This is a genomic window from Rhodobacteraceae bacterium S2214 (genome assembly GCA_025141675.1).
Taxonomy (GTDB): domain Bacteria; phylum Pseudomonadota; class Alphaproteobacteria; order Rhodobacterales; family Rhodobacteraceae; genus Yoonia.
Map to the genome: position 1 here is coordinate 3,191,023 of CP081161.1, position 115,343 is coordinate 3,306,365.

109 protein-coding genes and 1 pseudogene (1 of these 110 running past the window's edge) are annotated in these 115,343 nt (G+C 55.3%); 51 read left to right on the top strand and 59 right to left on the bottom strand.

Annotation, left to right across the window (positions count from 1 at the left end):
* The 3 genes in view from K3729_15785 to K3729_15795 are tightly spaced (each overlapping or abutting the next) and all read right to left on the bottom strand, a layout consistent with a single transcriptional unit that may run on beyond the window.
* Positions 1-111, bottom strand: the 5' portion of a protein-coding gene (locus tag K3729_15785) for an MATE family efflux transporter (GenBank protein UWQ98857.1). The gene continues 1,203 nt to the left of window position 1, outside the view; only the first 111 of its 1,314 coding nucleotides appear in the window; it begins with the start codon at positions 109-111; its stop codon lies beyond the left edge, outside the window.
* Positions 111-602, bottom strand: coding sequence for a PaaI family thioesterase (locus K3729_15790; GenBank protein ID UWQ98858.1), 492 nt, complete (start codon positions 600-602; stop codon positions 111-113). Before K3729_15790 ends, K3729_15785 begins: the two co-directional genes overlap by 1 nt.
* The gene (locus K3729_15795) at positions 599-1,015 is read right to left on the bottom strand and encodes a PaaI family thioesterase (GenBank protein UWR01093.1); all 417 of its coding nucleotides are present in this window, start codon (positions 1,013-1,015) and stop codon (positions 599-601) included. Before K3729_15795 ends, K3729_15790 begins: the two co-directional genes overlap by 4 nt.
* A 168-nt stretch (positions 1,016-1,183) precedes the next feature.
* Between K3729_15795 and K3729_15800 the strand changes: the two genes are divergently transcribed.
* The 7 genes from K3729_15800 (at position 1,184) to K3729_15830 (ending at position 8,663) form a co-directional block, all read left to right on the top strand.
* Positions 1,184-1,552 carry a MerR family DNA-binding transcriptional regulator gene (locus tag K3729_15800; protein UWR01094.1) on the top strand — a complete coding sequence of 123 codons (369 nt, stop codon included), beginning with the start codon at positions 1,184-1,186 and terminating at the stop codon, positions 1,550-1,552.
* 379 nt (positions 1,553-1,931) lie between these two features.
* Positions 1,932-2,333: a MerR family DNA-binding transcriptional regulator gene (locus tag K3729_15805; GenBank protein UWQ98859.1), complete on the top strand. Its 402-nt coding sequence runs from the start codon at positions 1,932-1,934 to the stop codon at positions 2,331-2,333.
* Between the two features lie 26 nt (positions 2,334-2,359).
* The gene (locus tag K3729_15810) at positions 2,360-4,138 is read left to right on the top strand and encodes an acyl-CoA dehydrogenase C-terminal domain-containing protein (protein ID UWQ98860.1); all 1,779 of its coding nucleotides are present in this window, start codon (positions 2,360-2,362) and stop codon (positions 4,136-4,138) included.
* A gap of 53 nt (positions 4,139-4,191) precedes the next feature.
* Positions 4,192-4,404 (top strand): hypothetical protein, encoded by a 213-nt coding sequence (locus tag K3729_15815; protein ID UWQ98861.1) that lies wholly within the window; start codon positions 4,192-4,194, stop codon positions 4,402-4,404.
* Between the two features lie 190 nt (positions 4,405-4,594).
* Positions 4,595-5,230 carry a glutathione S-transferase family protein gene (locus K3729_15820; protein ID UWQ98862.1) on the top strand — a complete coding sequence of 212 codons (636 nt, stop codon included), beginning with the start codon at positions 4,595-4,597 and terminating at the stop codon, positions 5,228-5,230.
* Positions 5,231-5,246: 16 nt separating this feature from the next.
* Positions 5,247-6,458 carry an acetyl-CoA C-acetyltransferase gene (locus K3729_15825; GenBank protein ID UWQ98863.1) on the top strand — a complete coding sequence of 404 codons (1,212 nt, stop codon included), beginning with the start codon at positions 5,247-5,249 and terminating at the stop codon, positions 6,456-6,458.
* Between the two features lie 12 nt (positions 6,459-6,470).
* Complete coding sequence (locus tag K3729_15830; protein UWQ98864.1) at positions 6,471-8,663, top strand: enoyl-CoA hydratase/isomerase family protein; 2,193 nt, start codon at positions 6,471-6,473, stop codon at positions 8,661-8,663.
* Positions 8,664-8,712: 49 nt separating this feature from the next.
* On the opposite strand, the gene K3729_15835 is transcribed toward K3729_15830, so the two are convergent.
* The 8 genes from K3729_15835 to K3729_15870 all read right to left on the bottom strand — a co-directional run bounded on the left by K3729_15835 (position 8,713) and on the right by K3729_15870 (position 17,194).
* On the bottom strand, positions 8,713-9,531 hold the full coding sequence (locus K3729_15835) for a DMT family transporter (GenBank protein UWR01095.1): 819 nt from the start codon (positions 9,529-9,531) through the stop codon (positions 8,713-8,715).
* 45 nt (positions 9,532-9,576) lie between these two features.
* The gene (locus tag K3729_15840; GenBank protein ID UWQ98865.1) at positions 9,577-10,467 is read right to left on the bottom strand and encodes an NAD(P)-dependent oxidoreductase; all 891 of its coding nucleotides are present in this window, start codon (positions 10,465-10,467) and stop codon (positions 9,577-9,579) included.
* Entirely contained in the window at positions 10,464-11,480 is a 1,017-nt protein-coding gene (locus K3729_15845) for a Gfo/Idh/MocA family oxidoreductase (protein UWQ98866.1), read from the bottom strand. Before K3729_15845 ends, K3729_15840 begins: the two co-directional genes overlap by 4 nt.
* Positions 11,473-12,423, bottom strand: coding sequence for a phytanoyl-CoA dioxygenase family protein (locus K3729_15850; protein UWQ98867.1), 951 nt, complete (start codon positions 12,421-12,423; stop codon positions 11,473-11,475). The genes K3729_15845 and K3729_15850 overlap by 8 nt, the downstream gene beginning before the upstream one ends.
* Positions 12,420-14,048: a TRAP transporter large permease subunit gene (locus K3729_15855; protein UWQ98868.1), complete on the bottom strand. Its 1,629-nt coding sequence runs from the start codon at positions 14,046-14,048 to the stop codon at positions 12,420-12,422. Before K3729_15855 ends, K3729_15850 begins: the two co-directional genes overlap by 4 nt.
* Positions 14,048-14,896: a TRAP transporter small permease subunit gene (locus K3729_15860; protein ID UWQ98869.1), complete on the bottom strand. Its 849-nt coding sequence runs from the start codon at positions 14,894-14,896 to the stop codon at positions 14,048-14,050. Before K3729_15860 ends, K3729_15855 begins: the two co-directional genes overlap by 1 nt.
* A 22-nt stretch (positions 14,897-14,918) precedes the next feature.
* Positions 14,919-16,088, bottom strand: a complete 1,170-nt coding sequence (locus K3729_15865) for a mandelate racemase/muconate lactonizing enzyme family protein (protein ID UWQ98870.1) — start codon at positions 16,086-16,088, stop codon at positions 14,919-14,921.
* Positions 16,089-16,171: 83 nt separating this feature from the next.
* Complete coding sequence (locus K3729_15870) at positions 16,172-17,194, bottom strand: TRAP transporter substrate-binding protein (protein UWQ98871.1); 1,023 nt, start codon at positions 17,192-17,194, stop codon at positions 16,172-16,174.
* Between the two features lie 177 nt (positions 17,195-17,371).
* On the opposite strand from K3729_15870, the gene K3729_15875 reads away from it, so the two are divergent.
* Complete coding sequence (locus tag K3729_15875) at positions 17,372-18,013, top strand: GntR family transcriptional regulator (GenBank protein ID UWQ98872.1); 642 nt, start codon at positions 17,372-17,374, stop codon at positions 18,011-18,013.
* Here the strand turns inward: K3729_15875 and K3729_15880 are convergent.
* The gene (locus tag K3729_15880; GenBank protein ID UWQ98873.1) at positions 18,010-18,888 is read right to left on the bottom strand and encodes an NAD(P)-dependent oxidoreductase; all 879 of its coding nucleotides are present in this window, start codon (positions 18,886-18,888) and stop codon (positions 18,010-18,012) included. The genes K3729_15875 and K3729_15880 overlap by 4 nt on opposite strands.
* A gap of 67 nt (positions 18,889-18,955) precedes the next feature.
* On the opposite strand from K3729_15880, the gene K3729_15885 reads away from it, so the two are divergent.
* Positions 18,956-20,818 (top strand): dihydroxy-acid dehydratase family protein, encoded by a 1,863-nt coding sequence (locus K3729_15885; protein ID UWQ98874.1) that lies wholly within the window; start codon positions 18,956-18,958, stop codon positions 20,816-20,818.
* 7 nt (positions 20,819-20,825) lie between these two features.
* A complete protein-coding gene (locus K3729_15890) occupies positions 20,826-21,779 on the top strand; it encodes a 2-hydroxyacid dehydrogenase (GenBank protein UWQ98875.1) in 954 nt (317 codons plus the stop codon).
* Positions 21,780-21,807: 28 nt separating this feature from the next.
* Here the strand turns inward: K3729_15890 and K3729_15895 are convergent, their stop codons facing one another.
* Positions 21,808-22,719, bottom strand: coding sequence for a sugar kinase (locus K3729_15895; protein ID UWQ98876.1), 912 nt, complete (start codon positions 22,717-22,719; stop codon positions 21,808-21,810).
* A 157-nt stretch (positions 22,720-22,876) separates the two neighbouring features.
* Between K3729_15895 and K3729_15900 the strand changes: the two genes are divergently transcribed.
* From K3729_15900 to K3729_15925, 6 genes are read left to right on the top strand one after another with little or no spacing between them, the layout of a single operon-like run.
* A complete protein-coding gene (locus K3729_15900; protein ID UWQ98877.1) occupies positions 22,877-23,854 on the top strand; it encodes a ketoacyl-ACP synthase III in 978 nt (325 codons plus the stop codon).
* Positions 23,851-24,798, top strand: coding sequence for an NAD(P)-dependent oxidoreductase (locus K3729_15905; GenBank protein ID UWQ98878.1), 948 nt, complete (start codon positions 23,851-23,853; stop codon positions 24,796-24,798). Before K3729_15900 ends, K3729_15905 begins: the two co-directional genes overlap by 4 nt.
* Positions 24,795-25,601: an MBL fold metallo-hydrolase gene (locus K3729_15910; protein UWQ98879.1), complete on the top strand. Its 807-nt coding sequence runs from the start codon at positions 24,795-24,797 to the stop codon at positions 25,599-25,601. Before K3729_15905 ends, K3729_15910 begins: the two co-directional genes overlap by 4 nt.
* Entirely contained in the window at positions 25,598-26,839 is a 1,242-nt protein-coding gene (locus K3729_15915) for a CoF synthetase (GenBank protein ID UWQ98880.1), read from the top strand. Before K3729_15910 ends, K3729_15915 begins: the two co-directional genes overlap by 4 nt.
* Positions 26,840-26,841: 2 nt before the next feature.
* A complete protein-coding gene (locus tag K3729_15920; GenBank protein ID UWQ98881.1) occupies positions 26,842-27,930 on the top strand; it encodes a GNAT family N-acetyltransferase in 1,089 nt (362 codons plus the stop codon).
* The gene (locus K3729_15925; protein UWQ98882.1) at positions 27,927-28,910 is read left to right on the top strand and encodes an aromatic ring-hydroxylating dioxygenase subunit alpha; all 984 of its coding nucleotides are present in this window, start codon (positions 27,927-27,929) and stop codon (positions 28,908-28,910) included. Before K3729_15920 ends, K3729_15925 begins: the two co-directional genes overlap by 4 nt.
* Here the strand turns inward: K3729_15925 and K3729_15930 are convergent.
* From K3729_15930 to K3729_15945, 4 genes are all read right to left on the bottom strand, one after another.
* The gene (locus K3729_15930; protein ID UWQ98883.1) at positions 28,901-30,043 is read right to left on the bottom strand and encodes an ATP-grasp domain-containing protein; all 1,143 of its coding nucleotides are present in this window, start codon (positions 30,041-30,043) and stop codon (positions 28,901-28,903) included. The two genes, K3729_15925 and K3729_15930, sit on opposite strands and share 10 nt — an antisense overlap.
* A 43-nt stretch (positions 30,044-30,086) precedes the next feature.
* Complete coding sequence (locus K3729_15935) at positions 30,087-30,740, bottom strand: Hint domain-containing protein (protein UWQ98884.1); 654 nt, start codon at positions 30,738-30,740, stop codon at positions 30,087-30,089.
* A gap of 213 nt (positions 30,741-30,953) precedes the next feature.
* Positions 30,954-31,595, bottom strand: a complete 642-nt coding sequence (locus tag K3729_15940; GenBank protein ID UWQ98885.1) for a sulfotransferase family protein — start codon at positions 31,593-31,595, stop codon at positions 30,954-30,956.
* Positions 31,592-32,515: a DMT family transporter gene (locus tag K3729_15945; GenBank protein ID UWQ98886.1), complete on the bottom strand. Its 924-nt coding sequence runs from the start codon at positions 32,513-32,515 to the stop codon at positions 31,592-31,594. The genes K3729_15940 and K3729_15945 overlap by 4 nt, the downstream gene beginning before the upstream one ends.
* Positions 32,516-32,603: 88 nt before the next feature.
* On the opposite strand from K3729_15945, the gene K3729_15950 reads away from it, so the two are divergent.
* The gene (locus K3729_15950; GenBank protein ID UWQ98887.1) at positions 32,604-34,223 is read left to right on the top strand and encodes an AMP-binding protein; all 1,620 of its coding nucleotides are present in this window, start codon (positions 32,604-32,606) and stop codon (positions 34,221-34,223) included.
* 100 nt (positions 34,224-34,323) lie between these two features.
* Positions 34,324-35,325 carry a hypothetical protein gene (locus K3729_15955; GenBank protein ID UWQ98888.1) on the top strand — a complete coding sequence of 334 codons (1,002 nt, stop codon included), beginning with the start codon at positions 34,324-34,326 and terminating at the stop codon, positions 35,323-35,325.
* 72 nt (positions 35,326-35,397) lie between these two features.
* Here K3729_15955 and K3729_15960 read toward each other — a convergent pair whose 3' ends face one another.
* The 7 genes from K3729_15960 to K3729_15990 form a co-directional block, all read right to left on the bottom strand.
* Positions 35,398-37,035: an SPOR domain-containing protein gene (locus K3729_15960; GenBank protein UWQ98889.1), complete on the bottom strand. Its 1,638-nt coding sequence runs from the start codon at positions 37,033-37,035 to the stop codon at positions 35,398-35,400.
* Between the two features lie 85 nt (positions 37,036-37,120).
* Positions 37,121-37,756 (bottom strand): uracil phosphoribosyltransferase, encoded by a 636-nt coding sequence (gene upp / locus K3729_15965; GenBank protein ID UWQ98890.1) that lies wholly within the window; start codon positions 37,754-37,756, stop codon positions 37,121-37,123.
* On the bottom strand, positions 37,749-38,744 hold the full coding sequence (locus K3729_15970; protein UWQ98891.1) for an adenosine deaminase: 996 nt from the start codon (positions 38,742-38,744) through the stop codon (positions 37,749-37,751). Before K3729_15970 ends, upp begins: the two co-directional genes overlap by 8 nt.
* Complete coding sequence (locus tag K3729_15975) at positions 38,741-39,928, bottom strand: phosphopentomutase (GenBank protein ID UWQ98892.1); 1,188 nt, start codon at positions 39,926-39,928, stop codon at positions 38,741-38,743. Before K3729_15975 ends, K3729_15970 begins: the two co-directional genes overlap by 4 nt.
* Positions 39,925-41,229: a thymidine phosphorylase gene (locus tag K3729_15980; GenBank protein ID UWQ98893.1), complete on the bottom strand. Its 1,305-nt coding sequence runs from the start codon at positions 41,227-41,229 to the stop codon at positions 39,925-39,927. Before K3729_15980 ends, K3729_15975 begins: the two co-directional genes overlap by 4 nt.
* 3 nt (positions 41,230-41,232) lie before the next feature.
* Positions 41,233-41,625 (bottom strand): cytidine deaminase, encoded by a 393-nt coding sequence (locus tag K3729_15985; GenBank protein UWQ98894.1) that lies wholly within the window; start codon positions 41,623-41,625, stop codon positions 41,233-41,235.
* 57 nt (positions 41,626-41,682) lie between these two features.
* Complete coding sequence (locus K3729_15990; protein ID UWQ98895.1) at positions 41,683-42,771, bottom strand: cupin domain-containing protein; 1,089 nt, start codon at positions 42,769-42,771, stop codon at positions 41,683-41,685.
* Between the two features lie 132 nt (positions 42,772-42,903).
* Here K3729_15990 and K3729_15995 point away from each other — a divergent pair, with 132 nt between their 5' ends.
* The 3 genes from K3729_15995 to K3729_16005 all read left to right on the top strand — a co-directional run bounded on the left by K3729_15995 (position 42,904) and on the right by K3729_16005 (position 48,002).
* Positions 42,904-45,183, top strand: coding sequence for an NADP-dependent malic enzyme (locus K3729_15995; GenBank protein UWQ98896.1), 2,280 nt, complete (start codon positions 42,904-42,906; stop codon positions 45,181-45,183).
* Positions 45,176-45,979, top strand: a complete 804-nt coding sequence (locus K3729_16000) for a hypothetical protein (protein UWQ98897.1) — start codon at positions 45,176-45,178, stop codon at positions 45,977-45,979. Before K3729_15995 ends, K3729_16000 begins: the two co-directional genes overlap by 8 nt.
* A 130-nt stretch (positions 45,980-46,109) precedes the next feature.
* Complete coding sequence (locus tag K3729_16005; protein ID UWQ98898.1) at positions 46,110-48,002, top strand: propionyl-CoA synthetase; 1,893 nt, start codon at positions 46,110-46,112, stop codon at positions 48,000-48,002.
* 33 nt (positions 48,003-48,035) lie between these two features.
* On the opposite strand, the gene K3729_16010 is transcribed toward K3729_16005, so the two are convergent.
* Positions 48,036-48,386, bottom strand: a complete 351-nt coding sequence (locus K3729_16010) for a hypothetical protein (protein UWQ98899.1) — start codon at positions 48,384-48,386, stop codon at positions 48,036-48,038.
* 54 nt (positions 48,387-48,440) lie between these two features.
* Positions 48,441-49,205: an NAD kinase gene (locus K3729_16015; GenBank protein UWQ98900.1), complete on the bottom strand. Its 765-nt coding sequence runs from the start codon at positions 49,203-49,205 to the stop codon at positions 48,441-48,443.
* 176 nt (positions 49,206-49,381) lie between these two features.
* Between K3729_16015 and K3729_16020 the strand changes: the two genes are divergently transcribed.
* Positions 49,382-50,677, top strand: coding sequence for a serine hydroxymethyltransferase (locus K3729_16020; protein UWQ98901.1), 1,296 nt, complete (start codon positions 49,382-49,384; stop codon positions 50,675-50,677).
* Between the two features lie 85 nt (positions 50,678-50,762).
* Positions 50,763-51,581, top strand: a complete 819-nt coding sequence (locus tag K3729_16025; protein UWR01096.1) for a DUF817 domain-containing protein — start codon at positions 50,763-50,765, stop codon at positions 51,579-51,581.
* On the opposite strand, the gene K3729_16030 is transcribed toward K3729_16025, so the two are convergent.
* Positions 51,578-51,937, bottom strand: a complete 360-nt coding sequence (locus K3729_16030; GenBank protein UWQ98902.1) for a hypothetical protein — start codon at positions 51,935-51,937, stop codon at positions 51,578-51,580. The genes K3729_16025 and K3729_16030 overlap by 4 nt on opposite strands.
* Before the next feature lie 61 nt (positions 51,938-51,998).
* Here K3729_16030 and K3729_16035 point away from each other — a divergent pair, with 61 nt between their 5' ends.
* Together K3729_16035 and K3729_16040 are read left to right on the top strand one after the other, a co-directional pair.
* Positions 51,999-52,742 carry an alpha/beta fold hydrolase gene (locus K3729_16035; GenBank protein ID UWQ98903.1) on the top strand — a complete coding sequence of 248 codons (744 nt, stop codon included), beginning with the start codon at positions 51,999-52,001 and terminating at the stop codon, positions 52,740-52,742.
* A gap of 105 nt (positions 52,743-52,847) precedes the next feature.
* Positions 52,848-53,258: a BrnA antitoxin family protein gene (locus K3729_16040; protein ID UWQ98904.1), complete on the top strand. Its 411-nt coding sequence runs from the start codon at positions 52,848-52,850 to the stop codon at positions 53,256-53,258.
* A gap of 46 nt (positions 53,259-53,304) precedes the next feature.
* On the opposite strand, the gene K3729_16045 is transcribed toward K3729_16040, so the two are convergent.
* The 13 genes from K3729_16045 to ugpC form a co-directional block, all read right to left on the bottom strand.
* The gene (locus K3729_16045) at positions 53,305-54,594 is read right to left on the bottom strand and encodes a hypothetical protein (protein ID UWQ98905.1); all 1,290 of its coding nucleotides are present in this window, start codon (positions 54,592-54,594) and stop codon (positions 53,305-53,307) included.
* The gene (gene lepA / locus K3729_16050; protein ID UWQ98906.1) at positions 54,587-56,386 is read right to left on the bottom strand and encodes a translation elongation factor 4; all 1,800 of its coding nucleotides are present in this window, start codon (positions 56,384-56,386) and stop codon (positions 54,587-54,589) included. The genes K3729_16045 and lepA overlap by 8 nt, the downstream gene beginning before the upstream one ends.
* Positions 56,387-56,471: 85 nt before the next feature.
* The gene (locus K3729_16055) at positions 56,472-58,091 is read right to left on the bottom strand and encodes a hypothetical protein (GenBank protein UWQ98907.1); all 1,620 of its coding nucleotides are present in this window, start codon (positions 58,089-58,091) and stop codon (positions 56,472-56,474) included.
* 84 nt (positions 58,092-58,175) lie between these two features.
* Positions 58,176-59,603 (bottom strand): FAD-binding oxidoreductase, encoded by a 1,428-nt coding sequence (locus K3729_16060; GenBank protein UWQ98908.1) that lies wholly within the window; start codon positions 59,601-59,603, stop codon positions 58,176-58,178.
* Between the two features lies 1 nt (position 59,604).
* Positions 59,605-60,300, bottom strand: a complete 696-nt coding sequence (locus tag K3729_16065) for an RraA family protein (protein ID UWQ98909.1) — start codon at positions 60,298-60,300, stop codon at positions 59,605-59,607.
* Positions 60,297-60,989, bottom strand: a complete 693-nt coding sequence (locus K3729_16070; GenBank protein UWQ98910.1) for an alpha/beta hydrolase — start codon at positions 60,987-60,989, stop codon at positions 60,297-60,299. Before K3729_16070 ends, K3729_16065 begins: the two co-directional genes overlap by 4 nt.
* Positions 60,986-62,110, bottom strand: a complete 1,125-nt coding sequence (locus K3729_16075; GenBank protein UWQ98911.1) for a cobalamin-independent methionine synthase II family protein — start codon at positions 62,108-62,110, stop codon at positions 60,986-60,988. Before K3729_16075 ends, K3729_16070 begins: the two co-directional genes overlap by 4 nt.
* Positions 62,111-62,159: 49 nt before the next feature.
* The gene (locus K3729_16080) at positions 62,160-63,125 is read right to left on the bottom strand and encodes an AraC family ligand binding domain-containing protein (GenBank protein ID UWQ98912.1); all 966 of its coding nucleotides are present in this window, start codon (positions 63,123-63,125) and stop codon (positions 62,160-62,162) included.
* Positions 63,126-63,175: 50 nt separating this feature from the next.
* Positions 63,176-64,159, bottom strand: coding sequence for an ester cyclase (locus K3729_16085; GenBank protein UWR01097.1), 984 nt, complete (start codon positions 64,157-64,159; stop codon positions 63,176-63,178).
* On the bottom strand, positions 64,159-65,178 hold the full coding sequence (locus K3729_16090; protein ID UWQ98913.1) for a LacI family DNA-binding transcriptional regulator: 1,020 nt from the start codon (positions 65,176-65,178) through the stop codon (positions 64,159-64,161). The genes K3729_16085 and K3729_16090 overlap by 1 nt, the downstream gene beginning before the upstream one ends.
* Positions 65,178-65,942 carry an SDR family oxidoreductase gene (locus K3729_16095; protein UWQ98914.1) on the bottom strand — a complete coding sequence of 255 codons (765 nt, stop codon included), beginning with the start codon at positions 65,940-65,942 and terminating at the stop codon, positions 65,178-65,180. The genes K3729_16090 and K3729_16095 overlap by 1 nt, the downstream gene beginning before the upstream one ends.
* Before the next feature lie 56 nt (positions 65,943-65,998).
* The gene (hisD, locus tag K3729_16100; GenBank protein ID UWQ98915.1) at positions 65,999-67,312 is read right to left on the bottom strand and encodes a histidinol dehydrogenase; all 1,314 of its coding nucleotides are present in this window, start codon (positions 67,310-67,312) and stop codon (positions 65,999-66,001) included.
* On the bottom strand, positions 67,309-68,358 hold the full coding sequence (gene ugpC, locus K3729_16105) for a sn-glycerol-3-phosphate ABC transporter ATP-binding protein UgpC (protein ID UWQ98916.1): 1,050 nt from the start codon (positions 68,356-68,358) through the stop codon (positions 67,309-67,311). The genes hisD and ugpC overlap by 4 nt, the downstream gene beginning before the upstream one ends.
* 268 nt (positions 68,359-68,626) lie before the next feature.
* Here ugpC and K3729_16110 point away from each other — a divergent pair, with 268 nt between their 5' ends.
* The 4 genes from K3729_16110 to K3729_16125 all read left to right on the top strand — a co-directional run bounded on the left by K3729_16110 (position 68,627) and on the right by K3729_16125 (position 72,890).
* Positions 68,627-69,877 (top strand): extracellular solute-binding protein, encoded by a 1,251-nt coding sequence (locus K3729_16110; GenBank protein ID UWQ98917.1) that lies wholly within the window; start codon positions 68,627-68,629, stop codon positions 69,875-69,877.
* A 78-nt stretch (positions 69,878-69,955) separates the two neighbouring features.
* The gene (locus tag K3729_16115; GenBank protein UWQ98918.1) at positions 69,956-70,978 is read left to right on the top strand and encodes a sugar ABC transporter permease; all 1,023 of its coding nucleotides are present in this window, start codon (positions 69,956-69,958) and stop codon (positions 70,976-70,978) included.
* A 10-nt stretch (positions 70,979-70,988) separates the two neighbouring features.
* Positions 70,989-71,867 (top strand): carbohydrate ABC transporter permease, encoded by an 879-nt coding sequence (locus K3729_16120; GenBank protein UWQ98919.1) that lies wholly within the window; start codon positions 70,989-70,991, stop codon positions 71,865-71,867.
* A gap of 3 nt (positions 71,868-71,870) precedes the next feature.
* Positions 71,871-72,890, top strand: a complete 1,020-nt coding sequence (locus K3729_16125) for an ester cyclase (protein UWQ98920.1) — start codon at positions 71,871-71,873, stop codon at positions 72,888-72,890.
* A 75-nt stretch (positions 72,891-72,965) separates the two neighbouring features.
* On the opposite strand, the gene K3729_16130 is transcribed toward K3729_16125, so the two are convergent.
* The 10 genes and pseudogenes from K3729_16130 to coxB all read right to left on the bottom strand — a co-directional run bounded on the left by K3729_16130 (position 72,966) and on the right by coxB (position 81,393).
* Positions 72,966-73,811 carry an alpha/beta hydrolase gene (locus tag K3729_16130; GenBank protein UWQ98921.1) on the bottom strand — a complete coding sequence of 282 codons (846 nt, stop codon included), beginning with the start codon at positions 73,809-73,811 and terminating at the stop codon, positions 72,966-72,968.
* Positions 73,812-73,901: 90 nt separating this feature from the next.
* Positions 73,902-74,488 (bottom strand): annotated as a pseudogene (locus K3729_16135) (GNAT family N-acetyltransferase).
* On the bottom strand, positions 74,488-75,756 hold the full coding sequence (locus K3729_16140; GenBank protein ID UWQ98922.1) for an insulinase family protein: 1,269 nt from the start codon (positions 75,754-75,756) through the stop codon (positions 74,488-74,490). The pseudogene K3729_16135 and the gene K3729_16140 overlap by 1 nt, the downstream one beginning before the upstream one ends.
* Positions 75,753-77,138, bottom strand: a complete 1,386-nt coding sequence (gene thrC / locus K3729_16145) for a threonine synthase (GenBank protein ID UWQ98923.1) — start codon at positions 77,136-77,138, stop codon at positions 75,753-75,755. Before thrC ends, K3729_16140 begins: the two co-directional genes overlap by 4 nt.
* A 1-nt stretch (position 77,139) precedes the next feature.
* Positions 77,140-77,835 carry an SURF1 family protein gene (locus tag K3729_16150; protein UWQ98924.1) on the bottom strand — a complete coding sequence of 232 codons (696 nt, stop codon included), beginning with the start codon at positions 77,833-77,835 and terminating at the stop codon, positions 77,140-77,142.
* A 91-nt stretch (positions 77,836-77,926) separates the two neighbouring features.
* Positions 77,927-78,730, bottom strand: a complete 804-nt coding sequence (locus K3729_16155; GenBank protein ID UWQ98925.1) for a cytochrome c oxidase subunit 3 — start codon at positions 78,728-78,730, stop codon at positions 77,927-77,929.
* A 24-nt stretch (positions 78,731-78,754) separates the two neighbouring features.
* Positions 78,755-79,351 (bottom strand): cytochrome c oxidase assembly protein, encoded by a 597-nt coding sequence (locus K3729_16160; protein UWQ98926.1) that lies wholly within the window; start codon positions 79,349-79,351, stop codon positions 78,755-78,757.
* Positions 79,351-79,551, bottom strand: a complete 201-nt coding sequence (locus tag K3729_16165; protein UWQ98927.1) for a hypothetical protein — start codon at positions 79,549-79,551, stop codon at positions 79,351-79,353. The genes K3729_16160 and K3729_16165 overlap by 1 nt, the downstream gene beginning before the upstream one ends.
* Positions 79,551-80,495 (bottom strand): heme o synthase, encoded by a 945-nt coding sequence (gene cyoE, locus K3729_16170; protein ID UWQ98928.1) that lies wholly within the window; start codon positions 80,493-80,495, stop codon positions 79,551-79,553. Before cyoE ends, K3729_16165 begins: the two co-directional genes overlap by 1 nt.
* A gap of 67 nt (positions 80,496-80,562) precedes the next feature.
* Positions 80,563-81,393: a cytochrome c oxidase subunit II gene (gene coxB, locus K3729_16175; GenBank protein UWQ98929.1), complete on the bottom strand. Its 831-nt coding sequence runs from the start codon at positions 81,391-81,393 to the stop codon at positions 80,563-80,565.
* Between the two features lie 194 nt (positions 81,394-81,587).
* Here coxB and tldD point away from each other — a divergent pair, with 194 nt between their 5' ends.
* The 7 genes from tldD to K3729_16210 all read left to right on the top strand — a co-directional run bounded on the left by tldD (position 81,588) and on the right by K3729_16210 (position 89,591).
* Positions 81,588-83,009, top strand: a complete 1,422-nt coding sequence (gene tldD / locus K3729_16180; protein ID UWQ98930.1) for a metalloprotease TldD — start codon at positions 81,588-81,590, stop codon at positions 83,007-83,009.
* A complete protein-coding gene (locus K3729_16185; protein UWQ98931.1) occupies positions 83,006-83,491 on the top strand; it encodes a hypothetical protein in 486 nt (161 codons plus the stop codon). The genes tldD and K3729_16185 overlap by 4 nt, the downstream gene beginning before the upstream one ends.
* An 82-nt stretch (positions 83,492-83,573) precedes the next feature.
* Complete coding sequence (gene dprA / locus K3729_16190) at positions 83,574-84,707, top strand: DNA-processing protein DprA (protein ID UWR01098.1); 1,134 nt, start codon at positions 83,574-83,576, stop codon at positions 84,705-84,707.
* A gap of 158 nt (positions 84,708-84,865) precedes the next feature.
* Positions 84,866-87,511 (top strand): type I DNA topoisomerase, encoded by a 2,646-nt coding sequence (gene topA, locus K3729_16195; protein ID UWQ98932.1) that lies wholly within the window; start codon positions 84,866-84,868, stop codon positions 87,509-87,511.
* 110 nt (positions 87,512-87,621) lie between these two features.
* Positions 87,622-88,164, top strand: coding sequence for a L,D-transpeptidase (locus K3729_16200; protein UWQ98933.1), 543 nt, complete (start codon positions 87,622-87,624; stop codon positions 88,162-88,164).
* A gap of 104 nt (positions 88,165-88,268) precedes the next feature.
* Complete coding sequence (locus tag K3729_16205) at positions 88,269-88,964, top strand: CoA transferase subunit A (protein ID UWQ98934.1); 696 nt, start codon at positions 88,269-88,271, stop codon at positions 88,962-88,964.
* Positions 88,965-88,967: 3 nt separating this feature from the next.
* Entirely contained in the window at positions 88,968-89,591 is a 624-nt protein-coding gene (locus K3729_16210; protein ID UWQ98935.1) for a 3-oxoacid CoA-transferase subunit B, read from the top strand.
* 97 nt (positions 89,592-89,688) lie between these two features.
* On the opposite strand, the gene K3729_16215 is transcribed toward K3729_16210, so the two are convergent.
* Positions 89,689-90,510 carry a lytic transglycosylase domain-containing protein gene (locus K3729_16215; GenBank protein UWQ98936.1) on the bottom strand — a complete coding sequence of 274 codons (822 nt, stop codon included), beginning with the start codon at positions 90,508-90,510 and terminating at the stop codon, positions 89,689-89,691.
* Positions 90,511-90,865: 355 nt separating this feature from the next.
* Here K3729_16215 and K3729_16220 point away from each other — a divergent pair, with 355 nt between their 5' ends.
* The 15 genes from K3729_16220 to pdeM all read left to right on the top strand — a co-directional run bounded on the left by K3729_16220 (position 90,866) and on the right by pdeM (position 106,341).
* On the top strand, positions 90,866-91,048 hold the full coding sequence (locus K3729_16220) for a hypothetical protein (GenBank protein ID UWQ98937.1): 183 nt from the start codon (positions 90,866-90,868) through the stop codon (positions 91,046-91,048).
* A 230-nt stretch (positions 91,049-91,278) separates the two neighbouring features.
* Positions 91,279-91,443, top strand: coding sequence for a hypothetical protein (locus K3729_16225; protein ID UWQ98938.1), 165 nt, complete (start codon positions 91,279-91,281; stop codon positions 91,441-91,443).
* Between the two features lie 96 nt (positions 91,444-91,539).
* A complete protein-coding gene (gene cpaB / locus K3729_16230) occupies positions 91,540-92,409 on the top strand; it encodes a Flp pilus assembly protein CpaB (protein ID UWQ98939.1) in 870 nt (289 codons plus the stop codon).
* Between the two features lie 260 nt (positions 92,410-92,669).
* Complete coding sequence (locus tag K3729_16235; GenBank protein UWQ98940.1) at positions 92,670-94,097, top strand: type II and III secretion system protein family protein; 1,428 nt, start codon at positions 92,670-92,672, stop codon at positions 94,095-94,097.
* 14 nt (positions 94,098-94,111) lie between these two features.
* Positions 94,112-94,768 (top strand): OmpA family protein, encoded by a 657-nt coding sequence (locus K3729_16240; protein UWQ98941.1) that lies wholly within the window; start codon positions 94,112-94,114, stop codon positions 94,766-94,768.
* Positions 94,769-95,044: 276 nt separating this feature from the next.
* Positions 95,045-96,292 carry an AAA family ATPase gene (locus K3729_16245; GenBank protein ID UWQ98942.1) on the top strand — a complete coding sequence of 416 codons (1,248 nt, stop codon included), beginning with the start codon at positions 95,045-95,047 and terminating at the stop codon, positions 96,290-96,292.
* 17 nt (positions 96,293-96,309) lie between these two features.
* Positions 96,310-97,761 (top strand): CpaF family protein, encoded by a 1,452-nt coding sequence (locus tag K3729_16250; protein UWQ98943.1) that lies wholly within the window; start codon positions 96,310-96,312, stop codon positions 97,759-97,761.
* A 5-nt stretch (positions 97,762-97,766) separates the two neighbouring features.
* On the top strand, positions 97,767-98,732 hold the full coding sequence (locus K3729_16255; GenBank protein ID UWQ98944.1) for a type II secretion system F family protein: 966 nt from the start codon (positions 97,767-97,769) through the stop codon (positions 98,730-98,732).
* 9 nt (positions 98,733-98,741) lie between these two features.
* On the top strand, positions 98,742-99,713 hold the full coding sequence (locus K3729_16260) for a type II secretion system F family protein (protein ID UWQ98945.1): 972 nt from the start codon (positions 98,742-98,744) through the stop codon (positions 99,711-99,713).
* Positions 99,714-99,728: 15 nt separating this feature from the next.
* Positions 99,729-100,289, top strand: a complete 561-nt coding sequence (locus tag K3729_16265) for a tetratricopeptide repeat protein (GenBank protein ID UWQ98946.1) — start codon at positions 99,729-99,731, stop codon at positions 100,287-100,289.
* 29 nt (positions 100,290-100,318) lie between these two features.
* On the top strand, positions 100,319-101,176 hold the full coding sequence (locus K3729_16270; GenBank protein UWQ98947.1) for a tetratricopeptide repeat protein: 858 nt from the start codon (positions 100,319-100,321) through the stop codon (positions 101,174-101,176).
* Between the two features lie 12 nt (positions 101,177-101,188).
* Positions 101,189-101,683 (top strand): prepilin peptidase, encoded by a 495-nt coding sequence (locus K3729_16275; GenBank protein UWQ98948.1) that lies wholly within the window; start codon positions 101,189-101,191, stop codon positions 101,681-101,683.
* Positions 101,684-101,808: 125 nt separating this feature from the next.
* Positions 101,809-103,119 (top strand): ATPase, encoded by a 1,311-nt coding sequence (locus K3729_16280; protein UWQ98949.1) that lies wholly within the window; start codon positions 101,809-101,811, stop codon positions 103,117-103,119.
* Positions 103,120-103,200: 81 nt separating this feature from the next.
* Entirely contained in the window at positions 103,201-105,612 is a 2,412-nt protein-coding gene (locus K3729_16285; GenBank protein UWQ98950.1) for a ligase-associated DNA damage response DEXH box helicase, read from the top strand.
* Between the two features lie 39 nt (positions 105,613-105,651).
* Positions 105,652-106,341 (top strand): ligase-associated DNA damage response endonuclease PdeM, encoded by a 690-nt coding sequence (gene pdeM, locus K3729_16290; protein UWQ98951.1) that lies wholly within the window; start codon positions 105,652-105,654, stop codon positions 106,339-106,341.
* Here pdeM and K3729_16295 read toward each other — a convergent pair.
* The 8 genes from K3729_16295 to pal all read right to left on the bottom strand — a co-directional run bounded on the left by K3729_16295 (position 106,256) and on the right by pal (position 115,335).
* Positions 106,256-106,936, bottom strand: coding sequence for a LytTR family transcriptional regulator (locus K3729_16295; protein ID UWQ98952.1), 681 nt, complete (start codon positions 106,934-106,936; stop codon positions 106,256-106,258). The two genes, pdeM and K3729_16295, sit on opposite strands and share 86 nt — an antisense overlap.
* Before the next feature lie 249 nt (positions 106,937-107,185).
* Complete coding sequence (gene folD, locus K3729_16300) at positions 107,186-108,094, bottom strand: bifunctional methylenetetrahydrofolate dehydrogenase/methenyltetrahydrofolate cyclohydrolase FolD (protein ID UWQ98953.1); 909 nt, start codon at positions 108,092-108,094, stop codon at positions 107,186-107,188.
* Positions 108,095-108,211: 117 nt separating this feature from the next.
* Positions 108,212-109,888 carry a formate--tetrahydrofolate ligase gene (locus K3729_16305; GenBank protein UWQ98954.1) on the bottom strand — a complete coding sequence of 559 codons (1,677 nt, stop codon included), beginning with the start codon at positions 109,886-109,888 and terminating at the stop codon, positions 108,212-108,214.
* Positions 109,889-110,027: 139 nt separating this feature from the next.
* Complete coding sequence (locus K3729_16310) at positions 110,028-110,630, bottom strand: MOSC domain-containing protein (protein UWQ98955.1); 603 nt, start codon at positions 110,628-110,630, stop codon at positions 110,028-110,030.
* A 99-nt stretch (positions 110,631-110,729) separates the two neighbouring features.
* A complete protein-coding gene (ftsH, locus tag K3729_16315; protein ID UWQ98956.1) occupies positions 110,730-112,649 on the bottom strand; it encodes an ATP-dependent zinc metalloprotease FtsH in 1,920 nt (639 codons plus the stop codon).
* 86 nt (positions 112,650-112,735) lie between these two features.
* The gene (tilS, locus tag K3729_16320; protein UWQ98957.1) at positions 112,736-113,962 is read right to left on the bottom strand and encodes a tRNA lysidine(34) synthetase TilS; all 1,227 of its coding nucleotides are present in this window, start codon (positions 113,960-113,962) and stop codon (positions 112,736-112,738) included.
* A gap of 4 nt (positions 113,963-113,966) precedes the next feature.
* Positions 113,967-114,785 (bottom strand): outer membrane protein assembly factor BamD, encoded by an 819-nt coding sequence (gene bamD / locus K3729_16325; protein UWQ98958.1) that lies wholly within the window; start codon positions 114,783-114,785, stop codon positions 113,967-113,969.
* Between the two features lie 10 nt (positions 114,786-114,795).
* A complete protein-coding gene (gene pal, locus K3729_16330; GenBank protein ID UWQ98959.1) occupies positions 114,796-115,335 on the bottom strand; it encodes a peptidoglycan-associated lipoprotein Pal in 540 nt (179 codons plus the stop codon).
* Positions 115,336-115,343: the final 8 nt, after the last annotated feature.

Genomic DNA, 115,343 nt, shown 5'->3' on the forward strand with positions numbered 1-115,343 from the left:
CCCGACAACACCCGTATCCACAGCCCCCAAGATCGGCACGGTCGCATTCGACAGCACAATCGGGAGCGAGATTTGCAGGACGCGGCGATGCGTCAGGCTATCGGTCTTCATCAGGGTTTAGACCTGTCCGGCATCAGGAAGTGACCCGTTGCTTGGGCGAACAGCTTGGACCGGTTGTCTTGCCAACCTTCGACGTGCACCGATGCATAACGACGGCCAGACCGGTTAACCCGCGCACGCGCGTAAGCATCGCGCGGCAGGCCAGAGCGTAGGTAATCAACGGTAAAGTCGATGGTCTTTGGCAGCAAAACGCGGGTCGGTACATCGGTTGTCGGGGTTTCGACATCGTCCCAGATCATTTCCCAACTCAGCTGGATGATTGCCGTAATCTCAAGAAACGCAGCTGTCACGCCGCCATGGATCGCAGGGAGCATAGGATTGCCGATATGATCGTCTTTGAACGGCAAAACCGCAGTCAATTCGTCACCGCGGCGATCGAATTGCACACCGAGAAACTGAATGTAAGGCACGTCGGCCAAAAGGTTCTGAAGGGCAGCATCACGCCTTTGTTTGACGACCTGCACGGGTTCTGGCTTCTTCATGTCGCCACCTTTTTCACTTGTGGGACGGTGAATGCACCTGTCGCGGTCGCCACTGGGCGATCTTTGTCGTCATCCGTGGCAACAGCGCGCACAAAAGCCACGTTGCGGGTCACATGATAACACGTGGCTGTCGTGGTGATCGCCTGTCCAGGCGTCGCAGAGCGCATATAATCGATGCGTAGATCCAGCGTGGCAGTGGGTACACCTGCATTCGGGTGACACATAACGGCTGTGCCACAACACGTATCCATCAATGCTGAAACCGCACCACCGTGGATCACGCCAGTTTCAGGATCGCCAATAAGGCGTTCGTCGTAGGGCATGGAAATCACCGCTTCGCCATCGCCGGAATGTTCCACATGCATCGCGAGCGCTTTGGCGTGGGGCATGTTTTGTATGAACGATGCAACCATCGTTGCTTGCTCGTCTGGTGTCATCTGGTGACCCTCGCAATTGGTATTGCCCCACACCTGACATTCTCGGACGCTTACGAAAAGCTGTTTCTTGGCATCCTCAATGAAGGGCGATTGGCACGTTGCCTTGGATTTAGTGCGCGCTATACTAGCGTCATGGAGAACGAAATGTCTGAGCCCCGCCTGTCCTTTAAAGAAATGTGTGCCAAGTTCGATGTGACCCCACGGACGCTGCGCTACTACGAGTACATCGAACTACTCAGCCCCGAAAAAGAGGGCCGTTCTCGTTTCTATGGCAGCAAAGAGCTGGCACGCATGACTTTGATCTTGCGTGGCCGCCGCTTCGGGTTCGCGTTGGAAGACATTCGCCAGTGGCTGCAAATCTACGAAAACGAAGGTACGCAAGCGCAGATGGAAACGTGGGTCAAACTGGCCGACAAACAGTTGGTTGAACTGGACGAACAGCGCAAACAGCTGGATGACACGATGACCGAATTGAAGCGTTTGCGCGATCTGACAGCCAAAAACGTCGGATGACCTCAGGTCAATTTTGATCACGGACCCGCATGGGCCCCGTGATCAGGCCCGTCGTGCGGATATCAGGATGCGATACAAATTCTTCACACGCATTGTCTGAATTTTTGACGCTTCGTGAAACCGCAGGCATCGCAAAGCCCTTATTCTTAGACGAATCCGGTATGGAAATCCTTACCCGCTTTCCCGTCTGAGGGGAAAACCAACTTTCCCTTCCCTCTTATTAAATTACGCGTGACCTAGGGTGACTTTTGCTGACCTTTCGTCAGGCGCAAAATGACGCCACGTTCCGTTTACGTTAACGTCAACAAAGCTTGTAAGGTTCGAGTCGACGGCGCACCTCGGCTGCACAACGAACAACATGCAGCCCAAGGATTGCACAATGACAACTGAAACAATGACCATTCGCGACATGTGCGCGAAATACGACGTAACCCCCCGCACTTTGCGGTTTTATGAACAGAAAGAACTTTTGTTTCCTATGCGTGACGGCCAGCGCCGGATGTTCACTAAGCGTGATCAAGCCCGCCTCAAACTGATCCTTCGCGGTAAGCGGTTCGGGTTCAGCCTAGAGGAAATCAGGCAGCTGCTGGACATGTACCACATGGGCGACAGCCAACAGGCACAGCTCGCGAAAACATACGAACTGGCCAAAACGCACCTCGCCGACATGATCGCCCAGCGCGATGAACTGAATGTCGCCATCGAGGAGCTGAAGACACAAATGGAATGGGGCGCACAGCGCCTTGAAGATTTGGCAAACGGCAAGATCGCCGCTGCCTAAGAGTTGATACCGGAGGAGACCCGCACATGCCGATCTACAATAGCCCTACTAAAGACATGCAGTTTGTGTTGCACAATCTGTTGAACGTCAGCGCCCAAGACGTCCCGGGCTACGACGATCTTGATGCGGAATTCACAAGCGCCGTGCTTGAAGAAGCCGGAAAAGTCGCAACCGACGTATTGCTGCCGCTGAACGCGGTTGGCGACACCGAAGGATGCGTGCTTGAAAATGGCATCGTGCGGACACCAACCGGTTTCGACGAGGCCTTTAAGGTCATGAAAGAAGGTGGCTGGACTGCAATGGATTGCGATCCGGAATATGGCGGCCAGGGCCTGCCCTATGTGATGAACTCTGCCGCACAAGAAGCATTCGTGTCCGCCAACATGGCCTTCAACATGTACCAAGGCCTGACACACGGTGCCTATTCCGCGATCCACGCCCACGGCACGGATGCGCAGAAGCAAAAATGGCTGCCAAAGATGGTCACTTGTGAATGGACTGGCACCATGAACCTGACGGAACCGCATTGCGGGACTGATTTGGGCCTGATGCGGACCAAGGCCGTGCCACAGGACGACGGGTCTTATAAGGTTTCTGGTCAGAAGATCTTTATCTCTGCCGGTGATCATGATCTGGCGGACAACATCGTCCACCTCGTCTTGGCCAAAATTCCGGGTGGCCCTGAAGGCATCAAAGGCGTGTCCTTGTTCATCGTGCCTAAGATCATGGTCGATGATGAAGGCAACCTTGGTGATCGCAACGGCGTGTCCGTTGGCAAGATCGAAGAAAAGATGGGCATCCACGGCAATTCCACCTGCGTGATGAACTACGACGAAGCGACCGGTTACCTTTTGGGCGAAGAGCACAAAGGTATGCGCGCGATGTTCACAATGATGAACGAAGCACGTCTGGGTGTGGGCCTGCAGGGGTATGCACAAGCTGAAATCGCGTACCAGAACGCCGTGTTCTACGCGAACGACCGTCTGCAAGGCCGTGCCGTGACTGGCGTTGAGTACCCTGAAAAAGCTGCTGATCCGCTGATCGTGCATCCTGACATCCGTCGTAACCTGATGGACCAGAAAAGCTTTGTTGAAGGGGCGCGTGCCTTCACGATGTGGGGCGCAAGCCTGATCGACCGTGCGCACAAGAACGACGACAAAGACGCGGACGGCCTGATTTCATTGATGACGCCAGTGCTGAAAGGCTTCTTGACCGATAAGGGTTTTGAATACGCAACAGCTGCACAGCAGGTTTACGGCGGCCACGGCTACATCGAAGAATGGGGCATGTCCCAATTCGCCCGTGATGCACGGATCGCGATGATCTACGAAGGTGCAAACGGCGTGCAGGCACTTGATCTTGTTGGCCGCAAGCTGGCGCAAGACGGCGGCAAGCACGTGATGGCGTTCTTTGACATGGTGAAGAACTTCATCAAAGAAAACGACGGCAACGAAGCGCTGAAAGCTGACTTCCTTGAGCCACTGAAAGCGGCATCCAAGGACATGCAAGCTGCGGGGATGTATTTCATGCAGAATGGCATGAAGAACCCGAACAACGCGCTGTCAGGGTCTTACGACTTCATGCACCTGATGGGTCACGTTTGCCTTGGCCTGATGTGGGCACGCATGGCGAAAGCCGCGCAAGAAGCGCTGGATGCTGGCGACACCGATGTAGACTTCCTGAACACGAAAATCGCGACCGGGAAATACTACATGGCACGTCAATTGCCTGCGACGGCAATGCACCTCGCGCGGATCAACACCGGCGCGGACACTGTGATGGCACTGGACGCCGCACAGTTCTAACGACACGATGGAAGGCGGGCTTTGCGGCCCGCCTTTCCCCAAGGAGGAGTGTCATGCCCAAACGGTTTCGCCTCACACGTCGGTTTCCTGTCGGAATGACAGAAGACGGGTATCGGAGGTTGACCCGCTTTGCGGATGATGCGGGATTGGAAAAAGGGGAGGCTTTGAGTTTTGTGTTCGAAAACTTCGATGCGTTGATGGACGACGACAATCTGCGAAGCAGATTGCGGCAGTTCACGACAACATTGGAGCATCGCAAGCGGTGACGTCGCATTTTCGAGTTGTTTTGGGCAGATGAAACAGCAACGGTGCAGCTTCATCCCATTAGGCTACTCGCACAAAGGCGACTAATCAGCATGGGCCGTTAATTGGACGCAGCGTTCTGCTTTCATCTGTCCAAGAACAACTCAAATCTCTGTCCTATGATCTGGACGCACCCTCGAAAGGGACCACACCATGACAATGACCTTGCACTGCTTCGGCGAAAGCGGAAATGCTTACAAAGCGGCTCTGACACTAGATCTCGCAGGTGCTGACTGGACACCGAAGTTTGTTGATTTCTTCAACGGTGAAGGCCGGTCCGACGCGTTCCTCGACTTAAACGTCATGGGCGAGGTTCCAGTGCTGGAAGACGGTGATATGGTCCTGACCCAGTCCGGTGTGATCCAAGATTATGTCTCATCAAAGACTGGCAAATTAGGCGGCAAATCGGCTGCGGAACGCCGCGAAGTGCTGCGCTGGATGTTCTTTGATAACCACAAGGTATCCGGCGTTGCTGGTAACCTGCGGTTCTTGATGAATTTCATGCCAGAAGACCGCCGCAACGCTGATGTGATCGCCTTTCAGGCCGCCCGCCTTAAGTCCGCATTGAAGGTTGTTGAAACGCAATTGGGCCGTACTGCATGGCTGGCTGCCGACGACATCACAATCGCTGACATCGCCGTCGCCGGATACTTGTTTTACCCAGAACCGTTCACATTTGACCGTAAAGATTACCCCAATATCGACCGCTGGATGGACGCAATCGCCGCCCAACCCGGTTGGAAACACCCATACGACTTGATGCCCGGCTCACCTGCCGATCGCACCTAAATACCCGGAGGAAACTATGACCGAAGCCTATATCTATGATGCTGTCCGCACCCCGCGCGGCAAGGGCCGCAAGGACGGCAGCCTGCACGAAGTGACGTCAGCCCGCCTGTCTGCAGGCGTGATGAACGCACTGAAAGACCGCAACGGTCTGGAAGGTCACGCCGTAGAGGACGTGATCTGGGGCAACGCCACACAGGTTGCCGAACAAGGCGGCTGTTTGGCCCGTACTGCGGTGCTGGCTTCGGATCTGGATCAATCGATCCCCGGTCTGTCGATCAACCGCTTCTGTGCCTCTGGCATGGAAGCTGTGAACCTTGCCGCGAACCAAATTCGCGGCGGGTCCGGTCAGGCTTATATCGCAGGCGGCGTCGAAATGATGAGTCGCGTTGCCATGGGGTCTGACGGTGCAGCCATCGCTGTTGATCCGTCTATCGCAATGGATCAGTACTTTGTTCCACAGGGTATTTCGGCCGATATCATCGCCACCGAATATGGATTTACACGCGAACAGGCCGACCAACTGGCAGTTGAATCCCAGAACCGCGCTGCGGCTGCATGGGCGGACAACCGGTTTGCGAAATCCATCGTTCCTGTGAAAGATCAGAACGGTCTGACCATTCTGGACCACGACGAATACATTCGTCCGGGCACGGATATGGACGCATTGGCCAAGCTGAACCCTGCGTTCCAGATGATGGGCGAACAGATGCCAGGCTTCGATAAAGTCGCGCTGATGAAGTACCCGCACCTTGAGAAGATCAACCACATCCACCACGCTGGTAACTCTTCCGGTATCGTGGACGGCGCTGCTGGCCTGTTGATCGGGTCCAAAGAATACGGTGAGGCGATGGGCATCAAGCCACGCGCGATCATCAAGCACACCGCTAAAATCGGCCTTGATCCGACGATCATGCTGACTGGTCCGGTTCCTGTGACCGAGAAGATCCTCAAAGACAGCGGCATGGCGATTTCCGACCTCGACCTGTTCGAAGTTAACGAAGCTTTCGCGTCTGTTGTCCTGCGTTTCATGCAGCGTTTTGACGTCGATCCGTCGCTTGTGAACGTCAATGGCGGCTCTATCGCCATGGGTCACCCGCTGGGTGCCACAGGTGCGATTATCATCGGCACATTGCTGGACGAACTGGAACGGACTGGCAAAGGCACTGGCCTTGCCACCCTCTGCATCGCATCCGGTATGGGTGTCGCAACAATCATCGAACGCGTGTAAGGAGCCACCGATATGACTGATTTTACTATGAAAATCGATGCCGACGGTGTTGCAACCATCACTTGGGATGTCGCTGGCAAATCCATGAACGTCCTCAGCCTGCAAGGGTGGGAAGATCTGGAATCCTGCATTGACATGGCGTTGGCAGATGATGCTGTGAAAGGCATCGTTATCACGTCCGGCAAGGATACATTCGCCGGGGGCATGGACCTGAATATCATTGCCAAGATGAAGGCCAGCGCGGGCGACAACCCCGCCAAAGGCCTGATGGACGGCTTGATGAAGTCCCATGGCATCCTCCGCAAGATCGAACGTGCTGGCATGGACCCAAAAACCAACAAAGGCGGCAAACCGATTGCTGCTGCCCTGCCCGGCACCGCCTTGGGCATTGGTTTAGAGATTCCGCTGGCGTGTCACCGGATTTTTGCTGCGGACAACCCCAAAGCCAAGATCGGCCTACCAGAAATCATGGTCGGCATTTTCCCCGGAATGGGCGGTACGACCCGTCTGGTGCGCAAACTCGGTGCGATGGCGGCCTCGCCGCTGTTGCTTGAGGGCAAATTGAACAACCCGCAAAAGGCCAAGGCCGCTGGTGTGATCGATGAAGTCGTGGACGCTGACGAAGTTGTGGCCAAGGCCAAAGAATGGGTTTTGTCAGAACCTAAGATCGTAAAACCATGGGATGAAAAGGGCTACAAAATGCCCGGCGGCGCGCCGTACCACCCTGCTGGTTTCATGACATTCGTCGGTGCATCCGCGATGGTGAACGGCAAGACGCAAGGTGTCTACCCTGCTGCGAAAGCGCTGCTTTCCGCCGTTTATGAAGGTGCGATGGTACCTTTTGATACGGCCATTAAGATCGAGGCCCGCTGGTTTACCTCTGTCTTGCTGAATCCATCCTCCGAGGCGATGATCCGGTCACTGTTCATCAACAAAGAAGCGCTAGAAAAGGGTGCGAACCGTCCTGACGTGGCAGACCAGAAGGTGTCCCAAGTTGGCATCATCGGCGCTGGCATGATGGGGGCTGGCATTGCGCTCGTCTCTGCGTTGGCGGGGATCAAGGTCGTGCTGATCGACGCGAAACAGGAAGCTGCGGACAAGGGTAAAGACTACACTGCCGCCTACATGGACAAAGGCATCGCCCGCAAAAAGGCGACACCTGAAAAGAAAGAAGCGATCCTTGGCCTGATCAACGCGACGACTGACTACGACGCGCTGAAAGACTGTGATCTAATCGTTGAAGCCGTGTTCGAAGACGTGGGCGTAAAAGCTGACGTGACAGCCAAGGTACAGGCCGTGACTGGTCCTGACTGCATCTTTGCGACGAACACCTCAACGCTGCCGATCACTGAACTCGCAAAGGCATCAAACGATGCTGAAAAGTTCATCGGCATCCACTTCTTCAGCCCTGTGGACAAGATGATGCTCGTAGAGATCATCAAAGGTGCGCAGACCGGTGATGTGGCCGTGGCCAAGGCGCTCGATTTCGTGCGTCAAATCCGCAAAACACCTATCGTTGTGAATGACGAACGGTTCTTCTATGCGAACCGCTGTATCATCCCATACATCAACGAAGGTATCCGGATGGTGAAGGAAGGTGTTGAACCTGCCCTGATCGAAAACGCCGCTAAACTGGTTGGTATGCCGCTTGGTCCGCTCCAGTTGACCGACGAAACGTCCATCGACCTCGGCGTGAAAATTGCGAAAGCGACAAAAGCCGCGATGGGCGATGCCTACGACGACGCGCAGGACGAAGTGTTGTTCTGGATGTTCGACGAAGGCCGTTTGGGCCGCAAATCTAACAGCGGTTTCTATGCTTACGACGACAAAGGCAAACGCCAAGGTCTGTGGGAAGGGCTTTCCGCCAAATACCCAGCAGCCGACGAACAGCCTGATCTGATCGACGTGCAGCACCGTTTGTTGTTTGCTCAAACGCTGGAAGCGGTCCGCGCACTGGAAGAAAACGTGCTGGAAGACATCCGCGAAGGCGATGTTGGCGCGATCCTTGGTTGGGGCTTTGCACCTTGGTCCGGTGGCCCGTTCAGCTGGCTTGATATCATTGGCACGCCTTACGCAGCAGAACGCTGTGATCAACTGGCGGAAACATACGGTGAGCGGTTCAAAACACCTGCCCTACTGCGTGAAATGGCTGACAAAACCCAGTCGTTCTACGGTCGGTTCGGGACCAAAGCGAACGCTGCTTAAGCCAACCAAATCATCGAAAAGGCCCGCAAATGTGCGGGCCTTTTTGCGTTTAGCGGCCTCTTTTCCAGATGATCAGACCCGCCAGAACGATCACGCTTGCACCAACAATCTCGATTGCGTCAGGATACAGTGCAAAGATCAGAATGTCCGACGCCATCATGTAAATGAGATAGCTGTACGAGATCGGCATCAACGCATTTGCAGGCGCGATGTTATGGGCACGTGTCAGAATTTCATGCCCCGCCCAAGCGCACAGGCCTAGCATACCCCACATCACCAAATCGGGCCACGTCTTCGCCGGTTCCCAGACCGCATAAGCCATTGGTGCAATCACAATCGTACCGGTCAAGCCACCGTAGAACTGTAGCGTTTGGGTTTCGACATCTTGGGTCAAATACCGCGTCAAAAGCGAATAGGCTGCAAGCAAGAATGCGTTCACCACGCACAATAGTGCTGCCCAATGATAATCAACGCCAAAGGGCTGGATCACGATGATGACGCCCACGAACCCCAGCAGGATCGCGCCCCACCGCCACGGTCCAACCCGTTCGCCCAAAACCTGAACGGACAAGAGACACACGATGATGGGGACTGAGAACGCGATGGCCGAAATAATCGTTAGCGGCAGGTAGGTGATCGCGATGAAGTTCAGCATCGTCGCGACCACCAAAAGCAAGGCCCGCAAAACAATTAACGGCAGCTTGGGGTGGCGCAACGGGGTTTGTCCGGTCGCAGCAATCCCTGCGCTAATGGCAAAGTGGCCCGCATAGCGAAGAAAGGCAACCTGCAGCGCCGGAAACCCTAGCCCAATCAACCACTTCGCCGTTGTGTCCACCATGGTGAACAACAAATAGACGACCAGCATCATCAAGATGCCGACGCCTATTCTATCGGGCGTTGTGGCATCTCTCACCTAGTTTTGGCCGAACATTTTGGAATAGAAATCGACCATTTGCGACACCATTTCATCGCCGTGGCCTGCGTCTTTCGCGGATTTCATCGCATTCAGCGGGCCACCGACAAGCGCGGACTCTGTGCCCGCATCTTTTGCCATTTGGTCGTAATACCCAAGGTCTTTGGCCGCATTACCGATACTGAAAGCCAACATATCTGGATTGCCGTCGATTGCGTAGCCTTTGACCAGGTCCATCATCATCGATTTCAACGGACCCGCCGCAATGACATCAAACACCTGCTGACGGTCCACACCTGCGACGTCCGACATCGCGAACACTTCGCCCATCGCGTTTGCAACGGTCATCCCGAAAAAGTTGTTCATCAGCTTGATTGTGTGACCCGATCCAACGGCCCCCAAATGAAAGACGTTTTCGCCCAAGTCATCCAAAACTGGTTTGATCTTGTCAAAAGCGGCTTTGTCGCCGGACGCCATGATATTCAATTTGCCGTCATAGGCCTGCTGGGGTGTCCGTCCCAATGGACCGTCCAGCATCGTGCCGCCCGCCGCTGCGACTTTTTCCGCCAAGGCGCGCGTGCTTCCGGGCAGTGACGTGCCGAAGTCGATGACGACTGCGCCTGATTGAAGTCCTGCAATCACGCCATCTGCGCCGGTCATGCGGGCTTCCACACTGGCGGATGTATCCATGCACAGCATGACGATATCGCTGGCACTGGCCACGTCGCGCGCAGTGTCCACTTCGGTCGCCCCGCGTGCAACAGCCGCATCAATGTTCGGGCGAGACCGGTTCGCGGTCACGGTGACCTGATAACCCAAGTCCTGAAGGCGAGAGACCATAGCCGATCCCATCAGCCCCAGCCCGATAAATCCAATGGTGGGTTTCGTCATGCTATCTTTTCCTTCGTATCTTCGGGCTGCAGTATTTGCTGCGCCAAGAGCGTTTCAATGTCACGCGTTACCTTCAGCGTCCGCGCAGCATCAACGACATCAATTATCGGTTCGGCAGTGCCCGCAATCACTTGGCAAAAATGTGTCAGTTGCGCGATCAATGGTATCGTCTTGTTAGCAGATAAGGTTTGCGCTGTCGCGGGCTGTGACCAATCAGAGGCACCACCCCATAGTGTGAGAGATGGGAACGCGATCCCACCATGCGTGCCCGTAATCCACCACATATCCTGACCAGTGGTACCAATGTTGGGGTTCTCTGCTGTTCCGGCTTCAAAACCCCACGGGCTGGGCGCGGTATCGGCAAAGCTGATTGTCGCACATAGCCCGCTTTCAAACCGCAAAACAGCGCCACCGCTTTCGACTTTGCCGCTGCCGCGTTGTGCATTTGATCCAAGGGCTGCAATGTCGGTGACCTCGCCAAAGATAAACCTGAGCAAGTCGATGTCATGCACAAGGTTAATCATCACCGGACTGCCATCCGCACGCCGCCAATCCGCGTTAAAATAGCTGTCATGCTTACGCATCGCCCATATCAACGTAGAGGTCACGGGCGCGCCAATCTTGCCAGACAAGATGGCGTCCCGCAGGACGTCAATAGATGGATGATAACGTCTGTGGTGGCCAACAAGACACCGCACACCGTGCGTACGGACGGCCTGCCCAAGATCGCGGGCTTCGTCCAATGTCGCCGTAACCGGCTTTTCGATCAACATATGCCAACCGCGCTGCGCACATTGCATTCCATGGGACGCGTGCAATCCGGTAGGTGTCGCGATGATCACACCATCGACGTGCACATTCACATCGGCAATGTCGCGAAAGACCGGGGCAGCGATCCCATCCACCTGCACCGGATCAACAACACCAACCAATGTGCAGTCAGGATGATCCTGCACCGCCGCCACATGCCGCGCGCCGATCAGTCCGGCCCCTATAACAAGGATATCAGGCACAGAATGGACTATCCGCTTGCCACCGATGTTGGTCGATATGCGGTGACGTGGCCGCTGTCGTCCGCGCCTGTTCCCACAGACCCAGCCACGTGCGCCAGTCCCGCAATTCCGTCTGCGGCTGCGCCCGAGATCTGGCAACAAAATCGGGGAACTGCTGACGTCCTGTGTTCTGCCCGCTCACGTTATATCGAATATCAAATGACCACCTGTAACCGTCAGACGTGTTCGGCCCCGAACAATGCGGGGTCAGCGGGTGTATCAACAAGATGCTGCCCGCCGTCATTTCCGCATCAATTGCGCGATCTTGGTCAAGGTGTGCGTCAGGGATCGCAGTTTGAATTTGCGGGCAATGCGGCAACATATCGTCAGGCGGATTAGGTATCAGGCGCAAGCACCCGTCTTTCACTGTCGCATCCGTCACTGCGATCCACACCGTAATGATATCTGTTTCATCAGCCAACGGATGCCCGACGCCGCGATCCTGATGCCATGCAGTGACGCCGATATGGGCACGCGTCTCGCCTTCAGGCACTTCGCGTTGGGGCGGCTTAATGCGGACATGCTGAATCGGATTTGACGTCAATTCACCACCAAGAACGGTTTCGACGACATCAAGGATCGGGTCATGTGTGACCAGATCAAACACGGCGGGTCCAAAATGAAATGGCGTATCTTCCGTGATATCAGCATGAGGAAGCGAAATATCGAGCGGCTGAAACCATTCAACTTCAGCCGCCCGAGCCCGATCAAGTTTCGCCCAGAAATCAAGTCCCTCGGCTGGATCAGTCACCAATCCCTGCGCGAACCAATCGTCGTACAAGTTGTCCATAACCCCATCGTATTCTCCCCGAATTGCACGCAGCAAATCGGGGGACACGACGTCTTTAACGATCAGGTAGCCGTCCTTCTTGAACTGCGCAATTTGATCTGCCGTAAGGGTCACAGCAATATCGTCACGATGGATGGCCACACGAGAAGCACGGTGATGGCGATCAACTGCACACAGATAAACGGCAGGAACCCACGGAAAATATCCGTCAAAGAGATATGCGGCGGTGCCACAGATTTTAGGTAAAATGCAGCAGGTCCAAATGGTGGCGACAAGAAACTGACCTGCATGTTCATACAGAACAACACGCCGAACCAAATCGAGATTTGGGATGGCTCAAGTTGACCGACAAAGCCAATTTCTTCGATGGGTAGGCGTTTCACAATCGGAAGGAATACAGGAATGATCAGCAACACGATCCCGACCCAATCCATAAACGCACCCATGAAGAGCAGGATCAGCATCATCGTCAGCAATACGGCCATCGTCGGCATGTCCGCGCCAACGATCAGATCCGCGATGTATGATGGACCGCCCGCAAGCGTATAGGCCCCCGCCAAGGCAGCCGCCCCGATAGTCACCCAAATGATCGTACCGGTGGACCGCAACGTCCGCATCAATGCGTCCCAAACAAGTGATTTCGAAGCTTCACCACGAATCAACGCGATCACGAAGACCGCCAATGCGCCCATGCCTGCCGCCTCTGTGATGCCGGAAATACCGCCGTAGATGGACCCTAAAACGATGCCGATGACAGTGAAGGGCGGCACAAGGCCCTTGCCATGTTCCCAACCGACTTTGACCCGTTCCATCCCGAACACGAAGAAAGCCAGCACCAGTGCCGCGACCAAATAGCCGATGATATAGGGGATATGATATGTCATCCCCCACGCAATCGGATCAACGTTTTCGCCCATGTTTGTGTTCTGACCTGTTACGGTAAAGAACAAGGCCCGCAGCAGCAACAGCGTCGTGAAACCCGCCATAAGGACCGACAAGAACGCACCGAACAGGCCAAGTTTTTGGCGTCCTGTCGGCTCACCCGGTTGAGGTTCTGGCAATGGGGCCAGCGACGGGTTTAGGTTCGTCCGGATCAGAATGTAGATGATAAAGAAACTGGCTAGCATGAAACCGGGCAGGAACGCGCCAGTAAAAAGCGCCTTGATCGATGTTTCAGTGATCAGGCCGTAAATGATCAACACGATGGACGGTGGGATCATTGTCCCCAGCGACCCTGACGCACAAATCGTCCCGATGGCGAGGTTCTGATCGTAGCCAAGCCGTAACATCTGTGGCAGTGCGATCAGGCCCAACAGGACGACTTCACCGCCGATAATGCCCGACATCGCCGCCATAATCACAGCCATCAAGGACGTGACAATCGCGATGCCACCGCGCACGCGGGACAGCCAGTAGTCAAGGGACGTGTACATTTCCTTGGCAATGCCGGACCGTTCCAACAGCGCCGCCATAAAGATGAACAAGGGTACGGATATCAGGACATATTCGGTCATAAGATCGAATATCTTCTGGGTGAGCAGGTATAGCGGCCCCGTCCCCGGTCGCCCCGTCAGCATGCCATCACCCCATGAAAACGGGTTTGTCAGCAAGGCCGGTTCAAATTTCATCACCAGCACTGCGACCGCCAGAACAGCAGACGCAAAGCCAAGCGGCATACCAATCGCTAGCAGGACCAACAGGCCCAGAACCAGCACAATCGAGATTGTTCCGACGTCCATTATTTCGCCCCTACGCTGCGTTTGATCGCTTCAAGTTCTTCGTCATCCATGTCCGTTGCGCTCGCGATGACGGGTTCGGTATTCCAATCGGCGATCAGGTTGATCACAGACTGGATCGCTACCAGCGTGATGATGATCAGGATCATCGGCTGGATCGTCGCGGGGATCGGCGGATCAAAGGCGGTGCCGAACATTTCCCACCGGTAAAATTTGGTCAGAAACACCTGCTTGTAGCTGCCAAAGACGAGGAAGAAGGCGAAAACGCAGATGAAGAAGACCGAAGCCGTATCGCACGCTTTTTGCGCCCAGCGCGGCATCACTTCGTAAAGGATGAAGATACGGATGTGGCTGCGTTGCTGCATGGCGTAGAAGCCTGAACACAGAAACACAAACCCCGCGATCCACAGTGTCAGCTCATTCGCCCAAAGTGTTGGTTTCTCAATCGCGTAACGCAGGAACACCTCGTACATCATCACCATTGTCATAAGCAAAACCAACATCATAGTGACCCGACCGATGAAAATCGCCACGCGGTCGATGGCGCCCCAGTCTTGGAATTCCATCGTCGCGACTTTGATGGTCCGCATCCCCAAGACGAACAGGATTGGAATAAGGACCAGCGCTGTCAAGTCGATGATATCAATGTGCCCGCCGACCACGGCCCCGAGATTAGGCGTGACGTCTTTGCGCAATTGCAATGCTTCGATTTGGCCATACAGGCTTTCGTTCGCGGGTGGCAGAAAGTCGAGAATGAACGACGGCATGTGCCAAATCACCCATCCCATGCAGATGATAAACGCCAACGGAATAATCCATTCCAATAAGCCTCCTGTTTCTGCTTCGTCCATGACTGTCCCCTCCCAAGGTCGTCTAAGTAATCTCGAACTCTTTGATGAAATCCGTGTTTGGCGTAACACCTATTCCCGGTTTGTCCGGAATTTTGACGGTGCCGTTGGTCGTCTTCACCTGGCCTGCGATGTCCAGCGGGTCTTCCAAAAGATCATCGCGGAAATGATTATGTGTGGTGTCGAATTCCAACATCGGTTCCCACGGGTGCAGCCCGCCGGGCATAGGCGGCATCGCTGCAAGCAGTTGCAGGTTCACAGCAACGGCGATGTCTGAGCCCCAGACGTGGTTAATAACAGGCGTGAAATGCGCGTGGCAAAGGGCCAGCACCCGTAGATATTCGCTGATCCCGCCAAGTGCGCAGACTTCGGGCTGTGCAATATCAAGACCGCGGTTTTCAAGGATTTGGCGCCAGCCCCAGCGGTTGAATTCGGCTTCTCCGCCCGAAATATTGATGTCGAGACCAGCGCGTAATTCGCGATAGCCATCGTGATCTTCAGGCGCGATTGGTTCTTCGAACCAATACGCATCAAGGTTTTGCAATGCACGGCCGACGTAGAACGCGTCCGACGTTGTGTAGCAATGGTTGGCATCCACCATGAAACGGAAATCGTCGCCGACACCGCGTCTGACCGCTTCGGCCAACTTCACATCCGGTTTCGGCCCTAACCCGACTTTCATCTTGGTTGCGGCAAAACCCATTTCTTTAATCTCAGCGGCTTCATCCACGAAACGCGCCGCTAAGCTGTCAGGAGTTTCATCAGGGCGCAGCATCATCCCATAGCCGTAAACGGTGACGTGGTCGCGGTGTGCGCCACCGATCAGCTTGTGAATAGGCAGGCCTGCGACCTTACCCGCGATATCCCACAGCGCGATATCGACACCGGACAGGGCCTGCATCGGCATGCCCTTTTGTCCGTGGTCGCGCAAAAGGTTGTAAACTTTGTGCCAGATCACATCGCGATCCATTGGGTCCATTCCCAAAATCAGCGGTTGGATCACACGTTCAACGATAGCTTTGTTGGCCAGCGCCACATTGCCCGGACCAAAACATTCGCCCCATCCGGTGATGCCTTCGTCCGTCGTCACTTCCACCAAATGGGCAGACCGTTTCGCGTAATACTGCTGCGAATAGCCCAAAGGCTCTGGCAGGTCATACTGCAAAACATGGCTTTGAATCTTAACGATTTTCATAGGTGCCTGGCGGGGAAAGAGGTGAAAACGGCAGGGCCATCAAATAGCCCTGCCGAATGTCTGTCAGTCGTGCGTCTGAAGAATTACTTCAACAGACCCATCTGTGTCAGGAAGGCAATATGGCTTTCCAAAAGTGCTTCTGCCTCTGGTGTCGTGGCAAAGCTTGTCCAACCAGCTTTCACAGCTTCACGGTACTGTGCCAGCTCTGCTTCAGGCCATTCGTACAGGTTCACACCCTTCGCACGCAGATCAACAGCGGTCTGTGCGTTTTGCACTTCGTTTGCTGTTGCGTTCTTCAGCGCCAATGCTTCCATCGCAACGGTCATAATGCGCTTGTGGTGCTCTGGCATCGCGTCCCAAATGTCCTTGCGGCAAGCAAGGTGGTCGGCTGGCATCGAATGGAAACCCGGGAAGTTCGTGTGCTCTGCAATGTCATACAGACCAAGGCCCACGTTGTTCGTCAGGTTGGCCGCATCAGCACCGTCGATGATGCCTGTTTCAAGCGCCGTAAAGATTTCGTTGAAATCCATCACGATCGGGGAAGCACCCATTTCGGCAAACACGAGTGTTGCCAAACCTGGTGGTGAACGGAACTTCCACCCTTCAAAGTCGGCAACGCCTGCAATTGGCTTAGTCGACGCAAGCGATTCAGGACCAGGGATCCACCAGCCGACAAATTCCATGTCGTATTGGTTGTACAGATCGTTGATTTTCGAAGCGCCATCGGCGTGCAGCATCCAAGCAAGCTGCTGATACGGGTTCGTGTAGCCACCCAGCAAATCGCCAGTGAACTGGAACGCTGGGTTCTTACCGGTCTGGTAAGCACCACCTGTCATGTCGCAATCAAGAATACCTGTGGCCGCCGCATCAAACGTTTCTGCCGCTTTCACAACAGAACCGGAATAAAACATTTCGATTTGGATCTCACCGTTGGACATCGTCTGGATGTCTTCGATGTATTCTGCAGCCATTTGGCCAGACAGCGTTTCAGGCGAAAAGTGGGTTTGAATACGCAATACAGTTGAGGCGTGCCCATCCGCGTAGGCCGCAGACGCCATCATTGCCACACCGGCAACAGCCGTCGTCAGTTTCGTCATCAATTTCATTTTAGTCCTCCCTAGGGCCAAATCAGCTTTTTCCCAGCTCCTCCCAGAGACTGGCATTGATTTTGGTAAGTTTAACGCTAACGGCGGGTTTACGCTGCGACAACAAAATTCTTGCTTTTTCCATAATTTTGATAATATCTCAAAATCTCAAAATTTTTTTCGGATGTAGTTGCGGACATGACCATTGAAATACCAATTTTTGATACCGTACGAGATCGGATCGTCAACGGAGAATTTGCGCCAAATCAACGCCTTAAGTCTGCAGACCTTGCACAGGAATACGCGATCTCTGCATCCAGCATGCGTGAAATCCTGTTTCGGCTTTCGACCGTCGGTTTGGTGAATTTTCAAGAACAGCGCGGGTTTCGGGTCCCCGAACAATCCGACCGCTTGCAGCACGATCTGACACAATTTCGCGTTTTACTCGAGTCAGAAGGCGCGGTGCTGTCGATTCGTCACGGCGACATCGACTGGGAATCCCGACTGATGGCCGCCCACCATCGCCTGTCCCATATCGAGAGCCGGATCAACGGTGGGCCATTTGATACCGACCTGCTGACGCTTTGGACCCGCGCAGAACAGGCTTTTCATCAAACTCTGATCGAAGCTTGCGGATCAGACGTTTTGAAAGAAGCGCACGACGTCGTTTACCATCGTTTCCGCCAACAGATGATCGCGAAGGATCGCGATTTTGAATACGTTCCTGAAAACGTCACCCAACATCAAGGCATCCTAGATGCAGTGCTTGCCAAGGACGAAGCCCTCACGCGCAGTCGCATTCACGAGCATTTGTCACGGAATTTCACGAGACCGGTCTAGGGTTTGCCTAACGGCAACCCATTGAGATCAAGCAACTCTTCAAACAATCCCGAATGATCACGATCGCCTGCATCCATCTGGGTCATATAACGATGAAATCTGTCGCGCACATGCTGAACAACGGGCAGTTTGAGCGATCCTGCCTCCGCTAGCACGTTATCGAGATCCTTTAGCTGCAGCTTGGTCAGCCCCCCCGGAACGAAATCGCGGTTCGTCATCCGCGCCCCATGCTGCTGCAAAATTGTGCTATCCGCGAAGCCGCCTTTCAGCGCTGAACGCACCGCAGTGGCGTCTGCCCCATTCTGTTCAAGCAACAACATTGCCTCGGCGACGGCGCCGATGGTCACCGCCACGATGGCTTGATTGGCCAGCTTCGCCAGTTGCCCAGCGCCTGTCGGTCCGACAAGCGTCGGCCGTCCCATGGTTTCAAACACGGCTTTTGCGCTTTCAAAAACAGTAGCGTCGCCCCCCGCCATAATCGCAAGCGTCGCAGCCTCTGCACCCTTCGATCCGCCTGATACTGGCGCATCAAGAAAGGAAACATCCGACGTCGCGAGGGTGTCCGCGAATGCGCGGGCCTCTTCCGGTTTGGTGCTCGACATATCGAGCCAAATTGCACCGGATTCCAACGCTGATTTTGCCTCTGCAATAATGCTTTCGACCGCCGGACCGTCCGACAGCATCGAAATCACAACATCCGCGTGCGTGACTGCATTGGCGACCGTGTCCGCGACCTTCACGCCGTGCGCGGTTAACCCTTCGGCTTTCGCGCGGCTGCGGTTCCAGACGGTCACATCGAACCCGGCCAACGCGATGTTTCGGGCCATCGGATAGCCCATTAAGCCTGTGCCAAGCAGTGTGATTTTGCGCGTCATGCGGGACCCTTTCGGTTCGTCGTAGCGTTGCAAACCTGCCGCGAACCTGCGTAGGCTTTCGGTATTCATGCGGCGAAGATCGCGTGATTGCAAGAAACCCCAGCCTGTCGTTCATCTACCAAAGGACCTTACCGTGCCAAAGATAACCCCCGAAAACCTGCGGTCCCAAAAGTGGTTCAACAACCCTGAAAACCCTGAAATGACAGCGCTTTACCTTGAACGCTACCTCAACTACGGCCTGACCCGGGAAGAACTGCAATCAGGCAAACCAATCATCGCGATTGCACAAACCGGCAGCGACCTTAGCCCATGCAATCGCCACCATATCGAACTGGCGAAACGTACGCGTGACGGGATCATTGCAGCGGGCGGCGTCCCGCTCGAGGTGCCAGTGCACCCCATCCAAGAAACCGGCAAACGCCCGACCGCGAACCTTGATCGCAACCTCGCATATCTTGGTCTGGTCGAGGCGCTGTTCGGGTATCCTGTTGATGGCGTCGTGTTAACGATTGGCTGCGATAAAACCACGCCTGCCCTGCTTATGGCCGCTGCAACGGTCAACATTCCAGCGATTGCATTGTCCGTCGGCCCGATGTTGAACGGCTGGTACGAAGGTGAACGCGCGGGGTCCGGCACCGTCATTTGGAAGGCCCGCGAAAAGCTGGCGGCGGGCAAAATCACCGACGCCGAATTCATCGAAATTGCCGCCGCATCTGCCCCATCGGTGGGTTATTGCAACACGATGGGGACGGCCACGACGATGAATTCTCTGGCTGAAGCATTGGGCATGCAATTGCCCGGCTCGGCCGCCATTCCTGCCCCTTACCGCGAACGCGGGCAGATTAGCTATGAGACCGGAAAACGCATTGTCGACATGGTCTGGGAAGACCTGCGCCCCACTGACATCATGACGCGCCAAGCCTTTGAAAACGCGATCGTTGTGAACTCTGCGCTCGGCGGGTCAACCAACGCGCCCATCCATTTGAATGGCATCGCCAAGCACCTTGGCGTCGATCTGAACAACGACGATTGGCAGGCGCATGGCCACGCCGTTCCGTTGCTCGTGAATCTCCAGCCAGCAGGCAAATATCTTGGCGAAGATTTCCATCGCGCAGGCGGCGTTCCGGCAGTCGTGGGCGAATTGATGCAGGCAGAAATGCTGCCGCATCCGGATGCAGTAACCGCGAATGGCAGGACTATGGGCGACAATTGCGCGCTACGCCGGACGATAAACGATGACGTGATTTTACCCGTCGCAGACCCGTTGATGCAGGAGGCCGGATTCATCAACCTCAAGGGCAATCTGTTTGACAGCGCGATCATGAAAACCAGTGTGATCAGCCCCGCGTTTCGCGAAACTTATCTGTCGAACCCGGATGACCCCGACGCGTTTGAAGGGCGCGCTATCGTGTTCGACGGGCCAGAAGACTACCATCATCGGATCGATGACGAGGCAGAAGGCATCGACCAGAACTGTATCCTCGTGATGCGCGGCGCTGGTCCAAAGGGGTATCCTGGCGGGGCCGAAGTCGTGAACATGCGCGCCCCATCTTACCTTTTGAAACAAGGGGTTGAAGCATTGCCGTGTATCGGTGACGGGCGGCAATCAGGCACGTCAGGTTCCCCGTCTATCCTGAATGCATCGCCAGAGGCTGCGGATAACGGCGGGCTCGCGTTACTGCAAACTGGCGATACGATCCGCATCGATCTGAAAACTTGCACCGCAAACATTCTGGTGTCCGACGACGTCCTACAAGCACGCTTTGAAGGATTGATCGCTGCGGGCGGCTTCCCGATCCCAGTGTCACAATCCCCGTGGCAACAGTACTTCCGCGACATGGTCGAACCGCTCTCCGACGGGATGACCTTGCGCGACGCGTCGAATTACCAAGACATTGCGCGCAAACATATGCCGCGCGACAACCATTGAGGCCACGATGACCGACCTTTTCACAATTGCCCCGCTGAACCCCACAATCCGCGCCGCTTTGGACTCCGCATTTACCGTGCATCACGTGGATGACATGGACGATCCTGTCGCGTGGCTTGCCGAAAACGGCGCGGGGATCGCCTATGCGCTAACAGACGGACATTACGGGATAAAACCGGAATACCTTGCAGGGCTGCCTGACCTCAAATTGGTTAGTTCAAACGGTGTGGGCTATGATGCGATCGACACCGACGCCGCTGTCAAACGCGGCGTCATCGTTACGCATACGCCTAATGTTCTGAACGCCGAAGTCGCAACAACAACGTTGATGCTTCTGATCGCATGCTACCGGAATTTCACGCGAGAGGTTGATCATGCCGTATCGGGCCGTTGGGCGGAAACAGGTAATCTGCCGCTCTCGCGGAGCGTCGACAATCGGACCATCGGGATTTTGGGTTTAGGCCGGATCGGGATGGAAATCGCGCGGAAACTCGCGCCGTTCAACTCAAAAATCCTGTATCACACCCGTACAAAGCGTGATGTGGATTACACATACTACAACGATTTGACGGCGATGGCGCGCGACGCAGACGTGCTGATTTCCATCGCACCAGGCGGCGCCAGCACGCATCATTTGGTGAATGCCGACGTCATGGCAGCCTTGGGTCCCGATGGCGTCCTGATCAATGTAGGGCGCGGTTCCGTTGTCGATGAAGCGGCACTGATCAATGCGTTAGAGACAGGAAAACTGGGCATGGCGGGCCTGGATGTCTTTGAAAACGAACCACATATTCCCGAAGCCTTGCGCCAGATGCGCAACGTCGTTTTGACGCCGCACATCGGATCAGCCACAGTTGAAACGCGTGCCGCGATGGCGCAATTGGCTGTCGATAATCTGTTGCAGCACCGCAAAGATGGTACAGTGATTTCCCCCGTACCGGAATGCGCATCGCTGCTTTAGCCGTGCATTTGCGCATAAATCGCGGGCGCTAGTCCTTTTCGACAGCGCCTGCGACCAAAGCCCCCGCGCCCTGAATGACACGTCCCGCCAGTGCACACCCTGCCGCGATCTGGTCTTTGACGTTCCCTTCAGTGCCAAGAAATCCGGCGTTAAAGCTGTCGCCAGCCGCAGTCGTATCGCGGACTTTGTCAGCCATCTGTGGGGCGAAACTGCCGCTTTCATCGCCGGACAAGTAACTAATTTCACCACCGCCGTTCTTCACGATAATCGTGGTGCAGCCCGCACCTTGATACCGCGCTTGGGTCGCTGCAATATCGGCATCACCAAAGAATAACGCTTCTTCATCGTGTGATGGGAAAACGATGTCACTGACGCTAGCGAAATCCATGACAGCCGCGCACATCGTCGCCACATCAGGCCAAAGCCGCAGACGCAGGTTCGGATCAAACGCTATCGTAGCCCCACTTTCACGGGCGATGATCAAGGTTTCACGGAGTGCCGCACGTCCGGCATCATCCAGAATTGCGATAGAAATCCCAGAGAGATAGACAACATTCGCGCCAGCCACAGCACCCGCAACAAGCCCGTCCTGCCGCATCATTTCGCGGGCCGCGGCTTGCCCGCGCCAATACGCAAAACTACGTTCACCGTCTTCCAAATGGATCATGTAAAGACCCATCGTGTGCGTGGTCAGACGCCCGATATGTTCGGTGCCGATGCCAGCCGCTTGGGTGAAGTCCGCCATCTTGTCGGACATTGTGTCGGTCCCAATACACGTTACAAAATCGACATCCCAGCTGGGTTGTAGCTCTGCAAGATACCAAGCAGTGTTGAACGTATCCCCCGCGAATGACGCACCAAAATGATCAGGCGTCCCAGTGGGTGCCATTTCGACCATGCATTCCCCGATGGACACGATACGTTTTGCCTTGGTGATCATGTGCTTCCCCTTTTCGCGTACTAGTATACCAGATTGACCTTCCCTAGCAACGTTCCGCCCTGACGGCAAGATCAACGCTATGGAGTTCCTTACCTTTATCACGAACAGATCCATGCCTATGTATTAACCACGTCCAAGACGGACTGGAGGCACGCGAATGATTAAGATTGCAGGGACTGGCGCTGCGCTGCCCAAAAATTGTGTCACGTCGTCCAGCCTTGGTCTCATCCACGGATACGACGGATCACTTGCAGAGGTGACAGGTGTCGATCAACGCTATGTCGTTGATCAGGAGACACAAATCGACCTTGCAAAGACTGCCGGCCTTGCGGCGCTGAAAAATGCTGGATTAGCCATTTCCGATATCGACACAGTAATTTCGGGCTGCGCTGTCCCCTATCAAAGTCTACCAGCGACCGCCCCGTTAATCATGCAGCGCTTGGGGATCGTAGACGGCGCAGCCAGTGCGTTTGACGTCAACAGCACCTGTCTCAGTTTCCTCACGGGGATCGACATGGCTGCCGGATTGATTGCATTGGGTAGGGCGAACACAGTCTTGGTTGTCGCCTCAGAAATCGCATCCCGCGCACTGCCTTGGTCGACAGCACCGGAAACAGCCGCGCTCTTTGGTGATGGCGCAGGTGCAGCTGTGATCACCAAAGGGGAAACACCTTACACAGCCGTCATGCGTACATATCCATCTGCCTATAACGCCTGTCAATTAGGGGCGGGCGGGACACGATTTGACTACCACAACGACCCCGTCGGGTTCGACAACAACGCCCGTTTCCAAATGGATGGCAAGGCTCTATTCCGGTTAAGCGCTGCGCACTTCACTGATTTTGTTGATGAATTACTGATGCGCGCTGGCTGGAAAATTGATGAGGTTGATGTCATCGTCCCCCATCAGGCAAGCCCCCATGCGTTGCGCCATATGATCCGCCAACTTGGTGTCCCACGCGAAAAAGTCGTCGACGTATCCGCGACCGTCGGGAACCAAATCGCGGCTTCTTTGCCGATCACATTGGACCATGCGCGGCGGAATAATCGGATCAAAGACGGTACAAAATTGCTCATGCTTGGGACGTCCGCAGGCGTGTCTTTCGGCGGTCTCGCGATGGAGGTTTCGGAATGACGAAAACGCTGGTCACGGGCGCTACAGGTTTTCTGGGTGGTGCGGTCGTCGCAGCCCTGCGCGATGCGGGTAAAGACGTCGTCGGCACCGGTCGCAACCTGCAGAAATGCGCGGATCGCGGCTTCACTGCTGTTAATCTTTCAACGCCTATCGAAAGCTGGCCAGATCTAGGTGAAATTAACCAAATCGTGCATTGTGCCGCGCTGTCTGCGCCATTCGGGCGGTATGCGGATTTTATGAATGCGAACGTCGTGGCCACACAAAACCTTGTCACATTCGCGAAACGGCAAAACGTCAGCCGTTTCGTCCACGTCTCGACATCGTCGGTGTACTTCACGCCCAAAGATCAACTGAACGTCACCGAAGACAGCCCACTACCCCGCCCCGTGAACGCCTATGCCAAGACCAAACACCAATCGGAAGACATTGTGCTGGGCGCAGGCAACCTATCCCCCATCGTTTTGCGACCAAGGGGCATTTACGGCAAAGGCGATACGGCTCTGCTACCCCGCCTTTTGCGTGTCGCGACGCGGCGCCCTTTACCGATTTTCGGCGATGGGACCGCCGAAATCGATCTGACGCATGTCGATGACGTCGTAAGCAGCGTGTTGGCGGCGCTGGACGCCCCAAAAGTGACGGGCATCTTCAATATATCGGGGGGCGAACCCCTTCTGATCCAAGACATCGTCAACGCGGCAGCGGGTAATGCAGGTGTCTCAGTTGCATGGCGCAAACAGCCGCTAAAACTGGTGATGGGCTTTGCCGCTGCGCTTGAAAACCTTGCGCGAATTGACCCGCTCAGACGTGAACCCATCATCACGCGATATGCGCTAGGGCTGTTCGCTTACAAGCAGGGACTGTCCATACAGAAGGCGCGTGATCAGTTGAACTGGTCCCCCAAAGTGAACTTCGCTGAAGGGCTGGAACGGACGTTTTTCCCATGAAAGTCGCATTTGCAAATAGCGCAACCATGCCGACGCTTGAACGCTTGATCTTGCGCAAAGGGAGGTGGCACAAATTACCCCTGCGCGTCCGCTACGGTATTGTTATTTATTCAAAATTGGGCCCCACGCTGATCGACACAGGGTATACACCGGAGACCACCCAAGGTCCGCGATCTTGGCCACTCCGCCTATATGGCATGCTGTTTCGGCCCCGACTTTTGCCAGATGGCCAGATCGATTCGACGCTTCAAAAGTTCGGATTGATGGCAGACGATATCAAACACGTCATCATCACCCATTTTCACGCCGATCACATCTCTGGACTGCGCAGATTTCGCAATGCCCGTTTCTACGTCGATCAAGACGCGGCGCAAAGCGTCTTGGCTGGACCTCGTTTCGCAAACATCAGACATGGTTTTTTCAAAGAACTGTTGCCGGACGATTTCGCGGAACGTTTGATCAACATGAAAGCCCAGCCAAAATTTGAAGCCGGCAACGCCCTACCAGACGGTTTTGACTTGGCGGGTGATCATAGCATGATCGCGATCCCGCTGCCGGGCCATACACACAGCCATTTCGGCATCTATTTCCCAACACTTGAACGACCATTTTTATATGCGACCGATGTCCAATGGTTAAGCGCGGCGATCATCGACGACCGCTTGCCTGGTTTCCCGTCTAGCATCGCCACTGCCGATACAAGGAAAGCCGCTGCATCAGCAGATATCGTCCGACAATACGCCTGCGCGGGCGGCGAAGTCGTCTTATGCCATGATCCCAAACAAACCGCTTGGGACATATGATGCTTACCGAAACCGCACGCGCATTTGCATCGACGCGCTGGCATTCACGCGCCCACCAAAGCCGCGAGAACTTTGAACGGTGGCAGAAACGACGCCTTAAAACTTGGCTGCAAAAATCTGTTCCGAAAGTCGCCGCCTACCCTGATCCTATGAGCCGTCTGGACGAGCTACCGATCATCGAAAAGGCCGATCTGATGGGTGCGTTCGATCAGTACAACGTGCCCCGTATAACCGCACAAAGCGCGTGGCAGGCTTTGTCGTCTGGCGACCAGATTGGCGACATGATCGTCGGTGCCAGCACCGGAACGACCGGTAATCGCGGGCTTTTTGTCATTTCCCAGCAGGAACAATACCGGTGGCTTGGGACTATTCTGGCCAAGACGATGGCGGACATGTTGTGGCAACCGCAAAGGGTCTCAATCATCCTGCCCCGTAACACCAGCCTGTACGATAGCGCCAACCGTACGCGGTATTTAGATTTGCGGTTCTTTGATATCACACAAGGTGTAGAGGCTTGGATCGACGCGCTATCTCAGTTCAACCCAACGGTGATCGTCGCCCCGCCACGTATTTTGCGCCATCTTGCGGAAGCCGATATCCCCCTGTCGCCGAAGCGTGTTTTCAGCGCCGCCGAAACCTTGGATCCAATAGATGAGACAATCATCACGGATCGATTTGGCGGCCCGCTGCGCCAGATTTACATGGCTACTGAAGGATTGTTCGCCGCGTCATGCAAGCACGGCACGCTGCACGTAGCCGAAGAGTCCGTGTTCTTCGAACTCGAAACCGTAAATGGCGGGCTGGTGTCCCCAATCGTCAGCTGTTTTCAACGCGAAACGCAAATCATGGCGCGCTACCGGATGAATGACCTCTTGCGCCTTTCACCCACCCTCTGCCCCTGCGGATCACCGTTAACGGCTGTATCAGAAGTAGTGGGGCGCACAGACGACACGTTCGATTTTGGCGCGACTTTTGTGACGCCCGACGTCATACGTGACGCGGTTGTACAGGCGCACCCCGACATTGCGGATTTCAGGGTCGTACAAAGTGGTAAATCGACGGTGATTTTAACATTACCAACGTCATCTGCGCCCGATGTCGCTGCGCGGGCGTACGACGGCCTGCGTTCCCTGTTCGATGCGCGCGGGCTTTGCGTGAACGTAATTTTGCAGCACGCGGATCTGACCTTAGCAACCGACCAAAAACTGCGTCGGGTTCGCAAAGATTGGACCGGATAGCGATGCCAGCCTCCACAAACAGTGCCCAAAACTTTGCGGCATTATTCAATGCTTTTCCGGTTAACGCGCTCATCGCGAACCTTCAAACGACAGTGCATTCGATCAATGTGGATGGGGCGACGTTGCCATTAACACTGAACGACGGAGGCGCCGATAAAACCTGTTATATCTGCTGCCCTTCGACGGCTTACATTGACTACGCCATTGATGAAACGCGCCATTTCGTCAGGCGGCACATGCTCCGCCGCCTGATTGAAGGTCTAATCAAAGCCTGTGGGCCCATTGTACAAGCCGCGGGTCTGGATCGTCAGGTACAGGTGAACAACTGGCTGCTTTCGACCAACCCGATGCCCGCTATATCAAATGCTGCGGACCTGCGGGACCGACTGCTAGAAATGTATCCCGACCGCGCGATAATCATCAGATCGCTCAATGACATCGCTGATCCGACAACCATCGATCAACTGCGTCAAAGCGGCTTTCGCATGCTGCCCGCACGGATGGTCTACATCGCGGCCAGCCTTGATGACCGCAGTTTGTCGAACAACATGAAACATGACCGCCGCCTTCTACGGAACACCCCGCTGCAAATCGTCAATTACGACGCATTCTCCGACGCGGATTACGTGATCGCCGAACGACTTTATGCCCAGCTTTATCTCGAAAAATACACGCCGCTGAATCCGCAGTACACGGCGACCTACATTCGCGAAATGCACCAGCGTGGGCTATTCACGTTGATGGGGCTGCGGGACGAGAGTGGAACGCTGGTTGGTGTTACGGGATTGTTCGAAAACGCGGGCACCCTGACCCAACCGATTGTGGGATACGATACCAATCGTCCGCAGTCCGAGGGGTTGTATCGGATGGTGATGGGTTTGGCCCAGAAGCACGCCATCGAAAACGGGCTGTTCTTTCACATGAGCGCGGGTGCCGCATCTTTCAAACGCCTGCGTAGGGCAAAGCCGACCGTCGAATACACCGCCGTTTACGTCGATCACCTGCCGCGCAAACAACGTCTCGCCGTGCGGGTGATGGAACAGGTTCTGACCCGCATCGGCGTTCCGCTATTGAAAAGGTTTTCACTATGACAACAGACCCTTGGCAGGCCGTCGCTCTTTCAAAAGACATAACCAGTAAACCCTTGCGCGTGATGCTGGACGGTGCCCCAATTGTCTTGTTCCGCGCGACGGACGGTCTCACCGCGCTGACCGACAGATGTCCGCATCGCTTGGTCGAACTATCGAACGGCCGGGTGGTCGACGGAGAGATCGAATGCCCTTACCATGGTTGGCGTTTTGGCGGTTCGGGGCAATGCACAGCCGTCCCCGGTTACGCTGGTGATCTGCCGAAAGCCCGCGTGAAAACGTGGCAAGTGTGCGAAAAAGAAGGGGCTGTTTTCATCAGTCACAGCCCGCAGTCGGCAACCCCATACACACATTGTGCCGCCGGGCAGGACGTGATCACGCGCATGGTCCGATCAGACACACAATCCACCGTCATCGATGCCGCCGAAAACATCCTCGACGCGACCCACACGCATTTCACCCACAAGGGATTGCTGCGGGGGCTCAGTTCAAAACGAGTGTTGGTCGACGTGACCGTCACCGGCGGCGATGGCTGGGTCGAGGCCTGCTATACAGGTGAAGACAAACAGCAGGGTTTCGTCAGTCGCACATTGGAAGGGACGCGCACAAAAACGATAGGACGGTTTCGGGCACCGGGCATCGCGGAATTGGAATACTGGGGCCCTGATGGTCTGACCCTTGCGACGACCTTTCATCTTCGCCAAGCATCACCGGATCACGTCGAAGGGATCGGGTGGTTGATCGGGCCAAACACAGGCATCGGCGCACAAATAAAGGCATTGGCGTTTAAACCGATGTTCAAACTTGCGCTGCATCAGGATCGTCGGGTGCTGTCGTCCGCCAGTCGCAACGCAGCTTTGTCGCCCGATGCCAAACCCGTCGTAGGGCCATTGGATTTCCTACGCAACGATATCGCCGCCATTATGTCAGGCCGTTTGCCGGACTGCGCTGAAACCCCAAGAACCCATCAAATTCAGCTTTGATCCGGTCCATTCCATTCAATATCTCGGGTTGATGCGGACTGAAGGTTGACGCGATCGCGCAGTGCAATTTTTCCGATTTCCACCAAGGCATTCAATTGCTGCCCCTTTGGACGCGGGTCAGTGGGCCAATCCAAAGGGTCTTGGGCGGTCCGATACGTGCGCCAGAATTCTCGAATCCGTCCTGTCCTGATCGCCTTGGGCAGCCCATAAACCCACATCGCCAGTTTCACGGCTTGGGTTTGCGATACATCAGGCACAATTGCTGGTCCCGCATCGCAAACTGCGGCTCCAAAGGCCGCTGGATCACGGAAAAAATGCACGCCACTTGTGGCCCGCGGATTGCATTCGAGCGGCATGATCGTACCATCCGCCTGCCCGATGAAATCGAATGAAATCTGTCCGGTCCAACCTGTACCAGCAACGAAACGGGTTACAAAGTCCGTGATCTGATCGTCATGAATAGGCGCAAAACAAATGCCCGCACCTTTGCCCGCGCGATACAACGATTGGTACTGCGCCAACCCTAACATTTTACCATCTCTCGCAATGGCATAGGTGCTCATTTCAACACCATCGACAAACGCCTGCGCGACCCATGGCGATGCCGCCGTAGGGGCCAATGTGGCACGTTGCCGGGCGGTCGGTTTGATCATGACTTCCGATGCAAAGCGTGACCACTGCGGTTTAAACACGACGCTTTCAGGCTGCGCATCTCGATCAGCCTTCGACTTCAGCAGCGCTGTTTCGGGCGCGGGCAAGCCCAACTCCTTCACTGTTTCAATAAAGGCGTACTTGTCATGAACTCGCGCGAGACCAGCCAAATCAGGGCACCAAATTGGTACCTTGAGGTCGGCTTTTATCATCGAAAGGTAAAAGACCTCTTCACAAGTCGGGATAATAAGATCGACGTTGTGATCAGTCGCAATCCGTTGAATTGCCGAACGAAACGCAGAATGCGCGCTGCGTGGTGACGGCAAAAGGTGGAACTGCGTGCAAGCAACACTGGAGGCGGCCATCGGCGACGGGATGCTACAAGCAAGATGAACGCGGTGTCCCGCAAAATGAAACAACCGCGCAAGATGCAGCGCAACTGGCGCGCGCGCGCCCGTAATGAGGATAGTTTTCGCAGTCATTCGGCCAGTTTAGCCGAAAACATCTGTCTGTTCTGTAAGTTTCTTACGCCGCGACTTGATACGGCGTTTGCATTGCAATCTCGCCCAAACCGTCAAGCTCCATGACCGCCACCAATGCACGCGCTGCTTCTAGCGACAACGTGCTATAGACGGACAATCCAGCGTCAAAAATGTCGTTGGATTTCGGGCAGAACATCAACGCGCCGGTGTTGGCAAAGATGATTTCGTCTTGTGCGAACGCCAATGTGATCAACTCGATCTGCTCCGCCGGCGGCACGCGTACGATCCCGCGAAATCCTTCCAATGCAAGTGCCGGGATCATCGCGAACGGATCGCCAAACACTTCTTCTGCCGCGTCCGCTTCGATCATGACCGATTGGGTCGGCATCAAGATCATGTCGTCACGGTTGCCCAACGCTTCGGCAGGAACAAACAGCGGCCACGTATCTGCAGGGGCCAATTCACCGCCAGTGACCAGTATCTGACGGTGCACGGCAGCAACTGTTTGCATGCCCCCGTCGAATGTCAAAACCAGATCACCAACAGCAACAGCCGCGACATCGCGCCACCCGAATTGCGTTGCGACCTGTGTGCCGGCGACAAGCCCGGTCGCCAATTCTGCCAACGTCGCGTCAGCCAATAAGCCAGCCTCGGCTACCGTACTGCGGCCCCAAATGTCCTTTTTAAATTCAAACATTGGCACAATCCCCTTTTCCCGTGGCACCGACCGAATTGGTTTCAGTTCTCGCCGCTTGCACAACCAGTAGGCGACGATTCTCAAGACGATCGTGCGTTGGAAAAAGGGCAAGTTTGCGTCTTTGTTGCGTGGTTGATGGGGAATTAACCTTTATGGGTGTCATTCGTCACAAACCCGAAACAAATTTCGATCCCAACGGCAACCCGCACAACCCTAACGCTCAAATTCATATCCGAAATTGGCGATATCATCGGCACACACCGTTGCAATAATCTGTGCATCAGCGTCGTTATAATAGTGTCGCCAGTCACGTTCACGGTCGGACGCATTGACGCGATTCACGTTACAAACAAAGCCCAGGTGATCCCAAAGCGGCCGTAGATCATCTTCCAAGGCTTCAAGCCGTGCAAATAGATTGCAGCGCAAAACGCCATCCGTGTCGGTGACATAGGACCGATATGGCTGAGATTGGAATCCTGCCATAATCGCCTTGTGATTGATGAATTCGCTGAATGTCAGGCTTTGCGCCAATCCCACCGCAGGGTGCTGAAAACGTTGCGATTGCAGCCAATGGTAATAGCTGACCGCCCTGTCCCAAGGGTTACGCACAATCGTGAAGACGAAAAATTCCGACGGATCAACAACACCCGCGACGTCGGCCAGCGTACTGTGTTTCCAAAGCCGCCCCGCAGGCGTCAGGTCTTTCAACCGTCCTTTGCGACGTTTTGCCTTGGGCGTGTCACCAATCAGGATGTCATCCTTCATCGCCCGATCTTCTAACGCTAAAGCCAGTGATGTTCCCCCCGTTTTGGGGATATGCACAAAGATATACTGACGGCCTTTTGAAATGATCATGCGACAGCTTCGGCTTGTCCTGTGCGCAGCGAAATGATGATGCCGGACGCCACGATCAGCAGAAGTCCGATTGCCCCCACACCGTCCGGCACCTCGCCCCACAAGGCGATCGCCCAAAGCGTCGCAAATACGATCATGCTGTTTTCAAAGACGGCCACATAGCTGGCTTCGCCTAACTGATATGACTTGATGATCAGGCCGACCCCGATCAACGATCCGACGCCTTGTATCAGCGTCAGGATCATAAACGTCCCCTCAAAAGGCACCCAGCCACGGAACACAAATCCGTCGGCGCCCGCGGGGACATCTGTCACGAAATGGCCGATCAGGATCATACCAACCCCACCAATCACCAACATAAAGCCAAAGAACATCGCAAGCAGTGAAAGCGTCCCTTCGCCGTCACACCACCGCCGCGTTGTAATGATCCCCATCGCGTGAAACGCACCCGCGATCATGGGGGCGAAAGTCCACAAAGACAGGCTTTGCATATCCGGTCGCAGCACCAGGACGATACCGACAAACCCGATGATCACAGCCGCGCTGCGTCGCAATCCAACCGTGTCGCCGAAGAACAGAACCGAAAAAATGACCACAAATATAGGCGCGGTGAATAACCCTGCCACGGCCTGCGCAATCGGCATGATCCCCAGACAGCCGAAATAGATCAACATGGCGACGGTCGCAAAAAAAGTCCGCCCTAGAACCAAGACTGGACGCTTCGGGCGCAGTCCGATTTTCATGGAGGCCGCAAAAACGCCTAGAATCCCCAATGCGATCAAAGACCGCAAAAAATGGAACTGCCACAAACCGCCGGTTTCAGCGGCTAAGCGCATGAAATTGTCGATCAATCCGAACAACGCCATGGCGCTCAGCGTGCAAAGAACTGCAAGCCTCGGGTTTTGGTCTGATGCGCCCAATTCGGTCTCCTTATTTCGTTCTTTGACCTTGTCGTTTTCGATAATCCCTGACTAGTCTAATTCGGACAACATTTGGGAGGTGTGCGTCATGGCGTGGATGAAAGACGAAACCGGCTTGGACAAATGTGCGGCCAATCATGTGCCGCTCACACCTTTGTCCCATTTGATACGAGCGGCGTCCGTCTTCGCGGATCGGACCGCTTTGATCTACGGCGACACGCGACTGACCTATACGGACTACTACACCCGCGTGACCCGCTTGGCGTCCGCTCTGGTGAAATCCGGCATCAAACCCGGTGACGTGGTGGCGACGATCCTGCCAAATATTCCTGCGCAATCCGAAGCCGCCTTTGCCGTGCCGGCATGTGGTGCTGTTTTGAATACCATCAACACGCGCCTTGATGTGGACACGGTCGCCTACATCTTCGATCACGGCGAAGCGTCCGTTGTGATCTGTGATAGCCAGTTTCTACCCATGTGCATGAATGCCGTGGCACTCATGGACGGCCCAGCCCCTTTGATCATCGAAGTCCCCGATCCCGTTGCAGGTGTGCCCGGCATCGGCAAACAGCAAGATTACGAAGACTTTTTGGCAACCGGTGATGCAGATTTCACGTGGACCATGCCCGAAGACGAATGGGAAAGCCTCGCGCTGAATTATACGTCCGGCACAACAGGCCGTCCCAAAGGCGTCGTGTATCACCATCGCGGCGCATACCTGATGACGATGGGCACGCCGATCTCGTGGCAATTGCCGCTGTTTCCGATCTACCTGCAGATTGTACCGCTATTTCACTGCAACGGCTGGAACCACACGTGGATGATGCCAGCACTTGGCGGGACGGTCGTTTGCTGTCGCGATATTACGGCAGCGGCGATTTATGATGCCATTGCCGATCACGGCGTCACGCACTTCGGGGGCGCTCCGATTGTCCTGAACTTAATCGTGAACGCAGCCACCCGCCGCGACTTTGACCACACCGTAGAGGTTTACACCGCAGGCGCCCCACCCGCCCCTGCAACGCTGGCCGCGATTGGCAAGCTTGGCTTCAATGTCACGCAGGTTTACGGGCTGACCGAAACCTATGGCCACGTCACCGAATGTGTATGGAACGACATGTGGGATGACCTGCCTGCGGATGAACAATCAGCGATCAAGGCCCAGCAAGGCGTGGCTTTCCCGATGATGGACGACATCACTGTGGTTGATGAAAACATGACCCAAGTGACGATGGACGGGGCTACGCAGGGCGAAATCGTCATCCGCGGGAACGCGGTTATGAAAGGGTATTACAAAAATCCAGAAGCGACCGACAAAGCCTTTGCTGGCGGCTATTTCCATTCCGAAGATCTCGCGATCCAACACCCCAACGGCTACATCCAAATCTCGGATCGGGCCAAGGACATCATCATTTCCGGTGGGGAAAACATCTCGTCCGTCGAAGTCGAGGCAGCGCTGATGCACCATCCGGCTGTGAACCTATGTGCCGTCGTGGCCAAACCGGATGATAAATGGGGCGAAGTGCCCTGCGCCTTCATCGAACTTAAAGACGGGGCGACGGCAGACGAAGCAACCATCATCGCGTTCACCCGCGAACGGCTTGCCGGTTTCAAAACGCCCAAAAAGGTCGTCTTCCAAGACCTCCCCAAAACGTCGACCGGCAAAATTCAGAAGTTTGAACTGCGCAAATTGGCAAAAACGTTCTGATTTCATCTGCCCACCACAACTCATTTCAACATCAGCGGCAGGCGCATCTATTCAACGTCGTCCCAGCGCGCTAAACTATTGAAAAGAGTGAAACAGGCATATGACGGCACTGACCCAATTTGAGCGGCTGGAAAGCGGCGGCGTGTGGCGTGAAACCGCAACGTCGGATCCTATTGAGGTGACTGTTTCCTTTGGCAAAGCCACGCTGGTACTGCACGACAGCACCGAACAACCTGTCACACATTGGTCCCTGCCCGCCGTGATGCGGCGCAACCCCGGTGTGCGACCTGCCCTATTTGCGCCAGCGCCCGACGCCGAAGAAACCCTTGAAATTGAAGACGACCTGATGGTCGACGCCATTGAAACGATCCGCAAGGCTTTGCTTAAATCCGCCCCCAGTGCACCACGCCTGCGCGGGTTCGTCACATTGGGCATTCTTGCAGCGATCATAGGCGCCGCTGCCCTTTGGGGGCCTGGGGCATTCATGCGCCAAACGCTTTCAGTGGTCCCCGATTCAAAGCGCAACGAAATCGGCGCCACCATTTTGGGACATTATCAACGCCTCACCGGACCGACCTGCCGCAATCCTTTAGGGGCGGCACCTCTCGCAAAGCTGAAAACACGGCTCATGGGACGTGATGCGAAAGGCCAGATCGTTGTCGTGCAAACACTCCCGCAAGGGGCGACAGTCTTGCCCGGCAACATCGTCTTGATCGACCGCGCCTTGATCGAACAACTTGACGATCCGGCTATTGCGTCCGGCTTTATCGTTGCTGCGATTGCTGGCCGCGATAGTCACGATCCACTCGGTGACGTTTTGACGGATGCGGGACTGAATACAACTGTGCAGCTTTTCACCACAGGCGATATCCCCGGTGACGTCCTGTCAAACTACGCCAAGTCGGTCCAAGCGCTAGACGTCACACCAGCCAAACCCGACGACCTTCGCACGGCTTTTGATGCGGCGGACATACCGTTGGCCCCTTATGCCGCTATTCGTGATCCTGACGGGGCCCAGTTGGGCGAAATCACAGACGGGGACACAGGGCCGATCCTGACAGATAGCGAATGGGTCCGTTTGCAAGGCATCTGCGCCAGCTAAACAGCCCAATCCGACACCCGCGCAAGAAAAGACCCCGCGATAACGTGCGAGGCCCTTTCCCGGGAGAACCGATTAGTTCCGGGTAAACGCGTCTGAAAAGCCTGCGGCGCGCGCGGCTTGTAGACCAGTCTGAAGTTGTGATGCGGCTGCGAAAGGTCCCAAGACCACGATCTTGATCGCTTGGCCACCGCGTGTCGTGTTCGCGAATGTGACAGGCCAGCCACGTGCTTGGAATTGTCCGGCAAGGCGATTTGCATTTGCATGATCACCAAAGCTGCCAACCTGCACAAAACGATGCGCTGACGCCGTAGGTGCGCGGACTGTGGCAGGTGCCACGCTTTTTGATGATACAGTCGCGGTTGGAGCCGCCGCTGGTGCTGCGATCAGCCCCTCTGCAATGGCTTGTTCGCGCGTGATGCGGCGAACGCCGCGGTTCGGGTTGATCCGTCCGTCATTCCAAACACGGGTGTAACCCGCAGGTGGCCGGATCGGTGCAGCAGCACGCACAGCGGCTGGTGTTGGATTAGACGCGGGAACTGCAGGCCCTGAAAATGGCGACGATGGTGCCGTCGCACGGGCGCTATATTCGGTACCGGATGGCGATTCCGTTTGCGGCCCACAACGTACAGGGTTGCCTGGCGTCGCAACAAGATACTGGGCGCTGATGCCCGTCACACCCGGACACGCGCCGGTGCTGATAACACTCGTCGCAGCAGGCGCTTGAGCCGCTGGTGCACGCGGTGCCAGCGCCATCATTGGTGCAGACGGGGAAGCGGGGCCAGCATTCGTGGCAACAGCCGCGACGACAGTTGGCGCGGGCAAAGGAGCAGGCGCTGCTGGGCATGCAACAGGTTGGCCCGTCGCGAAGTCTGTAAACCGACGGCCAGTCGCGGCGATTTCCGCGCAAATTTCTGCCAATGTCACGCGGCGCGGTTCAGGCGCGGCGACTGCGGCAGGAACGGATGCGGCAATCACCTCTGGCGCGGGACCACAATCAATAGGTTCGCCGGTTGATCCACTGATAAATCCGGCCTGTATACCAGAACGCCCATCACAGGCTTGCGCCAATGTGATCCGTGGTACGTCGGTTACGGTCGCGACCGCAGGGACAGAAACAGCCGCTTGCAAAGCGGCCGGAAGCGGTAGTGGGGCTTCGGGAGCTGGTGCCGCTGCTGCAACAACCGGTGCCGGGCCACAATCAATGGGTTCGCCACTGGACGTCGCGAAACCTGCCTGAATACCAAAGTTTCCCTCGCACACCTCAGCTAAAGTCACACGGCGGGGTGCGGGCGCTGCTGGTTCTACAACCGGGGCAGGGACAGCCGCTGCAACAACAGGTGCGGGTTGTGGCGCAACCACGGGTGCTGGCGCCGGCGTAGGTGCGGGGGCCGTAACAACACGGGCTTCAGGCACGTCCGTGAAAGTAATGATAGGGCCAGAAGCAGCCGTCGGACCGGAAGCACCTGAAATCTGAGTCGGTTGAAAACCGCAAAGCTGATTACGCTGACGGTCAACGCGCGGCACCCAATTCACAAGAACGCCTTGGCCTGCGCGCACAAACGCGCAGCCAGCGCTATCGACATACTGGGTTCCACGGTAAGATGTCGGCGGAAACTCGGCCGGTGTGGCAAGCGATTGCGCTTGCACTGCCAACGTCGCCCCAGCCGTCAAAGCCACAACACTTACAAAACCGAATGCCGCCCGTACCATATTGGTTGTATTCCCCACCATATTTTGTGTGAGGATGCCCCAATCGGCCTATTTTGTAAACAATCTGTTTACAAATGTACTGCGATTACTTCGTGCCAAACATCCGGTCGCCCGCATCACCAAGACCCGGCACGATATAGCCCTGCTCATTCAAATGGCTATCGACCGCTGCCGTGACGATTGGCACATCAGGATGGGCTTCTTTCATGCGGGCAATGCCTTCTGGCGACGCCAACAAGCACAGGAAACGAATGTTCTTGGCCCCTGCGTTTTTGAGCAAATCAATCGCTGCCACAGACGAATTACCGGTCGCCAGCATCGGATCAACCGCAATCACCAGACGCTCTGACATCTCTGTCGGAACCTTGAAATAATACTGCACCGGCTCCAGCGTTTCTTCGTCACGGTACAACCCGACAAAGCCAACACGGGCAGATGGGATCAGTTCAAGTACACCATCCAGAAGGCCGTTCCCCGCCCGCAGGATCGACACCAGCGCCAGCTTCTTACCGTCTAGAACAGGGGCATCCATTGGCTCAAGCGGGGTATCAATCCGCTTTGTCGTCATCGGCAGACCGCGTGTGACCTCGTAAGCCAAAAGCTGTGAAATCTCTCGCAGAAGCTGGCGGAATACAGCGGTAGATGTATCCTTCTGGCGCATCAGCGACAGTTTGTGCTGCACAAGCGGATGGGTCACATGGTTGAGATGTTGTTCAGTCATTTTTGGCATCCTCTAGGCGTTTGACAATCGCAGCGCGCGTGGCGTCGTCACAAAAAGCGGCTTCAATTGCAGTCGTATTCAGCGCATCAAAGTCTGGGCGATCCCAGCCAAAAACGCGGTTCAGGTTTTCGAATTCTTCAGTCATTGTCGTGTGGAAGAACGGCGGATCATCGGTGGACACAGTCACCTTCACGCCGCGATCACGCAGTTTGGCAATCGGGTGGCTTTCCCAGCTTTCAACGGCTTTCAGAACAACGTTCGATCCCGGGCACACCTCTAGAACGACACCGTCTTCCGCCAGTTGATCAACCAGCGCATCATCGTGGATCGCGTTAATTCCGTGACCGATCCGTTCGACCTTCAAATCGCGCAGGGTGTCCGCGACCATGTCCGGCCCGCCCCATTCACCCGCGTGGCACGTCAACCGCAGTCCGGCTTCGCGTGCCATATCAAAACTGTAGGCATAATCGCCGGGCCGCCCGACCTGTTCTGCGCCAGCCATGCCAAATCCGGTCAAATAATCGCTTGCGGTTTCAGCGGCGCAATGCGCGGCCTTTTTGGCTTGCTCTGGGCCTTCGTGGCGCAGGCACGTCACAATCGCACGATGCACGATGCCAAAATCCTTTTCAGCGGCATCAGCCCCCTCTTTGATCGCGGCCAGAAATTCACGCCAAGCGACAAGATCGCATTTCCCGCAGAAATCGGGCGAAAGGAAGGTTTCGGCGTAGATCACACCTGACTTTGCGGTCTCTTCCAACGCAACATAGGTCAGACGCCGGAAATCTTCTGGCGTTGTCAGCGCAACAGTTGCCCCGTCATAGACCTGAATGAAATGCGCAAAGTCACGGAAGCTGTAATTGCCGTCGTCATCGAAAGACGCGCTCACGTCGATCTTCTTTTCCTGTGCCAACTGGCGAATAAACGACGGTGGTGCAGCCGCTTCGTGGTGCAAATGCAGTTCCACTTTTGGCATAGTCGCAAAGGTCATAAAAAACTCTTTCCTTGGCCCGCGTAGGGCACGTTCAGATGGTCCGCAACAGAGGCGGCCACATCAACAAAATCAATCTGCCCTAAAGGCTTGGCACCGATCCCGTGAACCAACACAGGCACCCGTTCGCGCGTGTGGTCCGTTCCGGGCCAAGTCGGGTCATTGCCATGATCTGCGGTCACGATCAACATATCATCGGCACGCAGGCGCGGCAGAATTTCGGCAAGTGCTGCATCAAACCATTCCAGATGCGCGGCATAACCCGCAACATCCCGACGATGGCCGTATTCACTGTCAAATTCCACGAAATTCGCAAACGTCATGGACCCCGCCTCGGCCGTATCCACAAGCCTGTTCAGATCACCCATCAAGTCCGCGTCGCGGCCTTTTGTGGTGGTATCAATGCCCCGCATTGAGAAAATATCGCCAATCTTTCCAACACCATGCACCATACGCCCAGCATCATGGACATAATCGCACAGCGTGGGCGATGGTGGCGCAATGGCAAAGTCACGGCGGTAAGCGGTGCGTTCAAATCCCGTTTCAGGATCACCAATGAAAGGCCGCGCAATCACCCGCCCAATCTTCATCGCGTGCAGCGTCGGCGCAATATCTGCGCAAAGCTTCAACAGCCGCTCACGCCCGAACGTTTCTTCATGCGCTGCAATTTGCAGCACGGAATCCACGGACGTATAGCAGATCGGCCATCCTGTCTGCATATGACGCGCGCCTTCCGCATCGATCACTGCCGTACCGCTATCGTGACGGTTGGCAAGAATGCCGCCCGTCCCCGCAGCTTCGCAAATCATCACGGTTAATTCGTCCGGAAAGGTGGGTTCTGTTTTGGGAAACGTATGCCAATCCCACGGCACAGGGACGCCCGCCAACTCCCAATGGCCCGAAGGCGTATCTTTCCCGCGCGAAATCTCTGTCGCAGCGCCCCATGCGCCCGTTGGCGACGTGGTAAATCCATCAAGAACCTCGCCAGATGCAAGCGTCACAGCCGCACCAAGCCCCAGCGCGTCAAGCGTCGGTAAACGCAGCCCACACTTTTGCGCAATATGGGCGACTGTGTTGGCGCCCGTATCAGGTAAATCGCCATTGAAATATTGATCCGCATCAGGTGCGCCGCCAATCCCCACACTGTCGATCACAATGACAAAGGCACGGGCTTGATCGGTCATGGATCAATCCTTTCGATGATCAACGACGTGGGCGCAGGCGTTTCGCCTATCGTGATCGCGGCGCGCACTGCATTGGCAGCGGCATCTGCGGTGTCGTCATCTGCGGCATGAACAGTGCAAAGCGGCTGGCCCGCCGCAATCGCATCACCCACACCGACCATATTGGCAAAACCGACGGACGGATTAATCTGATCTGTCTCGACCTGCCGTCCGCCGCCCAATGCAACAACAGCAAGCCCTAACGCTTCGCCATTGATCGCAGCAATATGCCCGGCATCAGGCGCAACAACATCACGCACAACTTTGGCTTTCGGCAAATGCGTGTGCCAATCATCGGCCATATCAGGTGGGCCGCCAAGCGCTGCAACCATATCCGCAAATCGGGTCATCGCAGCGCCAGAACTGATCGTTTGCTCCAGTCGGGCCTTCGCCTTCGCTTCTTCTTCGCCATGCAACGCCAACACGCGCGCGCCCAGCGCAACACTTAGATCATAAAGGCGCGGTGCTGCGGCACGGTCACCGCCCAAAACTTCCATACAAACCGCGATTTCCAGCGCGTTACCCAGCGCTGGTGCCAGCGGGCTGTTCATATCCGTGACCATCGCCGCCGTCTTGCACCCTGCACCATTCGCGGTGCCAACCAACGCGCGGGCCAGTGCAGCCGCTTCGCCTTGGGTCTTCATAAATGCGCCGGACCCCGCTTTCACGTCCAACACCAGCCCATCCAGTCCCGCCGCCAATTTCTTGGCAAGGATCGACGCTGTGATCAAATCCATGCTTTCGACCGTCGCGGTCACATCGCGGATCGCGTAAAGCCGTTTGTCAGCAGGTGCGATGCTGCCTGTTGCACCAACAATCGCGCAGCCAACATGGCCGACAATCTTGCGCAGCTTGGCCTCATCGACCGAAGTCGACAAACCGGGGATCGCCTCCAACTTATCAAGCGTGCCACCAGTGTGGCCCAACCCGCGCCCTGAAATCATCGGCACGTAGACACCACATGCAGCCAATGCAGGTGCAAGGATCAGCGACACACAATCGCCAACACCACCCGTCGAATGTTTATCCAGAACAGGCCCGTCCAGATCCCACGCCAGCACATCGCCACTGTCGCGCATACCGGTCGTCAATGCCACGCGCCCCGCATCAGACAGGCCGTTCAGGCACACCGCCATCGCAAAGGCACCAGCCTGCGCATCGCTGACCGCACCAGTCGCCAAACCATTGGTGAACCAAGCAAGTTCTTCTGGCGCAGGGGTTTGTTTGCGGCGCACCTTCGCAATGATCGCACGGGCATCCATAACTTACGTCCGCGTCATGTAATCAACGTCGAATGATCCGGGCAGCAGTTGGCCGACGGTTGTCACCTCTTGCGGGCCATCGGTCGTTAACATTGTCACAACCGCATCACCACCAGCAAATTCAGCCAGTTTTTGACGGCAGCCGCCGCACGGCGTGACAGGTTTGGGACTATCGGCAATCACGGCGACTTCGACAATGTCGCGTTCGCCTGCGGCGACCATCGCGGCAATCGCACCAGCCTCTGCACAAGTGCCTTCGGGATAGGCCACGTTTTCGACATTGCAGCCGACATAGATATTGCCAGCAGCCGTTTTCACAGCCGCGCCGACTTTAAAATTCGAATAGGGGGCGTGGGCGTTTTCGCGCACAGCACGGGCGGCATCGGTCAATAACATACAAGGCTCCTGTCGTTTGATCGGATCAATGTGACGAAGCGCGCGGGGCGATGCAAGTCAGAGTTGGGTGCGGAAATCACCGCGCAGCGCAACTTCCAACAACTCCAGATCGTCGCTCGGCGCGCTATACCGTGTGCGCATCCCCGGCGGGATCACAAAGGCATCACCAGCGACCAACGTATGCGGGGCCTGACCATCGCCTTCCAACACGAATTCACCCTGCATAACAAAGGTAAAATGGATGTCAGCATCATGTGCAGCCCAAACCGGATCGCCCTGCCCGCGCCGGATCACTTGCACACCTGCGACGTCCTTGGTGTTTTTCGCAATCGTCGTGTCGCGCGCAATGAACCCCGGCAGCCGCGCGTCCACCCACGTGGCACCTTCCGCGACGTTATGCACAAAACGCTGGCCGTCCCATTCACGATCACGGTTCACAACCGCAGTAGGCAAGGTCATCTCGTGATCGATTTCTGTCACGTGCTCTGCTGGCACTCCGATCTCGATCACTTCGATACCGTCAGACGCCTCTAGCACGCGATGCCGGATTTCGGGCGGTTGGATAAAGCAATCCCCCGCCGTCAGCCGGATCGGCCCACCTTGATCTTCGTAGACGACATCAACCCAGCCACGGTAGCAGAAAATCAGCTGAAACCCGACCTTATGATAATGCACCATGTCAGGGACCGGACCGCCGTCAGGAATGCGAATGTGGCTCGCAATGATGGACCCGCCCAAACGGTCGGGGATCAAATCGCGATAATGCATCCCCGCGCGGCCAATCACCCACGGGGCCTGATCAGCAAGACGACGCACAACGAAGCTATGGTTCGTCTCGGGCAGGATCAGCGGTGGGTTTAGGCGCACCACAGAAATCTGCGTCCCTCCGGGCGATACAAGTTGCGTTTGCCCATCCGCAAACGTCCGATCATCGGTCGAAAACTGCAACCTGCCAGCCGATTGCGCAGCATCCGCATCCAATTGAACCGCCAAGCCATGGCCACGAAACGACGCGACTTTGGGATCATCGGCAGGATAAATGCGATCCATTTGCATGCCCAACACCTTGGTAAAAAAGCCGATGTCAGCAGTCAGGTTTGTGGTCGGCAGGCAGATTTCTGCTCTGATCTCTGTTTTTTGGGTCATAGGTCACAATTTGTCGCGCACATTGATGATTTGCAAGCTAAGTTGATCCATGGTTTGAGCAGGCAAAACACGAAGCTTTCCTTACGTCAGGAAAAGTAGTTTAACGTTAAACAAATTATTTGGGATGGCGATATGACCGATAAGGCGAAAGAAGCACTGCGCGACGCGGCACTGCATTACCACCAGTTCCCCAAGCCAGGAAAACTGGAAATTCGCGCAACAAAACCGCTTGCTAACGGACGCGATCTTGCACGCGCCTATTCCCCCGGTGTGGCCGAAGCCTGCATCGAAATCAAAGGCGACGCCGACACCGCCCGCGATTACACGACGCGTGGCAACTTGGTCGGCGTGGTCACCAACGGCACGGCTGTTCTTGGCCTTGGCAATATTGGTGCGCTGGCGTCAAAGCCCGTGATGGAGGGCAAAGCGGTTCTATTCAAGAAATTCGCCAACATTGATTGTTTCGACATCGAACTGGACGAACCCGACCCTGAAAAGCTGGCTGAAATTGTCTGCGCTTTGGGGCCAACTTTTGGTGCGATCAATCTTGAAGACATCAAAGCCCCCGATTGCTTTATCGTCGAAAAAATCTGCCGTGAACGCATGGATATCCCCGTCTTCCACGACGACCAGCACGGCACGGCCATCGTCGTCGGCGCTGCTGCAACGAACGCGCTGCGGGTCGCCGGCAAGTCTTTTGAGGATATCAAAATCGTTTCGACCGGCGGTGGTGCGGCTGGCATCGCCTGCCTCAATATGTTGCTTAAGCTAGGCGTAAAGCGTGAAAACGTATGGCTTTGTGATATCGAAGGTCTTGTCTACGAAGGCCGCGAAAAAGACATGACACCGCAAAAAGCCGAATACGCGCAAGGCACGACGCCCGCGACATTAATGGATGTGATCGACGGGGCGGACCTGTTTCTGGGCCTGTCCGGTCCCGGCGTTCTGAAACCGGAAATGGTCGCGAAAATGGCATCAAAGCCGATCATTTTCGCACTTGCCAACCCGAACCCGGAAATTTCACCCGACGACGCACGCGCTGTCGCCCCCGACGCCATCATCGCAACGGGCCGCAGCGACTATCCGAACCAAGTGAACAACGTCCTGTGCTTCCCGTTCATCTTCCGCGGCGCATTGGACGTCGGCGCGACAGACATCAACGACGCGATGAAAATTGCCTGCGTTGACGGGATCGCAGCCCTCGCCCGTGAAACAACGTCAGCCGAAGCAGCCGCCGCCTATTCCGGCGAACAGCTTACGTTCGGCGCCGACTACCTGATCCCGAAACCATTCGATCCGCGCCTGATGGGTGTCGTTGCGACCTCTGTAGCGAAGGCCGCGATGGAAAGCGGCGTCGCCAAACGCCCCCTCGCCGACGTCGAAGCCTACAAAGCAAATCTTGACGGATCAGTCTTTAAATCCGCCTTCCTGATGCGCCCCGTATTCGAAGCTGCCCGCAGCGCCAGCCGTCGCATCGTATTTGCCGAAGGCGAAGACGAACGCGTGTTGCGCGCGGCCCAAGCGATCATGGAAGAAACCACCGAACAACCGATCCTGATCGGGCGTCCCGAAGTAATCGAAGCGCGCGCGGAACGTGCAGGCCTCAAAATCAAGCCTGGCGTTGATCTGCAGATCGTGAACCCTGAAAACGACCCACGGTATCGCGATTATTGGAACACATACCACGACATCATGGCACGGCGTGGCGTCACACCGAACCTTGCCCGTGCCATCATGCGTACGAACACGACAGCCATTGGCGCCGTCATGGTGCATCGCAACGAAGCAGATTCACTGATCTGCGGCACGTTTGGTCAATTCCTGTGGCACATGAAATACGTGACCGAAATCTTGGGGTCCGCGTCATTACATCCTGTCGCAGCCCTATCTCTGATGATCCTCGAAGATGGACCGTTGTTCATCGCCGATACCCAAGTCCACGCGGAACCAACGCCCGAACAAATTGCAGAAACCGTGATCAGCTGTGCGCGTCACATCCGTCGTTTTGGGATCGATCCCAAAATTGCGCTTTGTTCACACAGTCAGTTCGGCAACCTCGACAATTCCTCGGGTCGCCGGATGCGCGCGGCAATGGAAATCCTTGACGCGGCCCCTCGTGACTTTGCTTACGAAGGCGAAATGCATGTCGATTCCGCGCTCGATGTTGAACTGCGCAATCGCGTATTCCCCAATGCGCACCTGCCCGGCCCGGCAAACTGTCTCGTTTTCGCGAATACCGACGCCGCGTCTGGCGTACGCAACATCTTGAAGATGAAGGGCGGCGGGCTTGAAGTTGGGCCGATTTTGATGGGTCTCGGCAACAAAGCCCACATTGTGACACCGTCCATCACAGCGCGCGGTCTGCTGAACATGTCAGCCCTCGCGGGGACACCGGTAGCGCATTATGGCTGATACGCAAACGCCTGTTTTTCTTTGCTTTAAATGGGGTCAGGGGTATCCGTGCAAGTACACGAACATCTTGTACCGCGCGTTGTCCGATATCATGACGACCCCGTTTCGCATGGTCTGCATCACGGACGATACGACGGGTTTAGCCGACGGGATTGAAACACAACCGCTGCCCGACTTCGCCATTGATCGCGCGGACTGGGTCAAGGGCATGTGGCCTAAACTATCCGCATTTGCGCCCGGCATCATTGCGCCGGGCACGCCCGTGATCATGGTCGATGTGGACGTGGTCGTCTTGCAGGATTTGACGCCCCTTTTCGATCACATCAAGCGTAAAGGCGGCCTGCATATCATTCAAGAAATCCCCGATACCCTACCCCGCATGTTCCCATCGATGTTCGGCAAACCGTTGATGTCCAATTCATCCGTCGTCGGCTTTGTTGCGGGCACGCAGGACCACCTTTTTGAGATGTTCCATGATAAGACCTACGATCAGTTACGCGAATTCCGGAACGATCAGAACTTTATCCATTTCCATGCCAAAAATAAGCAATCTTGGCCCTTGGGCTGGATGCTCAGCTTTAAGAAAAGCCTCGCCTATCATTTCCCGCTCGGCCTTTTCCGACCGATAGCGCGGCCAAAGGATGCATATATCGTCATCTTCCATGGAAAACCAAATCCGGAAGACATGACCAAAGGGGCCTTCACCCGCTGGGGATCGAACGAGAAATTTGGTTATTTTCCGGTCAAATGGATCAAAGAGTACTGGCAAAAATACGTCCGCCCGACCGACACCTAATTGGCGGCACGCGCTGCAACGAAACAGATTAGTCAATAAGTTTACAATCCTTCGCTTTTCCGCGCGGACCAAGCTTGCTCCACATTACAAAACCAGCAACAAAGTTGCGTAGACTTCGGGGAGGAAGAATATGTCGTACAAGAGCGTTTATGCCGCAGCAAAAGCGGATCCTGATGGGTTTTGGCTGGAACAGGCGAAGGCCATTGATTGGGTCACACCGCCAACAAAGGCGCTGAACGACAGTAAGGCCCCACTTTACGAATGGTTCACCGATGCAGAGGTTAACGCGTGCTACAACGCCGTTGATCGTCACGTCGAAAACGGGCGCGCGGATCAGGCTGCGATTATCTACGACAGCCCGATCACGGGATCAAAGGACACGATCACCTTCGCGCAGTTGAAGGATAAAGTGGCGGGCTTGGCCGGTGCGATGCGCGACAAAGGCATCACAAAAGGCGACCGCGTTATTATCTACATGCCAATGGTGCCCGAAGCGTTGGTCGCGATGCTGGCCTGTGCGCGGATCGGGGCGGTGCATTCTGTTGTGTTCGGCGGGTTCGCCGCCAACGAACTGGCCGTCCGCATTGATGACGCCACCCCCAAAGCCATACTGGCCGCCTCTTGTGGGGTCGAACCCGGGCGCGTCGTTGAATATAAGCCGTTGTTAGATAACGCAATTGAGCTTGCGGAACACAAGATAGACTTCACCATCATTCTCCAACGTGACGAACAGCGGTGCGATATGATCGCAGGGCGCGATTTCGATTGGAACGACGTTCAAGACGGCGTCGCACCGGCGGATTGCGTGACCGTTTCGGGTGATCATCCTGCCTATATCCTTTACACATCCGGCACGACTGGTCAGCCCAAAGGCGTAGTGCGCCCGACGGCGGGTCATCTGGTCGCGCTGAATTGGACGATGAAAAACATCTATGACGTTGATCCCGGCGATGTGTTCTGGGCCGCGTCTGATGTGGGTTGGGTCGTTGGGCACAGCTATATTTGTTACGGCCCGCTGATCCACGGAAACACAACTGTTGTATTTGAGGGCAAGCCTATTGGCACGCCGGACGCAGGCACATTCTGGCGGGTTATCTCCGAACATAACGTGCGGTCCTTCTTCACCGCCCCTACTGCGTTTCGTGCGATCAAGCGCGATGACCCGACAGGTGCATTGATCAAGAACTACGATATCTCCTGTCTTCGTGCCCTGTACCTTGCGGGCGAACGCGCTGATCCAGACACGATCGAATGGGCGCAAAACGTCATGGGCGTGCCTGTTTATGACCATTGGTGGCAGACCGAAATCGGCTATCCTGCGGTTTGTAATCCAGCCGGTATTGAACCGATGCCTGTCAAAATCGGGTCCCCAAGCGTCGCCTTGCCCGGTTTCGACATTCAGATTTTGACTGATGAGGGCGAACCAATGGCCGCAGGCGAACTGGGTGCCATCGCCATCAAGCTGCCTTTGCCACCCGGAACTTTGCCGACGCTTTGGAACGCCGAAGAACGGTTCCTTAAGAGCTATCTCAACACGTTTCCTGGTTATTATGAGACCGGCGATGCAGGGATGATCGACGAAGACGGTTACCTCTACATCATGGCGCGGACCGACGATGTGATTAACGTCGCGGGTCACCGGTTGAGCACGGGCGCTATGGAAGAAGTATTAGCGGGTCACCCCGATGTTGCAGAATGCGCCGTAATCGGCGTGACGGATCAGTTGAAAGGCCAGCTGCCGATGGGCTTTGTCTGCTTGAACAAGGGGTGCGAAACGCCCAACGAACAGATCATAGCCGATTGCATTAAACGTGTGCGTGATACGATTGGTCCGGTTGCGGCATTCAAGCTTGTCGCTGTCGTCGACCGCCTGCCCAAAACACGCTCAGGTAAAATCCTGCGGGCGACGATGGTCAAAATCGCGGATTCCGAACCCTTCAAAATGCCTGCAACGATTGATGATCCCGCCATTCTGGACGAGATCAAAGCAGCGTTGCAGCCTATGGGTTACGCCGCAGACTGACAATACAATAGCCCCCCGCATTACGCGTGGGGGCTAGATCAGCGCCATACGTTCCGCCCTTTCCGGATCCGGAAACGGGCGGTACAGCGCCATATCGGCAACCCCGACCATTTGATGAACCGTTGTATATAGGCGTTCCGTTTGTTCATCATGGGTGCCGGTAAATCGGAATGCCTGATCAAGCTGCGTCATGTTCTCAACTTCAATCTCAAGTTGGAAGTCACGGGCCACCGGCGCGCCAAAGCCCAATTTGCGCCGACACAATCGCCATGTCTGTATTACCCCGCTGTTTTGCAGGTGGGTCATCCATGCCTCGACCGCGGCGGCAAAAGCCACCGCTTTTGCATCATCCTTCAGATCGATCGAGCATTGATAAAGATTCATAGACTTGTCCTGCGCTGGGTTATGCACCCTACGCAGAACTTACCTTAAAAACCGTTAAGCGAACTGTTCGCGGATCAGACGTTCTTCTAACCCGTGGCCCGGATCGAACAAAATGCGGTGCTGCACGCTTGGATCAGACCTGATTTCAACGCTCACCACATCCTTCACCGACTTACCGTCGGCATCGGCCATCACCGGACGCTTTGCACTGTCGATCACGTCAAAACGGACGACAGCACGCTTTGGCAATAACGCACCGCGCCAGCGCCGCGGTCGAAACGCAGCCATCGCCGTTAAGGCCAAAACGTCGGACCCGATTGGTAGAATTGGACCGTGAGCCGAATAGTTATAGGCGGTCGATCCAGCGGGCGTGGCGACCAATGCCCCATCGCACACCAATTCCTTCATCCGCTCTTTACCGTCCACCGAAATCCGTAAACGCGCCGCTTGGGGCCCTGCCCGAAGCAATGAAACCTCGTTGATTGCCAATGCTTCGTGCATTTGCCCATCGACGGTCAGGGCGTTCATCACCAGCGGGTTGATGACCTCTTCTTCAGCCTCTTCAAGTCGGGTCCGCAAATCATCCGCGTGAAATTCATTCATCAAGAACCCGACAGTCCCACGGTTCATCCCGTAGACTGGCGCAGACAGTTTCTGGGTCGCATGCAGGGTCTGCAGCATAAAACCATCACCACCCAAGGCCACGATGACGTCCGCTTCTTCCTGCGGCACATTGCCATGGGCCTGCGACAAGGCAGATAACGCCTGCTGGGCCAAAGGCACCGGACTGGCAACAAAAGCGATCTGACGACGCGGCATAGCACTGAATTCCTTAACAAGTCCTATAGACATCCCCTGATCAAAGACGAAACGCAAGCAACGGATCGGAAACCGATCATGGCGGGCTCATAACGATCATGGTCGTTTTGATGCTTTTGACGAAGCCCATCCTGCGTTAAGACGCTGCCAAACGTCACCAAAGGGGATTTCCCGTCATGAACGACACTGTCCGCGATACCGGCTTTTTCACCGAAACCATCGCCACACGCGACCCAGAATTGCACGCTGCCATGCAGTTGGAACTGAAGCGTCAACGCAAAGAAATCGAACTGATCGCGTCCGAGAACATCGTCTCCGCCGCCGTCATGGAAGCCCAAGGCAGTGTCCTGACCAACAAATACGCCGAAGGCTACCCTGGCCGTCGTTACTACGGTGGTTGCCAGCATGTTGACGTGGCCGAAAACCTTGCCATTGATCGCGCTAAGCAATTGTTTGGATGCGACTTTGTGAACGTCCAGCCGAACTCTGGCTCACAGGCAAACCAAGGTGTGTTTCAGGCCCTGATCAAGCCGGGCGATACCATTTTGGGCATGTCTTTGGACGCTGGTGGTCACCTGACCCACGGTGCAAAACCGAACCAATCCGGTAAAATTTACAACGCGATTCAATACGGCGTCCGCAAGCAGGACAGCCTGCTGGATTACGACGAAGTCCAAGAATTGGCGACTGAACACCAGCCAAAACTGATCATCGCGGGCGGCTCTGCGATCCCACGGATCATCGATTTCAAGCGCATGCGCGAGATTGCCGATTCTGTTGGGGCATATTTGTTGGTCGACATGGCGCACTTTGCAGGTCTCGTCGCGGCAGGCATCTACCCGTCGCCGTTCCCTTACGCGCACGTTGCCACCACAACAACGCACAAAACCCTGCGCGGTCCACGCGGCGGCATGATCTGCACCAACGACGAAGCGCTGGCGAAAAAGTTCAACTCTGCCATCTTCCCCGGCATTCAAGGCGGCCCGCTGATGCACGTCATCGCTGGTAAAGCTGTGGCTTTCGGCGAAGCACTGCGCCCTGAATTCAAGTCCTACCAAGAACAGGTTGTGAAGAACGCGCAAGCGTTGGCAGATCAGTTGATGAAGGGTGGCTTGGACATCGTATCCGGCGGTACAGACAGCCACCTGATGTTGGTCGACCTGCGCCCGAAAGGCGTGAAGGGCAACACAACAGAGGTTGCATTGGGCAACGCCCATATCACCTGCAACAAAAACGGCATCCCGTTTGACCCTGAAAAGCCGATGGTCACATCCGGTATTCGCCTTGGGTCCCCTGCAGGTACGACTCGCGGATTCACTGAAATCGAATTCCGTCAAATCGCAGATTGGATCGTCGAAGTTGTCGATGGCCTTGCCGCCAACGGCCCAGATGGCAACGGCGAAGTCGAAGCCAAGGTACGCGCCGAAGTTGAAGCGCTTTGCGATCAGTTCCCGATCTATCCGGAACTTTAAAAACAGACGCCTTTCCCGATATTTGATCGGGAAAGGCATCGCACGCAGGTCTTAACAAAAGACATACACCGTGCCACAAAACCGCATGACTGATATTGCGCCGCTCACGACGTTTCGTGGCTTTTTCCAACTCCTGATCCACTTTACGCTGAAACAGGCCTCAGCCTGCATATTTGGAATCTGTCTGCTGATCGCAATGATCGGAACGCGTATGATCTGGCAGGATGATTGGGGCTTCGCGCGGTATGACTGCTTGCTACTCATTGCTATTGCGCTGCAAATCATCTTCCTGAAAACCGGTATTGAAAGCATGGAAGAGGCACGGGTCATCCTGCTGTTTCATATCACCGGTACGGCTATGGAGATTTTTAAAGTCTATGCAGGATCATGGGCTTACCCCGATCCCAGCCTCATCCGCATCTACGACGTTCCGCTGTTTTCGGGGTTCATGTATGCCGCCGTAGGCAGCTACATGGCGCGGGTCGTGCGGCTGTTCGATATGGAAATGACGCCCTTCCCGCCCGCATGGATGCACTTCGGTCTTGCCGCTCTGGTCTACGTCAATTTCTTCAGTCACCACTTCATCATCGACATCCGCTACGCGCTATTCGCCGCGACCATCCTGATCTACGGGCGGACGCAAATCTGGTTCCGGGTCAGACGCCGCTGGATGTGGATGCCTTTGCCGCTGGCCGCGTTCCTGTCCAGCTTCTTTCTATGGATCGCAGAGAACATCGGAACAGCGACTGGCACGTGGCTTTACACCGGACAATCGGCATTCGAAATGGTGCGGTTTGCGAAAATGGGGGCGTGGTATTTACTGCTTTACGTGTCTTTCGCAACGGTCACATTAGTGGTGCGGGTAACACCTGAACCGGGGCAGGAAAAGCGTCCATTAGGCTAGATGAGCCCGCGCTGCACCATCACGTAAATCACTGCAATAAAAGTGATAATTAGAACGGCAGAGACTGCGCCAAGCATATTCAGCAACCGCCCTTTGAAACGATCGCGTGGTTCAATTGTCTTGAGATACGTGATGACTTTCGCCGCAGATTTACTGATCTGGTTTTGATCAACCATACGGGCCAATTTGGGGTTTTCGATCAGGGTGAGCGCATCCGCGACGCTGCGCGCGTCACGACGAATGCGGCGGGGCAAACGACGGCCCGCTTTGCGGATTTGCGCGTCGAGCGTACGACCACGGGCACGAAGACGCGAATCGAGCAGCGCACGCATTTCATCCACTTGATTTTGAAGCATTTCTTCGGCCATTGTGGCAATATAAATGCTAGGCCTTTGGGGTCAACGCGAGAGAGGCACAATGCTGAATACCATCATTCATGGCGAACAAACTGACAAACCGACTTTGCTGATCGCGCATGGCCTTTTCGGGTCCGCGCGGAATTGGGGGGTGCTGGCGAAACGGCTGTCGGCGGACCGTCAGGTCGTCGCCGTGGACATGCGCAATCATGGCGCAAGCCCTTGGTTTGAAACGCATTCTTATGCAGATATGGCGGCTGATTTGGTTGATGTTGTGGACGCGCCGGTGGACCTTTTGGGGCATTCGATGGGGGGGAAGGCCGCAATGGTGATGGCGTTGGCGTATCCGTCAAAGATCAACAAATTGATCGTCGCAGACATCGCGCCTGTCACCTACAACCACACGCAAATGGGGCCGTTACAGGCGATGCGGGACGTCGATATGACGACCGTAAACTCAAGGGCGGACGCGAAAGCGCAGTTGAACTATCTTGATCCGGGTGTGGATGATTTTCTACTGCAATCCTTTGATCTGAAAGAGAAACGTTGGAAATTGAACCTTGACGTTTTGGCGGCTGAGATGCCCAAGATCATCGGTTTCCCGCCTGTGGATGGGACGTTTGACGGGCCGACGCTGTTCCTATCCGGTGCCGAATCTGACTACGTCAAACCGGACTACCGCCCCACGATCAAACAGCATTTTCCAGCCGCCAAGTTCGCGAAAATTCCGGGGGCGGGGCATTGGCTGCACGCGGAAAAACCGCGTGAATTCGAAGCGTCAATTTCGGCGTTTTTGGACATGTGATTTGCGTGCACAAGGCGTGCACAACCCGTGCACCGCGCGGTCGGGTCGCGGACGGGTAACATCTGCACCGCATAAACGGGGTTTTCCACGATAAGGACCCCAGCCATGCCGCCCAAGAAAATGACCGCCACCGACCAGAAACGATATGCCGAAATGGTGCAGGTCGCGTCGGAAACGCTGTGGGATTTCCGGCACCCTGATTTCGTGAAATCGATCCTGCCGCGCGAATGGTCGGACATCCCGCTGGACGCAGTGCCGGAAAAGGTGCGGATCACGCTGCGGGTGGATACGGACGTGGCCAAGTTTTTCCGCAAGCTGGGGCGCGGGGTCTATCAGGACCGGATGAACACGGTGCTGCGAACGTTCATGCTGGCGCGGCTGACAGAGGTGCTGGGGACCGACGAAGGGTTCATGCTGGCCGAGACGGATGAGCTGGGGAAGCTGTACCTGTCACAGGAAGCGGATTTGCTGGCAGAGGTGGAGAAGCTGCGGCGGAAACGGATGGGGATTGGGTGAGGCTAGAGATAAAATCCAAGCTGTTTCACCTCAATACCTACCAACTCTACTTTCGTTCCAACAATTTTGACATCAGTCCAGCAACACCAATTTCAGGACCGCCATCATCCTTTATTATTCCATCCTGAGTCGGGCGGAACAGGGAACCAAGAACAACGGCTTCATGCTCCGTAGAAACATCTCCCCCTTTAAGTAGCGAAAGATACGTTTCAGCAAACGCTCGGCGCTCGCGCGCATCCAAAGCTAGATGCCTCTCGCTCAAGAAAACCTTCATTTCCAATCTCAAATACCAAAGCCAAACAGTTGAAAGAAGCAAGATTGCGGAAAGCAGAAGGGGTCCTTTCGCGGAAATTCTGGAGCATGTCTCCTCAAATCCGACAACACAGGTGTCCGGTACAAATGATGCAGCAACATAATCGCCTCCAAGCAGCGCAAGAATACCAGAGAATGCGAGTAGAAAAAAAGCAGCAATTCCAAATCTCCTCCACGCAGATTCAGAATTTCGGCTATGTTCGGACTGTCGTTCTGCCCATAGTTCTACAGGTCTTCGTATCCTCATATCAAAGTTAAATGCGGCAACTAACGCTTGATACTCGTCGTTTCGCTTCTTTGATGCTGCTCGTTCAGTGCGCATCAGTTCGCTATAGCTAGCCAATATGCGCTTGTGTATTGAGCGAAAATCATCAGTTAATTCATCTCGGATTTGTGTAGCTTCGCTTTGAGTTGCATGCACGAACTTCTTCATCTCTTCGACTTTTTGAACGACCTCTTCGGAGAGGATTTCAATTACGTCGAGGTCTTGCTCTGTCTTGTGCAGTTCCACTGCACCGTTCTCAAGCTCCAGTGAACGTGCAACGGTATACGCCGCGTCAGCCGAACCGAGAAATGCGCCTTGGTCAACATTTTGGTTTACAACCACCCCTGACGGGAAGGCACTATTAAGAATATGCCCAATCAGCAGCTTATAAAGCTCTTGATACTGCCCCGTCTGGTAAAAGTGATTTGCAAGAACACCAAATCGAGACTTTGAGTTTGGAGGAATATCAGGATCCCCTTCTACGTCGCTCGAGAATTCATGGAATGAAACCGCGAACGCTCGGCCATCGATGTCTCTTAACCGACTAAGGTATTTCCCCCACCCGCCGATTACAGAGGATATTTTCCCTCTGTATTGTGCCGCGATACTCGATCTCGAAGGCGGGTAAAATCTCACATCCAAGGAGTCTTCGAACGTCGTCCAGAAACGATGTTCAGTCTCAATTCTTGCAAGCAATTCAGAATACGTCGACGCTTCAATGCTCTCAAACGGTATCTGAATCTCAAAGTCTTTACCCATCCATCTTCAACGCCGAGATGAACGCCTCCTGCGGGATGTCGACTTTACCGAATTGCCGCATCTTTTTCTTACCGGCCTTCTGTTTATCCAACAGTTTGCGTTTACGCGATGCGTCGCCGCCGTAGCATTTGGCCGTCACGTCTTTGCGCAGCGCCGATAGGGTTTCGCGGGCGATGACTTTGCCGCCGATGGCCGCTTGGATCGGGATTTTGAACATGTGCCGCGGAATCAGGTCTTTGAGTTTCTCGACCATGGCCCGCCCGCGCTGTTCCGCACGGTCGCGGTGCACCATCATGGACAGCGCATCGACCGGTTCGTCGTTGACCAGAACGGACATTTTCACAAGGTTATCAGTCTCGTACCCGGTGAGCACATAATCGAAGGACGCGTAACCTTTTGTTACCGATTTCAGCCGATCATAGAAGTCGAACACAACTTCATTGAGGGGCAGATCATAGACAACCATCGCACGCGACCCCGCGTAGGTCAGGTCCTGTTGGATGCCGCGCCGGTCTTGGCAGAGTTTCAGCACATCCCCGAGGTAGTCGTCGGGCACGAGGATCGTCGCCTTGATCCGCGGTTCTTCGAGGTGATCGACTGTGGTGACGTCTGGCATATCAGCCGGATTGTGCAGATCGATCTGCGTCCCGTCCTTCATGTAGACGTGGTAGACAACTGACGGCGCGGTTGTGATCAGTTCGATGTCGTATTCACGCTCGATCCGGTCACGGATCACTTCGAGGTGCAGAAGCCCAAGGAAACCACAGCGGAAACCGAAGCCAAGTGCGGCGGACGTTTCCATCTCAAACGAGAATGACGCGTCGTTGAGCGCGAGTTTGTCGATGGCGTCGCGCAGGTCTTCGAACTGGCTGCTGTCCACGGGGAACAGGCCACAGAACACGACAGGCTGCGCTGGTTGGAAGCCGGGCAGCGGCGTTTCGGTGCCTTTGCGTTCGGACGTGATGGTGTCACCCACCCGCGTATCACGCACCTGTTTGATGGACGCCGTGATAAAGCCGATTTCGCCGGGACCAAGCGTGTCAACGTTCTGCATTTCAGGCCGGAACACGCCGATGCGGTCGATCTGGTGCAGGGTGTCGTTGGACATGAAGCGGACTTTGTCGTTTTTCTTCATGCTGCCGTCGATGACGCGGACCAGAACGATCACGCCGAGGTAGCTGTCGTACCATGAATCGACGAGCATCGCCTTGAGCGGCGCATCTGGATCGCCTTTCGGCGCGGGCAGCTTTTGAACGATGGCTTCCAGCGTTTCGCGAATGCCGACGCCGGTCTTGGCGGAAACTTGGATCGCCTCTGATGCGTCCAATCCGATGACGTCTTCGATTTGCGTCGCCACCTTTTCGCATTCGGACGCCGGCAGGTCGATTTTGTTTAGGACGGGGACGATTTCATGATCCGCATCAAGGGCATGGTAGACGTTGGCCAGCGTCTGTGCTTCGACCCCTTGGGTGCTGTCCACGACCAGCAGCGACCCCTCAACCGCGCGCATGGACCGTGATACTTCATAGGCGAAATCGACGTGGCCGGGGGTGTCGATCAGGTTCAGCACATAGTCCTGCCCGTCGTCCGCCGTGTAGTCGATGCGCACTGTGTTCGCCTTGATCGTAATGCCGCGTTCGCGTTCGATATCCATGCTGTCGAGCAGCTGGGCCTTCATATCGCGGGCAGCCACCGTGTTCGTCTCTTGGATGAGACGGTCAGCAAGCGTGGATTTGCCGTGGTCGATGTGGGCAACAATTGAGAAATTGCGGATATTTTTCAGGTCAGTCATGGAGCGTCAGGCCTATCAAAGAGGGGTGGTTTTCCATGGCCTGTGATGGGGGAATTTGCAAGGGGGGATAAATGCGCTTCAGCCCCTATTCGGTCCCGAAAGTACGGTCAGGAATGACAAATTGGGACGTATCCACTGTAACCGGTTGATAAACCGTTTGTTCCAGCGTCGCGTTCGTACTTTGCTCACAAGACAGGCTTGATCTTTTCGCCATCTGCATGAAATCTTCGCCGATTTCGTCCAAATAGCTACCTAAACTATAGCTATCCGAGTATGGGTCGCATTCGTGTTTATAATGCTGCTGATCGTATTCGCAGAGGTGTTCATTCAGTCGCGCGACGCGTTTGGCTTCGCAAATCACTGTTGTAGTCACATCTTGATGTTCCGCCTCAGTGATCTCGTTGCGCTCCAGCTGAATATCCAAATTGCCGAGATACTGTCCCATTTGATTGACGTAGCCTGTCGATATCTCCGCGCGTTGCAAACCGTAGGCGATAGCGTTCGCCATGTAAGGTTGGCTTTCTTGAAATCCCTTGGCAATCAAGACTTGGGTTCCCAGATCAAACCACCGTTGGGCGTTATATGGTTGAGCGGCAACGCGACGTGCTTTCAAATCAAGGGTGTCCCGCTCTAGTTCGTCAGCTGGGCGGGCGCGACCAGACAAATTCGATGCCCTCTCGACCACTTGCAGGAGCGTGTCATTGAACGGATCGTAAGCCAAATACACGCTAGCCGATTCACCTGCCTGTTTTATGATATCCATCTCTAGCCAGCCCATTGGTGTGCCGCGAGTGTCATAGACCCATCGCACGTATCTCTGGGCCAATTCGACATCTTTTGTAAATTTGGGTCCCTCTCTTTCTAGAAAGGCGCCGATTTCGTCCATGCGTTCGATGTGGTCTGCGGCGATGATCGCATTGCAGATTTCATATTCCAACTCGGGCGCTTCGATCTTAGACAAGACCCGCGCGGCCGCCATGCGGGAAGGTTCATCGAAAGAGTTGATCCAAATTAGCAGAGCGATGCATGTGTCAACTGTCAGCCATTCTTCAGCTGGGATTTGCGGAACATAGGTAATACACAGACGTTCGACACCTGATGTCCCTTCACCGCCCCATTGCGGCAAATGCATATATGCGGCACGCCTCACTGTTACGAAATTTGGCTCCAACGCCATTGTATCAGCAATAATTGCATCAATCTCTCCGGACCAGAATACTTGCATTGTACCGTTCAACATGATGACAGCATCAGACGCAGGCACATATCCCGGCGCCGCTGTGAACGCTTCATAGGCAAGGCGAAAGGCTTCCTCTCGGAGGTAATTGAAACGGGTTAGTGCCTCGGGATGAGTATTGATAGCAGTTCTCTCACCACGAATTCCCCATGATAATTGGCTGATTTGGAAAGATACCACCACTTTCGCGTAGATTGATTCCGGCATCGCGTCCAACCAATCGTATGTAACCGCTAAGACCTCAGGATCCGAAACGATGAGCCAGGTGTTTAATGCCCGCAGGTGGTTCGGCCGCAATTCGCCAGATGAAACACGCCGATGGGTCTGCGCAAACAAAGCTTCGAGACCCTCAACGTCGCCTTCGTGAACCAAATCCATCAATGCATCGCGTTCGAGAAATACAGGTTCAGATTCTTGAGCCAGACAAGGCGAAGCCAAAATCAAAAGGATGAACAATAGTCGCTTCATCAATACACCTCTTAGTTAAGGATAACTGTGATCGACTAGTGCGGCTTTTTTTCGACTAGACATCGTTGAATTTCGGGACGTGTTTTAGCCCTTATTGGGACCGTCTTGGGGCAGAACAGCTCCCGGATTCATGATGCCAACCGGATCCAGCGCATTCTTGATGCTGCGCATCATTGCCAGCTTTACCGGATCACCGTATTTTGAGAGGTCACCAACTTTTAATCGTCCTATGCCATGTTCGGCACTGACCGATCCGCCAAACGAATGGCACAGGTCGTGGACGCAAGTTTTGACCGCCTCGCGCACATCGTCGTAGTCGGCACGGGTTTTCCCGGGCACCGGAAAGACGTTGTAATGCAGGTTGCCATCGCCCAAGTGGCCAAAGCAATTGATGCGGAAATCGCCAATCTTCGCGAGAGCGGGCGTGCCCTGTTTGATAAAGTCGGGGATGGCCGAAAGGGGGACCGAAATATCGTGCGAAGACACTGACCCGATCCGACGGTTTCCTTCGGGAATGTTTTCGCGGACGTCCCAGAAGGCCTGCCGTTGTGCCGCCGATTGCGCGATGACACCGTCTGTGACGAGATCCTGCGCGAGCGCCGCTTCAAACAGGTTCATCAATGCATCATCAGGGGCCAGCCCTTTCGGCAGGCCGACGTCGATGAGCACCATCCAATCGGGTTGATCCGCGAACGGCGGCTTTACCTGCGGTCCGGTTTCCGACAAGAAATCAATCCCCTGGCGGTGGATCAGTTCAAACGCCGATAGGCCGTCACCAATCTGATCGCCTGCCAACGCCAGCAGATCAAGCGCGGCGGACGGGGAATTTACGGCCATAAATGCCGCCCCAGTCTGCGCCGGTTGCGGCACCATTTTGAGCGCCGCGGCGGTGATGATACCAAGCGTGCCTTCTGCCCCGATCAAAAGGTCGCGCAGGTCGTAGCCGGTGTTGTCTTTACGCAATCGCGTCAAACCGTGCCAGATTGATCCGTCCGGCCGCACGACTTCCAGCCCAAGACACAGCGCGCGCGCGTTCCCGTACCGCAAGACGTTCACGCCGCCCGCGTTGGTCGCAAGCAGGCCACCGATCCGTGCGGACCCTTCTGAGGCGAGCGACAACGGGAACAAGCGGCCCGCGTCGTCAGCCGCCGCTTGAACATCGGCAAGGATGCAGCCCGCTTCGGCAATCAGAACATTTTCGGTCGGGTAGTTCGCCCGAATTTCCGTCATCCGTTCAAGCGACAGAACAATCGGTGCAGGGCCTTCTTGCATCAATTGCCCGCCGACCAATCCGGTCCCGCCGCTATAGGGAACGACCCCGATGGCCGCGTCATTGCAAGCCTTGACGATATGCGCGACTTCTTCGGTCGTCGCTGGCGCCAGAACGATCCCCTGCCCTTTCCAACGTCCCCGCGGTTCGGTGAGATAGCTGTCAGATCCGTCTTTCACGGTCCCTTTTGAAAGGTTCAGGCTATCAACGAACGATTTGGTCGCGGGGTTTAGATTGGACATTTCAGGTGCGGGCCCTTTCGAAAGCCGCCCATGCGGCTTCAAACTTTTCAAAATCGAACCCGGGCTCTCTTGCGGGCCCAAGGACGAGGTGTTCTGTGTCCTGCATCTTTTGAATGGCATCGGCCAATTGATCAACCACTTCTGGCGGGATCACAACGGCACCGTGACGGTCCGCGTGGATCATATCCCCCTGTTGCACGGTCAGTCCGAAGATGGTGACGGGCGTGCCAAGTTCAGTGACGTGCACAAATCCGTGGCTAGGCCCGATGGACCCTGCGATGACGGGATAATCGTCCGCCATGTCCCCCAGATCCCGCATCACACCGTTAGTCAGCGTGCCTGATAGCCCAAATCCCTTGTGGATCGTCGTGTTCACTTCGCCCCAGAACGCGCCGATTGCATGTGGGAAATCAGTATCTTCAACGACAGCAACACTTGGCTTGCCGCCTTCCGCCATTGCTTTGTAGTACGCCATACGACGGGCCCGAATGACGTCCGGTGCTTCGGTTGGTGGCTTCAGCGCTTGGATTTTTGCGGTGATGGCGTAGCCCACAATCGCAGGATCGTCGGGCGCAGAACTGATCATCGTTCCGCGTGTGAATGCGTTAAAGCCGCGCTGCCCCTGTGCCACTTCGATGGCGTTACAAACGGTGGGCGTGTCAACTGATCGCAGCAAGGTGAGCAGGTCGTCGTTCATGTATCCTCCAACCAGCGGTTTAAGGCCGCCGTCGTTTTTTGGGGTTGTTCCAAAGTCGGCAAATGTCCTGCGTTTTCAATGACTTGCAGGACGCTACTTGAGAGTAAGTCGTGCATAAGTTCATGCCTGTGGACCGGGCATAATGCATCATCCCGTCCACACAGCACCAAAGCAGGGACTGACGCGGACCTTAGCGTTTCGGTTTGATCAGGACGGCTGGCAAGGGCCTTAGATTGGTTAATGAATGTCGCGGGCCCGAGGGAAGCTGCCATGTCCATACAGAGGTCAAGGATTTTTGCGCGATGCGGACCGTTGGCCAGATAGTGCGGTTTCATCTCGTCACGAATCACGTCCAAAAGATGCCCGTCTTGTACTTTTTCGATCTGACGCCTGCGTCGGGCGCGAATTGCGTCCACCTCCGCCAACGGGTTGGTATCAAGCAAGGCGATCCGGTCTACCCGAGACGGCGCCTGCCGCAGAATTTCCATCGCGACGATGCCGCCCATGGATAGGCCAGCTAGCGCGAACACAGGCGGAGCCCCTTGTAAAATATGAGTTGCGCAGGCCGCGATGCCATCTGTTGTAAGAGGGGCCACGTGAACCGCGCGCTGCGCCGAGAACGTCGCGATTTGTGGCGCAAACAGCCGCGCATCGCACATCATTCCCGGCAGCAGCACAAGCGGCGTCATCCGACCAATGCCGCCCCATCCGACATTGCTTTCAGTTTTGCATAGGCGATGTCCGGATCAATTGAACCAAACCCTGCGAATGTTCCAAATCCACAATCTGATCCGGCAATGACGCGATCAGACCCTACGATTTGTTGGAAACGGTCAAGGCGTTGCGCGACTAGTTTGGGGTGTTCCACAAAATTGGTCGTTGTATCAACCACACCCGGAACAAGAATTTTGCTGTCGGGGATGTCTGCCTGACGGTCGCGGAACGTCGTCCATTCGTGACCATGCCGCGGGTTGGACGTTTCGAACAAAACGTAATCCGCCTTCGCCGACATCAACGTGTCAAACATCGTATCCATCGGAATATCGCAAACATGGGGGCCTTCGTAATTGCCCCAACAGATGTGAATGCGGACCTTGTCGGACGGAATATCCTGCAGGGCATGATTCAGCGCTTCGACATGGCCGGCCGCAATTTTCGTAAACTGCGCATCGGAAAGGTCGTTGAAAAGCATGTGCTTAGCAAGCGCGAGGTCAGGGCAATCAAGCTGCAGGTCAAGGCCCGACGCCACGATGGTTTCATATTCCGCCTTCATCGCATCGGCGAGCGCCGCCAAATAAGCTTCGCGAGACTTGTAGTAATCATTTTGCAAGAAAAGAGAGATAACACCGGGGGATGCGGCGTTCATGAAGCCGCGATCGACGTTATGTTTCACCATCGCAGCTTTCAAGTTTGCGATATCTTTTTGGAGTTCGCCTTGCCCTTTTGATTTCACCTCCCCGACGCACATCGGGCGCGCATATTTCGGGGTCCCGCCATCGTCGGCGAGCCGTTTTAGAAATCCCGGAAATAACTTAAGATCGCCTGGCGCATTGCGCGGGCTGTCGCCGTCAAATCCTGCGTAGCGGTCTTTCACGTAGGTCGCATAGCTGATCTTTGACGTCTCACCGTCGCTGACGATGTCGACGCCTGCCGCGACCTGCCGCGCGACCGTCGCGTCAACCGCTTCGGACATCGCCAGATCGAACGCTGTTTGGTCGAAGGGTTCGTTATTTTCGCGCGCGAAAATGAAGTCTACCACGTTCTGGGTACGCGGTAGACTGCCAACGTGTGTCGTAAGAATACGAGGCATTTGTTATCCAAATATTTGTTATTGTTGCATTATAACTGTAAAATAGGTCCTACCCAAGCCATGTCGAACCGGCTGGATCGTCGTTCGAAAACACACGGTACAAGGACGCCTCGCCTGTCATTGCCGGATACAAGGCATGTGGCGTGTTGGGTGGAATGGCGGCGGTGTCGCCTGGATTTAGGCTGGTCGTGCCGCCCGCAAAATCCAAACGCCAATGCCCACGCATCGGCATCAGGACCGTGTGATGATGGTGTGTTTGCAGTTCATCCGAAATCGAATTGCGCGACAAAAGCTCTACCTCGAAACCAGGTTTGTCCGGCAATATGCCATCAACGCCGATGACTTTGGCAGGTTGTTTGTCGGCAAACGCCATCAAATCCCAGTATCGCGCGACATGCCGCGGCACGACATCCAAGGTCGAAGGTTCGGGGAAATTGGCGAGCTCTGCTTCGGTCAAAACGGGCATCGGGTTCACGCCCTCGGGCAAAGACGCGCCTTTCTTGGTATCGTATAGTTGCCCGTTTTCGCCCAAGACAAGCCCATGTTCTGCTGCATCCTCAATCACTTGCGGCGCCCATGTGACACCGCCGCCAGCGTCGTCGCCACCAAGGATCGCCATAATCATCCCATAGTCAGTCCCGATGTTTTCGAAACCTCGGAAAATACCGGTCGGAATGTTGATGATGTCGCCCTCTTCCAGCACGACTTCGCCGGCTGTTCCCCAACGGCCCCAGAAGAACCGCCAACGGCCTTTCAGCGCAAAAAACACCTCGGCCGTTGTATGGCTGTGCAAGGAATTGCGGCACTTCGGCGGCTGGCCAGCCGCACCGATATTGAAACCCGGAGTGTCGGCGATATGCACATGTTGGTCAGCAGATTCGGACACACCGCCGCCGATGATCGTGAAGTTTTCCTTCTGATCAGACCCCGGCGTGTGGGCGTCGATGAAGGCGGTCTTGCACGGGCGCAGATCGCCATAGCGCACGATGCGCGCTTCCATTTCAGCAGGCGTCATGATGTTTCCTCGCGACTATTTAATGAATGAAACCGTTTAAAAGTAGTCACTTACACGGCCCCCATCAAAATTTGCTTCCAAATTGCGACTTCGTCATAAAGCGCAAATTCGCGGCGCAGCCCCACGCCATCTGTTCCAAATGGGCCAAACTCTGCGTGGCACATGCCCATGATATGAACTGGCGCGCCGGTCGGTTCGCCAAACGTCCCCCATCCGTCGTGAATGCCATCAAGCGACCAACGGACGGCTGCCCGCGGTGAAAGCATGTCGGCGTCCATGCCGATCTGATGGTGGATTTTGAACGTCGCATTCGGGAAAGACGACCGCAGGCCAACCCAAAACGCGTCGCACCCTTCGCGGCCGATAGACGTCACAGCCCCGGCATATTCACCGATCACGGCCCTGTCGTAATCCCTTGTAATCGTGTTGAAATCCTTATCCATGAGCCGTGTCAGGATGTCGGCGTAGCGCTGCCCCCATGCGTTGTCATTTCCCGTGCCTTTATAGTCACCGGCGATGTCGTTCGCAGGCGAAAAGACGGGTTTCGCAAGGGCTGCGCCACCTTCTTTGTCGATCAAGCCTGCCGCAAAGGTTTTGGGATCGAACCCCAATTGACGGACCAAACCACCGTAATCGCGCACCAGCCATTCATCATAGATCGTGTCGTCTTTTGCAGCGCAATCCGCGATCACGCGCACAACCCATGATTTATTTGTGGCTTTGCCGAATTGGCCGTCTCTTGTGTGCGTCGCCTTTGTCAAAAGCCTGTGCGAGGACAGAAATCCGGCGTCTTCATCGCCTGACCAGATCACATCTTCACCGAACAATTCGCGGTCAGGGAATTCATTGATCGTCGCCATTGTCGCTGCAATCGTCGCTTGGTTGCCCACTGATACGCCCATGGGCGTCCGTACAGGAATGTCGGGCGCGTAGTACCGATTGAGCGTTTCCACCCCGCGATCTTCCCAAATTTCTTTTGTCACACCAATGATATAGTCAGGAAAATCTTTCCACTTGGCCTGAAAACCCTTCATCATATCGTTCCTTTTGGTGGGCGCGTTGTGCCGCGCTGAATAAGTGGGCCGTCAAAGACGATGCGGCTTGGCGCGATTTCACCTTCGCCGATTTGCCCGATGATCATTTCAACCGTTGCGTTGATCATACGGACCAAAGGTTGGCGGACCGTCGTCAAATTATAGGCTGGCCAAGCGGCGAGAGGGACATCATCGAAACCGATGATCGCCACATCGCTGGGCACGTCGAGGTTGAGTTCAAATCGACACGTATCAAGCACGGCAAAGGCCATATGATCGTTTCCGACAAAAATGGCATCGGGCGGTGTCGGGCTGTTCATCAGGTCGCGCGCTGCTTGCGCCGCAATCTCACGGTCGTATTTTCCGTCGATGATCGCCGTCGGTTCTAGATTGTGGCGCTGCAATCCTTCGATCAAGCCCTGTTGTCTATCGCGACCGGTCGATGACCCCGCCCAACCGGAAATGTGCGCGATGTTTTTATGGCCAGCCTCGACGAGGAAATCTGCAACTTTGCGCCCCGCTGCCACATTGTCCGATGTGACAGAGCCAACGTCGGCGCCATCTTGGCTGCGGTTGAACATGACCACTGGAATGCCCGCCGCTTTGCAACGATCTGTTAAGTCGGACGACATGCCGACAGACGCGGTGATGATCCCATCCACTTGATAATCAAGCAGTTCTTGGATCACTTCATCAATTTCACGCCTGGTGTTCGAAGCTGTGAAGACAAGGACATGATAGCCTTGCTCCTGCAACGCATTCGACAGATGTTCCAACGCCAGCGGGTAAAACTGGTTATCAAGATACGCGACAACCAGACCGATGATGCGGCTTTTGCCGGTAATCATCGCGCGCGCCATCATGTTGGGTCTGTACCCCAATTCGACGGCTGCTTTCTTAACCTTTGCGACTGTTTTCGCGCTCGCCGATGCACCGGGGGTGAACACGCGGCTGACCGCTGATTGTGAAACGCCAGCCCGTTCTGCGACCTGTAGGGATGTGATCCGATCATGTTGCATCAGTCGGCTGTCCACCCGCCATCAATCAACAGATGCGTACCTGTCATCAACGCGGACGCGTCGGACGCCAAGTAAACAACGGGACCCATGATATCTGTCACCTCACCTACGCGCCCTAATTTGATCTTTTCTTCCAGCCACTTAACCCTCTCTGGGTCCTGAAACGTGGCTTCGGTCAAGGCCGTGCGGATAAACGTTGGACAGACGGTGTTCACACGAATTCCCTTGGGGCCCCATTCAATTGCCATTGCTTTGGTGAAGCCTTCGACGCCGTGTTTTGTGCCGCAGTACACTGCCCGATCTATCCCACCGACATGCGCCATCTGCGATGTCACGTTGATCAACGACCCCGGTTTGTCCGCCGCGATAAGGCCTTTTGCGACGGCCTGCGTTAAGAAATACGCGCCCTTGAGGTTAAGCGAACTGACGGCATCAAAATCTTCTTCAGTCGTGTCGAGCGCTGGCCCGTGCCGCGCAAGCCCGGCCGAATTGACCAGAATATCAAAGGGGCCGTGCTCTGCGACTTGCGCCTGGGTCGCGGGAATATCGGAAACGTCCATCTTGAAGGATTGCGCGCTGAGCCCTGCCGCCTGCATCGCCGTAACCACGTTTTCGAGTTTATCGGTTGAACGGGCGGTCAATGTCACATCCGCGCCTGCCTGTCCCAGCGCCACCGCGCAGGCCAATCCAATGCCGGACGACGCGCCAGCGACAAGGGCGCGCTTTCCAGAAAGGTTGAAAGATGGGGTCTGCGGCAGTTGCATGTCGTGATCCTTGTGTCGCTTTTGGCGAAACCAATGAAGGCCTGCCCAAAGCGGAATTATTCGGCTGCGGTTCCGTACGGCACGTTTTTACCGCCGTACCGACGGACGCGAACATTACATTGTTCCGCGTGACCCACAAATCCTTCCAACATGCAGAGCCGCGATCCGTAGGCACCAATTCGTGCTGCGGCTTCATCCGTCGTTATCCGCTGGTAGCTGTGTGTTTTCAAGAACTTACCAACCCAAAGCCCGCCGGTGTACCGCCCCGCTTTTTTAGTGGGGAGCGTGTGGTTTGTCCCGATCACTTTGTCGCCGTTGGATACGTTTGTACGCGGCCCGAGGAACAAAGCACCGTAGCAGGTCATGTTATCGAGGAACCAATCGTCGCGGTCCGTCATCACCTGAACATGCTCAGACGCGATGTCATCCGCGACGGCGAGCATTTCGTCGTAGGTGTCACATACGATCACCTCGCCATAGTCGTCCCACGATGTTTTTGCCGTTTCACGTGTTGGTAAGATTTCGAGGATATGGTCGATTTCAGCCAATGTGTCCTTGGCCAGTTTTTCAGAATTTGTGAGGAGAACAGCAGGTGAATTATACCCATGCTCCGCCTGCCCTAGCAGGTCAGTCGCGCAAAGTTCAGCGTCTGCGGCGGTTTCATCGGCGATGACCATCGTTTCAGTTGGTCCGGCGAAAAGGTCGATCCCGACGCGGCCGAAAAGCTGCCGTTTTGCTTCTGCGACGAAGGCATTTCCAGGCCCGACAATCATATGCACCGGATCAATGGTTTCGGTGCCAATCGCCATGCTGCCCACGGCCTGCATCCCACCAAGGACGTAGATTTCGTGCGCCCCGCCCATGTGCATGGCCGCGACAATCGCCGGATGGGGTGCGCCATTGTGCGGCGGTGCAGACGCCACGATCCGCGGAACCCCCGCGACGGACGCTGTCAGAACCGACATATGGGCAGACGCGACCATTGGGAATTTGCCACCCGGCACGTAGCAACCCACTGATTGCACGGGAATATTTTTGTGCCCCAAGATGACGCCCGGTTGGGTTTCCACTTCGATATCGGTCATGGATGCCCGTTGCGCTTCGGCGAAGGTACGGATCTGGGTCTGTGCGTATTTGATGTCTTCCATATCGCGCGCGCTGACTTTGGACATCGCGGCTTCGATTTCAGATGGGGTCAAACGGAACGAAGGGGGCGTGTAATTGTCAAACTTGGCCGACAGGTCACGAATGGCAGCGTCACCACGCGTCTCGATATCCTTGAGCGTGGTTTCGACAATGCCCCGCACCTTTGCATCATCTTCTTGGCGTTCGGTTTCCGGCTTGCCCGTTTTTAGATAACGAATAGTCATGACAAGCGGTCTCCTGTTGTCGCGTCGAACAAGTGACAGATTTCGGCGGGTATGTTGGCATGCACGGCTTCGCCGATCTTTGTGCGGTAGTCCTTACCCGACTTCACAGACAAGATCGTGCCGCCAGCCCGCATCGTGACCATTGTGGCCTCGCCCAACAACTCGAGCGAATAAACCGTTGAATTTGCTTGTGCTTCGCCGCCAGCGACAGTCGCATCCTCTGCACGGAAACCCAGCGTGACCGGCCCCGAATGCAGCGTCGGCAGGCCCGTAATTACGACCTTATCCGCCGTAAATGTCCCGCCTTCCATAACGCCGTTGATCAGGTTCATCGCGGGTGATCCGATGAAGCCTGCGACGAAGGTGTTTGCGGGCTGATCGTAGATATCGGTCGGCGTTCCGACCTGCTGCACCACGCCTTTGTTCATCACGACAACGCGGTCGGCGAGCGTCATCGCTTCGATCTGGTCGTGCGTCACGTAGATCGTGGTTGTTTTGAGTTCGTGGCTGAGGTTTTTGATCTGCGCCCGCGTCGACACCCGCAATTTGGCATCGAGATTGGACAGAGGTTCGTCCATCAAAAACACGTTTGGTTCGCGCACAACGGCACGGGCAAGGGCCACGCGCTGTCGTTGACCACCGGACAGTTCCGCAGGTTTGCGATGCAGGAATTCATCAAGTTCAACCATGGCCGACGCGCGTTTGACCCGGTCGTCATGTTCGTTTTGTGGAATCCCGCGTACCTTCAACGGAAAGCGGATGTTTTCGTAGACGTTCATATTCGGGTAGAGCGCATAGGATTGGAACACCATCGCCACGTCGCGATCTTTGGGTTCGAGGTCATTGATCCGCTTGCCATCCACAAGGATATCGCCGCCCGACGCATCCTCTAATCCTGCGATCATCCGCATGGTTGTGGTCTTGCCGCAACCCGATGGTCCAAGCAGCACCATAAACTCTTGATCGGCGATCGTCAGGTCAAATTCCTTTACGCCGACAAAGTCGCCCCAGCGCTTGGACACCTTTCGAAGTTGGATTTCTGCCATGATCGCCCCTCGCGATTGCATACGTTTGCAAAATCTTGGCGCGAATCTGGATGCGTGGCAAGACCCTTTTTTCATTGACGCAATTCTGCAGCGCGGCGAAACGAAATGTCTTGCCAAACCGCACATTGAGGGGGTTAACTTGCAAACGTATGCAATGCGGTCGCGATTCGATCACGGCCGATGACATATGACTTTGTGGTCGCACGGCCGCTTTTAAAATGCGCCGGACCAACCCGGCCACCACAGATCCAACCGGGAGTTTCTTGGAATGAAAATGTTAAAGACAGCACTGCTAGGGACCGCGATTGCCGCCGTCGCTGGTACATCTGCACTGGCCGACGGCCATGCCTGCGCCATTGATGCCGGACGCCTGAGCATCATCGGGAATGAATTCCCGGCCATCCAATCAGTATCCGCCGCCGCGCTTGAATGTGCCGCTGGCGCTGATGAAACCGCGTCCAACCTGACCGCAGACCACCAGACGCTGAACGTCGCTGGCATGTCTGGCAATCCGGCAGAATACACGTCTGCGATTGTAGCGAATTCGTCCATCGTGGCGCTGATCAACGAAGATGTCATTCAGCCGCTTGATGGCTTGGTCGCTGAATATGGTGCAGACATCCCTGCCCATCAGTTGATCACAGTGGACGGCAAGATCATGGCCGTCGCATTTATGGCGAACGCCCAGCACCTTGTTTATCGCAAGGACGTGCTTGAGCAAATCGGCATGGACGCGCCCACATCTTACGAAGGCGTGCTGGAAGCTGCCGAGAAAATTCGCGCCGAAGGCATCATGGAAAACCCTGTTGGGGGCGCATATGCGGCAGGTTGGAACCTGGCGCAGGAATTCACCAACATGTATATCGGGACCGGCGGTCAATTCTTTGAACCTGGCACCGCGAACGTATCCATCAACAACGCCCAAGGTGTTGAAGCGTTGGAAATGATGAAGGCGCTGACCGCGTACATGAACCCAGACTACCTGACGCACGATTCCAACGCGACATCCGCGGAATGGGAAGCGGGCAACGTGGCGTTGATGAACATGTGGGGCAGCCGGACAGGCGTTCTGATGGACGACGAAGGCGCGGAAGAAGTTGTGTATAGCAACACCGCTGTTGGCGGTCCATTGACTGTTGGCGACAGCGGCACGCCTGCGACGACACTGTGGTGGGACGGCTGGACTGTTGCAAAGAACATCAGCGACGCGGATGCGGCGGCCACGTTCCAAGCATTGGCACACGCCACATCACCTGCTTTGCTGAACGACGAAACCATGTCCCAAGCCGTATGGTTGATGGACGGATTTGAATCCCAGCCTGTGAACGAAGGCGTTTTGGCGTCCGTTGCAGCTGGTTCAACACCGTACCCGATGGTGCCGTTCCAAGGTCTGCTGCACACAGCGCTTGGCGACAACATCGCTGATTTCTTGCAAGGCGACGAATCTGCAGAACAGACGCTTGCGGACATCGAAGCGGCCTACACAGCCGCTGCGACCGAGCAGGGTTTCTTGCAGTAAGACAATTCTCGCGGGGGGCTTTGCGGCCCCTCGCACACCTCATTTCCAAGATCATTTAGATGGCCGGGGGCCCTTGCCATGAAACATTCGTCTTTCTTCTGGTTTGTTTTGCCATCGGCCATCTTGATGCTCTTGTTTATCGCATCATCCGTCGTGTCCGTTGTGACCCAGTCACTTTACACGGCCCACGAACAGGTGATTATCGAGGTCGAAAACTGCGGCCCATTTGGCTGCACCGTAGCCCAATCCGTTGACCAAGACGCCACCCAAGCGCTGCGCGACGCTGAGCCATTGGGCAAATGGGCAGGGCTGGACGTTTACAAGGACCGCAACCACCTTGCCGTCGAAGACGTAAAGACCGCGTGGATCGAATCCGACGGATTGCCTGATTTCGCGAACGCCTTGATGAACCTGCCGTTCTACGACGCGCTGGCCTTCACCCTGACCTACACCGCCATTGTGACCCCGCTGACGTTGATCTTGGGCTTTGCCATCGCGGTCGCCATCAATTCGGTCGCCACCGCCCTGAAAGGCCCGACCATCTTTTTCTCGTTGTTGCCATTTATCGTGACCCCGCTGGTCGGGTCATTGGCGATTTTTTGGATGGTCGACGCGCGCGGAATTCTGGGTAGCGGGTTACAATGGCTGTCAGGTGATCCGACCCTATCGGTCAAGGCAAACACGACGCTGATGTGGATCATGCTGATGTTTTACGGGGTGTGGCATTCAGCGCCGTTCGCCTTTGTCGTCTATTACGCGGGCCTGCAAACGGTGAACCAAGACACGATCGAAGCCGCGATGATCGACGGGGCCAGCCGTTGGGAACGCATCCGCTACGTCGTGATCCCGCATCTGTTCCCGCTGACAACGTTCATTGCGTTGATCCAGTTGATGGACAATTTCAGGGTGTTCGAGCCGATCATTTCGTTCAGCGCACAGGCCCACGCCCGATCACTTTCCATCGCGATTTTCAGTGACTTGGGGGGCGAAACGCGATTGCTATCGTCCGCCGCGGCCACGTCTGTGCTGACAATTATTGGCGTTGCGATCCTGCTGTCGCCGGTGCTGGTGCGTACTTATCGCGACTTTGGCAAAGACTAAGGAGACGACCATGTCCACTGCAACCCGCCGTCCCCTGCCCGTCCAATTGATCGCGATGGGGTTTCTGATCATCTGGCTGATCATGGCCGCCTTTCCGTTTTTGTGGACCCTGTGGGGATCATTCAAGGTCGAAGGTGATTTCTTTTCCAAAGCGGACTGGGCCCAATCCCTAACCGGCGAACTGACGCGGGTCGAAACTGGCGGGCCATTCACCGGCGACGGCTATCACGGGGCATGGGTGCAAGAAGAATTCTGGCGTGCTGCCTTTAACAGCCTGATCGTCTGCTTCTTTACGGTCACGATTTCGCTGACCTGCGGAACATTGGGCGGGTATGCCTTGTCGCGATCCACCTATCGCTACGCATTCTGGTTCCTGTTGTTCGCGCTGATCTTTCGGGCGATGCCGCCGATCACGCTCGTGTCCGGCTACCTGCTGCCGTTTTTCGAATGGAACTTGTGGGGGCGGCTATCGACAACCATCATCGTATTGGTCGCGATCAACCAGCCATTCACGCTGTGGATGCTGCATGCGTTCTTTAAGAACATCCCAAAGGATTTGGACGAATCCGCCATGGTGGACGGCTGTACACGGTTCCAGGCGTTCCGCCATGTCATCATCCCCGTCATGTGGCCGGGGGTTATCACAACGGGTCTGTTCAGCTTTTTGCTGGCCTATAACGACTTTGCCGTGACCTCTATGTTGCTGTCAAAAGAGAACCAGACGATGGTGCCGAAACTGGCGTCCTTCCTTGGGACCACCCAAACAAAAGGCAATGTCATGTTCGCGGTCGCGGCCGTTGTGTCGATCACCGCACCGCTGTTTGTGATGATCATGTTCTTCCAACGTCAGATCGTGTCCGGTTTGACCGCAGGCGCGGTGAAAGGCTGACCCATGTCGTTCCAAGAGGCAAAGCAAATCGTCCGCGACCATTATGCAGCGCTTGCATCCGCAACGCCCGAAACTGTTGCTGATCGACTGGCCGAAAACACGACGCGCGACTGGCACTGGCGCGGGATGCATCCGTTTTATGAACATCACGGGACCGCAGCGGTCGCCGCGAACTTCTATGAACCGTTCTTGTCCGCGATGACAAAGGTTCAACGGCGCGAAGACATCTTCTTCGCAGGCCTGAACATGATTGATGGGTACACGTCGACTTGGGTCACGTCGATGGGGCACCTGATGGGGCTTTTTGATGCGCCGTTTCTCGGGATTGCACCGACCTGTAAAATCGTCATGCTGCGCTATGCTGAATTCAACCGCGTCGAGAACGGCAAAATCGTCGAAACCGCGCTGTTTATCGACCTGTTGCACCTGATGCAGCAGGCTGGCGTTTACCCACTACCGCCGCAAACGGGCATGCACCTGATCCAACCCGGACCAATGACCCACGATGGTTTACAATATGCTGATGCGCCAGAACAGGCTGGCAAGGACACGCTCGACCTGATCAACCGGATGATCGGCGACATCCAAGCCAATTCGAATAGCACAGAAAATGCGGCACCGCGCGACGCGACCCCGCAGGAAGAGCTAGCCCAATGCTGGCACGACGATATGCTATGGTGGGGCCCCGAAGGAATCGGTGCCACATACACAATCGACCGCTACATCGCACAGCACCAACGGCCTTTCCGGACACAACTTGGGGAACGCGAATTCCACGGGCACATCGCGCGGCTGGCCGAGGGCAATTATGGCGGGTTCTTTGGATGGTCGAACCTGTCCGTAGTGCCGCTTGGCGGATATATGGGCCTGCCCGGTGACGGCAAAACACGGGCGGAGATGCGGGTTGTCGATATCTATCGGCGCGACGGAGACAAATTGGCCGAGAACTGGATCTTCATCGACATTCTGCATTTTCTTCATATGCAGGGGCTGAACGTCCTTGATCGCCTGCAGACGGTGTAACTGCTTCTTTTGGTCATAAATATCTCGGGGGATTGGGGGCTGGCCCCCAAATCGATTCTTCACGAAAAATCGTAGCTATCGCAAGACAGGTCGATCTTCGACAAAGGCACGCATGTCGTCAAAAACATCCGGTCGCGTAAAGAACAATAGATGCCCCTGTTCGGGATAGCCATAAATCGCGACGTCACCGATTTTCTTGGAAAAATCGTAGGTCTGGCGCGTTGAAAAGACTCGGTCGTTCAAGCCAACAAAGAACGCGACGGGGATCCCGTTCAAATCCAAATCGTCGGGCACCTGAAATCCCGGCAAGCCCAAGGTATGCGCCAACGCCACTGCCGGATCGAGCTTGACGATGATCTTTTCACCTGCCGCAATATCGCGGGACAAGCGGTCTTCGAATGACGGATCGTCTAGGGCATCCGGCCCGTATAACAGCCCCGCCCAGAACCGTTTCCACACAGTTTGTCGCCGCAGCGACCCAGTCGCGATCATCGCTTTGACGATGTCTTCCACGCCGCGAAAAACGGTGCCCAACCCGCCGCCATGTTCCACGGCCGTCGACATCGCGGCAACGCGCACATCACGGTCGCCGGTAATCTGGGGCGCGGTTAACAAGGCGATTGGTCCGCCTGTCGAATACCCGATCAGCGCGACGTCCTTGTCCGGATAGCTATTGGCAAATGCAGCGATCCGTTCTGCGACGGTCGCGGGATGGATCAAGTGATCGTTCGGCATCCCGTCCAACCCCGGAAAACGGTACATGGCACGCGCATAACCTGCGTCATCCCAGCTTTCGGTCGCTTCGAAAATGTCGATCGACGCAAGCGCCCCCGGAATAAAGATCGCGATTTTGTCTGAACGGGCGATATCGTGGGCGTCGTACAAAAGCGGATCAATCGCGCTTTTGCGCGCTAAAGGCACCCCGCATGCGGTCCGCAGACCAACACCATCATGATCAGGATCTTTTTCATGTCGCCACGCTACTCTTGTTCAGCAATTGGTCAACCACCCCTAACCGGCGTCGGTCTTCCCGCGCCGATCAAATCGCAGGTTCGCGTACAAAACATGGTTACCGCCAGCGGCCGTTAATTGAAGATAAGATTGCGCCACGCCTTCGTATTTGTATCCGCATTGCTCCAATAATGCGCGCGACGGCGTATTTTTCGGGCAGGCACCCTGCTTCGATCCGGCTTAGATCGAGTGACACGAAGGGCATAGTGCACCATCGCTTCAATCGCTTCGCGCATATAGCCTTGCCGCGCAAAGCGTTCTCCGATCCAGTATCCTGTGGTCCCTGCTTGCGCGGGCCCACGCCGGATATGATCCAGCGTAATCGCCCCCAATAGCATCTGATCTTCACGCCGTGTGATAAACATCGGGACCGCTGTCCCAGACGAGATTGATCTTTGCGCCCAATAGACGCGGTTTGTGAAGGATTTGCGTGTCAGATGTTCAGGCGCCCACGTGGGTTCCCACGGCGTCAGGAAATCGCGGCTTTCCGCGCGCAATGTCGCCCATGGCCGAAAGTCGGCATGGGTCGGTGGGCGAAGTGTCAAACGTTCGGTTTCAAGCCGGACTTTCCGTTTGACGCCCAGCATTACGCGGCAAGCCGTGCTTTGAGTGCCTCGAGCGTTGGAGCTGCTTCGGCGGGTCCATATAGCGCCATGGCCGCACCCGGGTTCGTGGCCAGATCACCTGCGAATGCTTTCACATCACCAGTTGTCACGCCGTCGATAAAGCCGATGGTTTCTTCCAAGGTCGGGATACGGTCCCAGATCGACATGAGCCGCGCGAGACGTTCGGCGCGGTTTGACGGACTTTCGAGCCCCATCAACAGCCCTGCTTTCATCTGTGCGCGTGCGCGCGCGACCTCTTCCGCGGTCATATCGTCCGCTGCGCGTTTCATTTCGTCCATCGTGATATTGGCAAGCTGTTCGATTTGTTCGGCACTTGTACCCGCATAAATCGTCGTCAGGCCCGTATCTTCGTAGGCGCCTGCCTGCGCGAAGACCGTGTAGCACAGGCCCTGCTTTTCGCGCACTTCTTGGAACAGGCGCGATGACATACCGCCACCCATCACGGACGAATAGATTTGTGCCGTGTAGATCGCGGGATCGCGGTAGTTTGGTCCTTCAAGCGCCAAGGCGAAGTGGACCTGTTCCAGATCTTTGATTTCACGCCGTTCACCGCCACCGAAGGCGGCCGGTTGAATCAGATTCGTGGGACGCTGGATCGGTGATAAGTGACCGAACAGTTGCTCGGCCTGTTTCACAATCGCGTCGTGATCAACGGCACCGGCCGCCGCGAGGATCATCTGGTTCGGCCCGTAATGTTCCCCGACAAAAGTATTCAAATCCTCGCGCGAGAAGCTAGAGACCCGTTCAGACGGCCCAAGGATCGTGCGCCCTAATGCCTGATCGGGATATGCCACCTCTTGCAGCCAATCGAAAACGATGTCGTCGGGCGTGTCGTAGGCTTGGCCGATTTCTTGCAGGATCACACCGCGTTCGACTTCAATTTCAGATGGGTCGAAAACTGGGTTCAGCAGAATATCCGCAATCACATCCAGCCCAAGCGCCACGTCGTCTTCGAGAACACGCGCGTAATAAGCAGTCATTTCGCGCGACGTGTAGGCGTTGATGTAGCCGCCAACGTCTTCAATGGCTTCGGCAATTTGCAAGGCACTGCGGGTTTTGGTTCCCTTGAACGCCATATGTTCCAGAAAATGCGCGATGCCGTTCTGTTCGATCCGTTCATGCCGCCCACCGGCTTGCACCCAAATCCCGATAGAGCTGGATTTCAGGCCCGGCATGCTTTCCGTGACGATCCGAAAACCATTGGAAAGTGTGTGCAGTTCAATGCTCAAGATGTGATCCGTTCTTTGATGACCGCTTGCAGTGCGGAAAGGTCGTTTGCGCAACGTGTCACGCGTTCTGGGCGGTCATATAGGTCTGCCATGCGCGGCGGAAGGGGGGCCATCACGCCAGAGGCAGCTTTCACCGCATCGGGGAATTTCGCGGGATGTGCGGTGGCCAGCGTGATCATTGGTGTGGTGCCAAGATGGTCTTCGGCCACGTGGGTACCGACAGCCGTGTGCGGGCACAACAATTCGCCGTGCTGCGCAAGGTATGTTTTGATCGTAGCAGAGGTTTCTTCTTCGGATGCGCGGCCCGATTTGAAGGTGTCTTTCAACATCTGATAGGCACCTTGACTGATCTGGAAACCACCGGATTTCAGGTCTTCCATCTGTCCCGCAACGGCTGCGCCGTCTTGGTCGTATGCGTAGAACAATGCGCGTTCAAAGTTCGACGACACTTGGATATCCATCGACGGGCTGATCGTCGGCTCAACGCCTTCTTTGGTGTAGCTACCGGTTTCCAGCGTGCGGTGCAGGATATCGTTCCGGTTTGTCGCCACGACCAAGTCTTTGATCGGAAGGCCCATTTGTTGTGCGATGTAACCGGCAAAGATGTCGCCGAAATTGCCTGTCGGCACGGTAAAGCTGATGTCACGGTGCGGTGCGCCAAGGGATACGGCGGAGGAGAAATAGTAGACGACCTGCGCCAGAACACGGCCCCAGTTGATGGAATTGACGCCAGCCAGCTTCACGTCTTCGCGGAAGGCGAAATCGTTGAACATGTCTTTCACGGCGGCTTGGCAATCGTCGAAATCGCCATCGACGGCAATCGCGTGAACGTTGGATTCCGACGGTGTTGTCATCTGCCGACGCTGCACTTCGGACACGCGCCCATGCGGGAACAGGATGAAGACGTCGACATTGTCGAGACCGCGGAACGCTTCGATTGCCGCTGATCCTGTGTCGCCGGACGTCGCCCCTACGATTGTGACGCGGTCGCCGGAACGGGAAAGTGCGGCTTGGAACATCTGACCGATCAACTGCATCGCGAAGTCTTTGAACGCGAGCGTTGGACCGTGGAACAGTTCCAGCAGGAAGTGGTTCGGGGCGAGTTGGACCAATGGTGCGCGCGCGTCATGGCCAAAGCCCGCGTAGGCGTTTTTGATCAGTTCGCGGAATTGGTCGTCGCTGAAGGTGTCGCCGATGAACGGGCGCATGACGGTATAGGCGATGTCTTCGTAAGATTGCCCCGCCATGTCTGCAATTTGGTCTGCCGTCAGCGTCGGGATGGTTTCGGGCAGATACAGCCCCCCATCGCGGGCGAGGCCGGTCAACATGGCTTGTTCAAATGTCAGCACGGGCGCTGTGCCCCGTGTGGAAATATAACGCATTCTAGCGGTCCTCTTGGCGGATGCGGAAGATCAGATAGCCTGTCATGATGACCCAGACGAGGGCCAGCATGAACCATGTGATCGCGTAGTTCAGGTGGTCGTTCTTGATCACCCCAGAGTCAAGCGGAAGGGGCTGGAACGGATAGCTTTGCAGCGGCGTGACGAGATCGAGCAACTGCACGTCGCGGGCGACGACAAGGGTTTGTTCAGTATTCAGGCCTGCGGCAATGGATGGCACGTCGCGGGTGAACCAAATGCCTTTAGGATCAGGGTCCGGCGTCCAGTCATCTTTGTCGTCGGGCCAATGCAGATTGCCAGTGACGTCGATCATATGGAATTTGGTGAACGGGTTACCAAGTTGCGCAAGCGGCACCCATCCAAGGTCGACCATCACAGTGCGCCCGTCTTCGGTTTCCAGCGCGTCAACGTAGCGATAGCCAGGTCCAAGTCCTTCGATGGTGACAAGAACATAAAGCGGCGTGCCTTTCAGGCGGCCTTGTGTCGAGACAGGTCGAAACTGATCTGTTGCGGGATCGGGTGACGCGGGAATTGCAATCGGATCGGATGCAATCGTGGCGTCAATCTCTGTCAGGATTCCCGTCTTCCACTGTAGGCGCTGCACCTGCCAGACACCAAGGCTTAGCAAGATCGCGCACCCCGCGATACCCAGTAGGATTGGAAAGAAAATCTTACGCAATTGTCAGCCTTTCAAAGCAAAACGCGCGAGGTGTGACCCCGCGCGTTTGTCTTATCTTTGATCGTGGTCGGGGTGAACCCCGATGTGGCGGTTAGCCGCCCCAGACGTAAACGGCTGCGAAGAGGAACAACCACACAACATCAACAAAGTGCCAGTACCAAGCCGCTGCTTCGAACCCGAGGTGCCGTTCAGGGGTAAAGTGACCCTTTTGCAGGCGGACCAAACAAACCAGCAGGAAAATCGTACCGATCAGAACGTGGAAGCCGTGGAAACCTGTCGCCATGAAGAAGTTCGCGCCGTAGATGTTGCCAGAGAAACCGAATGCCGCGTGGGAATATTCGTAGATCTGGAACACGGTGAAGATCGCACCAAGTACAACGGCGAGGATCAAGCCCCACTTCATGTCTTCACGGTTGTTTTCATGGACCAAAGCGTGGTGTGCCCACGTCGCGGCCATACCGGAACATAGCAGGATCATCGTGTTGATCAACGGCAGATGCCAAGGGTCGAATGTTTCGATGCCAACTGGCGGCCAAACACCGTCAACGGCTGGCGACATCGGACCCATCGGGTACATCGCGTGTTTGAAGAAAGACCAGAACCACGCTGCAAAGAACATGACTTCGGACATGATGAACATGATCACGCCGTAGCGCAGGCCAATGGCCACAACAGGCGTATGGTCAACACCATTTTCGCCTTCGGAGACCATTTCAGACCACCAACCGAACATCACGTAAAGCACCATCGCCAGACCGATCAGGAAGGCGTAAGGGCCAGAGCCGTGCATCCAAAGCACGCTGCCGAACAGCATGATAAACGCACCCGCAGAGGCCATCAGTGGCCAGATAGAGGGGTTTAGAATGTGGTAATCGTGATTCTTTTCATGCGCCATGGCTGTCGTCCCTTGGGGTTCTTGCTAGTTCAATTCTATGGCGTCTTGCGCCGGTGTTGTCAAAGCTGCCTGTTCAAAAGTCTCAGGCAGATCAATCTGGTAGAAAGTGTAAGAAAGCGTGATCGTGTGCACATATTTGCCTTCACGGTCATCAACGATGGCCGGATCGACAAAGAAGCTGACCGGCATCATCACGGTTTCGCCCGGTTGCAGGACCTGTTCGGTGAAGCAGAAACATTCGATCTTATCGAAAAATCCGCCCGCTTCGTAAGGCGTCACGTTGTAGGCCGCCTGCCCCGCGATTGGCACGTCAAACGGGTTATGCGCTTCGTAGAAGGCCAGACCTGTTTCACCGATCCGAATTTCCATTTCACGTTGCGCAGGTTTGAATTCCCACGGCATGTCTTTTTCCAGTGACGCATCGAAACGGACTGTAATCGTTTGATCCAGAACGTCGCTTTGGTTGGCTTCGACAACATTCGTTGCGCCGCCAAAACCGGTCACACGGCAGAACCAATCGTAGAAAGGTACAGACGCCCAAGCGAGTGATCCCATCAGGATCACAACACCGCCTGCTTGAGCCGCCGTGCGTTGAGGACCTTTCAGCTTAGAAAATAACACTAATTACTCTCCTCTGCTGGGATGATCTGTGGCCGTGCCACGTGATCAAATTTCTCGAATTGTTTTGCGTCGCCCAACTGCAGTACTTTCACCACGGTCAGGCCAAAAACGATCGCAATCATGCCGACGAGCAACAGGCCAACGCCCATGTTCCGGCCTTTGCGGCGTTCGTGGATTTCATGTTCAACTTTGATCGCCATTACACGCCACCAACGTTCAAACGCAGTGCCGCTTCGATCAGCAAGGCGACGAAGTGGGCGAAAAGGTAGTACAGCGACACCTTGAAGACCGACTTTTCAACTGCGTAGTTGTCAGCGTCAGCCGCCGCATCATCGCGTTTCCAGATGTCGTAGGCGCCTTTGAAAAACCACGCGTTCATGATCACGGCAACGGTCAAGTAGACCGGACCACCTATGGATGTGAAACCAAGGCCAATCGCCACGGGCACCAGCAAAGCGGTGTAGGCAATCACATGTTTGCGGGTGCTGTCGCGACCGTGCGTTTCGGTCAGCATCGGCACACCGGCGTCGCCGTAATCTGTCTTTACAAACAAGGCCAAAGCCCAGAAATGCGGTGGCGTCCACATGAAGATCAGCATGAACATCAGCACGGATTCGATGGTCACGGAACCAGTCGCAACCGCCCAGCCGATCATTGGAGGAAATGCACCTGCAGCCCCGCCAATCACGATGTTCTGGGGCGTCGACCGTTTCAACCACATTGAATAAACGACAGCGTAAAAGAGGATTGTGAAGGCCAAGAGGCCTGCCGCGAGCGCGTTGGTCGCAAGCAGCAACAAGATGACGGAGAAGAAGGAAAGCGCGACGCCGATGCCCAGCGCTTCGCCCGGTGCGACTTTACCTGCGGGAATCGGGCGTTTCGCTGTCCGCTTCATCACCGCGTCGATATCTGCGTCCCACCACATGTTCAGCGCACCAGAGGCACCCGCCCCCACCGCGATGCACAACACACCGACAAATCCGATGAACGGATGCACCGGCACGGGCGACACCAGCAAACCGACCAATGCCGTGAAAACAACCAGCGACATGACACGCGGTTTCATCAAGGCATAGTAATCACCCATCGACGGCTCTTGGCTGGATGTGGTGTAGGTCGCTTCGTTCAGGCTCATGTCGCTCATGCGGATGTCCATTCAAAATTGCGATGTGGCGGGAAAGGTGCGCGACGGGCGCGCACCCGTTTTTGATTTAGGCTGGGTTCTGTTCTTTCGCAGCAACCAACCATTCGTCGTAAGTTTCTTGGCTCACAACTTTGACAGTGATCGGCATGTACGCGTGGTCTTTGCCGCACAGTTCGGAACACTGACCGAAGTAGATGCCTTCTTGTTCAGCAGCGAACCACAGTTGGGCCAAACGACCTGGAACCGCGTCTTGTTTCACGCCGAATGCTGGGATGGTCCAAGAATGGATCACGTCAGCACCAGTCACCTGCATCACAACAGTCGCGCCCACTGGTACAACAACGGCTGTGTCTGTCGCGAGAAGGTTTTGATCAGCGGTGTAACCATATTCTTCAAGCTCGTCCTCGGCCAGCATGTAGCTATCGAAGTAAACGGCTTCGTCAGTGTATTCGTAGCCCCAGTACCACTGGTAGCCTGTCACCTTGATGTTGATGTCCGCTGCAGGAATTTCCTGCTGCTTGAACAGAACAGGCAAAGAGAACGCACCGATGAAGACCAGAATGACAACTGGAATGATTGTCCACGCAACTTCCAAAGGAGAGTTGTGTGTGAATGTGGACGGTGTCGGGTTCGATTTGCGGTTAAACCGGATGACGACCCACGCCAGCAGGCCGGTCACAAACAATGTGATGATCGTGATGATCACCAACAGCATGCCGTCCAACCACTGCAGATCGCGGGCCAATTCGGTTGCTGCTGGCTGGAAACCAGTCGCACCCGGTGTTGGCTGGCCGATGATGTCCAGTTCTTGAGTGACCTCTTGTGCAGAAGCCGCAGCACCCGCAAGAATCAGTCCTGCTGAGGCCCAAAGTGAAGTCGCGATAGTCTTCAGTCGCATGTCATGTCCTGTCTGTCTTGGCGCGCGTGGGCGCAATCGTCTAGCTCCGTCATGGGCGAACACCCTTAAGAAAGACGGAATCCCGTTGTAACCTGCCGCCCATGTCCCATATTTAAATGAACAACTCAAGAACCGCTGTTGCGGCAAACGGACGCTTTTGTCCTTTGATCCATCCACCGATAAGGAAAACCTGCATGTCCGCTGATCCGTTCCGCCCGTTTGATACAAATCTAGACCGCGACACTGCGCTTTCACTGCTACAAGACGCCACAGCCGGAGCTGACGACGGGGAACTGTTTCTGGAACGCCGCCGGTCAGAGGTTCTGGCGTTTGACGATGGTCGCGTGAAAACCGCCAGTTTCGATGCATCCGAAGGATTCGGTCTGCGCGCTGTGAAAGGTGAAACCGCAGGCTATGCGCATTCAACCACGATTGACGAACACGCGTTGAAGCGCGCGGTCAGCACTGCGCGGCTGGCTGTAGGCGATGGTGGCGGCACGATGGCCGATGGCCCTGTCGGCACCAATAAGAAGCTGTATTCTGACGAAGACCCGATGTTGCAGGCCACCTTCCCTGCGAAAATCGATGTCCTGCGCGAGATCGACGACTTTGCCCGTGCTTTGGACAAGCGCGTCGTGCAAGTGTCCGCCGTTCTGGCCGCGTCGCATCAGGAAGTTCTGATTCTGCGCCCTGATGGCGTGCTGGTCACTGACACGCGCCCGATGTCGCGCCTGAATGTCAGTGTCATTGTCGAAGAAAACGGCCAACGCGAAAGCGGCATGTCTGGTGGCGGTGGGCGTGCGGGTCTGATCGGTCTGATTTCCCGCGACAACTGGGAACCTGCTGTGCGTGAAGCGCTGCGGATCGCGCTTGTGAACCTTGACGCAGAGCCCGCCCCCGCAGGTGTTATGGACGTCGTGCTTGGGCCAGGCTGGCCGGGAATTTTGCTGCACGAAGCAATTGGTCACGGGTTAGAGGGCGATTTTAACCGTAAAGGGTCAAGCGCCTTTGCAGGTCTTATGGGTCAGCAGATTGCATCCAAAGGCGTCACAGTGTTGGACGACGGGACAATTCCGGACCGACGCGGGTCGATCACGGTCGATGACGAAGGCACGCCGAGCGCCAAGAACACGTTGATCGAAGACGGTGTTCTGGTTGGCTACATGCAGGACCGTCAAAATGCGCGCCTGATGGGGGTCGCCCCCACGGGGAATGGCCGTCGTGAAAGCTATGCCCACGCGCCAATGCCGCGAATGACCAACACATATATGTTGTCCGGTCCCGACACGCCGGAATCGCTTGTCGCTGATTTGAAGGACGGGATTTATGCGGTCGGCTTTGGCGGTGGTCAGGTCGATATCACCAACGGCAAGTTCGTCTTTAGCTGCACCGAAGCCTATCGCGTTAAGAACGGCGTTGTCGGCGCACCAGTTAAGGGTGCCACGCTGATCGGTGACGGGGCGACAGCGTTGAAGCATATCCGCGGGATCGGCAATGATATGGCGCTTGATCCGGGCATCGGGAATTGCGGCAAAGCGGGCCAATGGGTGCCTGTTGGCGTTGGTCAGCCAAGCCTGATGATTGGCGGGCTGACTGTTGGTGGCGCTGCGACTTGACCCAAATACTGGCTGCAAGCGCGCGTGAACCTGTGACGTGGGGCACGGTGCTGCTTGCAGCGCTGTTCACTTGGGTTGGGACGTCCGGCTGCGGGTGGGCGTTGTTGACGATTGGATCGGCGTTGGTCGAAGTTTTGGCGTTTGAGCCTGCGCAGGTCTCAGCGATCCTTCAAACCATTGATTTTGTGGCGGTCGTTGTCTTTGCTTTGATGCTATCTGGTGTTGTCAGCTGGATTCCGTTGATCGTCCTGACGCCAATTGTAAAAGCGCTGGCCAACGCCGATCATGATAAACCGCTTGTCGGTGCAGGGATCGGGATTGTGGCGGGTGCTGCGACAGCGCTTATCCTATTTGGGAATGATTTCCCGGGAGATGAAATGGTCCTGCTCGGCATAGCTGTCGGGGCCATCGTGGGGGCGACCAATATGGCGGTTTTGCGGTGGTTACGAAAGCGAGCGGCGAAGGAGGCCCCCCAGAAATAGTGGGGCAAATTGCCTTAAATTGTTCATATCCCGTTAAGAAGTTGGCCGTAACACTAGAGGTGTAGCAAACGGAGAACGAGACATTGGAGACGTGACACCTTCCACTCACCCCCCACTCCCACCCACCACGGAAGACGATTCTTTTCACCGTCTCCGTTTGCTGCGATCCCGACGCGTTGGCATCGCAACCTACCGCCGCCTGATCCGCGAACATGGCACGGCGGTGGACGCGTTACGGGCATTACCAGATGTCGCACGTGCGGCAGGTGTGACGGATTACCAAATCTGCCCTGAAGCCGTGATCAACGCAGAACTGCGCGCAGGCAAAGCCGCAAGCGCCACGCTGTTAACGGAAGACCACCCTGATTACCCAGCCACGCTGCTGGAAATCTCTGACGCGCCGCCATTGTTATGGACAATGGGGCAAACCGCATTGTTACGGCGGCCTATGGTCGCACTTGTGGGTGCGCGCAACGCGTCATCCTTGGGCACACGCATGGCCAAAGCGCTGGCAGCGGGGCTATCTGAGGCGGGTATCGTTGTCGTTTCAGGGTTGGCGCGCGGCATCGACACCGCGGCACACCTAAGCAGCTTACAGAACGGAACAATTGCGGTGCAGGCTGGCGGGGTCGATACAGTGTACCCCGTTGAGAACGCGAAACTCGCCAGCGACATCGCCAAACAGGGACTGCGGATTTCGGAAATGCCGATTGGCATGCAACCGCACGCCCGCCATTTCCCAACGCGAAACCGGATCATTTCCGGTTTGTCGTCTGCTGTCGTTGTGGTCGAAGCCGCCGCAAAATCGGGCAGCTTGATCACAGCCCGCAATGCTTTGGATCAAGCGCGTGACGTTCTTGCGGTGCCCGGCCACCCTTTTGATGCGCGGGCGGCAGGGTGCAATATGTTGATCAGAGACGGCGCGCTTTTGGTACGATCCGCGCAAGATATCATTGACGCAATAGCAACGCTCGCCCCGCAGCAAGCAGATCTTCCGTTGGAAACGCCAATCGAAAAACCATCGCGCAGCTTGCGGGAAACGGCCGCGCTGCACAGTCAAATCCTATCGCGTTTGGGACCATCGCCGGTCGCGGAAGATCAGCTTATCCGTGATCTTCAAACTGCGCCGACGACCATCGCACCCGTGATTATGGACCTCGAACTGGACGGCAAAATCACCCGTCATGCAGGCGGCCTTTTGGCACGTGTTGATTGACCTTCAGAATTCCCCCTAGATAAATTCAGCACTTTTCAACTACTTGATGGTCAAGAAAAAGGGATTGCGCTTGTCTCGAAACCTGCGCATTGACATTCAGTCATGCGCCCCCACATCTTGCGCAGACCTTGCGTAACTCGTTATTTGACAGGAATTTCATGCCAGTCGTCGTCGTCGAATCCCCTGCTAAGGCAAAGACAATCAACAAATATTTAGGCAACGACTATACCGTTCTTGCCTCTTTTGGGCATGTCCGTGACTTGCCGCCCAAAGACGGATCAGTCGATCCGGACGATGATTTTGCGATGAAATGGGAAATCGCAAGCGACAGCAAAAAGCATATTAAGGCGATTGTTGACGCATTGAAGACCGACAACGAACTGATCCTCGCGACCGACCCCGACCGCGAAGGTGAAGCGATTTCCTGGCATTTGACCGAGGCGTTGACCGCAAAGAAAGCGATCAAAAAAGACACGCCAGTGTCCCGCGTTGTGTTTAACGCCATCACCAAAGCCGCCGTGACCGATGCGATGAAGAACCCGCGTCAGGTTGATGTGCCGTTGGTCGACGCCTATCTCGCGCGCCGTGCTTTGGATTATTTGGTGGGCTTTAAGTTGTCGCCAGTATTGTGGCGCAAATTGCCAGGCGCTAAATCAGCGGGCCGTGTGCAATCCGTGACACTGCGGATCATCGTCGAACGCGAAATGGAAATCGAAGTTTTCCGCGCGCAAGAATACTGGTCCGTCAAAGCGGTGTTGCAAACGCCACGCGGTCAGACATTCGAAGCACGACTGACGACGCTTGCGGGCGACAAGCTCGATAAATTTTCGATTGAAAATGAAACGCAGGCGGAAATGGCCGTTCAGGCGATCAATTCGCGCGATTTGGTCGTCAAATCTGTCGAGGCGAAACCCGGTTCGCGTAACCCGTCGCCCCCGTTTATGACGTCGACCTTGCAGCAAGAAGCGTCGCGCAAATTTGGCATGGGCGCCAAGCAAACGATGTCTGTTGCGCAACGTTTGTACGAGGCCGGTTTGATCACATACATGCGGACCGATGGCATCGACATGGCGCCTGAAGCGGTCGCTGGCGCACGCGACGCGATCAAGGCAAAATTCGGCGATAAATATCTACCCGAAAAGCCGCGCGTCTATAAAAACAAAGCGAAGAACGCCCAAGAAGCGCACGAATGTGTGCGCCCGACTGATTTGATGGTCGACACGGCTGCTGCGAAAATCGTCGATTCGGATCAACGAAAGCTTTACGATCTGATCTATAAACGGACGATTGCGTCCCAGATGGAAGCCGCGAAATTCGAACGCACGGCCGTCGATATTGGTAGCGACGACGGTCAGGTTGTGCTGCGTGCCAACGGCCAAGTCATGGTGTTTGACGGGTTTATCGCCGTTTACGAAGAAGGTCGCGACGACGCGGTTGTCGATGATGATGACAAGCGCCTGCCGCAAATTCACGAAGGCGAAAAAGCTGTCAAAGAGACGGTCACGCCCGAGCAACATTTCACCCAACCGCCGCCCCGCTATACCGAGGCGACGCTGGTGAAGCGGATGGAAGAACTGGGCATCGGCCGCCCGTCGACCTACGCGTCCATTGTGACCACGATTCAGGATCGCGGGTATGTTGAAAAAGACAAAATCCGCCTGATTCCGCAGGATAAAGGACGATTGGTGACGGCGTTCCTATCGAACTATTTCCGCAAATATATCGGCTATGATTTCACCGCCGATCTGGAAAACCAGTTGGACGAAGTCAGCGCAGGCAACGGCGACTACAAGAAGGTTCTTGCGAACTTCTGGCGCGATTTCTCTGCCGCGATTGGCGAAACCTCAGAGCTGCGGATAACCGAAGTTCTTGAAAAAATTAACGAAGTTCTGGAACCGCATTTGTTCCCGCCTGAAGAAGACGGGTCCGATCCGCGTGCGTGTAAGAATTGCGGCGTTGGTCGGCTGTCGATGCGCACTGCGCGGTCGGGCGGCGCTTTCATCGGGTGTTCTAATTATCCGGAATGCCGATACACCCGCCCATTTGGCCCACCGAATCCGGAAGCAGAAGCATCCGCAATTCCGCCTGACGGAAAACTGTTGGGCGAAGATGCAGGTGATGAGATCCGTGTGTTCAAAGGCCGGTTTGGCCCGTATGTACAGCGTGGTCCCGTGACTGAAGAGAACAAGAAACCGCCGCGGACAGGTGTGCCCGAGGGATGGAACCCCGAAGAGATCGACCTGGCCGACGCGGTGAAATTGCTGGAACTGCCCCGTTTGATCGGCGAACACCCTGAAGATGGCGTAAATGTTTGGGCGAATTTAGGCCGGTACGGACCGTATCTGAAACATGCTGAAAACACGTCGTTTAGAGGCGGGACCAACGCAAATCTGCCCACGATTGATGACGTCTGGACTGTCGGCATGAACCACGCCGTGCAATTGTTGGCCGAAAAGAAAGCGTCACGTGGCAACCGCGGGAAAGCCGCGACACCGATCCGCGAGCTTGGCGATCACCCAGAGGCAGGCGGTCCGGTTAATATTTATGACGGCAAATACGGTCCTTACGTGAAATGGGAAAAGATCAACGCGACGATCCCCGACACGATTGATCCGGCTGATCTGACGTTGGCGCATGCGGTTGATTTGCTTGATGAACGGGCTGCGAAGTCTGGCAAAACCATCAAAAAGAAAGCAGCGCCAAAGAAGAAGGCCGCTGCGAAGAAACCAGCCGCGAAGAAAAAGCCTGCAGCAAAGAAACCGGCGGCGAAGAAGCCCGCTGCGAAGAAAAAAGCAGCTGACTGAACATAAGGGGCCAGTGCGCTGGCCCCGCGCCTCTCGGGGATGTGACTGACCGTGCGTTGATCCTTTCCCGCGTTGTTCGTATCGCTTTGGAAAACAAAGCAGGATACAGCATGACCTCGACATTTTTGAACCGTCGCACGTTGATTGCCGGCGTTGCCGCTACGCTGGCGACGCCCGCGTTGTCACAATCCGCGCCCCCAACGTCGCGCAATACCGCAAAATTCGTCGCGCAAAATTGGCAGGACCATTTTGATACGCTGGGTGTTGCGGCCATCGTTGCGGACACCCAAAGCCGCGCACTGCATTTCTGGAAGGGCGATGTATATCGTGTCTATCCAACGTCTGTTCCCGCCACAGATGAATTGACCAAACGCGGGTACACCGAAATCGTTCGCAAACGGGTTGGTCCGGATTGGACCCCGACAGCGTCACAAAAGGAACGGTTCGGCTGGACATATATGCCGCCAGGTCCAGAAAACCCGCTGGGGACACATGCGATGTATCTGTCTTGGCCCGCCTATTTGATTCACGGGACACACGACACGCGCAAGATCGGACGCCCGTCTTCTGACGGATGTATCGGACTATATAATGAACAAATTGCTGATCTTTTTGCAATTACGCCAGTCGGAACGCAGGTCCGTGTGATCTAGCCGGATTGCAACCGGTTGCAATAATTTACGCTGCACCGCCGCATTTCATTGACTCCATGTTCACGTAACGGCATCAACGCTGTGAACAACGGGAGAGGCTTGGCATGAAGAAGATTTACCCCAACGCGGCGGCAGCCCTTGATGGGTTATTGCACGACGGGATGTTTATTGCGGCGGGCGGCTTTGGCCTTTGCGGTATTCCAGAACTGTTGCTTGACGCGATCAAAGACGCAGGCACCAAGGATTTGACGTTTGCTTCGAACAACGCGGGCGTTGATGATTTTGGCATCGGCATTCTGCTGCAGACCCGTCAGGTCAAGAAGATGATCTCGTCATACGTCGGTGAAAACGCCGAATTCATGCGTCAATATTTGTCTGGCGAGCTGGAACTGGAATTCAATCCGCAAGGCACATTGGCCGAACGGATGCGTGCTGGTGGCTGTGGAATTCCCGGATTTTACACCAAGACTGGTGTGGGCACCGTGATTGCCGAGGGCAAAGAGCACAAAGACTTCAATGGTGAGACATACATCATGGAAGAAGGCATCTTTGCTGATCTCGCGATCGTCAAAGCATGGAAAGCGGACGAAACGGGGAACCTGATCTTCCGTAAGACTGCCCGCAACTTTAACCCGCCTGCTGCGATGTGCGGGAAGGTCTGTGTCGTTGAGGTTGAGGAAATCGTGCCAACAGGTTCGCTTGACCCCGATCACATCCATTTGCCGGGCATCTATGTGCACCGGATTATTCAGGGCGATCACGAAAAACGGATCGAACAACGTACAGTGCGGGAGGCTTGACCCATGTGGGATCGTAACCAAATGGCCGCGCGCGCGGCTCAAGAACTTGAAGACGGCACATATGTGAACCTTGGCATCGGCATTCCGACGTTGGTGTCCAATTACATCCCCGAGGGGGTCGAAGTGACGTTGCAGTCTGAAAACGGCATGCTGGGCATGGGCCCGTTTCCGTTGGAAGCTGATATCGACGCCGACCTGATTAACGCGGGTAAGCAGACGATTACAGAACTGCCGCAAACAGCGTATTTCGATTCCTCGCAATCCTTTGGCATGATCCGCGGTGGCAAGATTGCGATGGCGATCTTGGGTGCGATGGAAGTTGCCGAGAATGGTGACCTCGCGAACTGGATGATTCCCGGCAAGCTGGTCAAAGGCATGGGCGGCGCGATGGATCTTGTCGCTGGCGTCGGTCGTGTTGTTGTTGTGATGGATCACACGAACAAACATGGTGACAGCAAGCTGCTGAAAGCCTGCACCTTGCCGTTGACTGGCCAAGGCGTTGTTGATCGGATCATCACGAACCTTGGTGTACTAGATGTTGTCGAAGGCGGATTGCGGATCGTTGAATGCGCTGAAGGCGTATCAGAGGACGAACTGCGCGCCGCGACGGAAGCCGCTATCGTTTGAGATCTGTTATATAGTGACAAAGAAAAGGCCGGGTCGCGTTATGCGATCCGGCCTTTTTGCTTTCGGCGCGGTGTCCAACAGGTAAAATCCTGCCTATCTATCTGTTCGCGACCGCAAAGACGCATCCATCCGTCACAAGCTGCGGCGGCGTCTGACACAGTCCTTTTGCAACATTAAATGCGGCCAGTACCTTCGGCACGTAAGCCCGTGTTTCGGGATACGGCGGCACGCCGTTGTTGTCGCGCACAGCGCCTTCGCCAGCGTTATATCCGGCAAGCACCAAAATCGGGTCTTTATCAAAGTGCTCCATGAGCCACGCAAGATACGCGACACCTGCTTTGATATTTTCGGCTGGGTTCACGCGGTCTGTGACACCGAATCTTTCAGCCGTTGCTGGCATCAGCTGCATAAGACCAACGGCCCCAGCGTGGCTTTCTGCCTGCACCTTGCCCGCGCTTTCGATCGAAATGAGCGCAAGGACCAATGCAGGGGACACATCCGTTCCCACGGTTTCGCGCAAAATGGTTAAGCCGTGGGCCTGCGCGATGTTTTGTAATGTCTGCAAACGCGGGGCGGGCACGGAATTGCCGCCCGGAGGGTTGTTGATCAATTGCAGCGCAGGCTGCAAACGCCCCGGTCCGCTGTCAGAACGGGCAGGAGATATTGTCGACCAGAACCATTCCATCCCAGAACTGCGGGGCTGGGCCTGCGGTTGGGCGGATACGGCTGTACCTGCTGCGGCAGGCGTCGTCGGTGCACGTGGTGTCACCTGAACCCGAATCCGGTTCGATGCACCTGCGGTTGGCACCGTGACACGGCGAAACGTAAAGTCCGGTTGTAGGCGCTTTATCTCAGCCACCACGGGCCCTGTCGCACAAACAAGTGCAAGCGCCGCTGCGAAAGCGGTTCGAATATACATTATGAATGTCCTGCCGACGTTTTTTATTCCTTCCAATCAAGCAACATTTGTTTTGTATTGCCAGCAAAACGCAAACAATTGCCTAATTCGATTTGGATTGGACGCAAATGCGCAACGAACGCGCAAGCGCAATACATAAAAATTGCCCTATAATTCGTATCAAAACATATACTTACGTATAAATCTCAATTTTTTTGGGGGCTGCGCAAAATTGCACCAACCAAGACAAACTCTCGCCGCATTCCAACGTCAAAACTTACTCATCCAAAGCGGGGATCGAGCCAACAAGAGGCCGGCAAGATAAGATCCGCAGACGATAACTGAAAAACTAGCGACACCCTGAGGAGGGAATTTAATGCTTAACTTTATCAAAAACTTCCGCAACGACGAAGACGGCGCAGTAACAGTAGACTGGGTTGTTTTGACAGCTGCTATCGTTGCTCTCGGCCTGGTTGTCGGCAACGCAGTTTCAACTGGCGCGTCTACAAAAGCGACTACAATCGTTTCTGAAATGACTTCTTCCGGTACAACTCCTTAATCTGGAGTTGACGTAGTCAGGGTCTACCTGACTTCGCCACAAGAATTGAGGCCACACTGCAATCGTAGTGTGGCCTTTCTTCGTTTTCAGGGGCTCCGTTTTTCCCAAAAATGTCGAAAATGCGAATGATTGCGAAACACCAAATCCCTGAAAATTCATAGGTTGGCCACGTTTGCGCCACATAAAGGGTTCAAGAAAGAAGCGGAAATTTAAGTGCGCGGAGCATCAAAATGTTAAAATCGATCAAATCCTTCTGGAGCAACGAAGACGGCGCAATTACTGTCGACTGGGTTGTTTTGACCGCAGCGGCTGTTGCGCTATGCTTGCTGGTATTGTCGACAATTCAAACCGGCGCACTGACGACTATCGCCGCTATGTGGGCAAGCGCTGGCTAACTTTACTGTCGGCTGCGCAGGTGACAAAACGCGCAAAGCGGGACTTCGGGCAAGAGTCCACTTTGTGATACACAATAAAACCTTGAGGTAAATGAAATGCGTGCAGTATTTGGTTTAGTCATGATCGTCGGGATGGGTCTCGCCGGTTTTGCTGTTTATATGGTGAACGGCTACGTCAGCGAAACGCAAAGCGAACGCGATCTGCTGTTGCAGCGTGCCGCTGAAGTTGTTCCGACCGTTGGCGTTTACGCCGTTACACGCCAAATGAAATATGGTGAGACGTTGACCGCTGATGACGTCGCCGTCATTCAATATGCAGAACCGTTCTTGCCTGAAGGCGTCTTTACGACCGAAGAAGAATTGTTCCCCGAAGGCGACGAAGAACTGCGTGTTGTGACCCGTCCGATGGAAATTAACGAACCCGTTCTGGCTGTGAAGGTCACCGAACCGGGCGATATCGCAGGTATTACGTCCCTGCTGAGCCCCGGCATGCGCGCCTTTACGATCAGCGTTGATGTGCAGTCCGGTGTGTCCGGCTTCCTGCGTCCAGGCGACCGTGTTGACGTTTATTGGTCCGGCAGCCTGCGCACGGCTGGCGGTGAAAACGAAAACATCACGCAGTTGATCCTGTCATCTGTTGAACTGATCGCGATTGACCAGACATCCGATTCAAACCGCAGCGACGCTGCAATTGCCCGGACTGTGACTGTACAGGTCAGCCCTGCCAACGTGGCGGCCCTGACCCAAGCGAGCGCGACGGGTAAGCTGTCTTTGGCGCTGGTTGGTGCCGGTGATACGGCGACGATCAGTTCCATTGCGATTGACCAAAGAACGCTACTTGGTGTCGAAGAAGCACCCGAAGTTGTCGAAGAAGCACCTGTCGTGGTTGAAGCCCCTAAGCAGTGCTTTATCAAGCAACGCAGCGGCGCACAGGTTGTCGAAGTCGAAATTCCTTGCACGAACTAAGCGCTGACAAGGACTAAAATTGACGGCGTCGCTGACATCAGCGGCGCCGTTTTCACATAAATCTCTGTGGCGCAGCGGCCACGATGCTTCGTTTTGGTGTAACAGACTAAAGGGTTTAACCCCATCTGTTGCCAGTTATCCACATAAGGACCAGCCTCCAACGCATTGATTATTGCAATAAATGCTCATCCAATGCATCGTCACACCACATCGGGCGCTAAGACCCATTTAACGAGGCGTGATCGGAGAGGCAGGTCACCATGACATATACGAACCTTATCAAGGCCGCGCTTGCGGGATTGGCATTGTCGTTCGCGACAGTACCAACCTCAAGTGCAGCGGAAACACTACGCGTGTTGCGAGGAGCAACATCAAGTGCACTACAAGTGCCAATGAACCGCGCTGTGGTTGTAGAGAGCGATTCTGCATTCACCGAACTTTCCATCGCCAACCCCGGCATCGCGGACATCTCGTCCCTGTCGGACCGCACGATCTATGTGCTGGGCAAGGAACCGGGCCGCACGACATTGACACTATTGGGGGCCGATGGGCGCCTGATCACAAACGTCGAGGTCCACGTGACCCCCGACATCGCAGAATTCAAAGAACGTCTGGAGCAGATCCTGCCCGGCGAACATATTGAAGTCCGCACAGCCAACGACGGCATTGTTCTTTCCGGCACCGTATCTTCGATTGCCCGTTTGGATCGCGCCCTTGAACTGGCGAACCGTTACGCACCAGAGCGGGTTTCGAACCTGATGGTCGTCGGTGGTACACAACAGGTGATGTTGAAAGTCCGCTTTGCAGAAATGCAGCGGTCTGTATCCAAATCGCTTTCTTCGTCCCTCGCGGTTCAAGGCACAGGCCTTGGCGGTGATCTGGGCGTGTCAGCTGGTACAGGTAGCCTGAACAATTCTGGCGCAGTGGCCAGCACGTTCGGCGCGGCAATCCCTGCTGTGAACGAAAACAATGGGGCATTCCTGTTCGGGTTTAACGCAGGCGGCCTTGAAGTTGGCATTCTGCTGGAAGCCTTGGAAAGCCGTGGTGTTGTGCGCACATTGGCAGAACCAAACCTGACCGCACTGAGCGGCCAAGAGGCAAAGTTCCTTGCCGGTGGTGAGTATCCGGTTCCAACAACGCAGAGTGAAGGTGGCATCGCCGTTGAATATAAGCCGTTTGGTGTTGAACTGAACTTTATTCCACGGGTTATCGACCAAGACATCATCAACCTTGAATTGGTTGCTGCGGTATCTGCAATCGATCCATCAAACGGCGTTTCAGCTGGCGGGTTCTCGATCGACGCATTCACGCGCCGCGAGACATCAACAACTGTTGAAATGCGTGACGGCGAAAGCTTTGCCATCGCGGGTCTGTTGTCTGATGACTTTACCGATCTGAATGGTCAGGTGCCATGGCTGGGCGATGTGCCTGTGCTTGGGTCCCTGTTCCGGTCCGCTGAATATGCGCGCCGCCAGACAGAGCTGGTTATTATTGTAACGCCACATCTTGTGACACCAACACGCGGCGAAGCTCTTGCCTTGCCAACTGACCGTGTTCGCCCACCAACCGAGCGTGAATTGTTCCTGTTTGGCCGCGTTGCCGCAGGTGAAGCACCAACAGCCGGTGGCGCTGGTGAAGTTGCACGCCAAGACTTTAGCGGGTCTTACGGCTACGTGCTGGACGATTGAGAGGGAATGATCCAATGAAAATCTATCTGTCAGCCGTTGCAGCTCTTGCTTTGCTGGGTGCATGTGACCAAACATCAGGCGGGGCGTTTGATCGCCCGCTTGGATCCGAACTGGATAACGGCAACTTCGGTAATGCCACGATGAACAACCACCTGGTCCAAACAGGCCAGAACGGTTTGACCATCAACCTGCAACGCCGCTTTGCGTCCGAAGTTGAATCTACTGTGAACTTTGCGTTCAATTCTGCCCAATTGGACGGTGCCGCACGTGCGACCCTGACCACGCAAGCAAACTGGATCAAACAGTTCCCAGAAGTCCGGTTCAAGGTCTTCGGCCACACCGATCTGGTTGGGTCTAACAGCTATAACCGTCGTCTTGGTTTGCGCCGCGCACAAGCGGTTGTTTCTTTCCTTGCGTCACAAGGCATCAGCCGGTCCCGTTTGGAAGCTGTTGTATCCTTCGGTGAAGAACAGCCAGTTGTCGCGACACAAAGCATGGAACGTCGTAACCGCCGGACCATCACGGAAGTATCCGGTTTTGTTGACGGCGATGGCACAGAGCTGAACGGCAAATACGCGCAAGTTATCTTCCGCGAATACGTCACCAGTGCTGTCCCACCAACAGGCGTGACCGCAGCGCAATCCATCAGTGAAGGCGCCGACGGCGGCTAAGCTGCGATCGCGACATACCAAATAGCCTCTCTATTTGATGATTTTTTGTTGACGCGGCCCGTATGGGTCGCGTCAACAACGTTTAAAAATATCCATGATCGTTGCCAATTATCGCACAAAGGCGATCTTTTGGCCCAAATGTCGACACGTTTCGGGGCCAAAACCACATCATAGGGATTTCTCCGCATGCGATTTGTGCGGGCCGAAAGATCAAGGGGGCCGGTACGAATCCTCCAAAGTCATCGGAAACATCCCGTAATGATGAGGATTTGAGTGATGAGCAGCGCAGTTTTGCAGCATGAACCACAGCCGATTGTTGCGTGTACAGTCAGCCGTGACGTCCAGATTTTCGATCTGCTGATCGAAGACATGGAAGCCGCACTGGGTGAACAATGGGGCGATCTGTCCTTTGACGACGCTATTCCTTTTCTGGCGCAGCCAGATGCCGCCTCCCTGAAATTTTTGACGATCGCGATGGACCACGAAGACGAGGACCGGCTCGCTTTGATCAGTCAGATTATTGCTGGCGCAAAGGCCCAAGGCATCAAGGTGATCCTCATCACCGAAGATGTGAGCCCTGCCGCATTGCACAATCTGCTGCGCGAAGGCGGCGACGAATTTGTCCCCTACCCGCTTCCTGAAAGCGAATTGGCCCGCGCGATTGAACGCGTCCTGACACCAAAAGAAGTTATGGATGTTGATCCAGTTGAAGGCGAAGCGCCACGCAAGAAGAAAATTGGCGGTGGCAAGAATGGTGTGATCATGCCCGTGCACGGATTGTCCGGTGGCATCGGTGCGACGACGATGGCTGTGAACCTTGCGTGGGAACTGGCGACGCTTGAAAAAGTGGATGCGCCAAAGGTCTGTTTGCTGGATTTCGATTTCCAATTTGGCACGACGGCAACCTATCTTGACTTGCCGCGTCGCGAAACCGTCGTGGAATTGCTGACCGACACAGAATCCATGGACAGCGAATCCTTCATGCAGGCGATGACAACCTACGAAGACACGCTGCACGTTTTGACCGCCCCGTTCGACATGATCCCGCTTGATCTTGTTGGCCCCGACGACATTCAACGCATCATGGATTTGGCGGCAAGCCACTTTGATTACGTAGTGATCGACATGCCATCGACGATGGTCGAATGGTCCCAGACAGTTCTGGATGCGGCCCACGTTTATTTCGGTATGATCGAACTGGACATGCGGTCTGCGCAGAACACCCTGCGTTTGAAGCGGGCCCTGCAGGCCGAAGATCTGCCGTTCGAAAAGATCCGTTTTGTGCTGAACCGCGCACCTGGATTTACCGATCTGAACGGTAAATCACGGGTCAAACGTTTAGCCGACAGCCTTGGCATCAGCATCGAAGTTTTGATGCCCGATGGTGGCAAACCTGTTGCACAAAACGCGGACCACGGTCTGCCGTTGGGGGCTGGTCTTCCGAAGAATGCATTGCGCAAAGAAATCGCGAAACTCGCGAAATCGGTCCACGAAGTTGGTGCCGCCGAAGCCGTTGAAGGCTGAGGGGAAGGAACAAGACCATGTTTTCGAAGTATAAAAAACCAGGTGCAGGCGGCGATACCGCAAAGGCAGCAGCCAAAACGGCGCTATCCGCAGTTCCTGATGCCGTTGTAGAAGAGGCACCTAAGAAGTCTTTGATGCGCGCCATGCCGATTAAGCCTGCGGGCGACGTCGTTGCAGCGGACAAAGAAAAGCGCCGCAAAGTACGGCTTGGTGAAATCAAGCTGGAACTGCACAAAGCCCTGCTTGATAACCTGAACCTCGCCGCGCTTGAAACCGCGTCAGAGGCCGATTTGCGTGCAGAGATTAACGCGATTGCGACTGAATCCCTTGAGGAAATGGGCATCGTTCTGAACCGTGAAGAGCGCACAACCCTGTCGCAGGATTTGTTCTTTGAGGTGACGGGTCTTGGCCCGCTTGAAACGCTTCTGCAAGACGACACCGTGAACGATATTCTGGTGAACGGTCCGCAACAGGTGTTTGTGGAACGCGCTGGTAAGCTCGAATTGTCCGACGTGACCTTCAAAGATGAAAAGCACCTGCTGCGGATCATCGACAAAATCGTTTCTGCCGTTGGCCGTCGTGTTGATGAAAGTAACCCTTACGTCGATGCGCGTTTGCAGGACGGGTCGCGTTTCAACGCCATGGTTCCGCCAGTGGCCGTTGACGGGTCGCTCGTTTCCATTCGTAAGTTTAAGAAAGATAAGCTGGGCATTGACGATCTGGTCAAGTTCGGCGCTTTTACCGAAGAAATGGCCGCATATTTGCAGGCTGCTGTTGCCACTCGTCTGAATGTGATCGTGTCTGGTGGTACGGGTTCCGGTAAAACGACGACGCTGAACGCGCTTTCGTCCTTTATTGATAACAACGAACGTATCCTGACGATCGAGGATACTGCGGAACTTCAGCTGCAACAGACACACGTAGGTCGGATGGAATCCCGTCCGCCAAACGTTGAAGGCAAAGGCGAAGTTTCCCCGCGCGACTGTCTGAAAAACGCCCTTCGTATGCGTCCGGACCGGATCATCGTGGGTGAGACGCGTGGCGAAGAAGTTATCGACATGTTACAGGCGATGAACACAGGCCACGACGGATCAATGACCACAATTCACGCCAACAACGCGCGCGATGGTATTTCCCGTCTGGAAAACATGATCGCGATGGCGGGTATCGAAATGCCGCTGAAAGCGGTGCGGTCTCAGATTTCATCTGCGGTGAACCTGATCGTGCAGGCGTCACGTCTGCAAGATGGTTCGCGCCGGATGACATCCATCACAGAGATCACAGGCATGGAGGGGGACGTGATTTCCATGCAGGAAGTATTTCGTTTCCAGCGTGTGGGTCTGACGCCCGATAACAAGATTATCGGCCACTTTACCGCGACCGGTGTGCGTTCCGCGTATTCCGACCGCTTTAAGCTGTGGGGCTACGATCTGCCGCCAGCTATCTTTGAACCCATGGTTGCGGAGTAAATCCAATGATTTCAGCACAACCCATTATCTATATCGTCATTTTCGCCGCTGTACTTTTCTTGGTGCAGGGTGCGTATCTGCTGATCTTCGGGAAATCCGTTCAACTGGATAACAAGGTGAACCGCCGTCTGGCCCTGCTTGAAAAAGGCGGCCAGCGCGAACAGGTGCTGGAACAGCTGCGTAAGGAAATGACGCAGCACATGAGATCGCAAAGCATCCCGCTTTATTCGATTTTGGCGTCCAAAGCCCAAAAAGCAAACATCGCGTTTTCACCGGTTCAGTTGATAATGGTGATGGCAGGCGCATCTGTCGCCGCATTTGTTGGCCTGACGTTCGCCACCGAAATCGAAACATTGACGCGAATCTTCGTGGCCGTCGGCATGGGGATCGGCGGGGTCTACATGTGGATTTCTAAAAAAGCGAACAAGCGGATGTCGATGATCGAAGAACAACTGCCGGAAGCAGTTGAACTGATGGTCCGGTCTTTGCGTGTTGGTCACCCGTTTTCCAGCGCGATCCAGATCGTTGCGAAAGAAATCGCTGACCCGCTTGGCACCGAAATGGGCATGATTTCCGATGAAGCGGCATATGGTCGCGACATGGGTGAAACGCTGAAAGCCATGGCAGAACGTCTGGACATGCAGGATATGCGCTTCCTTGCGGTTGCTGTGACGATCCAACAGCAATCCGGTGGTAACCTGGCTGAAATTCTGCACGGGTTGGCGCAGGTGATCCGCGCACGGTTCCGCCTGTTTCGCCGCGTGAAAGCGATTACGGCCGAGGCCCAATGGTCCGGCAAACTGCTATCCGCTTTCCCGATTATGGCACTGATTGCGATCAACCTGATCAAGCCGGATTACTTTGACGAAGTGATGGAGACCGACGTGTTTATCCCTGCTTGTCTGATTGTTGCTGCGTTCTTGGTCACGAACATGATCGTGATGCGGGCGCTCGTGAATATTAAGGTCTGAGGTTACCCCATGGAATTCTTTAATAACGCCAAACTTATGGTTGAAGACATGCTCGGTCCATTTGGTCCGGTCATGCTGGTCGGTGCCCTTGGGTTCATGATGATCCTGATCACCCTGCCTATTCTGATGAAAAAGCAGGCCGACCCGCTGGACCGACTAAAGGCCAACACGCGCACCGTGCAAAAGATGCCGGGCAAGCCTGAAAAGCTGCGTGCAGCGTCAGGTCGTGATAAACTGGAAAAGTACGCGAACTTCCTCGAACCACAGGACGAAGAAGAATTCAGCGCTGTGAAGCTCAAGCTGATGCAGGCGGGTTACCAAAGCAAAAACGCCGTGCGGATGTACCATTTTTCCCAGTTCGCACTGGGCGTGATCGGTCTGATCATCGGCGTGGTCTACGCAATGGCCAATTCCGGTGACGAAACAACGACCCAAGATCTGTTGATCTGGGTTCTGATCCCGGGTGGTGCGTTCTACATGCTGCCAAAATACTGGGTCACACGTCGTCAGGCCATGCGCCACGAAGCGATCACCAACGGCTTTCCAGATAGCCTTGATATGATGCTGGTTTGCGTCGAAGCAGGCCAATCTTTGGATCAATCCATCATTCGCGTCGCCAACGAACTGAAGTCAGGCTTCCCTGATCTTGCTGGCGAATTCGAAGTGGTGAGCCACGAAATGAAAGCCGGTAAGGAAAAAGGCGCCGTGCTAAAAGACATGGCCGAACGGTGTGGTGTGCAGGATATCACCAGCTTTGTGACCGTGCTTGTGCAGTCCCAACAGTTTGGTACGTCAATTGCGGACGCTCTGCGGGTCTATGCATCTGAAATGCGGGACAAACGTGTGATGCGTGCGGAAGAAGCCGCAAACAAACTGCCAACAAAGATGACATTGGCCACGATGATGTTGACGGTGCCGCCGCTTCTGGTCATTTTGATCGGACCATCGATCTACGGCATCTCCCAGAACTTGGGCGGCTAACTAAGGCAGGCACGCATGCACATCATAAAGGCCCTCCTCATTTCGGGCTTAAGTTTTACAGCCGCCTGCACGTCAGGCGGCTTTGAACGTTCAGACGGCGACCCGTTTGCACCGGGTGTTGCGGGTGAATCCGATATCGACGGGCTGATCGTCGGGCACCGTTTGATGGCAGCCGGACAGTTTGAACTGGCGCTGAACGCCTACACCCGCGCAGCAGCCCAACAAGGGTTGAACCCCGATACATTGTCCGCCCTTGGGTCTGCGAACCTGCGATTGGGCCGACTTGGCCAAGCCGAACGGTGGCTACGCCGTGCCACCATCGAAGCACCAGAATTCGCGCCAGCATGGAACAATCTGGGCGTTATTCTGATGGAACAGGGCAAAACAGGCGAAGCAAGCGAGGCATTCCGTCGCGCTTTTGCCACGGATAACGGAAATTCGGACCAAATTCGGGACAACCTGCGCGCGGCGCTCGCAAAGTTAAACGACCCTTTCTATGCTCAATCACAAGAAAACCAACAATTTGAATTGGTGCGACGGGGTACAGGCGATTTCGCTCTCACAGCACCACTTTGAGGTAAGAGCAGTAAAAAGGACGCAAAAACATGCGCCACCCTATTCTTTTTCCGATGTGTATTGCCGCAATCGTGGCGCTGTCTGCGTGTGAAAAATCCGGCGATGCCGAAGTTCAACGCGCTTTGCAGGACCTGAACGTCGTTGACGAAACCAATTTGAACGATGTCTTCCTGACAGTCAGCGACCCCGACGAGGCGGTCAGCTACTTTTCCCGCGCCAACGAAAACGATCCGGGCCGGATTGATCTGATGCGCGGCCTTGCCAAATCTTACATCCGTGCAAAGCGCAGTTCTGAAGCCGTTTCCGCATGGGAAGCTGTGACAAGCCACGCTGACGCAGGCAACGAAGACCGCGTTGAACTGGCTGACGCCTATATCCGCACGAACCAGTGGGACAAGGCAGCCGCGACGCTGAATTCTATTCCACCGACCCACGAGACGTTCAAGCGCTACCGTCTTGAAGCGATCATCGCTGACAGCAACGAACAGTGGGAAAAAGCGGACAGCTTTTACCAGACGGCCGTTGGCCTGACGACGACCCCTGCAAGTGTTTATAACAACTGGGGTTATTCCAACCTGACACGTGGATCTTACCGTGATGCGGAACGTCTGTTCACAGATGCCCTGCGCCATGATCCACAATTGTTTACCGCCAAAAACAACATCGTTCTGGCCCGCGGCGCACAGCGCAACTACGATCTACCTGTGATCCCGATGACCCAGACCGAACGTGCGCAATTGCTGCACACAATGGCGCTGACGGCGATCAAACAGAACGACATCACCATCGGCAAAGGCCTGTTGCGTGAAGCGATCGACACCCATCCACAGCACTTCGAGGAAGCCACGCGTGCCCTGCGCGCCCTCGAAGATAACGTCGCCAACTAAGGTTTTCGCGACGTGGACGGTTTATCATCTTGGGCAGCGGCGTGGTTTCTCCTCGCCGCTGTTCCTATTTCAGGCTTTGTGATTTTCAGCGATCTGGCGCGGATGAAGATCCCGAATGTAGCGGTCGGTGCACTGGTCGCCAGCTATGCCGTGCTTGGGCTGATTGCATTGCCAATTGATCAATATCTTTGGCATTGGACCCATTTACCTGTTCTTTTGCTGGTCGGGATCATCTTGAACGCAGCGGGCGCGATGGGTGCTGGTGACGCGAAATTCATCGCCGCCGCAGGTCCGTTTATCGCCACGGCCGACATCCAACTGATGATCCCACTGTTTTCGGCCTGCTTGCTGGCAGGGTTCTTTGCGCATCGTTTGGCACGCATGTCCCCGATCCGCAAAGCGGTGCCCCATTGGGAAAGCTGGACAACTGGCAAGCGGTTTCCGATGGGTTTTCCGCTGGGCATGACGCTAGTCATTTATCTGCTGATGGTGCTGGTCTTGCGCTAAGCAATCACAAATGCCACCGAAAACCAGTCATTTGTTCATCATTTCGCCATAATACCCGTGTTGTTTGAACCCTAATTCACCCCGCCCAAACGGGGTGTTTCGTGCAGTCAGACAGCAGGCCCATTATGAACGTACATACCCAATCCGTTATGGCACCCCCCGCCCCCAAAGGGCTGGCAGGGATGCAATTGCCCATGTCGATGATGCGCGACATCCTGATCAAGACCATGTTCCGAATGAACCTCAATCAGGTTAGCGAACTCAGCCCTGTGATCTGTTTGCCGATCCCCGTTGTGCAAGAACTGGTCGATATGGCGCGGTCCCAACTGCTGCTGGAAGCGACAGGCACCATGTCTGCCACCGCTGGCAACGAAATGGGGTATCAGCTGACGGACGCCGGTAAATCCCGCGCATTGGATGCGCTGTCGCAGTCTGAATATTTCGGCGCGATGCCTGTTCCGCTGGAGGTGTATCGCGATCAGGTGCAACGCCAATCCATTCGAAACATTCAGGTATCGCGTGACCGTCTGACGTCCGCGATGGGCCATCTGATCCTGCCTGACGCCCTGCTGGACCAACTTGGGCCAGCGGTTGGTGCGGGACGTTCCGTGCTGATGTACGGACCACCGGGCAACGGTAAGTCATCGATTTCAAACGGTATTCGGGATGCGCTTGGCGACAAGATCTACGTGCCGCGCGCCATCGAATATTCAGGTCAGGTGATTACCGTCTATGACCCGATTGTGCACAACGCCGCCGAAGACGATGTCGATGACCCTAATTCGCTGCGCCGGACGTCGGGCCGTTTTGATACCCGCTACGTCAAATGCGAACGGCCAACCGTGATCACAGGTGGTGAACTTTCACTATCGATGCTTGATCTTGTCTATAATTCGACCGCGCGGACCTATCAGGCGCCTTTGCAGCTGAAATCCAGCGGTGGCATTTTCATCGTGGACGACCTTGGCCGTCAGGCTGAACCGCCGCAGGCATTGATTAACCGCTGGATCGTTCCGCTGGAAGAAAACAAAGATATTCTGGCCCTACAATCTGGTGAAAAGTTCGAAGTGCCATTCGACACGCTCGTGATTTTCTCGACCAACTTCCACCCGAACAAGATCTTCGATAAGGCGGCTTTGCGCCGGATTTTCTATAAGATCAAAATTGACGGGCCGGATCAGGCGGATTTCTTGAAAATCTTTGCGATGGTCGCCCGTAAGCGTCGGATGCCGTTGGACGAAGACACGTTGATCCACCTGCTGAACAACCGCTATCCGGAAATCGGCAACGCCTATGCGAACTATCAGCCGATCTTCCTCATCGACCAGATGATCGCGATTTGTGACTTTGAAGGTATTCCTTATCAGATGACACCAAAACTGGTGGATCGTGCATGGGAAAACATGTTCGTCAAAGAAGAAGACATTATCCACTAACGACGCGTCTTCATATCGCGAAAACAATGCATTCCAGCGGTCGCCCATTGCAGCCGCTGGCGTTTGCCATACCTTAAGCGCATGAGCGCCCTGCCCCCCCAATTCACCAACTGGTTCGCGCAACGCGGTTGGTCGATCCACCCGCATCAGCAAGACATGTTGGACCGCAAGGACCTGCCCGCGTTAATGCTGATTGCCCCGACTGGCGGCGGCAAAACACTGGCCGGTTTCCTGCCCACTTTGGTGGAACTAGCGGATGGCGGGCACGACGGGTTGCACACGTTGTATGTGTCACCGTTGAAAGCCTTAGCCGCTGATATCAAACGTAATTTGCGCACGCCGGTTGATGAAATGGACCTGCCGATCCGCATTGAGGACCGCACTGGCGACACGTCTTACACGCAAAAACGCAGGCAACGCGCTGACCCGCCACATATCCTGCTCACCACGCCGGAAAGCCTTGCGCTGCTGACATCCTACGAAGATGCGCCGCGCATGTTTAAGGGTGTCCAGCGCATTATCGTGGACGAAATTCACGCGCTCGCGGAAAGCAAACGCGGCGATCAGCTGATGCTTGCCCTATCCCGCTTGCAAGCCATGTCGCCCGATCTGCGCCGCGTTGGTCTGTCTGCGACGGTCGAGGACCCTGCCGCGATTGCGCATGAACTGGCCTGCCATCCTGATCCCTGCCCCATCTTGCATGCCGATCCCGGCCCTGCGCCTGACATCCAGATGCTTGTCACCGAAGAACAACCGCCATGGACCGGTGGTGGCGGCAAATACGCGATCCCTGCCGTCTTGGATCAGGTCAAAAAACACAACACGACGCTGATCTTTCACAACACCCGCGCGCAGGCCGAAATCTTTTTCCACAATCTTTGGCTTGCGAATGAAGAGGCGCTGCCGATTGGTATCCACCACGGATCATTGGATAAATCCCAACGCGAAAAGGTCGAAGCGGCCATGGTCGCCGGTAATCTGAAGGCGATTGTCTGCACCGGATCGCTTGATCTGGGCATTGACTGGGGCGACGTCGATCTGGTGATCCAAGTTGGTGCGCCTAAGAATGTGAAACGTCTGGTGCAGCGGATCGGACGCGCCAACCACCGCTATAATGCACCGTCCAAGGCGCTGCTTGTGCCTGCAAACAGGTTCGAAGTGGTCGAATGCGTCGCGGCGTTAGAGGCCGTGCATGCCCACGATCTGGACGGTGATCCAAAGGGCCCCGGTCCACGCGATGTTCTGTGCCAGCACATTCTGATCATCGCCTGTGCAGGGCCGTTCGATGTTGATGACCTGTACGCTGAAGTGAAGACCGTCGGCGCGTTTTCGGGTCTTTCGCGTCCTGATTTCGATGCCTGTTTCGATTTCTGCGCGACCGGTGGTTATGCGCTGCGGGCCTACGACAAATGGCAGCGACTGATGCAGCGGCCTGACGGGTTGTGGCAATTGCGCGATCCGCGTGCGGCACAGCGCATTCGTATGAACATCGGGACCATTCAGGACACCGAAACGCTAAAGGTCAAACTCAAGGGTAATTTCAAGGCGTTAGGCGAGATCGAAGAAAGCTTTGCCGCGACCCTGACCCCTGGTGATACGTTCCTGATCGGTGGGCAAATCGTGCGCTATGACAGCCTGAAAGAGCTGACAGTGCAGGTCACGCGGGACGCGGCTAAAACGCCCAAGATTGCGACATTCATGGGCACCAAATTCGCGACATCGACCCAACTGCAGGCCCGCATTCTGCGCATGTTCCAGCAGGACAGCTGGCCACAACTGCCTATGCACACCGCTGAATGGCTGCATCTGCAACGCGACATTTCCAAACTGCCCGAGGCGGATCGGATTCTTGTTGAAAGCATGTATTTCGACGACCGCCACTATACATGTGTCTACGGTTTTGCGGGGCGCAATGCGCAACAGACACTCGGTTTGCTTCTGACACAACGGATGGAACAGCTGGGCCTGCACCCCATGGGGTTTGTGGCGACCGATTATGCGACGCTGTTTTGGGGGCTGGATCCGGTCACTGATCCTGCCCCGTTATTTGATACGACGGCCATCACCGACGGCTTTGAGACATGGCTGGGTGGCAATGCTGTGATGAAGAAGACGTTTCGTGGGGCCGCGACGATTGCTGGGCTGATCGAACGGAATCTGCCGCAAAAACGCAAAACCGGAAGGCAGGCAACATTTTCCAGCGATATCCTGTATGACACGCTTTACAAATACGACCCTGACCACCTGATCCTGCAAATCACACGGGAGGAGGCGTTGCGCGGGCTTGTCGACTTTGGCCGGATCGCCGAGATGATGGAAAGGACTGCAGGCCGCATTGACCATGTCATTCTGGATCGTGTGTCGCCATTGTCTGCGCCCATGTTGTTAGAACGGGGCAAAGTGATGGTCGCAGGTAGCGCGCAGGATAAGCTGTTGGAAGACACTGCCGCATTGCTAATGGAAAGCGCAGGGTTAAGCCAACTGCCCCAATAACGCTTGCCAATCGCACGCCAGCGCGGCACTTCCATCGCTATGACCGCCCATGTTTTTACCTTCGCTGATCTGACGTTCCATGCCGAAGCCACCGGTGCGCTTTGGATCCCTGACCATCGTACCTTGGTTGTCTCTGACCTGCATTTGGGTAAATCGGACAGAATCGCGCGCCGAACTGGCACCTTAATCCCGCCATACGAAAACTTTGAAACGCTCAATCGGCTGGAAGCAGAGATCAACCGTCTCGATCCGCAGCAGGTCGTTTGTCTGGGCGATAGTTTTGATGATCTTCTCGGTGTCGATGCGCTGGATGAGGTGAATCAAGCGACGCTGCTGCGCCTACAAGCGGGACGCACGTGGGTGTGGATCGAAGGGAACCACGATCCGGGGCCCGTGGATCTAGGCGGTAGCCATCTAAGCGAAATGACTATCGGCACGGTGGCTTTTCGCCATATCGCCAGCGACGCGGTGCCCGAAGTATCCGGCCACTATCACCCAAAACACGGTGTCCCGGGAATGGGGCGGCTGAGGCCCTGTTTCGTCTACGATACCCAGCGTCTGATCCTGCCCGCTTTTGGGGCATACACCGGTGGGCTAAAGGTGTCAGATGCCGCGATACGTCAGCTCTTTAGCAAACAGGCGATCACTGTGTTAACTGGGTCTCGCGCTGTTCCCGTGCCTCTGGGATTAGTCCGGCGGCAACAAGGACGGGGCGGTAGGTTCGGCTAATCGGGACACGCACTCCCGTAGTCAATTCCAACAGTTCGCGGCGACCTTCGTAGATAATGCCTTTGACGTGCGCCTGACTGACCCAATGGGACCGGTGGGTGATATAGCCCATGACATCATCCATTTCGGCAATTGCGTCTGATAACCGCATCAATAGGCGCTGCTCGCTGCCGTCGGACAGGCCGACAAGCACATAGTGATCGTTCACGGTGAGGCGGGTGATAGCAAATTCGTTCGAACAAATCCCTAACCGACTGAATAAACGTGGTGGCAGCGGGGCTTCTTCAACAGGTTCATCACGTGGATCAACAAAGACAGGTTCCGGATTAATCAGCGCAAACAGCGCTGTGCATGTCCCCGTGGTCAGCAAAACCCAAGATGACAAAATAGCCAGCGAAATATTGTCTGCGCCCCATGATACGGGACCCAAATTCAAAAAGGTGAAAAGAATGGGGGAAAAGACGCCGCTAAAAATGAGGAAATCAATTGTCCGACTTTCGGCCAAAGACCGTCCTTCAAAGAAAGTCGCGGTCAAACTGTGGGTAATTGCTTTTGTGACATAGGCACCCACAAAAACGGGGCCCCAAAATAGCATTCGGGCCCCGACGCTTAAGTCCGAGAAACTGCCAAAGGGTCCCGCGAATGAAAAGAAAATGCACCCAAAAACGACCATCGAAAAAATGCGACCGTTCGTCAAAACTTTGGCAACTTGCCTTCCGAAATTTCGCAACACCTACCCCGTAACTAAAATCATAAAGCACAATTAATAGTCACTAGGTTAAGTTCTCGTATGGTGATCTCCAAGTCTAAATAATGTTAGTCGCCAAATTATCGTTACGTAACTTTATGCGGTCAGACCTTCAGGCTCTGCTAAACCATTGGCGCGACAGCATGCTGTCACGGTATTGGCCAGCAAACATGCGATCGTCATTGGGCCAACACCGCCCGGAACCGGGGTAATTGCACCCGCCACCGCAGCGCAGCTTTCGTAGTCAGCATCGCCAACCAAACGCGTCTTCGGTGTACCATCTTCCTTGAGACCTGCATCGATACGGTTAATGCCAACGTCAATAACGGTTGCACCTTCCTTGATCCAATCGCCGGGCACCATTTCAGGACGTCCGACTGCTGCGACAACAATATCCGCCTGCTTTACAGTTCCGGCCAAATCTTTTGTACGGCTATGTGCAATGGTCACCGTGCAGCTATCATTTAACAACAATTGCGCCATTGGTTTCCCGACAATATTTGACCGCCCGATAACGACGGCGTTCAAACCGGACAAAGAACCGTGATGTTCACGCAACATCATCAAGCAACCCAATGGCGTGCAAGGCACCATTGATTTCTGACCTGTACCAAGCAGGCCAACATTTGAAATGTGAAAACCATCCACATCTTTTGCTGGGTCAATTGAATTAATCACCAAATCACTGTCGAGGTGATCAGGCAAAGGCAATTGAACCAGAATACCGTGGACCGCTGGATCAGCATTCAAATCAGCAATCACTTTGAGCAACGCTTCTTCTGTCGTATCGACGTCCAATTTGTGCTCGTAGGAATTCATCCCGACCTCAACGGTCATTTTGCCCTTTGAACGGACGTAGACTTGGCTCGCCGGATCTTCGCCAACCAAGACCACAGCCAGACCCGGCGTGATCCCGTTCACTTCTTTCAGGCGGGCAACATGCTCGCCTACTTGGCCGCGGACTTTGGCCGCAAAGGCTTTTCCGTCGATTACAGTCGCAGTCATGTCATACCTCAGTCTTAGGAAATGTAAGGCGCTTTTGGGGGAAGTTTACCACGGTCGCAAGCACCTTTGGGATGGTGGGTGGGGCGTCGGCGCAGCCGCGCGTCGCCCCACCATTTTTTAAAACAGGCCTTCGATTTGGCCGTCAGCGTTCAAGTGAATCGCCTCCGCAGATGGGACACGTGGCAAGCCAGGCATCGTCATAATCTCACCGCAGATCACAACCACAAATCCCGCACCTGCACTCAAACGTACTTCGCGAACAGGAACAGAATGCCCAGTAGGCGCGCCGCGCACGGTCGGGTCTGTGGTGAATGAATACTGTGTTTTTGCCATGCAAATCGGCAGGTTACCGTATCCTTGATCTTCCCAGTCCTTCAACTGCGTCCGCAATTTCTGATCCATCAACACTTCATCGGCATGATAGATACGCTTTGCAATCGTATCGATTTTATCAAAAAGGCTCATGTCATCTGGGTAGATCGGCGCGAAATTCGAAATACCGGCCTCGGCGACCTCAGCAACCTTTTTCGCAAGGTCTTCAGACCCTTTTGATCCGAACTCCCAGTGCTGTGACAACACGGCTTCGGACCCTTGTGTCGCGACATAGTCTTTGACGGCTTGGACTTCCGCATCCGTATCCGTGACAAAGTGGTTAATCGCGACAACAACCGGCACGCCGAATGATTTCAGGTTTCCGATATGGCGACCAAGGTTGGCACACCCCGACTTCACTGCCTCAACATTCTCAGCGCCCAAATCTGCCTTTGCGACGCCGCCATTCATCTTCATGGCCCGGACCGTTGCAACAAGAACGACGCAATCCGGCGAAAGCCCCGCTTTGCGGCATTTGATGTTCAGGAATTTTTCTGCGCCCAAATCCGCGCCAAAGCCTGCTTCAGTCACAACGTAATCAGCAATTTTCAACGCCGTAGTCGTCGCCGTAACCGAATTGCAGCCATGTGCGATATTCGCAAACGGGCCGCCGTGGACAAAAGCAGGATTATTCTCCAGCGTTTGCACAAGGTTTGGCTGCATCGCGTCTTTCAACAGGACAGTCATTGCACCGTCAGCCTTGATATCACGACAGAAAACCGGAGACCGATCCCGACGATAGGCCACAATCATATCGCCCAAACGGTTTTGCAAATCTTCAAGATTTTTGGCCAAGCACAGGATCGCCATCACTTCTGATGCAACCGTGATGTCAAACCCGCCTTCACGTGGGAAACCGTTTGCAACACCGCCAAGGTTCACATTGATCTGGCGCAGGGCCCGATCGTTCATATCCAATACGCGACGCCAAGCAACGCGGCGAATGTCGATTTCTAGCGAATTGCCCCAGTATACGTGATTATCGAGCATCGCGGCCAACAAATTGTGGGCCGAAGTAATCGCGTGGAAATCACCTGTAAAATGCAGGTTCATGTCTTCCATAGGGACAACTTGCGCCATCCCACCGCCAGCAGCCCCACCTTTCATACCAAAGTTTGGCCCAAGCGACGCCTCGCGGATACAAACAGCGGCCTTTTTGCCGATCCGGTTTAAACCATCGCCCAACCCGACAGTCGTCGTCGTCTTACCTTCGCCCGCAGGGGTCGGATTGATCGCGGTCACGAGGACAAGTTTACCGTTTGGCCGATCTTGAACGGAATCGATGAAAGATTGGCTAACTTTCGCTTTGTCGTGGCCGTAGGGCAGCAGATCGTCGCTGCTAATGCCTAACTTCGCGCCGATTTCTTGAATCGGTTGTTTGACTGCTTCGCGTGCAATCTCGATATCCGTCTTATAAGCCATGGTGCCTCCCTGATGCGCGGGCAACTGCCCGTGTTCTAAATCGCTTCTATCGATCGGCAAAGAAGATCAGCACCGCGATTGCGACATAACGCCTGCCGGAATCGTCGGTTTCATGGAGGATCGTTTCGGATTGGAAACCTTAGCCTTCAAAAAGGTCCGGTTGGGCCATCCACGCGCGCTGATCAGGGACATGCAAGGTCAACGTGTCGCCCAACCGCAATGTGCCCTCGCGTTCGACCCAGGCGGTGACCCCGCGCATACCAGCGGCGGCCGCTTTGAACGCTTTCCCATGGCCCGGTTTCGCCGCCTCAATTGTCTTGGCGGGAAAGATACAAGGCCTGTTTTGCATGTCGACGGTCAGGGTCACCCCGTCTTGCGACTGCAATCGTGATGATGGCGGCACATGCGAAAAATCCGGTATGCCGTCCACCACGATTGATGCGCCCAACCAAGCGGGATCAATCGCATCCAAACCCAACGCCGCTGCGATCTTTGCTAGTTCTGACGCGCACACGATGCTGATTTGACGGGTATTCCGGATTTCGGTGTCACGCGGGTATTGAGACAAAACACGACTGCACGACGGACGGGTTAACCCTGCATGAACTTCGTTCTTCGCACCGGCAAAGGTCAACGGCATGTCTTGCAGCGCGTTGGTTTGAATCTCCGGCGTTGCCCGATTGGGCACCGACCCGAGCCACGTAATTTTTCCTGAAAATGATGTGGGGGTCAGTGCTGGCATTTGCGGTCTCCATTTTCGGACATGAAGACCAAGCCACTCAGAAAACACAACCCTTAGAAATGAAAAACCCCGCCACTGGGGCGGGGTCAATTCGTTTGCTTAGACTGACGGTTCAGGTTCCATACCACCGTCATTCGACTTTGGCTTTTTCGGCTTCGTCTTTGGAATTGCCGTCACTGAATTACCGTCACTTGGCGGCGTATCATCCGCATCATCACCGCGATTCAGCGCCTCACCAGCGATCACGCGTGTGATTTCATTGCCGGTAAGTGTTTCATATTCCAGCAGACCTTGCGCCAACCGTTCCAGATCATCCGCTTTTTCAGTCAGGATCCGCTTTGCAGTTTCGTAGCCTTCGTCAATGAAGCGGCGCACCTCTTCATCGATTGTCTTCTGGGTTTCGGCGGAATGGCTTGTCGCGCCTGCATAATTCCCAAGATGGCTTTGCTGTTCATTTGCGTAATCGATGTGACCGATTTTTTCAGAGAACCCGAATTGTGTCACCATAGCGCGGGCGATCTTGGACACCTGCTGGATGTCAGACGTCGCGCCGGACGTGACATTTTCTGGTCCAAAGATCAGTTCCTCTGCAACTTTACCGCCCATCGCCATCGCAATTTTGGAGGTGTATTTGGTGTAGCTGACAGACAGCTGATCGCGTTCAGGCAAGGACAACACCAAGCCCAACGCACGACCGCGTGGAATGATCGTGGCCTTGTGAATCGGATCGTGCTGCGGAACGTTCAACCCGACAATCGCGTGTCCGGCTTCGTGGTATGCCGTCAATTTCTTTTCGTCTTCCGTCATGACCATCGACCGACGCTCTGCGCCCATCATGACCTTATCTTTGGCGGATTCGAAGTCGATCATTGTGACAAAGCGGCGACCGACACGCGCCGCCATCAAAGCGGATTCGTTAACCAGGTTCGCAAGGTCAGCACCTGAGAAACCAGGTGTCCCCCGCGCAATGATGCGCAGATCAACATCAGGACCAAGCGGAACCTTGCGCGCATGCACGCCCAAGATCTTTTCGCGACCTTTGATATCAGGGTTGGGTACCTGAACCTGACGGTCAAAACGGCCCGGACGCAGCAACGCTGGATCAAGAACATCAGGACGGTTTGTCGCCGCGACGATGATGATGCCTTCGTTTGCTTCGAAACCATCCATCTCCACCAGCAACTGGTTCAATGTCTGTTCACGTTCATCGTTTCCGCCGCCGTAACCAGCGCCACGGGACCGGCCAACCGCATCGATTTCGTCAATAAACACGATGCAAGGAGCGTTCTTTTTCCCCTGTTCGAACATGTCACGGACACGAGACGCACCGACGCCAACGAACATTTCGACAAAGTCGGAACCAGAAATAGTGAAGAAAGGTACCCCAGCTTCGCCCGCAATTGCACGCGCCAGCAGCGTTTTACCAGTCCCCGGAGGGCCCACAAGCAGCGCACCCTTTGGAATTTTGCCGCCCAAACGAGAAAACTTCTGTGGATTGCGCAGGAATTCTACGATTTCTTCCAGCTCTTCTTTCGCTTCATCAATACCGGCAACATCGTCAAACGTGACGCGACCATGCTTCTCTGTCAGCAGCTTTGCCTTGGATTTCCCGAAACCCATCGCCCCGCCTTTGCCGCCACCTTGCATGCGATTCATGAAATAAATCCACACACCGATCAGCAAAGCAAAAGGCAACAAACCGATCAGGAATGATTGAAGGCCTGACTGTTCCTGCGCCCGCGCAGCAACAGGAATATCGTTGGCGATCAGAAGGTCAGTAACCTCTGCGTCGCGCGGCATGATGGCCACATATTCTTGACCGTTCGTACCACGGTAGCGGATTTGTTCACCATCAAGCGTGACCTGCGCCACAGAACCGCCTTCGACGGACGTGACAAATTCTGAATAGCTCTTCGTATTCGACATGCTTGAACTTTGCCCGCCAGAAAACAGGCTGAATAAAGCCATCACCAGCAGAAAAAGAACGACCCAGAATACAAGATTGCGTGCGTTGCCCAAGGCGACACTCCTTACAAATCGGAAAATCGGCACCGACAGAGTCGGGCCGAAGCGTTAAAGGTAAAATAGACGTTCACGCCGAGACTTCAATGACCTGACCCCGAACTTGGCAAATCAGCGACAATCTGTAACGACCATGCATTCGAAAAACCCGCCAACGGGGCCGAAACGAGCGTATCGCTGCGCCAAATCGCAGGGCTAGACCGCAACGATGCCCTTGGAAGGCGGGTTTGACGCCAGTTTGGGCAGTCATCGACGGCATCACCCAACGCTGCGATGTGGATGTCGTCTGCATGTGGCCCGTCCAGCCGCCACCGACCGTCCCAGATTTCGTCCGTTTTGGCGACACGATGCTGCACTGCACGATATTCGCGCGCAAATCGGACCATGCCCCAGCCATAGGATAGCTTGCAGCCCGCGACGGTCGCGTCCTCACCACGCTGCAGTCGCCGCAATGCTTCGATCTGTTCAGTGCGGCGCGGCGTGGCTTCGCCACTGTTGAGCGTGCGCATAGTGGCGAGCACCAATCGCCGTGCACCTTCGCGCCCTATCTTGGCCAGCACATCCTGCCGCAACAGGTAGTCCCCTTGATCCTCGATGACATGTTCCGCCAAAAGATCATGCGTCGAAAGATCCAGCGTTTCCGCAATTTGTAACATGTTTTCAGCAACTTGTGAAAACGCGGTTAACGGAATACCGGCTTCCTCCAATGGCCTAAGAAGTTGCCGGACCCTAATCCGTTGAAAACGGGGATCTTCGTTAGACGGATCATCAATCCAATTCTGGCCAGCGGTTCTTAATCCTTCTCGCAGTGTAGCCCGCGACATCCCCAGGAATGGCCGCAGGAACGCAACGCCGTGTTTGACGGTTCGAAATGGCATGCCTGACAGGCCTTCGGGGCCTGCGCCGCGCCCAAGCGCCATGAGAATCGTCTCGGCCTGATCATCCAACGTATGTCCTAACAAAACGTGTTGAATGTCCTGCGACTGCGCCCAATCAGCCAACAACCTGTAGCGGGCATCACGAGCGGCGGCCTGAAGGTTGCCGATGGCGCCCGTACCCTGCCACGACAATGTCGTGTGATGGATGTTTCGCGCGGCACACAACGTCGCGACGAATTCGCATTCGCTTGTCGCTTCTTTTCTTAGACCATGGTTAACCGACGCGGCATATATCCGCGTGGTGCTGTCTGAAAAAGCAGCATGCACCGCCGATAAAAGTGCGACAGAATCGCCCCCGCCAGAAACTGCAACGCCGATTTTCGGCAATTTCGATAGAAGCTTTACGATTTCTTCAGGAAGTTCAGGCAGCATGCCGTCACGAGCAACCCAAATTGCGCATTGCCGACTGTGATTCAAGGACGCTTGGATCGCCGGGGAAGCGCAAGCCAACTTCAGCGAGTGTTATGCAACCATCTTGAACCTGCCCCACAGCACCCAAAGCAACACCAAGCTTTAGCAACGCTTCTGGCGCGTATTGGCCCTGTGGATTACCCGAAAACGCCTGCAGATATGCACGTGCTGCGGCGGTTGTGTCGCCAAGACCGTCAAGCGCTTTACCACGCAGCAATTCCGCTTGCTGACTTACTGGGCTGCCCGGGTAGGTCGCGTTGAAGGTCGCAAGGAGGTCAGCGGCGCTGCGAAAGTCACCTTGTGCGAGCGCCTCCTGCGCCCGCTCAAAATCAGCCTGTTCGCCAACGGCCAAAGCAGGGCCACCTGTCGCAGGGGCCGGTGTCGCCGCCGGAACATTCGCCCCGTTATCAACGCCACCCAAGGATGGCGTGTCGCCTAACTGCCCGATATCGCAACCTTCTTCGAGTTCACACAGACGAAATTCAAGATCACCGATGCGATTGGTTCCATCGACCGTGATACGGTTAACGCGAAATTCGAGTTCCTCGGTTTTGGAGGTCAGCCGCTGCAATTCCGCTTCGATTGCGTTTAGGCGATCAAGCGGCGTGTTCCCTGCAGTACCGGTTGTCAGGGCACCTGTCGTCGACAGCTCCCCTTTCAACCCATTGATATCACTATAAAGCACAGAAAGTTGCTGGCGAATGTCCGCCAGTGTTCCATCCTGTGCGAAAGCCGTCAAAGGCGTGATAGCAATAACTGTCGCGATAGTCAGAAAACGCCGCATTGTCTTTTCCTTAACTCGTGCCGCCAGCTGCGATCACAGTCACAGCACGGCGGTTCTGCGAATAACAGGCCTCGGTCGCGCAAACCTCAATCGGGCGTTCTTTCCCGTAGGAAATCACCCGCAAGCGCGTCGATGGAACGCCTTGCGACACAAGATATTCACGCACCGCGTTTGCACGGCGATTTCCAAGCGCGAGGTTATATTCCCGCGTGCCCTGCTCATCGGCGTGGCCTTCAATAATCGCCTGATAATCCGCGTTTGTTTTCAACCAGTTCGCTTGACCGTTCAATGTCTGCTGTCCAGCCGCAGTCAAGGTAGAGCTATCCACGACGAACAAGACGCGATCACCAATTGTCTGTGTAAAGTACAGCGGGCTTTGCGGATCATTCGCGCCGGTTGGCGCAACGGGTGCGACCAATGGCGCACCTGTGTTCGCACCTGCACCAGCGCCCGCATCCGCACCACCGCTGCCGCCAAAGCGATCAGGGTTCGTACACGCCGCCGTAGCCAAAATCAGCGTCGCCAGCGCAGCCTTCTTCAAAAATACCATATGCCCGT

Coding starts and splice junctions, on each gene's coding strand:
- K3729_15790 (UWQ98858.1), bottom strand. CDS start 602: ATGAAGAAGCCAGAACCCGTGCAGGTCGTCAAACAAAGGCGTGATGCT.
- K3729_15795 (UWR01093.1), bottom strand. CDS start 1,015: ATGGTTGCATCGTTCATACAAAACATGCCCCACGCCAAAGCGCTCGCG.
- K3729_15800 (UWR01094.1), top strand. CDS start 1,184: ATGTCTGAGCCCCGCCTGTCCTTTAAAGAAATGTGTGCCAAGTTCGAT.
- K3729_15805 (UWQ98859.1), top strand. CDS start 1,932: ATGACAACTGAAACAATGACCATTCGCGACATGTGCGCGAAATACGAC.
- K3729_15810 (UWQ98860.1), top strand. CDS start 2,360: ATGCCGATCTACAATAGCCCTACTAAAGACATGCAGTTTGTGTTGCAC.
- K3729_15815 (UWQ98861.1), top strand. CDS start 4,192: ATGCCCAAACGGTTTCGCCTCACACGTCGGTTTCCTGTCGGAATGACA.
- K3729_15820 (UWQ98862.1), top strand. CDS start 4,595: ATGACAATGACCTTGCACTGCTTCGGCGAAAGCGGAAATGCTTACAAA.
- K3729_15825 (UWQ98863.1), top strand. CDS start 5,247: ATGACCGAAGCCTATATCTATGATGCTGTCCGCACCCCGCGCGGCAAG.
- K3729_15830 (UWQ98864.1), top strand. CDS start 6,471: ATGACTGATTTTACTATGAAAATCGATGCCGACGGTGTTGCAACCATC.
- K3729_15835 (UWR01095.1), bottom strand. CDS start 9,531: ATGATGCTGGTCGTCTATTTGTTGTTCACCATGGTGGACACAACGGCG.
- K3729_15840 (UWQ98865.1), bottom strand. CDS start 10,467: ATGACGAAACCCACCATTGGATTTATCGGGCTGGGGCTGATGGGATCG.
- K3729_15855 (UWQ98868.1), bottom strand. CDS start 14,048: ATGGACGTCGGAACAATCTCGATTGTGCTGGTTCTGGGCCTGTTGGTC.
- K3729_15860 (UWQ98869.1), bottom strand. CDS start 14,896: ATGGACGAAGCAGAAACAGGAGGCTTATTGGAATGGATTATTCCGTTG.
- K3729_15865 (UWQ98870.1), bottom strand. CDS start 16,088: ATGAAAATCGTTAAGATTCAAAGCCATGTTTTGCAGTATGACCTGCCA.
- K3729_15870 (UWQ98871.1), bottom strand. CDS start 17,194: ATGAAATTGATGACGAAACTGACGACGGCTGTTGCCGGTGTGGCAATG.
- K3729_15875 (UWQ98872.1), top strand. CDS start 17,372: ATGACCATTGAAATACCAATTTTTGATACCGTACGAGATCGGATCGTC.
- K3729_15880 (UWQ98873.1), bottom strand. CDS start 18,888: ATGACGCGCAAAATCACACTGCTTGGCACAGGCTTAATGGGCTATCCG.
- K3729_15885 (UWQ98874.1), top strand. CDS start 18,956: ATGCGGCGAAGATCGCGTGATTGCAAGAAACCCCAGCCTGTCGTTCAT.
- K3729_15890 (UWQ98875.1), top strand. CDS start 20,826: ATGACCGACCTTTTCACAATTGCCCCGCTGAACCCCACAATCCGCGCC.
- K3729_15895 (UWQ98876.1), bottom strand. CDS start 22,719: ATGATCACCAAGGCAAAACGTATCGTGTCCATCGGGGAATGCATGGTC.
- K3729_15900 (UWQ98877.1), top strand. CDS start 22,877: ATGATTAAGATTGCAGGGACTGGCGCTGCGCTGCCCAAAAATTGTGTC.
- K3729_15905 (UWQ98878.1), top strand. CDS start 23,851: ATGACGAAAACGCTGGTCACGGGCGCTACAGGTTTTCTGGGTGGTGCG.
- K3729_15910 (UWQ98879.1), top strand. CDS start 24,795: ATGAAAGTCGCATTTGCAAATAGCGCAACCATGCCGACGCTTGAACGC.
- K3729_15915 (UWQ98880.1), top strand. CDS start 25,598: ATGATGCTTACCGAAACCGCACGCGCATTTGCATCGACGCGCTGGCAT.
- K3729_15920 (UWQ98881.1), top strand. CDS start 26,842: ATGCCAGCCTCCACAAACAGTGCCCAAAACTTTGCGGCATTATTCAAT.
- K3729_15925 (UWQ98882.1), top strand. CDS start 27,927: ATGACAACAGACCCTTGGCAGGCCGTCGCTCTTTCAAAAGACATAACC.
- K3729_15930 (UWQ98883.1), bottom strand. CDS start 30,043: ATGACTGCGAAAACTATCCTCATTACGGGCGCGCGCGCGCCAGTTGCG.
- K3729_15935 (UWQ98884.1), bottom strand. CDS start 30,740: ATGTTTGAATTTAAAAAGGACATTTGGGGCCGCAGTACGGTAGCCGAG.
- K3729_15940 (UWQ98885.1), bottom strand. CDS start 31,595: ATGATCATTTCAAAAGGCCGTCAGTATATCTTTGTGCATATCCCCAAA.
- K3729_15950 (UWQ98887.1), top strand. CDS start 32,604: ATGGCGTGGATGAAAGACGAAACCGGCTTGGACAAATGTGCGGCCAAT.
- K3729_15955 (UWQ98888.1), top strand. CDS start 34,324: ATGACGGCACTGACCCAATTTGAGCGGCTGGAAAGCGGCGGCGTGTGG.
- K3729_15960 (UWQ98889.1), bottom strand. CDS start 37,035: ATGGTACGGGCGGCATTCGGTTTTGTAAGTGTTGTGGCTTTGACGGCT.
- upp (UWQ98890.1), bottom strand. CDS start 37,756: ATGACTGAACAACATCTCAACCATGTGACCCATCCGCTTGTGCAGCAC.
- K3729_15970 (UWQ98891.1), bottom strand. CDS start 38,744: ATGACCTTTGCGACTATGCCAAAAGTGGAACTGCATTTGCACCACGAA.
- K3729_15975 (UWQ98892.1), bottom strand. CDS start 39,928: ATGACCGATCAAGCCCGTGCCTTTGTCATTGTGATCGACAGTGTGGGG.
- K3729_15980 (UWQ98893.1), bottom strand. CDS start 41,229: ATGGATGCCCGTGCGATCATTGCGAAGGTGCGCCGCAAACAAACCCCT.
- K3729_15985 (UWQ98894.1), bottom strand. CDS start 41,625: ATGTTATTGACCGATGCCGCCCGTGCTGTGCGCGAAAACGCCCACGCC.
- K3729_15990 (UWQ98895.1), bottom strand. CDS start 42,771: ATGACCCAAAAAACAGAGATCAGAGCAGAAATCTGCCTGCCGACCACA.
- K3729_15995 (UWQ98896.1), top strand. CDS start 42,904: ATGACCGATAAGGCGAAAGAAGCACTGCGCGACGCGGCACTGCATTAC.
- K3729_16000 (UWQ98897.1), top strand. CDS start 45,176: ATGGCTGATACGCAAACGCCTGTTTTTCTTTGCTTTAAATGGGGTCAG.
- K3729_16005 (UWQ98898.1), top strand. CDS start 46,110: ATGTCGTACAAGAGCGTTTATGCCGCAGCAAAAGCGGATCCTGATGGG.
- K3729_16010 (UWQ98899.1), bottom strand. CDS start 48,386: ATGAATCTTTATCAATGCTCGATCGATCTGAAGGATGATGCAAAAGCG.
- K3729_16015 (UWQ98900.1), bottom strand. CDS start 49,205: ATGCCGCGTCGTCAGATCGCTTTTGTTGCCAGTCCGGTGCCTTTGGCC.
- K3729_16020 (UWQ98901.1), top strand. CDS start 49,382: ATGAACGACACTGTCCGCGATACCGGCTTTTTCACCGAAACCATCGCC.
- K3729_16025 (UWR01096.1), top strand. CDS start 50,763: ATGACTGATATTGCGCCGCTCACGACGTTTCGTGGCTTTTTCCAACTC.
- K3729_16030 (UWQ98902.1), bottom strand. CDS start 51,937: ATGCTTCAAAATCAAGTGGATGAAATGCGTGCGCTGCTCGATTCGCGT.
- K3729_16035 (UWQ98903.1), top strand. CDS start 51,999: ATGCTGAATACCATCATTCATGGCGAACAAACTGACAAACCGACTTTG.
- K3729_16040 (UWQ98904.1), top strand. CDS start 52,848: ATGCCGCCCAAGAAAATGACCGCCACCGACCAGAAACGATATGCCGAA.
- K3729_16045 (UWQ98905.1), bottom strand. CDS start 54,594: ATGGGTAAAGACTTTGAGATTCAGATACCGTTTGAGAGCATTGAAGCG.
- lepA (UWQ98906.1), bottom strand. CDS start 56,386: ATGACTGACCTGAAAAATATCCGCAATTTCTCAATTGTTGCCCACATC.
- K3729_16055 (UWQ98907.1), bottom strand. CDS start 58,091: ATGAAGCGACTATTGTTCATCCTTTTGATTTTGGCTTCGCCTTGTCTG.
- K3729_16060 (UWQ98908.1), bottom strand. CDS start 59,603: ATGTCCAATCTAAACCCCGCGACCAAATCGTTCGTTGATAGCCTGAAC.
- K3729_16065 (UWQ98909.1), bottom strand. CDS start 60,300: ATGAACGACGACCTGCTCACCTTGCTGCGATCAGTTGACACGCCCACC.
- K3729_16070 (UWQ98910.1), bottom strand. CDS start 60,989: ATGACGCCGCTTGTGCTGCTGCCGGGAATGATGTGCGATGCGCGGCTG.
- K3729_16075 (UWQ98911.1), bottom strand. CDS start 62,110: ATGCCTCGTATTCTTACGACACACGTTGGCAGTCTACCGCGTACCCAG.
- K3729_16080 (UWQ98912.1), bottom strand. CDS start 63,125: ATGACGCCTGCTGAAATGGAAGCGCGCATCGTGCGCTATGGCGATCTG.
- K3729_16085 (UWR01097.1), bottom strand. CDS start 64,159: ATGAAGGGTTTTCAGGCCAAGTGGAAAGATTTTCCTGACTATATCATT.
- K3729_16090 (UWQ98913.1), bottom strand. CDS start 65,178: ATGCAACATGATCGGATCACATCCCTACAGGTCGCAGAACGGGCTGGC.
- K3729_16095 (UWQ98914.1), bottom strand. CDS start 65,942: ATGCAACTGCCGCAGACCCCATCTTTCAACCTTTCTGGAAAGCGCGCC.
- hisD (UWQ98915.1), bottom strand. CDS start 67,312: ATGACTATTCGTTATCTAAAAACGGGCAAGCCGGAAACCGAACGCCAA.
- ugpC (UWQ98916.1), bottom strand. CDS start 68,358: ATGGCAGAAATCCAACTTCGAAAGGTGTCCAAGCGCTGGGGCGACTTT.
- K3729_16110 (UWQ98917.1), top strand. CDS start 68,627: ATGAAAATGTTAAAGACAGCACTGCTAGGGACCGCGATTGCCGCCGTC.
- K3729_16115 (UWQ98918.1), top strand. CDS start 69,956: ATGAAACATTCGTCTTTCTTCTGGTTTGTTTTGCCATCGGCCATCTTG.
- K3729_16120 (UWQ98919.1), top strand. CDS start 70,989: ATGTCCACTGCAACCCGCCGTCCCCTGCCCGTCCAATTGATCGCGATG.
- K3729_16125 (UWQ98920.1), top strand. CDS start 71,871: ATGTCGTTCCAAGAGGCAAAGCAAATCGTCCGCGACCATTATGCAGCG.
- thrC (UWQ98923.1), bottom strand. CDS start 77,138: ATGCGTTATATTTCCACACGGGGCACAGCGCCCGTGCTGACATTTGAA.
- K3729_16155 (UWQ98925.1), bottom strand. CDS start 78,730: ATGGCGCATGAAAAGAATCACGATTACCACATTCTAAACCCCTCTATC.
- K3729_16165 (UWQ98927.1), bottom strand. CDS start 79,551: ATGGCGATCAAAGTTGAACATGAAATCCACGAACGCCGCAAAGGCCGG.
- cyoE (UWQ98928.1), bottom strand. CDS start 80,495: ATGAGCGACATGAGCCTGAACGAAGCGACCTACACCACATCCAGCCAA.
- coxB (UWQ98929.1), bottom strand. CDS start 81,393: ATGCGACTGAAGACTATCGCGACTTCACTTTGGGCCTCAGCAGGACTG.
- tldD (UWQ98930.1), top strand. CDS start 81,588: ATGTCCGCTGATCCGTTCCGCCCGTTTGATACAAATCTAGACCGCGAC.
- topA (UWQ98932.1), top strand. CDS start 84,866: ATGCCAGTCGTCGTCGTCGAATCCCCTGCTAAGGCAAAGACAATCAAC.
- K3729_16200 (UWQ98933.1), top strand. CDS start 87,622: ATGACCTCGACATTTTTGAACCGTCGCACGTTGATTGCCGGCGTTGCC.
- K3729_16205 (UWQ98934.1), top strand. CDS start 88,269: ATGAAGAAGATTTACCCCAACGCGGCGGCAGCCCTTGATGGGTTATTG.
- K3729_16210 (UWQ98935.1), top strand. CDS start 88,968: ATGTGGGATCGTAACCAAATGGCCGCGCGCGCGGCTCAAGAACTTGAA.
- K3729_16215 (UWQ98936.1), bottom strand. CDS start 90,510: ATGTATATTCGAACCGCTTTCGCAGCGGCGCTTGCACTTGTTTGTGCG.
- K3729_16220 (UWQ98937.1), top strand. CDS start 90,866: ATGCTTAACTTTATCAAAAACTTCCGCAACGACGAAGACGGCGCAGTA.
- K3729_16225 (UWQ98938.1), top strand. CDS start 91,279: ATGTTAAAATCGATCAAATCCTTCTGGAGCAACGAAGACGGCGCAATT.
- cpaB (UWQ98939.1), top strand. CDS start 91,540: ATGCGTGCAGTATTTGGTTTAGTCATGATCGTCGGGATGGGTCTCGCC.
- K3729_16235 (UWQ98940.1), top strand. CDS start 92,670: ATGACATATACGAACCTTATCAAGGCCGCGCTTGCGGGATTGGCATTG.
- K3729_16240 (UWQ98941.1), top strand. CDS start 94,112: ATGAAAATCTATCTGTCAGCCGTTGCAGCTCTTGCTTTGCTGGGTGCA.
- K3729_16245 (UWQ98942.1), top strand. CDS start 95,045: ATGAGCAGCGCAGTTTTGCAGCATGAACCACAGCCGATTGTTGCGTGT.
- K3729_16250 (UWQ98943.1), top strand. CDS start 96,310: ATGTTTTCGAAGTATAAAAAACCAGGTGCAGGCGGCGATACCGCAAAG.
- K3729_16255 (UWQ98944.1), top strand. CDS start 97,767: ATGATTTCAGCACAACCCATTATCTATATCGTCATTTTCGCCGCTGTA.
- K3729_16260 (UWQ98945.1), top strand. CDS start 98,742: ATGGAATTCTTTAATAACGCCAAACTTATGGTTGAAGACATGCTCGGT.
- K3729_16265 (UWQ98946.1), top strand. CDS start 99,729: ATGCACATCATAAAGGCCCTCCTCATTTCGGGCTTAAGTTTTACAGCC.
- K3729_16270 (UWQ98947.1), top strand. CDS start 100,319: ATGCGCCACCCTATTCTTTTTCCGATGTGTATTGCCGCAATCGTGGCG.
- K3729_16280 (UWQ98949.1), top strand. CDS start 101,809: ATGAACGTACATACCCAATCCGTTATGGCACCCCCCGCCCCCAAAGGG.
- K3729_16285 (UWQ98950.1), top strand. CDS start 103,201: ATGAGCGCCCTGCCCCCCCAATTCACCAACTGGTTCGCGCAACGCGGT.
- pdeM (UWQ98951.1), top strand. CDS start 105,652: ATGACCGCCCATGTTTTTACCTTCGCTGATCTGACGTTCCATGCCGAA.
- K3729_16295 (UWQ98952.1), bottom strand. CDS start 106,936: ATGCTATTTTGGGGCCCCGTTTTTGTGGGTGCCTATGTCACAAAAGCA.
- folD (UWQ98953.1), bottom strand. CDS start 108,094: ATGACTGCGACTGTAATCGACGGAAAAGCCTTTGCGGCCAAAGTCCGC.
- K3729_16305 (UWQ98954.1), bottom strand. CDS start 109,888: ATGGCTTATAAGACGGATATCGAGATTGCACGCGAAGCAGTCAAACAA.
- K3729_16310 (UWQ98955.1), bottom strand. CDS start 110,630: ATGCCAGCACTGACCCCCACATCATTTTCAGGAAAAATTACGTGGCTC.
- tilS (UWQ98957.1), bottom strand. CDS start 113,962: ATGCTGCCTGAACTTCCTGAAGAAATCGTAAAGCTTCTATCGAAATTG.
- bamD (UWQ98958.1), bottom strand. CDS start 114,785: ATGCGGCGTTTTCTGACTATCGCGACAGTTATTGCTATCACGCCTTTG.
- pal (UWQ98959.1), bottom strand. CDS start 115,335: ATGGTATTTTTGAAGAAGGCTGCGCTGGCGACGCTGATTTTGGCTACG.